Source organism: Luteimonas sp. KH_071 (assembly GCF_057838005.1).
On sequence record NZ_CM174458.1, the window covers coordinates 1357075 to 1468723 of the forward strand.

Genomic DNA, 111649 nt, shown 5'->3' on the forward strand with positions numbered 1-111649 from the left:
TGTTCGGCGTCGACGTAACGCGCGATCTCGTTGGCCTGCAGTGCGCGGAACACCACTTCGGTGCGGTCGTGTGCCTGCAGCGTGGGCTGCCCCGTGCGCGCCAGTGCCAGGGCGGTGTGGAAGACCACGCTGCGACCGGACATGGCCGTCAGCTGCGAGATCGCCACATCGCGGCCGCCCGGTTTACCGAGCGGGCAACCGTCGAGCGCGGCCACCTGATCGGAGCCGATCACCCAGGCGCCAGGAACGCGCGCGGCGACGTTCCGGGCCTTGGCCTGGGCCAGCCGGATCGCGAGCGCCGCGGCGTCCTCGCCGTCGCCGGGCGTCTCGTCTACATCCGGCCGCTCGCAGGTGAACGGCAGCCGCAGGCGGTCCAGCAGTCCACGGCGATAGACCGATGTCGAGCCGAGGATCAGCGGCGGGTTCATGCACTGCCTCCAGCGCGGACCAGCGCCAGTTGGGCGAGCTGCCGGTCGATGCGGGCCTGCGCCTGTTCAATCGATTCGCGCATCGCGTCCAGCGCAGCGACATCCGCCGACAAGCCGTGCTGCTGCAGCCAGAGGCGCTGTCGCAGCATCTCCTGAAGCGCATCGCGGACCGGATCTCCGCCGTCCTGGCCAACCTGGGCGCGCGCGACCCGCAGGCGTGCCTCGAACGTGTCAGCGGCGTCGAGCACCCGTGCGTAGGCGCGGTGCCGGCGCCGGACACGGTGGCGCCACGCCAGTACAATCACGGCCGCAGCAAGGGTGGCCAGCAGGAGGCTGGGGATCGGCTGCACGCAGGGTGTCCTGTTGGGCGGCGGGTCAGTCTGCCCGGCAGGTTGCGGCGCCGGCAAACCCGCCGTCGCGCCGGTCAAGTCAGGCCGGCCTCTGGTTTGACAGTCCGGGATCGCATCTTTAACATTCGGCGGCTATGTCCGCGCAAATGCCCGAGTTGGTAGACGCTTGGCGCATGGTCGCAGGCAGCATGCGCCTCGACGGGCGCCTGCCGTTGGCGTCTTTCACGCGCCTGCGCGACCTCTTGGCCGATGCCGAAGGCGACGATGTGATCTGCTCGATCGAGTTCGGTCGCGACGCGCTGGAGCAGCCGTTTGCGCTGTTGCGTATCGAAGCCGGGCTGCCGCTGGTGTGCCAGCGGACGCTCCAGCGCTTCGTCTGGCCGCTCAAGGTCGAGCAACGGTTGGGCCTGATCCGCGATGAGGCGGAAGAGGCCGCGCTGTTGCCCGATTACGAGTCATTGCTGTTGGAAGGCGATGGTGCGTTGTCCCCGGTCGCGCTGGTCGAGGACGAACTGATTCTGGCGATACCCGCGATTCCGGTCGCACCTGGCTCCGAAGCGATCGAACGCGACTGGCCGGTGTCGAGCGAAGAAGAGACACGCGCCAACCCGTTTTCGGCGTTGGCGGGTTTGAAGAAAGATCGAAACAACTAGAACCTGTTGGAGCAATTCCCATGGCTGTGCAGAAATCCCGCGTCACCCCGTCCCGTCGTGGCATGCGTCGCGCGCACGACAAGCTCAGCGCGAAGCTGCTGTCGACCGACCAGACGACGGGTGAGACCCATATCCGTCATCACATCACCGCCGACGGTTACTATCGTGGCAAGCAGGTGATCCAGCCGAAGACGCGCGTCGTCGAGGAAGATTGACCCTCGCTGCCCGCCACACCGTGGCGGGCGCACGATGTATCGGGCGCAGCCACCGTCCCTGACGGGCGGCTGCGTCTGCCGTCGGCAGGGATGCCGTTCCAAGATCACGCGCCTTGCGCGAGGGCCGCTCCGCAGATGACCAGCGAACGCATCTATTCCCGCATTGCCGGCACCGGCAGTTATCTGCCCGAAAAAGTGCTGACCAACGACGACCTCGCGAAGTTCGTCGACACCAGCGACGAATGGATCGCGACCCGCACCGGCATCCGCGAGCGCCACATTGCCGCCGAGGGCGAGACGACCAGCGATCTGGCGTTCCATGCCGCCACGCGCGCGATGGAAGCGGCCGGCGTGTCGGCGTCCGAACTCGATCTGATCATTCTCGGCACGACGACGCCGGACATCATCTTTCCGTCCACCGCCTGCCTGTTGCAGGCGCGGTTGGGTGCCAACGGCTGCGGCGCGTTCGACGTCAATGCCGCGTGTTCCGGGTTCCTGTACGCGCTCTCGATCGCCGACAAGTTCATCAAGGCGGGAGATGCCAAGACCGTGCTGGTCGTGGGCGCCGAGACGTTGACGCGCATGGTCGACTGGAGCGAGCGGACCACCGCTGTGCTGTTCGGCGACGGTGCGGGCGCGGTGGTGCTCAAGGCTGATACCGAGACCGGTATCCTGAGCACCCATCTGCATGCCAACGGTGCGAAAAAAGAGCTGCTGTGGAATCCGGTCGGCGTGTCCGCGGGTTTTCGCGACGACCAGCCCAACGCCGGTGTGCGCATCCAGATGGCGGGTAGCGACGTCTTCAAATACGCGGTCAAGGCTTTGGATTCGGTGGTCGAGGAGACGCTCGAAGCGAACAATCTCGATCGCCACGACATCGACTGGCTGATTCCGCATCAGGCCAACCTGCGCATCATCGAAGCCACGGCCAAGCGTCTGGACATGCCGATGGACCGCGTGGTGGTCACGGTCGACAAGCACGGCAACACCTCGTCCGGTTCGGTGCCGCTGGCACTCGACGAAGCGGTGCGTTCGGGGCGCGTGCAGCGCGGCCAGCTGCTGCTGCTGGAAGCCTTCGGCGGCGGCTTCACCTGGGGTTCGGCGCTGCTGCGCTACTGAATCCGGTCTAGCGGGGCTGTCCGGCTCCGCGACTCCACCTCGCGGACTTCGCGTCCGCACGACACGGAGGCCCCCGCATGGGCGTCGAATCTATCGTCGTGGCCGGGCGGGACGCCTGGCTCAAAGCATACGCCGAGGGCGACAGCCGCAAGTTCGGTCTCGGCATCCTCGATGCGATCGCGCGCGGTCTCGACATCGATGCGCTGCGTCCGCCGTCGCATCCGGGTGGCGGCGAAGCCAAGCAGATCGAAGCACGCCGACTTGCAGAACTCGATGCCCAGGGCGTGCGCGTGCCGCGTGTGCTCGGCGAGGGCGCATCGACATTGCTGTTGAGCAATCTCGGCGACACCTTCGCCGCGCAGCTGCGCGCCGCCGCTGGCGATGTCGCGCGTATCGACGTATTGACGTCCGCGGTGATCGACGCGATCGCCGATGCGCACGCGCGCGGTGCCTATCTGGGACAGCCGCTGCCGCGCAACATCACGCTCGACGACAGCGGCTGCGTAGGTTTCATCGATTTCGAGGAGGATCCGCTCGAAGTGATGTCGCTGCCGCAGGCGCAGGCGCGCGACTGGCTGATGTTCGCGTTCGGCATGGCGAAGTACTACGACGGCCGCACCGATGCGCTCGCCGACATGCTGTCGCGGGTGATGCGGCGCGCGCCTGAAGTCGCCGCGCACGCGGGCCGCGTCGGGCGCCTGGAGGGCTTTGCGCAGCGCATCGGCTGGCTCGGGCGTTCCGCGCGCCATGTCGCGCATTCGATCCTCGTCGTGCGCGCGGCGACGCTGATGCCGATGCTGCTCGTCGTCGCGGTGCTGTGGGATTGGCTCGAAGACGGCGAGATCGAACTGCTGCGGATGATGTTCTGAGCGGTCTGCGTGCGCTGCGCGCATACGCCCCGGTACAGACAATGTCGCGGCTTCGCACTTATCATCACCCCGGTTTTGAGGCTGGAAATTCGCGTGACCGCATCGCAACTCGCATTCGTCTTCCCGGGGCAGGGCTCGCAGTCGCTGGGTATGCTGGGCGATCTCGCCGCGCGCCACCCGGTGATCGTCGACACATTTTCTGAAGCGTCGGACGGCGCTGGCGTCGATCTGTGGTCGCTGTCGCAGGATGGTCCCGAGGCCCGACTCAACCAGACCGAGTTCACCCAGCCCGCATTGCTGGCTGCCGGCGTCGCCGTGTGGCGCGCGTGGCAAGGGCAGGGCGGCGCTGCGCCGGCCGCGCTGGCGGGGCACAGCCTCGGTGAATACACAGCGCTGGTCGCAGCGGGCGCGCTGTCGCTCGGCGACGGCGCGAAGCTGGTGCGCCTGCGTGGACAGCTGATGCAGAGCGCGGCGCCAGCAGGCACCGGTGCGATGGCCGCCGTCATCGGCGCCGAGGATGCGCTCGTGGCCGAGGTCTGCCGCGAAGCCTCCGAAGACGCCAGCGCCGTCGTGCCGGCCAACTTCAATTCGCCCGGCCAGATCGTGATCGGTGGGCATGCCGCCGCCGTGGACCGCGCGATCGCGCTGCTCGGCGAACGCGGTGTGCGCAAGGTTGTGAAGCTCGTCGTCAGCGTGCCGTCGCATACCCCGTTGATGCGTGACGCCGCAGACCGCCTGGCCGAATCGATGACGACGGTTGCATGGCATGCACCATCGCTGCCGGTGGTACAGAACGTCGATGCGATCGTGCACGAGAGCGTCGATTCGATTCGCGATGCGCTGGTGCGCCAGCTCTATCTGCCGGTGCAGTGGACGCGTTGCGTCGAAGCGCTGTCGGCACGCGGCGTGACGCGCATCATCGAATGCGGCCCGGGCAAGGTGCTGACCGGTCTGGTCAAGCGCATCGACAAGTCGATCGAGACCCGCGCGCTCGCCGCGCCGGACGATTTCGACGCCGCGCTGGCAGACTGGAAGGTCTGAACCCGGCGGAAGAGCGCGGATCGGCGCACACTGCAGGCAGTGGCTGCGGTGGATGCCTGCGTTGTCCGGTCTCCGCCGCCACATACGCCTTATTGGAGTTTTCATGAGCGCACCTCTTTCCGGCGAGATCGTTCTCGTCACCGGCGCAAGCCGCGGCATCGGCGCCGCGATCGCCGACACGCTGGCCGCGCAGGGCGCGACCGTGATCGGTACCGCGACCAGCGAGACTGGCGCGTCGAAGATCGGCGAGCGCCTGTCGGCGCACGGCGGCCACGGTCGCGTGCTGGATGTCTCGCAGCCGGGCACGATCGAAACGCTGGTCGAGTCGATCGCGTCCGAGTTCGGCGCGATCTCGATTCTCGTCAACAATGCGGGCATCACCCGCGACAACCTGCTGATGCGCATGAAGGACGAGGACTGGCAGGCCATCCTCGATACCAATTTGACCAGTGTCTACCGCAGCTCGAAGGCGGTGATGCGGGGCATGATGAAGGCGCGCAAGGGTCGCATCATCAACATCGCGTCGGTGATCGGCGTGACCGGCAATGCAGGCCAGGCGAACTACGCTGCAGCCAAGGCCGGCATCATTGCCTTCAGCAAGTCGCTGGCGAAGGAAATCGGTTCACGCGGCGTCACCGTCAACGTGGTCGCGCCCGGCTTCATTGCCACCGACATGACCCGCGATCTGCCGGAAGAGTCCAAGGCCGCGCTGACCGAACGCATCGCGCTGGGCCGTCTCGGGGAACCGGACGACATCGCGCAGGCCGTGGCCTTCCTTGCCGGTCCATCGGCGGCCTATATCACCGGTGAAACCCTGCACGTCAACGGCGGCATGTACATGCCCTGACAGGGCTGCTTTCACGCTTCAATTCCGAGGGCAAGCCGTTGAATGGCAAGGGCATTGATGGTGGTGCGCCCATCGCCCGGCTTTCCCTTACACTATCCACCGAAAATCGCCTCCCCGGAGCAGACTACCCATGAGCAACATCGAAGAGCGCGTCAAGAAGATTGTCATCGAGCAGCTGGGCGTCAAGGAAGAAGAAGTCAGCAACAGCGCTTCCTTCGTCGACGACCTCGGTGCCGATTCCCTCGACACCGTCGAGCTGGTGATGGCGCTGGAAGAAGAGTTCGAGTGCGAGATTCCGGACGAAGAGGCCGAGAAGATCACCTCGGTGCAGCAGGCGATCGACTACGTCAAGACGCACGCCAAGGGCTGATGCCCGCGTCCGCGCCCCCGGCCGAGCCGGGTGGGCGTGAGACTGCGCCGGCCGCGACGCGGCCGGGCAGACAGGTTCCAGCACGAGGCCGCGTTGCGGCCTCGTGCATATTGGCGGCGACCCACCGCGCCGCCACCGACTTCTCAGGAGTTGAACAATGGCCAAGCGCCGCGTCGTCATCACGGGCATCGGCATTCTCTCGCCGCTGGGCAACGATCTGGCGTCGAGCTGGGACGGCATCGTCAACGGCCGGTCGGGCATCGGCCCGATCACCCATTTCGACCCCACGAATTTCGCCACGCGCATCGCGGGCGAGGTGAAGGGCTTCGACGCGACCCAGTGGATCGCGCCGAAAGACGTCAAGAAGATGGACCCCTTCGTGCACTACGGCGTCGCCGGGGGCCTGATGGCGATCGCGGATGCGGGCATCGACGTGCGTGAATCCGATGCCGAGCGCATCGGCGTGGCGATCGGCGCGGGCATCGGCGGCCTCAAGGGCATCGAAGAAACCGCGATCAAGTACGCCGAGGGCGGCCCGCGCAAGATCTCGCCGTTCTACGTGCCCAGCACGATCATCAACATGATCTCCGGCCAGGTCTCGATCATGACCGGTGCCAAGGGTCCGAACATCGCAGCCGTCACCGCGTGCACCACCGGCACGCACAACATTGGTCTGGCGATGCGCATGATCCAGTACGGCGACGCCGACGTGATGATCGCCGGCGGCGCCGAGTTCGCGACCACGCCCACCTCGGTCGGTGGCTTCTGCTCGATGAAGGCGATGTCGACGCGCAACGACGATCCGACCGGTGCCTCGCGTCCGTGGGACGTCGAGCGCGACGGTTTCGTCATGGGTGACGGCGCAGGCGTGCTGGTGCTCGAGGAATACGAGCGTGCGAAGGCGCGTGGCGCACGCATCTATGCCGAACTCGCGGGCTTCGGCATGAGCGGCGACGCATTCCACATGACTTCGCCCAGCGAGAACGGCGAGGGCGGTGGTCGTTGCATGCGCGCCGCGATCGACGACGCCGGGATCGATCCCTCGCAGATCGGCTACATCAACGCGCATGGCACCTCGACGCCTGCCGGTGACGTCGCCGAAACAATGGGCATCAAGGGCGTGCTCGGCGCGCATGCGTCGAAGGTGATGGTCAGCTCGACCAAGTCGATGACAGGCCATCTGCTGGGCGCGGCTGGCGGCATCGAGGCGGTGTTCTCGGCGATGGCGCTGCACACCGGCATCATTCCGCCGACGATCAACCTGCATCATCCCGGCGAAGGTTGCGATCTCGACTACGTGCCGCTCACCGCGCGCGAGCACCAGGTCGAATACGTCATGTCGAATTCGTTCGGTTTCGGCGGCACCAACGGCACGCTGGTGTTCCGCAAGGTCTGACGGCGACGTTGGACGGATGAAGCAAAAGGCCCGCGCAAGCGGGCCTTTTTTCGCTTTACGTGGGAGCGCGCTTGCGCGCGATGGTGCTCTGCCGCAGAGCCCCATCGCGCGTGAACGCTTCCACAGGACGCTTGCCTTAGCCGCGCTTCCAGCGCACGCCCTGTGGCGTGTCTTCGAGCACGATCTGCTCGGCCGCCAGCTGGTCGCGGATCGCATCGGCGCGGGCGAAGTCGCGGGCCTGCTTGGCGGCGATGCGTTCGTCGATCAAGGTCTGGATACGCGCGTCGTCATCGTCGCTGGCGCCGCGGGCGAACCAGTCGGCGGGGGGCTGCTGCAGCAGACCGAGCGCGAGGCCGGCGCCGAGCAGATCCGACTTGAGCATCGCGCGCGCGGACGCCTCCGTGGCCTTGCGCGCCTCGCCGGCGATGCGGGAGACCTCGGCCAGTGCGGCCGGGGTATTGAGATCCTCGTCGAGCGCGCGCTCGATGCTGTCTGGAATCCGCGCCTCGGCCTCGACATCAGCCAGATCGCGCAACGTGCCGTACAGCCGGTCCAGCGTGCGCACCGACTGTTCGATCAGCGCGTCCGACCAGTCCAGCGGCTGACGGTAGTGCGCGGAGAGCAGGGCGTAGCGCAGCGCTTCGGGTGCATGCGTGCGCACCAGGTCGTGCACGCGCTCGATGTTGCCGATCGACTTCGACATCTTGCTGCCGGCGAAGGTCAGCATGCCGTTGTGCAGCCAGATCTTCGCGAACGGCGCGCCGCCATGGGCGCATTCGCTCTGTGCGATCTCGTTCTCGTGGTGCGGGAACTGCAGGTCGACGCCGCCGGCGTGGATGTCGATCGTCTCGCCCAGATGCGCGGCGGCCATTGCCGAGCATTCGATGTGCCAGCCGGGCCGCCCGAGGCCCCAGGGCGAGTCCCAGCCCGGCAGATCATCGGTCGAAGGCTTCCACAGCACGAAGTCGCCGGGGTCTCGCTTGTACGGTGCGACCTCGATGCGCGCGCCGGCGATCATGTCGTCGGTGTCGCGTCGCGAGAGCTTGCCGTATCCGTCGAAGCTGCCAACCGCGAACAGCACGTGGCCTTGCGCCGCATACGCGTGACCGCTGTCGATCAGGCGCTCGATCATCGCGACGATCTCGCCGATGTGCGCGGTCGCGGCCGGCTCGATATCCGGCGGCGCGATACCCAGCGCGGCCATGTCTGCGCGATAGGCCGCAGCGAAGCGGTCGGTGATCGTCGAGATCGGCACGCCCTGGTCGCGCGCGGCGGCGTTGATCTTGTCGTCGACGTCGGTGATGTTGCGCGCGTATTTCAGCGCGCCGAAGCGGCGCCGCAGCAGATCGGCCAGCACGCCGAACACGACCGGACCGCGCGCATTGCCGATGTGGACGTAGTTGTAGACCGTCGGGCCGCAGACATACATCGTCGGGCACCCCGGATCGAGAGGCGCGAACGGTTCGAGGCGACGGGTCAGGCTGTTGTAGAGATGCAGGGACATGGCGGGCTCGCCGGGATAACCGCACGATTCTAACGGCGCCCGCCACGCCGCGCTGCCCTCTGCAGCCAGTGGCCCGCGAGCCGCGTGGCGACGGGCGCGCCCCGTGTTCACGACAGCATCGATTCAGCCCCCGCCGGTGGGCGCGGCCTACACTGCAACGGTGTCGATCGCGCTCCGAAGCCACCCTCGTACGAATCCCGCGCTGCCTGCCCTGGCCGCGCTGATCGTCTGCGCGTGTCCCGCCTTCGCACAGAGCCCCCCGCCGGCGCCCGAGAACGCGCGCCTCGAGTACGCGCAGGTGCTGCGCGCCGAGCCGGTCTACCAGACCCTGCGCGCGACCAGCATGGTCGAGCGCTGCGAGGCGACGACGCCGGTCGCTTCGGAAGACCAGCGTCGCGGTTTCGCGCGCATGGTCGGCGCGGTCAAGGATGTGCTGCGCTCGGACGAAGACCGGGTCGAGGAGACCGACCGCTCCGCCGGCGGCGACTGCCGCATGGTGCCGATCGAACGCGAATTCCGCCGGCCGATCGCCTACGACGTCGACTATGTGCACAAGGGCGTCAAGTACCGCTCCCGGTTGCCGTACGACCCGGGTAACCGATTGCGCGTGCGCGTGTCGGTGACGCCGATCGTGCCGCCGGCAGGCGAGCGCTGAGCATGACCATCGCCGCTGTTGCAGTGCAGCGCTGTGCATGCGAGGATTCGCGCCTCATGAACGCCCTGCGCGCCAACGCCGACATCCTCACCTCCGCCCGCATGGCGTCGGGGATGACCTCGCGTGCCCGCCGACCGGAAGCCCACATCCTCCCGGGCTAGTCGGAACGTCGTTCGCGTATGCGTGCAGTTCTGCAGAAAACCCGGCCGATGCCGGGTTTTTTCGTTTCCGAAACGCCGGCTTCATCGATCCATCCGACTCTTCCTCCATCGCCCCCACGAGATTTCCACCGATGACCGCGATCCGACACTTTCTCAACACGCAGGACTGGTCCCGTCCCGACCTCGACGCCCTGCTGGCCGATGCCGCGCAATTCAAGCGCGAGAAGCTCGGCGACGCGCTCAAGGGCAGGTCGATCGCGCTGGTGTTCTTCAATCCGTCGATGCGCACGCGCACCAGCTTCGAACTCGGCGCATTCCAGCTCGGCGGTCACGCCATCGTGCTGCAGCCGGGCAAGGACGCGTGGCCGATCGAATTCGATCTGGGCACGGTGATGGACGGCGACACCGAGGAACACGTGGCCGAGGTCGCGCGCGTGCTCGGTCGCTACGTCGACATGATCGGCGTGCGTGCGTTTCCGAAGTTCGTCGACTGGTCGGTCGATCGCGAGGACCGGGTGCTCAAGGCATTCGCGCAGTACTCGCCGGTGCCGGTCATCAACATGGAGACCATCACCCATCCCTGCCAGGAGCTGGCGCACGCGCTGGCGCTGCAGGAGCACTTCGGCACGTCCGACCTGCGCGGCAAGAAGTACGTGCTGACCTGGACCTACCATCCGAAGCCGCTCAACACCGCGGTCGCGAATTCCGCGCTCACCATCGCCACGCGCTTAGGGATGGACGTGACCCTGCTGTGCCCGACGCCGGACTATGTGCTCGATGCGCGTTACATGGACTGGGCGGCGCAGAACGTCGCCGAGAGCGGCGGTTCGCTCAATGTGAGCCACGACATCGACAGCGCCTACGCCGGCGCCGACGTGGTCTACGCCAAGAGCTGGGGCGCGCTGCCGTTCTTCGGCAACTGGGCGCCCGAGAAGCCGATCCGCGACCAGTACAAGCACTTCATCGTCGACGAAGCCAAGATGGCGCTGACCAACAATGGCGTGTTCTCGCACTGCCTGCCGCTGCGCCGCAACGTCAAGGCGACCGACGCAGTGATGGATTCGCCCAACTGCATCGCCATCGACGAAGCCGAGAACCGCCTGCACGTGCAGAAGGCGGTCATGGCGACCCTGATGCGCTGACGCACGCCGCACCCCATCCGAATTTTCTACCGCATGCCCACGGACATCCCCATGACCAGCGCCCACACCTCCCGCGACATCGTCCTCGCCTTCTCCGGCGGCCTCGACACCAGCTTCTGCGTGCCCTATCTCAAGGAGCAGGGCTGGACCGTGCACACCGTGTTCGCCGACACCGGCGGCGTCGGTGCCGAAGAGCGCGCCTTCATCGAACAGCGTGCGGCTGAGCTCGGTGTCGCCAGCCACGTCACCGTCGACGGTGGCCCGGCGATCTGGGACGGCTTCGTCAAGCCCTTCGTCTGGGCCGGCGAGGCCTACCAGGGCCAGTACCCGCTGCTGGTCTCGGACCGCTATCTGATCGTCGACGCCGCGCTCGCGCGCGCCGCCGAACTCGGCACCAACGCGATCGCGCACGGCTGCACCGGTATGGGCAACGACCAGGTGCGGTTCGACCTCGCCGTGAAGGCGCAGGGCGAATACCGCATCGTGGCGCCGATCCGCGAGATCCAGAAGGAACACACCCAGACCCGCGCCTACGAGCAGGCGTATCTGGAAGAACGCGGCTTCGGCGTGCGCGCCAAGCAGCAGGCCTACACGATCAACGAGAACCTGCTGGGCCTGACGATGTCCGGCGGCGAGATCGACCGCTGGGAAGCGCCGGGCGAGGGTGCCCGTGGCTGGTGCGCGCCGCGCGCCGAATGGCCGGAAGCGCCGCTGCAGGTGAAGGTCCGGTTCGAGCAGGGCACGGCTGTCGCGCTCGATGGCGAAACCCTGCCGGGCGCGCAGATCCTGGCGAAGCTCAACGCCCTGTTCGCGCCCTACGGCGTGGGCCGCGGCGTCTACACCGGCGACACCGTGATCGGTCTCAAGGGCCGCATCGTGTATGAAGCGCCGGGCCTGATCTCGCTGCTCGCCGCGCATCGCGCGCTCGAAGACACCGTGCTGACCAAACAGCAGAACCGCTTCAAGCCGGAAGTCGCGCGCAAGTGGACCGAGCTGGTCTACGAGGGCTTCTTCCACGATCCGCTTAAAGCCGACATCGAAGCCTTCCTCGAGTCCTCGCAGGCCAAGGTCACCGGTGAAGTGGTGCTGGAAACCCGCGGCGGCCGCGTCGACGCGGTGGCCGTGACCTCGCCGCACATCCTCAACGCCAAGGGCGCGACGTATGCGCAGTCGGCGGACTGGGGCGTCGAAGAAGCCGAGGGCTTCATCAAACTCTTCGGCATGAGCTCGACGCTGTACGCACAGGTCAATCGCTGAGTGTCGAGCCCCTCTCCCTCAGGGAGAGGGGTGAGGGCCGCGCGATCCGCTTGCATCTCGCGAGGTCCGTCTCTCATCCGCCCCGTCGGGGCACCTTCTACCCCGAGGGCACGTTGCCCCGCAGGGAGAAGGATTCATTCGTACAGAGCTTCACGACTCCATGACCGATCTTCTCGCCCAAACCCTCGACCATCTCGAACAGCTGGTGTCCTTCGACACCCGCAATCCGCCGCGTGCGATCAAAGCCGAGGGCGGGATCTTCGAGTACATCCGTGGCCAGCTGCCGGGTTTCGAGGTCGAAGTGATCGACCACGGCGACGGCGCGGTGAGCCTGTTCGCGGTGCGCGGTACGCCAACGGTGCTGTTCAACGTGCATCTGGATACGGTGCCCGACTCGCCGGACTGGAGCGCCGACCCGCATGTGATGCGGCGCCTCGATGATCGCGTGGTCGGCCTCGGTGTCTGCGACATCAAGGGCGCGGCGGCGGCGCTGATTGCCGCCGCCAATGCCGGCGACGGCGATGCGGCGTTCCTGTTTTCGTCGGACGAGGAAGCCAACGATCCGCGTTGCATCGCCGCGTTCCTCGCCCGTGGTCTGCAGTTCGAGGCCGTGCTGGTCGCCGAGCCGACCCAGTGCGAAGCGGTGCTCGCGCATCGCGGTATCAGTTCGGTGCTGATGCGCTTCGCCGGCACGGCCGGACACGCCTCGGGCAAGCAGGATCCGGCGGCCAGCGCGCTGCACCAGGCGATGCGCTGGGGCGGACGCGCGCTCGACCATGTCGAGTCGCTGGCGCACGCGCGCTTCGGCGGCCTGACCGGGCTGCGCTTCAACATCGGCCGGGTCGAAGGTGGCATCAAAGCCAACATGATCGCGCCAGCGGCCGAGCTGCGTTTCGGTTTCCGGCCGTTGCCGTCGATGGGTGTCGACGCGTTGCTGGAGACCTTCGCCGGTTTCGCACAGCCCGACGCGGCGCATTTCGAGGAAACCTTCCGCGGTCCGAGCCTGCCGTCGGGCGACATCGATCGCGCCGAGGACCGCCGGCTCGCCGCGCGCGATATCGCCGACGCCTTCGATCTGCCGATCGGCAACGCCGTCGACTTCTGGACCGAGGCATCGCTGTTCTCCGCCGGCGGTTACACCGCGCTGGTCTATGGTCCGGGCGACATCGCCCAGGCCCACACCGGCGACGAGTTCGTGACGCTCGAACAACTGCAGCGCTACGCCGATTCGGTGCACCGGATCATCAACGGCGATCCCTGATCGCCAACGCCGATTCATTCCCACGCGTCATCCACGCCCAACCGATTGCAGCCCGTGAACATTCCCGCAACCCACGTTCAGACCCGTCAGACCATCGTGCGCCTGCTCTCGAGCATGGCCAGCGCGAAGGAGATCAGCCAGTACCTCAAGCGCTTCTCGCAGCTCGACGCCAAGCGCTTCGCCGTGGTCAAGGTCGGCGGCGCGGTGCTGCGCGACGAGCTCGACGATCTGACGTCCTCGCTGTCGTTCCTGCAGGAGGTCGGCCTCACCCCGATCGTGCTGCACGGCGCCGGCCCCCAACTGGACGCAGAACTCGCCGCGGCCGGCATCGAGAAGCGGACCGTCGGCGGCCTGCGCGTGACCACGCCCGAGGCGCTGGCCATCGTGCGCCGTGTGTTCCAGGCCGCGAACCTGCGCCTGGTCGAAGCGCTGCAGCGCAACGGCGCGCGCGCGACCTCGATCACCGGTGGCGTGTTCGAAGCCACGTACCTCGACCAGGCGACCTACGGCCTGGTCGGTGAGGTGAACGCCGTGAATCTCGCGCCGATCGAAGCCAGCCTGCAGGCGGGTTCGATTCCGGTGATCACGAGCCTGGGCGAAACCGCATCGGGGCAGATCCTCAACATCAATGCCGACTTCGCCGCCAACGAACTCGTGCGCGAACTGCAGCCCTACAAGATCATCTTCCTCACCGGCACCGGCGGTCTGCTGGACGCCGACGGCAAGGTCATCGATTCGATCAACCTGTCGACCGAGTACGAGCATCTGATCCAGCAGCCGTGGATCCACGGCGGCATGAAGGTCAAGATCGAGCAGATCAAGGCGCTGCTCGAAGGCCTGCCGATGGCCTCGTCGGTGTCGATCACGCGGCCGGCGGATCTGGCCAAGGAACTGTTCACGCACAAGGGCTCGGGCACGCTGGTGCGTCGCGGCGAGCAGGTGCTGCGCGTGACCGACTGGTCGCAACTCGATCTCGAGCGGCTCAAGTCGCTGATCGAATCGAGCTTCGGCCGTGAGCTCGCCCCGGACTATTTCGAACGCACGCCGCTGCTGCGCGCCTACGTCAGCGAGAACTATCGCGCCGCGGTGATCCTGACCGAAGGCGAGGGCACCGTGTATCTGGACAAGTTCGCCGTCCTCGACGACGCGCAGGGCGAAGGCCTCGGTCGCGCGGTGTGGAACGTGATGCGCGAGGAAACGCCGCAACTGTTCTGGCGCTCGCGCCACCACAACCAGGTCAACATCTTCTATTACGCCGAGTCCGACGGCTGCATCAAGCAGGAGAAGTGGAAGGTGTTCTGGTACGGGCTCGACGGCTTCGAGCAGATCCAGCGCTGCGTCGCGCATTGCGCCACGCGCGCACCCACGCTGATCGGCTGAGGCGATTCCCATGACCCGACCCAAGACCATCGGCATCGTCGGCGCGCGCGGCCATACCGGCCAGGAACTGATCCGCCTCGTTGCCGCGCACCCGGGTCTCGAACTCGCGTTCGTGTCGTCGCGCGAGCTCGACAGCCAGCGCGTCGCCGACCACAACGACGGCTTCGCCGGCGACCTGCGCTTCGAAAGCCTCGATGCCGACGCGGTCGCCGCGAAGGGCGCCGATGCGGTGATCCTCGCGCTGCCCAACGGCAAGGCCGCGCCGTTCGTGGCGGCGATCGACGGCGCGAAGCCGGACACGGTGATCGTCGACCTGTCGGCCGATTACCGCTTCGACGCCGGCTGGTACTACGGCCTGCCGGAACTCACCCGTATGCAGTACGTTGGCCAGCGCCGGATCAGCAATCCGGGGTGCTATGCGACCGCGATGCAGCTGGCGATCGCGCCGCTGGTCGAGCATCTCGCCGGTCCGCCGCAGTGCTTCGGCGTGTCCGGCTACTCGGGCGCGGGCACCACGCCGTCGGACAAGAACGATACCGCGCTGCTGGCCGACAACCTGATGCCGTATGCGCTGACCAACCACGTGCACGAGCGCGAGGTGTCGAAGCAGCTGTCGCTGCCGGTCGAGTTCATGCCGCATGTCGCGCCGCATTTCCGCGGCATCACGATGACGGTGAACCTCTGGCTGTCGGCGCCGATGTCGCGCGAGGCGGTCAAGGCGCTGTATGAGGCGCGCTATGCCGACGAGCCGCTGGTCGAGGTCATCGACGACGCGCCGTGGGTCAGCCGCATCGCCGGCCGTCACGGCGCGCAGATCGGCGGCTTCACGATGGCGCCGGGCAATGGCCGCGTCGTCGTCGTGGCGACGCTCGACAATCTGCTCAAGGGCGCCGCGACGCAGGCGATGCAGAACCTCAATCTCGCGCTGGGCTTCGACGAGCTGACGTCGATTCCGCATTGACTACCCGCGTAGGAGCGCGCTCGCGCGCGAACGCGCTTCACCGGCACAGCCTCATCCCGCGCGAGCGCGCTCCTACAGTTCCCGTAAGGACACCGACATGAGCACTCTTCTCTGGCAGAAGCCAGGCGTCGCCGTCGACACGCAGATCCAGGCGTTCCTTGCCGGTGACGACGTGATCCTCGACCGCGAATTCTTCCTGCACGACATCACCGCGAGCGCCGCGCATGCCGAAGGCCTGCAGCGCGTCGGCATCCTCTCTGGCGACGAACTCGACGGCCTCAAGCGCGAACTCGCCACGCTGGCCGATGATTTCCGCAGCGGTGCCTTCGTGCTCGATGAGCGCTTCGAAGACGGCCATTCGGCGATCGAGGCCCGGCTGACCGAACGCCTCGGCGATGCCGGTCGGCGCATCCACACCGGCCGCAGCCGCAACGACCAGGTGCTGGTCGCCACGCGCCTGTGGCTGAAGGAAAAGCTCGCGCGTCTGGCCGCGCTGTCGCGCGAGATCGCGAAGGTCGCGCTCGACCGCGCAGAGGCGGAACGCGAGCTGCCGATCCCGGGTTACACGCACATCCAGCGCGCCGTGCTGTCCTCGGGCGGCATGTGGTGGTCGGGCTGGGCCGAGGCCTTCATCGACGATGCGGTGCGCGCGCGCGACACGCTCGCGCTGATCGACTGCAATCCGCTCGGCACCGCGGCTGGTTACGGTGTGAACCTTGCGCTCGATCGCGACCACACCACCGCGGCGCTCGGCTTCGCGCGCCTGCAGGTTTCGCCGGTCTATGCGCAGCTGTCGCGCGGCAAGTTCGAACTCGCTGCGCTCGAAGCGTTGGGCAGCGCGACGCTGGATCTACGCCGTCTGGCCTGGGACCTGTCGCAGTTCACCAGCGCCGAATACGGTTTCGTCGCGCTGCCGGCGCAGTACACGACGGGCAGTTCGATCATGCCGAACAAGCGCAATCCCGACGTCGTCGAGCTGATGCGCGCCACCCATGCCAGCGTCGCCGCGGCGCGGACCGAGATCGAGCAGTTGCTGTCGCTGCCGTCGGGCTACCACCGCGACCTGCAGAGTTCCAAGGGCGCGATCTTCCACGGCTTCGGGCGTGGCCTGGCCGCGCTGGAACTGCTGCCGGCGCTGCTGGCGAACCTGGAGTGGCGCGAGGACCGCCTGCGCGCCGCGGTCGATTCGGGCATGTATGCGACCGACGTCGCGGTCGAAGCGGCGATTGCCGGCGTGCCGTTCCGCGAGGCCTACCAGGCGGCCGCGGCCAGTGCCGACACGGCCGGGCAGGGGCGTACGCCGGAAGGCAGCCTCGCCGCGCGCACCTCGCCGGGCGGCGCCGCCGACCTACGTCTGGACACGCTGCGCGCGCGCTGGGACGCGCTGGCCTGAGGTTCGGTCCAGCCGTGGAGCCGCCGACATGAAACGCTTTCTCGTCATCGCGATGCGTCGCCCGGACTTCGACGCGTCCGTCGTCGCGCCGCATCAGGCCTTCCTCGACGATCTGCGTGCGCGTGGCCTGCTGGACATGACGGGTGGCTTTGCGGACGGCACCGGCGGTGCGTATCTGTTGAGCGGGATCGAGACGTTGGCCGAGGCGCAGGCGATCGTCGCGGCCGACCCGCTGGCGTTGCAGAATGCGAGCGAGCTCGTCGTCCACGAGTGGCACACCCGCTGAGCACAGCCGACCGATGGCCGTTCCCGACACCGTTGCGTTTCCCGAGCAGCCGCTGCCGCCCTGGCGACGCGCGGTGCTCAAGGTCGGCAGCAGCCTGCTGGCGGCTGATGGCGGTGGCCTGTCGGACCAGTACGCCGCGGCGCTGGCCGGCTTCGTGCGCGCGAGCCATGCCGCGGGGCGCGAACTCGTCGTGGTGTCGTCGGGCGCTGTCGCAGCGGGCCGGGCGATCCTGCATGCGAACCTCGCACCCGGCGCGCCGATGGCCGAGCGCCAGGCGCTGGCCGCATTGGGCCAGGCGCGGCTGACCGGCTTCTGGCAGGGCTTCTTCGAACGTCCGGTCGCGCAGGTATTGCTGACCCACGACGACCTGCGCAATCGCCGCCGCTATCTCAATGCCCGCGCCACGCTGACCGCGTTGCTGCGCCACGGCGCGCTGCCGGTGGTCAACGAGAACGACACGGTGTCGGTCGACGAACTCAAGCTCGGCGACAACGACAATCTCGCCGCGATCGTGGCTGCGCTGGTCGATGCGGACGTGCTGTTCATCGCCACCGATATCGATGGCCTGTTCGATGCGGATCCCCGCATCGAGCCACACGCGCGGCCGATGCCGGTCGTCGCGAAGATGAGTGCATCCCTTTTGGCAGTCGCGGGCGGCGCCGGGAGCAGCGTCGGCACCGGCGGCATGCGCACCAAGCTTGAGGCCGCGCAGCGTGCCGCGTCGGCGGGCGTTGCAACGGTGTTGTTCAACGGCCGCCGCGCGGACGTGCTCGATGGCCTCGCGCACGACCGCCTGCGCGGCACACGGATCCATCCACTGCGCACGCGCATGGCCGCGCGCAAGCACTGGCTGCAGAACGCGCCGGCGGAAGCCGGTGCGATCCTCGTCGACAGCGGGGCCGCGAACGCGATGGTCGAGAAGGGCGCGTCGCTGTTGCCGGGGGGCGTGCTCGCCGCCGAAGGCCAGTTCCGACGCGGCGATCTGGTCTCGGTGGTGCTGCGCGATGGTGAAGCGCGGGAGCCGATCGCGCGCGGCGTGACCCAGTACTCGGCCGACGACATCCGCCGGATCGCCCGGCGGCACTCGCGCGACATCGAGGCGACGCTGGGTTACAGCTACGGCGAGACGATCGTGCATCGGGATGATCTGGTGTTGGTTTGACGGATCGACGGAATAATCGAGGGCCGTCATCCCGGCGAACGCCGGGATCCAGCGACTCAGGTCTGATCTCGTGAATCGTCAAGTCGAAGTCTCTGGATTCCGGCATTCGCCGGAATGACGATTCCAAGTATTTCCTGCGCTGACAGATTAGAGGCTCCTGCAGTTGCCACCGCAAGCGTCGCGCCCATCGCCGCAACGCGCTACGTTGTCGCTCCCCATACGCACGCCCACGCCCATGCGCGAGATCCGAACCGCCGCTCTGGCCTGCCGCGATGCCGCCGCGCAGTTGGCGATGCTCGATACCGATGGGCGCAATGCGTTGCTGCGCGCAATGGCCGATGCGCTCGACGCGCGGGCCGACGCGATCCTCGCCGCGAATGCACGCGACATCGAGGCCGCGGAGACGCGCGGCATCACCGGTGCCTTGCTCGACCGTCTGCGTCTCGACGCATCCCGACTCGCGGGCGTTTCCGCCGCGGTCCGCGAAGTCGCCGATCTGCCCGATCCGGTCGGCCAGATCACCCGCGACGACGTCCGTCCGAACGGCATCCGCGTGCGCAAGGTGCGGGTGCCGCTGGGCGTGATCGCGATGATCTACGAGGCGCGGCCGAACGTGACCGCCGATGCCGCGGCGCTGTGCATCAAGGCCGGCAATGGCGTGATTCTGCGCGGCGGCAGCGAGGCGATTCATTCGAACACTGCGATCGCGGATGCGCTGCGCGGGGCGATCGAGGTGCAGGGCATCGGCGCCGATGTGCTGACCCTGGTTACTGATCTGCGCCGCGAGACGATGCTCGAACTGCTGCAGCTCAGCGACATCGTCGATCTCGCGATTCCGCGGGGCGGCGAAGGCCTGATCCGCTTCGTCGCCGAGCATGCACGCGTGCCGGTGATCAAGCACTACAAGGGCGTCTGCCATCTGTTCGTCGACGCCAGCGCCGATCCCGATCTCGCGCTGCGCCTGCTGCTCGACGGCAAGACCGGCCGGCCCAGCGCCTGCAACGCGCTGGAGACGCTGCTGGTGCACGCGGACATCGCCGATGTGTTCGTGCCGCGGGCGATCGCAGCGCTGCAGCAGCGGGGCGTGGAGGTGCGTGGCGATGCGCAGATCGCCGCGCGCGCAGAAGGCGTCGTACCGATCGGCGAAGACGATGATGCCGCCGAATTCCTCGATCTGGTCATCGCCGCGCGGGTCGTCGATTCGCTCGATGCCGCACTGGCGCACATCCGGCGATTCGGGTCCGACCACACCGAAGTCATCGCCACGCGCGACGACGCCAATGCGCAGCGCTTCATCGCATCGCTCCGTTCGGCCGTGGTCATGGTCAACGCCTCGTCGCGTTTCAGCGACGGTGGTGAACTCGGGCTGGGCGCCGAGATCGGCATCTCCACCACACGCCTGCACGCTTACGGGCCGATGGGTTTGGAGGCGCTGACCGTCGAGCGCTTCGTCGTCGACGGGGCAGGGCAGGTGCGGCACGCGGAGAACGCGGCCGCGTCCTGAGTCAGCTGCCGACCCTTGCCGCGACGGGATTCGCATCGTCGTCGAGGGCCAGTTGCACGATGCGGCCCTCGCGCAGTTTCGTCGTCAGGGCCGCGCTCGCGCCCAGGGCGATGCGGACCTGTTCGTCGTCGATCGGCTCGCGACGCCTGCGGCGATCGGTCCTGGAGAAGCGCACGCGGTTGTATTCCGCCCAACCGAGCAGCAGCACGCTGCAGACCAGGGCGATCACCGGCAATGCGAGCAGCAGGAACGCATCGATCTCGTTGTCGTTGAGATACAGCCGCAGATACGCCGTACGCACACCGACGAACCAGGCGACGGCCGTGATCAGAGGCACCCAGAGCCAGGCGTAGACCGTCCACGCGGCGGCGGTGAGTGCGCCCGAGGCGAAGCGCTTGCGTGGCCGGCGCGCGGGCATGTGATTGATGATGGGCGGGGTCATGCGGGAGCTCCTCGGTCGGGACTGATCCAGACGGCGCGGCGACGACGGCGCAGCAGCGTGCGCGGGAAGGCGACGACGGCAGTGAACATGCCGAGCATCCAGAAGGCGATCGGGTACCAGATCACCCAGTAGAAATGCCGGGCCAGCTTGGTTTCATAGCGGCGTTCGATCATCAGGCTGGTGCCGAACTGCAGCATGCAGACGAAGGCGAGTACCACGCCGTGCCAGCGCGGCAGCATGGTCTCCACATGCCAGGCCGGCGGCAGCGTCACGAACATGCCGACCAGCCACAACACGATGATGGTCAGCATCACGTAGGCCCAGGCCAGGCTCAGCAGGTATTCGAGCAGCACGCCCCACATGCGGCGCTTCCGCCACGCCAGCACGCTGCGGCCATGGCTGAGCAGCACTTCCACGCCGCCACAGGCCCAGCGCAAACGCTGCGACCACAGGCCGCGGATGGTTTCGGGCATCAGGATCCAGCACAGTGCGTTGGGCTCGTAGCGGATGTCCCAGCCGGCCATCTGCAGCCGCCAGGAGATGTCGATGTCTTCGGTGACCATCTGGTCGGACCAGTAGCCGACGTCGTGCAGCGCGGTGCGCCGGAACGCGCAGATCACGCCCGAGATCGTGAACAAGCGCCCGTAAGTCCGCTGCGCACGTTTGATCAGACCGATGATCGCGGAGAACTCACCGATCTGCATGCGCCCCAGAAGCGTGGTGCGATTGCGGATGCGCGGGTTGCCGGTCACCGCGCCCACGCGCGGTCCGTCGATCAGATGGCCGACCATCCAGCGCACCGCATGCGGATCGAGCGTGGCGTCGGAATCCACGCACACCAGGTAATCCGACGCAGCTGCGAGGGTGCCCATGCGCAGGGCATTGGCCTTGCCCTGGTTTTCCGCCAGATGCACCACGCGCAGGCGCGGATGGTCCGCGACCAGCGCATCGAGCAGTTCCCGGGTGCGGTCGCTGCTGCCGTCGTTGATGGCGATGATCTCGAAGTCGGGATACACCTGCGCCGACAGTGCGGTGATCGTCGAGACGATGTGGTCCTGCTCGTTGAAACAAGGCACCAGCACCGAGACGAACGGCGTATGCCGCATCGGCGGTGGCGCGTCTGGCCTGGGCGCGTTGCGCTCGCGGCGCAAGTAGTAATAAACGCCGCCGGTCATCCAGAAGAACGCCATGACGATCGGGTAGAAGAACGCGAAGTTGAACAGCCAGCGCGTCCACGCAATCGAAGACCAGTCCATCGCTCAGCGCTCCAGGTAGGGGAAAGCGCGCGCGGACATCGCATCACGCGCGTCCTCGAGCGTCGGCTGATTGCCGATGAAATCGTCGGGGTAGTAGCCCAAATGGCGGATGCCCGCCGCCTGCAACATGCGCGACTGCGCGCGCAGCGTGTCACCCGGCAGTGGCGCGGGCATGCGCCAGTCGACGGTCTGCAGTTCGAACAGCGTGCGCGCCACGCCATTGGGCGTTGCGCGCACGGCGTCGGCGAGCGTGCGCAGCCAGGCGCCAGGGTCGTCCGCGTTCTCCATCTGCGGCATCGCCATCAGCGCAGTGGTGTCGTAGGCGGCGAGAAAGGGCTCGAGCCGCTGCGCGAACCAGGCTTCCGATGCGGGCTCGAGCACCGGCCGCGCGAACAGGTTGCGCGCGGTCATCAGCTTCGGCCGCCAGCGCTGGGCCGAGGTCTTGAGCACCATCGTGAAATCGATCAACCCCTGCGTGCGCGCGGCCGGTACGCCACCGCCATACGCCGGGATCTCGTCGTCGCGCAGGTAGGCGTCGTCGTGGAACAGCAGGCCGTCGAAGTGGCTGTTGGCTGCGAGTTCGGCGTAGATGTCCGAGACGATCGTGAGCGTGCGCGGATCGCCCGGATTCAGACGCGGGATCTCGTTCTCGCCGGTTGCCTCGATCTGTAGTTCACTTTGCAGGTTCGCGTCGGCCAGCTTGAAGCCGAGCACCGGCATCCACGCGTAGACCCGCACCTGCGCGCGGGTGCGCAGCTGCCAGGCGACGCGGTTGAACAGGTCGGCGCGCACCGGCATGTGTCGGCTGGGGAAGTACACTGCCTCGGCGGCGCCGTCGCCGTCGGGATCGGCGAACGCCTGCAGCCACACGTGGCTCGGGCCGATGTCCTGGATGCGCTGCACCAGCACGTCGACATTGCGCGCCAGCTGCGCCGGATCCGCGTCGTAGACGTAGTCGAGATCCACCTGGATTGCGCGCATGCCGTCGAGCGACAGATCACGGCGCAGTTCGCCGGCGAGATCACGCACGTCCGGATTGCCGTGCATCAGCAGCCGCGCGAGGCTCGCCAGCGAGGCCTGGTCGGCGCGGTCCTCGCCCTGCAGGCCGAGGTCGGTTTCCTGCGCGCGGCCTTCGAGATCGAACGACAGGTCCATGCCGAGCGCGGTGGCGATGCCGTTGGCGACATCGTTGTAGGCGGCGTAGGGCCACACGATGACGCGCGGCGCCTGGCCGACGTTGCGTTCGATCAACGTCCGGCTGGCCTGCAGGTCGGCTTCGATGCGCGCACGCCACGCGTCCTCGCTTTCGTAGCCGCTGCCCTCGCTCCAGATGCGCGTGACCGCGGCCGGGGTCTGATTGCCGAACGGGTTGCCCGGCAGGCCGCGATGCAGATCGTGGCTGTGCGAGCCGATTTCGATCAGGCCGCTGGCGTGCATCTCGCGCAGCTGCGCCCAGGTCAGGAAATCACCGGTGGTGAAATCGCGCGGGCCGTAGGGCACGGCCTGGTCGGCCGGCAGTTCGACCCAGCTGGTCACCGGCGCCACCAGCGCCGGCCAGTTGTAGGCACGCAGCAGCGGGAATACGTGGGTGTAGACGCTGCGCAGGCCGTCGTCGAAGGTCAGCAGCACTGCCTTGTCCGGCAAGGTGCCGCGGCCTGCGCGCGCGTCGATGACCTGCTGCACGCTGACCGCCTGGTAGCCGTGCGCGCGCAGCCAGTCGAGGTGCTGGGCGAAGTTGGTCGTCGACACCGCGTAGGGATCGGGATCGCCCTTGGGCGCCACGTCGTCGCGCACGTCGTGGTAGCTGAGCACCAGCAGCGAGGCCCGGGCCGGCGACAGGACCGACAGCAGCGCCAGCAGCGCGACGGCGAGCCAGATGCGCGTGGACGTGATCATCGGGCACCTCCCCAGCGCAGCTCGACATCGAAGGCGACGCGTTGCTCGCGCAGCCCGTCATAGACCGGCCGTGACCACGCCACGCCGTATTCCAGTTCGTGGCCGTCGCGGCGCCACAGATGGCGATAGCCCAGTGACGGCACCCAGTGCGTGCCGGCGTCGCGCTGCCAGTACGGACCGGCCATCACCTCGACGCGCTGCTGGAACGCGGTCTCGTAGCGCCGCCAGGTGATGTGGTCCAGGCGCAGACCGGCATTCGCCGACGCGTCGCGTTCGGGATTGAAGTAGCCCACCGTGTCGCCGCGCGAGCCGCGGCTCGTATAGGCCGACAGCATGCCGTCGACCATCAGATGCGGACGCGTCAGCAGACGCTGCGTCGCATCGACACCGAGCTGGTCGCGCGTGTTGCCGTCGTCGTAGCGCAGCCGCGACAGCCGGCCCTGCAGGGCGAAGGTGTCGCTGGGGATGTAGGAGGCGGTGAGCGTCGCGCTGTCGGCATCGATGCCGAGGCGGCGCGCCTGCAGCGATGTGTCCTGCGTATTGCGTGCGAATTCCAACCCGGTGCGCCATGCATCGCTGAAGCGCCAGTCGGCGCCGAGCGTCCAGGTCGCACCGCTGGAGGCGCCGCTTGCCGCGCCGAGCGTCGCCCACGCACCGAGACGGTCGTGGCGGTACCAGGTGCCGACACCCGCTGCGCGATGGCGCACGCGGCCGTCGATGAAATCGGCCCGGTCTTCGTGCGCGAACACGCCGACGCGCCAGCGGTCGTCGATCAGCGGCGACCGCACTTCGAGCGCCCAGCCGCCATCGCGGCTGCCGAACGGCGAGATCGAGGTGCCCGCGCCGTCGCGTTGCCGGCTGCGCCCGCGGTTGGCCGACAGCGTGGCCTGCACGCCGCGGTGGTGGTCCAGATCGCGTTCCACACGATCCAACCGCGGATCCTCGGGATGCGCCTGCTGCAACGTGGTCAGCGCATCGCGCGCCTCGTCGATGCGATCGAGCGCGGTCAGCGCGCCGACGCGGCCGGCGAGGGCGTCGCGGTCCTGCGGCGCCATGGTGAGCGCCATCTCGTAGCGTTCCAGAGCGGCGGACGGGCGTGACCTGCGTGACTGCACCGCGCCGTAGGCGGCCTGCAGGCCGGGATTGTTCGGGCCGATGCCGGCCTGCGCCTGCAGCATGTTCTCTGCGCGCGCGTTGTCGTTGGCGTAGGAATGCGCCAGCGCGAGGTTGAGATCGGCGCTGTAGCGGTCCCAGTTCTCGTAGCCGCGCAATGCGCCGGGCTGGTGCGGCCAGGCAGCCTGCGAGGCGGCCAGGCTCTCGAGGAGCGGCAGCGCGCGGTCGAAACGCTCGGTTTCGATAAAGGCGTATCCCAGCAGGATGCGTGCGTTGACGTCGTGCGGCGTGTGGGCGATCGCGGTTTCCAGCACCGGGATGGCCTCGGCGGGGCGCCGCAATGCGAGCAGCGAATCGCCGACCGTGCCGAGGATGTAGGCCGGCACTTCGATGCCCGCATCGAGCAGGGCCTGATAGCCGGCCACCACCGCCTCGTGCTGCTGCAGATGGTTCAACGCCGACAGCGCGTCGACGCGCAAGCGCGTGGATTCCCAATTGGTCTGGCGCGGCGCATCGCGTTGCAGCGCTTCGAGTTCGGCGAGCGCGGCGCGCGACTCGGCGAGGCGGGCATCGGGCGCCTCCGGCTCGACCCGGCCCCAGCCGATCGCGCGGGCGATCGCATCGCCCTCGATCCGCTCGCGCTCGTGATCGGCGAACAGGTGCGGACGCTGACGCATCGATTCGACCGCGAGGCGCGAGCTGCCCAGGTCGGTAAGGATCAACACCCGCAGGCGGAAGGCATCGTCGTCATCGGGTGCGGCCGCGAGCCGGCGCTCCACGACGAGCAGCGCTTCCGCGGGTCGATCCTGTCCGCGCAGCTGCTCCGCCTCGCTGCGCACTGCAGGATCCGAGGCCGCGAAGGCCGGGCCGGTCAATGTCCCGGCCAGGCAGGCGAACGCCAAGGCCTGGGACAGGACGAAGGGGCGCAATTCGGGCGAACGGGGGTGGCCGGAACGGCGCGGACAGACGGGCACGGCATCTCGCTTGACTTGGGAGCTGCACGTCGGGTGCAGCGGCGGCGGGATGCTGGCGGTTACAAAGTGAGGAACGCGTCACGTTATGAGGCCGGATGCGCCCAGAGCCGTCCCATTTTTGGGACACGTTTGCGCGGAGATGGCGACTGAACAGGCTTTTACGTAGCCCGTTCAGGTCGGCAAGAAAAATCTCAATCAAGCCTGTACAGGGGGCGAGCCGCGCGTGGCCAGGGCTTTTTGAATTACCAGCTGTCTTCGAGCCAGCGCGGTTTGCAGGCCAGCCAGCCCCCGACCACCAGCACCGCGACTGCGCCCACCAGCATCGCGAACGGCCATCGCCAGCCGCCGGTTGCGTCATGCAGGACGCCGAACAGCAACGGGCCGGCGCAGCTGAGCGCGTAGCCCGTGCCCTGCATGAATCCCGACAACGCCGCTGATCCGGTCGGCGTGCGCGTGCGCAGATTGATCAGCGTGAGCGCCAGCGGGAACGTGCTGGGGCCGAGGCCCAGCAGGATCACCCACAGCACCGGCGCGGCCATCGGTGCCAACAGCAGGCCGGCATACGCAGCCAGATGGCAGCCCGCGCACAGCAGCACGATCACGAAGGGATTGCGCATCCGCACGGCGATCGACGGCATGCCCAGCGCGCCGACCAGACCGAGCGTCGAGAACAGGGCGACCATCGCGCCGCCGAACGCGGGCGAGGCGCCGGCTTCGGTCAGCAGCAACGGCAGCCAGGTGAACATCGCGTAGGTGATCAGCGAGGTCATGCCGAACATCAGCGCCATGCCCCAGGCGATCGGCGAACGCCAGACGCGTCCGGCCGGTGCGATGACGGTCTGCGCGTCCACGACGGGCGCAGGCGGGGCGAGCGCTTCGCGATGCCGCAGCAGCAGCCACAGCCACGGCACCGCGGCCGCGAACGCGGTCAGCGACCAGATGCCGAGCGCAAAACGCCAGTTCGTGGCATCCGCGACCGGGACCGCGAGCAGGGCCGGGAGCATCGTGCCGAGCTGCAGCACGGTGATGTAGAGCGTACTGATCGCGCCGACGCGGGTTGGGAACCAGCGTTTGACCAGCGGCGGCAGCACCACGTTGCCGATGCCCATGCCGGCCAGCGCGATCGTCGCGCCGAGCCCCAGCACGCCGACGTTCTCGGCCAGCGAGCGCAGCACGAGACCACCGGCGGCCAGCGACATCGCCAGCAGCGCGGTGCGCTCCAGGCCGATACGGCGGGTCAGTGCCGGGGTGATGACCCCGAACACCGCGAACGCGGCGGTCGGCAGCATGCCGAGCAGGCCGGCGGTGGTGGAGCCGAATCCGAAGAGGTCGCCGAGCACGTCCAGCAGCGGCGTGAGCGAGGTCACCGCCGTGCGCAGGTTGAACGCCGACAGAGCGATGCCGGCCAGCACAAGTACGGGCAGCAGGCGGGACGGGGCGGACGCGGAGGGACGCGACGTCATGGCGGGGGAATCATCATCGCCGCGAACCGGGCACGGCCGGAAACGAAAAAACCGGCGCGAGGGCCGGTTTTCGATATCACCTACCGCATGTCTGCGGATGGTCGGGGAGACAGGATTCGAACCTGCGACCTCTACGTCCCGAACGTAGCGCTCTACCAGACTGAGCTACACCCCGAAGGTGAGCCGCGCATTCTACTGATGCACCCGCGGGGAGGGCAAGCACTTCGTGAAGGGAATTTGCAGGCGCGGATTGAAGGCGATGGCCGCAGCGTTCCCGACGCGGCGGGCTGCGATACTAGCGTCTCGCGATACCGGTGTGCGGTGTCCGCGTTCCGGAACCCGCATGTCCGCATCCGCATGACCACATCCGCATGAGTGCGCCTCCGCCGGACATCACGGCCGATGCGCGGCGTCGGCGCAGCGGCTGGCTCGATGCGCAGCTGGCGCCCTGGCGCGACCGTCATCGCCGCGCCTGCGCCTGCCAGGTGCTGGCCGGCTGGCTGTGGATTCCGCAGGCCGCCGCGATCGCCTGGGCGCTCGACGCCTTGTTGTTCGCGCGCGCCGGGCTCGACGCCTTGCATGCGCCCTTGATGCTGCTGGCCGCGACGCTGCTCGGCCGCACGCTGCTCGTGTGGGCGGGGCAGCGGCTGCAGGCGGATGTCGTCGAATCGGTGATTGCACATCTGCGCGCCGGACTGGCCGGCGCCGTCGCGGCGCGGGGTCCGGTGTGGCTGCGTGGCCGACGCAGTGGTGCGCTCGTCGCGCTGTCGACCGGACACGTGGATGCGACGGCCGGCTATTACGGCGGCTATCTGGTCGCACGCGCGGAAATCGCGCTGGTGCCGGTCGCGATCCTGATCGCGGTCTTCGCCGCTGACTGGATCGTCGGCCTAGTGCTGCTGCTGACCGCGCCGCTGGCGCCGATTTTCATGATGCTGATCGGCAAAGGCGCCGAAACCGCCGGTCGCCGCCAGCTGGCCGCACTCGCGCGCGCCGGTGCGCATTTCACCGATCGCCTGCGGGGGCTGGACCTGATCCGTGTCTACGGGCGCGGCGACGCGGAACTGGCGCAGGTCGGCGAGGCGACGGAGACGATCCGGGTGCGCAGCATGCGGGTGCTGCGGATCGCTTTCCTCTCATCGGCAGTGCTGGAATTCTTCGCGTCGGTCAGCGTGGCCTTGGTCGCGGTGTATTTCGGTTTCACGTATCTGGGCATGCTCGATCTGCGCGGTGTGACCCTGCCGTTGTCGACGGGCCTGTTCTGCCTGCTGCTCGCCCCGGAGTTCTATGCGCCGATGCGGCGGTTGGCGGCGAACTACCACGACCGCGCGAACGCGCTGGCAGCGGTGGCGGAGATCGAAGCGGCGTTCGATGGATTGCCGATGATCGCTTCGGGTTCGCGCCTTCCCCCGCAAGTGGGGGAAGCTTGGGATGGGGGCGAAGCTTGCGTGCGCGCGGAAATCCATCTCTCGCAATCGTCCCAGCCAGCCGCCGTTCGCGTTTCAGACGTCACCCTGCGCCACCCCGAAGCCCGCACTCCGGCACTGCAGCACGTATCGCTGGAAGTCGAACCCGGCGCGCGCCTCGCCCTCGTCGGCCCCAGCGGTTCCGGCAAGAGCACGCTGCTCGACGCGCTGGCCGGCTGGCTGACGCCCGAATCCGGACGTATCGACATCGCGCCCGGCACGCGCATCGCGCTCGCCGGCCAGCGGCCGTGGCTGTTCCACGGCAGCATCGCCGACAACCTGCGCATCGGCGCACCGGATGCCAGTGATGCCGAACTCGCCGAGGCGGCGCGCGTGGCGCAGGTGACCCGGTTCGTCTCGCAGTTGCCCGACGGCATGGACACGGTGATCGGCGAACGCGGCTTCGGCCTGTCGGGCGGCGAGGCGCGTCGCGTGGCACTGGCCCGCGCGCTGCTGCTGCGGCCGCAGGTGCTGCTGCTCGACGAGCCCACCGCGTTCCTCGATCCTGCGACCGAAGCCGCGCTGCTGGCCGCGCTGGATGCCCATCTGCCGGGCTGCACCGTCATCGTCGCCACCCATAGCGAGGCGGTGATGGCCTGGGCGGGCACGCAATGGCAGGTGCCCGCACCTGTGGAGGTCGCGCCGTGAGCGGGCAGGATCTGACGCGTATCGCGTCCACCCGCGCACTGCTGCGCGGCCATCGCCGCGGCGTGCTGCTCGCCGTCGCATTGATGCTGCTGACGCTGGTGGCCGGCGTCGGGCTGCTCGGCGTGTCGGGTGCGTTTCTCACCGGCGCGGCGCTGACCTACGGCGTGCTCGGCAGCTTCAACTTCTTCACCCCGTCGGCCGGCATCCGCGGTCTGACCCTGGTGCGCATCGTGTCGCGCTATCTGGAAAAGCTGCTCGGGCACGACACGATGCTGCGCATCGCGCGTGATCTGCGCAGCTGGTTCTTCGCCCGCGCGCTGCGCCTGAGTCCCGCGCAGTTGGGGCGCCTGCGCACCGGCGATCTGCTCGCGCGGCTGCTCGACGACATCGATGCCGTCGACGGCCTGCTGCTGCGCGCGACCGGGCCGCTGCTGGCCTTGCTCGGCATCGGTGTGTCCGGTCTCGGCATCGTCGCCTGGCTGCATCCGCCCAGTGCGGCGTGGCTGGCGCTGATCGCGGTGCTGCTCGCGATCGTCGTGCCGGCGCGCGTGGCCTGGCGCCGTGCGGCCGAGGAAACCCTGCGCGCGCAACGACGCGCCGCGCTGCGCGCGCGCCTGCACGAACTCTACGAAGGCCGCGCCGATCTGGCCGCGCTGGACGCGACCGCAGACTGGCTCGCGCGCGTGGAGGCAGACGCGAATGACGTCGCCGATCTCGAGCGCACGCGCCGTCGTCGCCTGGCCGATGCGCAGGCCCTGCACGGCGGTATCGCCGCGGTCGGACTGCTCGGTCTGCTGTGGAGCGTCGCCAGCGGTTTCACCGCCGGCGCGCTGCCGGCTGCACACGCTGCGGCCATCTTTTTCATCACGATCGGGTTGTTCGAGGCCTGGGCCGGAGCAGGCCTCGCCTGGCAGGCGCTGCTGGCCGCGCGCGCATCGATCACGCGTCTGGATGCGGTGGCCTGCGCATCCCCTGCGGTGGGCGATCCTGCGCAACCGGTCGCAGTGCCGGCCCATGGCGCGTTGCGCTTCGAGGGCGTGCGCTTCACCTGGGAGGCGGATGCGCGCCCGGTGCTGCAGGGCCTCGATCTCGAGATCGCCCCTGGCGAGCGCATCGCGATCAGTGGCGACAGCGGCGCCGGCAAGTCCACATTGACCGCATTGCTGCTGCGCAGCGCCGAAGCGCAAGCCGGGCAGGTGACCTGGGCGGGCGTGGACCTGCGTGCGATGGCGCAGGCGGACTGGTATGCGCGCATTGCCTGGCTGCCCCAGAACGCGCCGGTGTTCGCCGGCCGCGTGCGCGACAACCTGATGTTCGGTGCGCCGCAGGCCGATGACGCGACGCTGTGGGCGATGCTGGCGCAGGTGCGGCTCAAGACCTGGGCCGAGCGCATCGGCGGGCTGGATGCCTGGGTCGGCGAGGCCGGCGTGACGATGTCGGCTGGGCAAGCGCGGCGTCTCGCGCTGGCCCGTGCACTGCTGCGCGATGCGCCGCTGGTGGTACTCGACGAGCCGACCGAAGGTCTCGACCACGACACCGCCGACGCGCTGCTGCGTGAACTGCCTGCACTGCTGGCCGGCCGCAGCCTGCTGCTGATCACCCATGGCGCGCTGCCGCCCGGTCTCGTCGACCGGCATCTGTGGCTGCGCGACGGTCGACTGCACGCGCAACCGCCTGCGTAGGATGGGCAAGGCGCAGCGGGACCCATCGCGGGGCGTTGCGCGCCATGCCCCGCCGCTCGCCTGATGTCGTGGCTCCGATCATTGTGATCGCGGACATGCGCATGGCAACGATGGGATTCGCTGCGCTCACCCCATCCTGCGGCCGCTGTTCGCTTCGCCGCATGCTTCAGCACGCGGCAGGACAGCCCCCGGGCAGGGCACTAGAATGTCGGTCTCCATCCGCATCACGACAAGAGCCTGCCCGCATGATCAAGCCCCGGACCCCGCCCGGCATCATGGAACTGTTGCCGCGCGACCAGATCGCCTTCCAGCGCATGCTGGATACGATCCGCCGCACGTTCGAGGGCTTCGGGTTCCTGCCGATCGAGACGCCGGTGTTCGAGCTGTCCGAAACGCTGCTGACGAAATCCGGCGGCGAGACCGAGCGGCAGGTGTATTTCGTGCAGTCGACCGGCGCACTCGAGAAGCAGTCCGACGGCCTGCCGGAACTCGCGCTGCGCTTCGACCTGACTGTGCCGCTGGCGCGCTACGTCGCCGAGCACGAGCACGACCTCGCGTTCCCGTTCCGCCGCTACCAGATGCAGCGCGTCTACCGCGGCGAACGCGCGCAGCGCGGCCGCTTCCGCGAGTTCTACCAGTGCGACATCGACGTGATCGGCAAGGACACGCTGTCGCCGCGTTACGACGCCGAAGTGCCGGCGGTGATCAGCGCGGTGTTCGCCGCGCTCGATATCGGCGAGTTCACGATCCAGCTCAACCACCGCAAGCTGCTGCGCGGCTATTTCGAGGGGCAGGGCATCGACGACGCGCGGCAGATGACCGTGCTGCGCGAAATCGACAAGCTCGACAAGCGCGGTGAGGACGCGGTGCGCGCCACGCTGACCGGCGAGGAGTTCGGCCTGTCGGATGAAGTTGCCGAGCGTCTGCTGGCGTTCTCGCGCGTGCGCTCGAGCGGTCATGACGATGCGTTGGCGAAGCTCGACGCGCTGGGCGCCGGCACCGATCTGTTCGAGGAAGGCCGCAATGAACTTCGCGACCTGCTGAACCAGCTGCGCGCGCTCGGCGTGCCCGAATCGCGTTACGCATTGAACCTGTCGATCGCGCGCGGTCTCGACTACTACACCGGCATGGTCTACGAGACGATCCTCGATGCGCACCCGCAGATCGGTTCGATCTGCTCGGGCGGACGTTACGACAATCTCGCCAGCCACTACACCAAGTCGAAACTGCCGGGCGTCGGCATCTCGATCGGCCTGACGCGCCTGTTTTGGCAGCTGCGCGAAGCGGGGCTCATCGCCACGGCCGACAGTTCGGTGGACGTACTGGTGACGCTGCTCGACGACGCCTCGCTGCCCGACGCGCTCGCGCTGTCGCAGCGTCTGCGCGCGTCTGGCCTCAACGTCGAAACCCAACTCGAGCCGCGCAAGCTCGCCAAGCAGATGCAGTACGCCGACCGCGCCGGCATCCGCTTCGTCGTGATCCGCGGCGAGGACGAAGCCGCCAAGGGCGTGGTCGCGGTCAAGGACCTGCGCCGCGGTGAGCAGTTCGAGGTTCCCGGCGACGATCTGCCGCGCACGCTGCTGGTCGAGCGTGAGCAGGCGAGGTCGATGCCATAGGCGCTGCAGATTGAATCGGGCCGGCATTCGATACTTTTCGTTCCGTCATTCCCGCGAAGGCGGGAATCCATGGACTTGTGTCTCCGCCGCTCGACGTCCTCGGATTCCCGCCTTCGCGGGAATGACGGCGTCGATCGCTGAGCCGTTTCGTCCTGTTGCTTGCAGGAGGCCTCACCCATGAAATCCATCCGCCTCGACGGCCGCTCGCTCACCCGCGCGCAGCTGGTCATGGTCGCGCACGGCGCCCCGGTCGCGCTCGATGACGACGCGCTGACCGGCGTGGCCCGCGCCGCTGATTTCCTCGCCGAGCAGGTCCGCCGCGAGGAGCCGATCTATGGCGTGTCGACGGGCTTTGGCAGCAATGCCGACCGCTTGCTCGGCGCGCGTCCGCTGCGCGACGATCTGCCGGGCGCGACGCCCTCGGGCCGCTCGCTGCACGAGGAACTGCAGGTCAATCTGATCGTGACCCACGCGGTCTGCGTGGGCGAGCCGCTGTCCGCGGACGTGGTGCGCGCGATGCTGTGCATCCGCATCAACACGCTGCTCAAGGGCCATTCGGGCATCCGCGTGCAGACACTGCAGGCGCTGGCCGCGCTGCTCAATTCCGGCATCGTGCCGGTCGTGCCGGCGCTGGGCTCGGTCGGTGCATCCGGCGATCTCGCGCCGCTGTCGCATCTGGCGATCGTGCTGCTCGGCGGCGGCGAAGCTTTTGTCGACGGCGAGCGGATGCCGGGCGCCGAGGCGCTGAAACGCGCGGGTCTCGCACCGGTCACGCTGTCGTACAAGGAAGGTCTGGCGCTCAACAACGGCACCGCGCAGATGCTCGCCACCGGCGTGCTCGCACTGCAGAAGCTCGATGCGTTGCTCGACACCGCCGATCTCGCCGCTGCGATGACGATCGACGCCTTCGCCGGTCGTCTCGGCGCCTTCGATCCCGAAGTGCACGCACTGCGCCCGCATCCAGGCCAGGTCGAGGTCGCTGCGCATCTGCGCGAACTGCTCGCCGGCTCCACGCTCGCCGACATTCCGTATCATCTCGTGCCGCGCTTCCGCCCGTGGCTGCCGACCAGCTGGGACACGCCCGAGGCGCAGGCCTTGCGCTTCGACATCGGATGGGACTGGGTGCCGAGCGACCAGCGCCACGGCCGCGAGAAGTTCTACACGCGTTTCCGCCCGTTCCGCGGCGGCAAGAAGCACCAGCCGCAGGACAGCTATTCGCTGCGTTGCATTCCGCAGGTGCACGGCGCGGTGCGCGATGCGATCGAGCAGGCCAAGCGAGTGTTCGAGATCGAACTCAACGCGGTCACCGACAATCCGCTGGTGTTCCCCGACCGTGAGGCCGAGCACGTCGAGGAGAAGGTGATTTCCGCCGGGCATTTCCACGGCATGCCGCTCGCGCTGGCGATGAGCTACGTCAAGGCCGCGATTCCGGTGCTGGCGTCGATCTCGGAGCGCCGTCTCAACAAGCTGGTCGATCCGGCGACGAACGATGGCCTGCCGGGCTTTTTGATCGGCAACGAGGATGCGACCGAATCGGGCTACATGATCGTGCAGTACACGGCGGCGGCGATCGTCAACGATCTCGCCACGCGCGCGCACCCGGCCAGCGTCTATTCGATCCCGACCAGCGCCAACGCCGAAGACCACGTGTCGATGGGTACCAACGAGGCCCGCCACGTGCTGTCGATGGCCGAGGATCTGGGCAAGGTGCTGGCGCTGGAGATCTACACCGCCGCGCAGGCGTTGGATCTGCGCGTGGACATGATCAACGCCGCGCGCGATCTCGCCCGGCGTGGCGACGCCGAATTGCTGGCGGCGAAAGTGCAGGGCGGTCCGGCGTCCGATCGTCCGACCCGCGGCGCCTTCGTCGACGAGGTCGAAGCGCTGCGCGCCGAGCTCGCTGCCTGCGAGCCTTTCCATCCCGGTGAGATCGTCGCCGCGGCGCACGCCATCGTGCGCGAGGCGATCCCGTTCCTCGATCGCGACCGCGCGCTCGACGGTGAAGTCGCCGCCGCGGTGAAGCTGGTGTCCGAAGGTGCGCTGCTCGGCGTGCTGCCGCGCTGGCGCGTGCCCGCGCCGGACGCGGGCGGTTGAACCTCGCGCTGCACTTCGGCTGGCTGGGCGTGCTGGAGGCCGCGCTGATCGCGCTCGGCGTCGGCGTGCTGTGTTACCTGCTGTTCCACTGGATCGGTGCGCGCAACCGATGGCCGCACGGCCCCGCGCTCGGCTGGAGTTGCCTGCTGGCACTGGGGATCGCGACCGGCATCGACGCCTGGCATCTGTTCTACATGGGCGTGGTCAAACTCGAATCGCCGGTGTATGCGCGCATCGCGCTGCAGAAGATCCACGACCCGAACTTCCTCGCCGCGCGGGTGTTCATGTCGTCGGTGGGGGCCCTGTGCGGCGTTGCGCTGGCGTGGATGGCGATGCAGGCGCGCCGCCGAGCCGACTAGCGGATGTCCGGACTGTAGGCGCGCGCTTGCGCGCGATGACGCTTTCCCGGTAAGTCCCATCGCGCGCAAGCGCGCGCCTACAGGTCGTTCCGACGCGATCTCTGGGTGGGCAGTTCAGGGGCGAACCCATCGCGGCTGACCGCGGGCGTTGCCCGCTCGGCCTACGCGCCCGCCTGACGCCCGCGCTCGATCCGGCGCAGAAACACCGTCATCTCCTTCGACGACTGCACGTCCCCGCGCCGCGCCGCCGCACCGAGCCCTGCGCGCCACGCCGCTTCCGCATCGTCCTCGCGTCCGAGTGCGAGCAGCGCCTTGCCGAGCAGTTTCCAAGCTGCCGAGTAGTCCGGATCGTGACGCGTCGCCGCCGCCAGATGGGTTGCTGCGGTGCCCATGTCGCCCGCCTGCAGGCAGGCATTGCCGAGCCCGAAGCGCAGCAGCGCATCGTCGCGTCCCGCGTCGAGCAGGGCCTGCAGGCGTTCGCGCATGGAATTCCTCGATCCGAAGTCGTCTCCCCCCGATCTTCGTCGAGACGGGTTCGGATCCAGTGGAACGCTGCGGATCATCCGCGTCACGCCGCAACAGGAAAATTGCGGCCTGATAAGAGGTTTCAGGGGTGCCCGCATGCCATCTGGAGCTGACGCGTCGCCCTCCGTCGACTCGCGGTTGGGTTGACTTCGCTTCGGATCCGAGTAACGTACTAGCACGCTATTACATTGATACGTCTCGCCACGCCCGTGAAGCAACGCCCCGAACCCCTGCCGGACCATGAAGCCAGCGCCTCGCTGACGGCGCTGGCGCGTGCGTTCGCGCAGCTGGAGTCGGCCGACGAAGTCGCGCGTTTTCTCGACGACCTGTGCACGCCGGCCGAACTGGAAGCGCTGGTCGATCGCTGGCGCGTGGTGCCGCTGCTGCAGCAGGGCGTGCCGTATCGCGAGATCCACGACCGTACCGGCGTCAGCGTCACGACCGTCGGCCGCGTCGCCCGCACGCTCGATCGTGGCGCCGGCGGCTACGCGATCGCGGCGCGCCGCGTGTCTCGCACCAACGAATCCCACTGAGGTCACCCCCATGAGTCCTGTGAACGGCGGCGCCACGCGCGATCGCCTGCGTATCGCCATCCAGAAGTCCGGTCGCCTGAGCGAGCCGGCGCGTGGCCTGCTGGCGTCCTGTGGCCTGTCCTGGCGCGAGAGCCGCGACAAGCTGTTCTGCTACGGCGAGACGCTGCCGGTCGATCTGTTGCTGGTCCGCGACGACGACATTCCCGGCCTGCTCGCCGATGGCGTCTGCGACTACGGCATCGTGGGCCGCAACGTGCTCGACGAGGTCGGCGCCGATCGCGCGCTGCGCGGCCTTCCGCAGGTGTCGAAGGCAGTACGCAGCCTCGGCTTCGGCGGTTGCCGGCTCGACATCGCGATTCCGGAGGCTGCCGAGTGGACCGGTCCGGCGCAGCTGCAGGGCAGCCGCATCGCGACCAGCTATCCGGGCCTGCTGCAGCAATGGCTGGATGCGAACGGCGTCGAGGCGACGATCGTCAACCTGTCGGGTTCGGTCGAAATCGCGCCGCGCCTCGGCCAGGCCGATGTGATCTGCGATCTCGTCTCCAGCGGCGCCACGCTGACCGCGAACCAGCTCAAGCCCGCGGTCACGCTGATGACCAGCGAGGCGGTCCTGGCCGGCCCGGTCACGCCGTTCGCCGACGTGCGCGGCGAACTCGCGTCGCTGCTGCTGCGCCGCCTCGACGGTGTGCTGCGGCTGCGCGACAGCCGGCTGGTGATGTTCCAGGCGCGTCGCGATGGCGTGGATGCCTTGCTCAAGCTGCTGCCGGACGCCGAGGCGCCGACGCTGCTGCAGGTCGACGGTAGTGACAAGGTCGCGCTGCAGGTGCTCTGCCACGGCGAGATGACCTGGCCGCGCCTTGAAGCGCTGAAGCAGGCCGGCGCGGCCGGTGTGATGGTGCTGCCGGTGGAGCGGATGCTGGCATGAACATGCAGACCGTAACGACGAATCTCGACGACGTGATTCCGGCGATCGTCGACTGGTGCGACGCCGATGCCGATGCGCGCACCGAACTGCTGCGCCGGCCCACGCAGGCCGTGGCCGCGCAGACGCGCAGCGCGGTCGCCGACGTGCTCGACGACGTGCGGACGCGGGGCGACGACGCCTTGCGCGAACTGACCGAGCGTTTCGATCGCGTGGTGCTCGAGGTGTTCGAAGTGGGCGCCGACGAGTTCGCTGCCGCCGAAGCTGCGGTGCCCGCAGAGCTGCGTCAGGCCATGGTCAACGCCGCCGCGCGTATCGAGCGTTTCCACGCGGCGGGCATGACCGCCGGCTACAACGTCGATACCGCCGACGGCGTCAACTGCGCGCGCATCGTGCGGCCGATCCCGCGCGTCGGCCTGTACGTGCCTGCCGGCACCGCGCCGCTGCCGTCGACCGCACTGATGCTGGGCGTGCCGTCGCGCCTGGCCGGGTGTCGCGAGGTCGTGCTGTGCACGCCGCCGCGTCCTGATGGCAGCGCCGATCCGGCTGTACTGGTGGCCGCCAGGCTCACCGGCGTGCACCGCGTCTTCAAGCTGGGCGGCGCACAGGCGATCGCGGCGATGGCCTTCGGCACCGAGTGCGTGCCCGCCTGCGACAAGCTGTTCGGCCCCGGCAACAGCTTCGTCACCGAAGCCAAGCAGCAGGTTGCGCAGGGCGGGACGGTCGCGATCGACATGCCGGCGGGCCCGTCGGAAGTGCTGGTGATCGCCGACGCCGGCGCCGATGCCGCGTTCGTCGCCGCCGATCTGCTGTCGCAGGCCGAGCACGGCCCGGATTCGCAGGTGCTGCTGCTGTCCGACGACGATGCGCTGCTGGAGAAGGTGCGCGCCGAACTGTCGACGCAACTGTCGGCGCTGCCGCGCGCGGCGATCGCACGCCAGGCAATGGCGCGCTCGCGGCTGTTGCGGGTGGACACGCTCGAGACCGCGTTCGGGATCAGCAACCGCTACGCGCCCGAGCACCTGATCCTCGCGCTGCGCACGCCGCGCGACTGGCTCGATCACGTCGAGGTCGCCGGTTCGGTGTTCCTCGGCGACTGGACGCCCGAAGCGCTGGGCGATTACTGCAGCGGCACCAACCACGTGCTGCCGACCGGCGGCGCGGCGCGGGCCTGGAGCGGAGTCAGCGTGTCGAGCTTCCAGAACACGGTCAGCGTGCAGTCGGCGAATGCCGCCGGCATCCGCGCGATCGGTCCCGATGCGGTGACGATGGCGCGCGCCGAGGGCCTCGACGCGCACGCGAACGCGGTCGCGCTGCGGATCGCGAAGGCGGCGGCATGAGCAGCGTGCGCGATCTCGTCCGCGAGGACCTGCGTGATTTCGCCGGCTATGCCTCGGCGCGCACGCAGCGGCTCGAAGGGGACGTCTGGCTCAACGCCAACGAAGCGCCACTGGCGAATCCGGGCGATGCCGACGGGCGTTGCCGGCGCTATCCCTCGCCGCAACCGCCCGAGCTGCAGGCGCGGCTGGCCGAGGTATATGGCGTCGAGGTCGAACAACTGCTGATCGGCCGCGGCAGCGACGAGGCGATCGACCTCCTGGTGCGCGCGCTGTGCGTCCCGGGCCGGGATGCCGTGCTGGCGACGCCGCCGGTGTTCGGCATGTACGCCGTCAGTGCGCGGCTGCAGGGCGCGGCCTTCGTCGAGGTGCCGCTGGTCGATGGCACGGAGGGCTTCGTCGTGGACGTGGGGGCGGTCCGCACCGCGGCGCTCACGCGCGGCGTCAAGCTCGTGTTCCTGTGCTCGCCGTCCAACCCGACCGCCGGCCTGGTGCCGCTGGTCGAGGTCGATCACCTGGCCGATGCGCTGGCGGGCCGGGCGGTCGTTGTCGTCGACGAGGCCTATATCGAGTTCGCGGGGACGGCCTCGGCCACCACACTGCTTGCCGCGCACGACAATCTCGTCGTGTTGCGCACGTTGTCGAAGGCGCATGCGCTCGCGGCGGCCCGGATCGGCGTGGCGATCGGTCACCCCGATCTGATCGCGGTGCTGCGCCGCTGCCAGGCGCCGTATCCGGTGCCGACGCCCTGCGCCGATCTCGCATTGGCCGGGCTGACGGAGGACGCGCTCGCGCTGACGCAGGCGCGTGTTGAGGAGACGATCGCCGAACGTGATGCGCTCGCCGCAGCACTCGCGACCACGCCGGGCGTGCGCCAGGTGTATGCGTCGGCCGGCAACTACCTGCTGGTCCGCTTCGTCGATGCGGATCGCGCGTTCGCCGCGCTGCTCGCGGCCGGCATCGTCGTGCGCGACCAGCGCGCCGCGCCGCAGCTCGGCGATGCGCTACGCATCAGTCTCGGCACGCCAGCGCAGAACGCGCGCGTGCTGTCCGCCCTGCAAACACTGGAGATCGCGGCATGAGTGCGCGCGGCAAGAAAATCCTGTTCGTCGACCGCGATGGCACCCTGATCGAGGAACCGGCGGACTTCCAGATCGACGCCTTCGAGAAGCTGCGCTTCGTGCCCGGGGTGATTCCGGCGATGCTGAGGCTGCGCGATGCGGGCTTCGAGTTCGTCATCGTCACCAACCAGGATGGCCTCGGCACCGAGGGCTATCCGCAGGCGACGTTCGACGGTCCGAACGACCTCATGCTCGGCATCTTCGAAAGCCAGGGCATCGTGTTCCGCGAGGTGCTGGTCGATCGCAGCTGGCCGGCCGACAACGCGCCGACGCGCAAGCCGGCGCTGGGCCTCGTGATGCACTACCTGCGCGATCGCGGCATCGATCTGGACAACTCGGCGATGGTCGGCGACCGCGATACCGACATCCAGTTCGCGCAGAACCTCGGGATCCGCGGCTTCAAGCTGCGCACCGCGCAGTTCGGCGGCGAGTGGGACTGGGCCGGTATCGCGCATGAACTGTGCGATGCGCCGCGCCGCGCGACCGTCGTTCGCAACACCAAGGAAACCCGCATCCGCGTCGAACTCGATCTGGATGCAGCGGCGGACGCGCGCGTGTCGACCGGCCTGCCGTTCTTCGATCACATGCTCGACCAGATCGGCAAACACGCCGGAATTTCGCTGGTGGTGCAGGCGGAAGGCGACCTGCAGATCGACGAACACCACACGATCGAGGACACCGGCATCGCGCTGGGCCAGGCGCTGCGCGAAGCGCTCGGCGACAAGCGTGGTATCGCGCGTTACGGCTTCACCTTGCCGATGGACGAGACCCTGGCGAGTGCCGCGCTCGATTTCGGTGGCCGGCCGTACCTCGTCTTCGACGGCAGCTTCGTGCGCGAACGGGTGGGTGACATGCCGACCGAACTGGTCGAGCATTTCTTCCGCTCGGTCTGCGACTCCGCCGCGCTGAACCTCAACCTCAAGGTCGAAGGCGACAACGACCACCACAAGGTCGAAGCCTGCTTCAAGGCTTTCGCGCGCGCGCTCGGCCAGGCCGTGCGGCGCAGCGGGGATGCGCTGCCGAGTACGAAGGGGACGTTGTGATGCGTATGGATTGCGCCGCAATCTCTCCAACCGTCATTCCCGCGAAGGCGGGGCGTCCAACAGCCGAATGGCTGGTCATCCATGGAAGTTCGGTCCGATTGCGCAGACGTCCATGGACTCCCGCCTGCGCGGGAGTGACGGTGAGAATTCTGCGCGTGCAATCTGGAACAACCCCATGCGCGTCGTAATCGTCGACGCCGGCGGCGCCAACACCGGTTCGGTGCGCTACGCATTCGAACGCCTCGACATCGACGCGGCGCTGGTCACCGATGCCGCCAGCATTCGCGCTGCCGACCGGGTGATCCTGCCCGGCGTCGGCACGGCCGCGCAGGTCATGGCGCGGCTGCAGCAACTCGAACTCGTCGATGTGCTGCGTACGCTGGAGCGGCCGCTGCTGGGCATCTGCGTCGGCATGCAACTGCTGTTCGAATCCTCGGAGGAGGGCGACGTCGCCGGTCTCGGCCTGCTGCCGGGCCGCGTGTCGCGGTTGCGTGGCGGTCCGGGCCTGCGCGTGCCGCACATGGGCTGGAGCACGCTGCGCGCATTGCGGCCCGATGCGCTGACCGAAGGCGTCGATGGCGCCCAGGCCTATTTCGTCCACAGCTTCGCCGCGCCGGTCACCGACGACTGCGTGCTCGCCGGCGACCACGGCGAGGCGTTCGCCGCCGCGGTGCGTCGCGGCCACGTCGCCGGCACCCAGTTCCATCCCGAGCGCTCCGCCGCTGTGGGTGCGCGCGTGCTGCGTAATTTTCTCTCTCCCGCGTTCGAGGCCTGAGTCATGGCGTTCACCGTCTATCCCGCGATCGACATCCGTCACGGCCGCGTCGTGCGCCTGGCGCAGGGCGATTACGCGCAGGAAACCCGCTACGGCGATGACCCGCTGGTGCAGATCGAGGCCTACGCCGAGGCCGGTGCCGAGTGGCTGCACCTGGTCGATCTCGATGCAGCGCGCGAGGGCGGGTACACGCTCGCGCCACTGCTGGCCCGCATCCGCGCCGACACCGGGCTGCGCGTGCAGACCGGCGGCGGCGTGCGCACCGAAGACGACGTGCGCCGCATCCTCGATGCGGGCGCCGAGCGTGTCGTGGTCGGTTCGCTCGCGGTACGCGAGCCGGCGCAGGTGCTGCAGTGGATCGAGACCTTCGGCGCCGGGCACCTCACCGTCGCGCTCGACACCCGCCAGGGTCGAGACGGGGTCTGGCATCTGCCGGTGCACGGCTGGACCGAGACCGCCGACGCCACGCTCGACGTGCTCGCGGTGCGCTATGCGCAGGGCGGTCTCAAGCATCTGTTGAGTACCGACATCGCCCGCGACGGCATGCTGTCGGGCCCCAATCTCGATCTTTATGCGCACCTCAAGGCGCTGGTGCCGACGCTCGAGGTGCAGGCGTCGGGCGGCGTGCGCGAGCTCGCCGACGTGCGTGCGGCCAAGGCCCAGGGCTGCGGCGGCATCGTGCTCGGCCGCGCGCTGCTCGAAGGCCGGCTGGGCGTCGCCGAGGCGCTGGCATGCTGAGCCGCCGCATCATTCCCTGCCTCGACGTGCGCGAGGGTCGCGTGGTCAAGGGCGTGCGGTTCCGCGATCACATCGACATGGGCGATATCGTCGATCTCGCACTGCGCTATCGCGACGCGGGTGCCGACGAGCTGGTGTTCTACGACATCTCGGCCAGCCCGCAGGGCCGTTCGGTCGACCGCGGCTGGGTGGAGCGCGTGTCTCGACTGATCGACATTCCGTTCTGCGTCGCCGGCGGCATTCGTGACGTCGACACCGCGCGCGCGGTGCTGCATGCCGGCGCCGACAAGATCTCGGTCAACACGCCGGCGCTGGAACGTCCGGCGTTGATTTCCGAGCTCGCCGAGGCCTTCGGCGTGCAGTGCGTGGTCGTCGGCATCGATTCGATCCGCGAGACGGATGGCGAATGGCGCGTGCGCAGTTACACCGGGGATCCCGATCGCACGCGCGAGCTGCCGGTCCGCACGCTCGACTGGATCGCCGAGGCCGTGCGTCTGGGCGCCGGCGAGATCGTCCTCAACTGCATGGACAACGACGGCGTGCGGACGGGCTACGACATCGCCCAGCTGCAGGCCGCGCGCGCGGTGTGCCCAGTGCCGCTGATTGCATCCGGCGGGGCCGGTGCGCCGGTACACTTCGCCGCCGCCTTCACCGAGGCCGATGTCGACGGCGCGCTCGCGGCCAGCGTGTTCCACAGCGGCCGCATCGCCATCCCTGCGCTCAAGCGCGAACTGGCCGACCAGGCCATCGACATGCGACTCCAATGACACATCCGCAGGACGACACCCCCGATACCGCTATCGCCCCCGACGTCGACGCACTCGACTGGTCCAAGGGCGACGGTCTGCTCCCCGCCGTCGTGCAGGACGCCGCCACCCTGCGTGTGCTGATGCTCGGCTACATGAACCGCGACGCGTTCGCCGAAACCCTGCGCCGGGGCGAGGTGACGTTCTTCAGCCGCAGCAAGCATCGCCTGTGGACCAAGGGCGAGCAGTCCGGCCACGTGCTGGAACTGGTCTCGATGGAGGCCGACTGCGATGCCGACACGCTGCTGGTGCTCGCGACGCCGCGCGGTCCGACCTGCCACCTGCAGCGACCGAGCTGTTTCCCGACCGCACCGGCTGGCGTGCTCGCCGAACTCGACGCATTGATCGAGACCCGCGAACGCGAACGCCCCGAAGGCAGCTACACGACACGCTTGTTCGATGGAGGCATCCGCCGCATCGCGCAGAAGGTCGGCGAGGAGGGCGTGGAAACCGCGCTCGCCGCGCTGGTGCAGACCGACGAGGACCTGCTGGGCGAGGGCGCAGACCTGCTGTACCACCTGATCGTGCTGTTGCGCGCACGCGGTCTGTCGCTGGCGGACGTCGAGCGTGTGTTGACGGCGCGGAGCGGCTGAGGCGCGGAGGCGGGTGCAGCATCGAGCGAATCCCGGCACTCGATGACCTTTGCCGTCGCCCACAGGCCGCACGACGTCGTGGTCCTGAAGCCCCGTGACCGGAATGTCCCGCGTTGCGGGACGGCAGGGGCATGGTCTGCACTGGACGCCACCGCGGCATGAGCACCGACACCGCGCTGGCCATCCCGCCGCAGGGCTGGCCTGACGATTTCGAGATCGCCCGCGCGCGCGCCACGCTGCTGGCCGACGGTGACGTCGACCTGTTCGCGGCGCTTTACGGCGATCCGGAGACGATGCGATATGTCTCGCCGGTGCTCGATCGCCCGGCTGCGAACCGCGCGTTCGCGGCTGCGCAGCGGCAGATGCGGGCGAATCCGCCCGTCGCGCGCTACTGGCGCCTCGACACGGCGTCTGGCGGAACGGGTCTGCTGTCTCTGGTCCCCGATGTCGATGGGCGCACCGCCGAGACCGGCCTGCTGCTGCCTCCGGCTGCGCAGGCACGGGGCGTCGCGACCGCGGCGCTCGGTCATCTGCGTGATGCCGTGCTCGGTGCCGACGCGTTCGAGGCCTTGTGGACCCGGCATCGTGTGGGCCATCTGGCAGCCGTGGGTCTGATGCGGCGTCTGGGTTTCGTGCCGGGGGCGCCCGCTGACGGCTGGCAGCGCTGGCGTCTGGATCGCCGGACGTGGCGCGCGCTTGTGGACGACCCGCCTGGCGACTAGATTCCGCGCTCGCACAGGGGAAAAATCGGAATGGAGCGCAAGGGGAGGCTGGCCTGCGTGGGCGTCGGCATGATGCTCGGCGCGCATCTGGGGCCGCGCGCACGGCGGCACATCGAAACGGCGGACGTGGTCTTCGTCGCAGTCTCCGACCCGCTGGTGGAACAGTGGGTGATGCGCATGAACGCCGATGCGCGCAGCCTGCAGCCGTTCTATCGCGAGGGCCGTTCACGCCACCGCACCTATGCGGACATGGTCGAGGCGATGCTCGCCGAGGTGCGCGCCGGCCGCGACGTCTGCGGCGCGTTCTACGGCCATCCCGGAGTGTTCGCCCGGGTGCCGCACCAGGCCATCGCGGTCGCCCGGGCCGAAGGCTTCCAGGCGGTGATGGAACCGGGCATTTCGGCCGAGGACTGCCTGTATGCGGATCTCGGCGTCGACCCGGGTGAGGTCGGTTGCCAGCACTACGAGGCCAGCCAGTTCATGTTCTACCGCCGGATTATCGACCCGTCCGCCTGGCTGGTGCTGTGGCAGGTGGGCGTGGCCGGAATCCGCGACACAGGCCGTTTCCACAACACGCGGGACGAACGCGCCGCGCTCGTCGCCCGACTGGCCAAGGATTACCTGCCTGAACATGTTGTGACGCTCTACGAAGCTGCTACGCTTCCTGGCGTAGCACCACGCATCGATCCGATCCGGGTGAGGGATCTGGCGGACGCGGTGCTTCACCAGCACACGACGCTCGTCATTCCACCTGCCACAGCGCTGGAACGTGATGAGACGATGTGGTGAAAGAGGCCACCCGGCCATGGCGATCGACCTGACATCGATCTTTGGGGAACACACTTGGATGTGATCGGCTTTCTCGAAGTACTGGCGACCGATGTTGCCGGCCCGTGGGACACGCCCTTCGAAGCGGCGGCCGAATTCTCTGCGCTCGGCGACGTCGAGCAGGCGTTGCTGGCGCACTTGGACTGGCCGGGCATCGCGGCGCTTGTCGCTGCGACGCCGGTCGTGTGCTGCATCATCGCAGCGCCTGACAACGGCGAGAGCGAGACGTCGCCAGACGGAGACGAGCCCGGCGATTCCCCGGACGACGAGCCCCAAGACGAGCCGACACGTTCGGCGCCGGACTGACAGGCGATCGGAGAAGAGCGATGCGTGTCGCGCTCATCTGCATTTTGCTGTTCACAGGCCTGACCGCATCGCCGATGCCGGCGCATGCGGCTGCGTCGGCATTCGACGCCGCGTTCGAACGTGCGCGTACGATCCGGACCTCTGATCCCGCCCGGCTGCCTGCGGCGCTCGCCGAACTCGACGGCATGGCGGCGAATGCGACACCGCTGCAGCGCGGGCGTCTTCAGATCCTGCATGCCTACCGGATGGCGATCGTTGGCGACGGCGCAGGCTCGGTCGCACTGCTGAAGTCGCTGATGTCCACGGGCAATCCCGATGCCCTGCGCTTCGAGGCGGGCGGTCTGCTCGCCAATACCTACGCGATGACCCGCGAGTTCGAGGGCGCGCTGCAGACGCTTGAAAACGTGCTGCCACTGGAACCGTCGATCGAAGACCGCGATGTTCGCCACACGGTGTTGCTGTCGGCGAGCATCGTATACAACCAGGTGGGCGAGTACCGCACAGGCATTCGGTATGCAGAGCGCATGCTCGCCGACCAGCCGTCGGGTCGCGGTCGGTGCATCGCATCGAACGTCATTCTCGAAGGCCGTCTCGGCCTCGGCCTGAGCATCGACCGCAACTGGGCGTTCGAGAGACTGAAAGGCTGCGAGGCCGAGCGTGACGCGATCCTGTCCGGCTTCATGCGCGCGCACATCGCGCGTTGGCTGCACATGAGCGGCAACACCGGCGAAGCGATCAAAGTGCTGGAAAGCGCGCTGGCAGGCGTCGAGCGCGCAGGCTATCCGCTGTTGATCGGCATGTTCCACGCCTCGCTCGCGGAATATCGGCTTGCCTCCGGCGATCGTGTTCGCGCGTCCGTCAACGCGCGATATGCAGTGGAGACGCTTTCGGCGCTTCAGAGCGCGCAACCGCTGGTAACCGCTCACCGTGCGCTCTACGAGATCGCGCAGGCCGAAGGGGATGCGGAGGCTGCGCTTTCAGCGTATCGACGCTATGCAGAAGCCGATAGCGCCCATACAAGTGACGTGAAATCACGCGAGATGGCCTATCAGGTCGTCCGCCATCAGTCGCTGCAGCAGGCCCAGCAGATCGAACTACTGCATCAGAAGAACCAGCTGCTGGAACTGGAACAGAGCGTCACCGCGCAGCGGGCACGGACCTGGCTGCTGCTCGCACTGGTGCTGGTGGGCCTGGTCGCGACGGTCGGCCTCTGGGCCTACCGGACCAAGCGCATGCAGCTCAGGCTCAAGCGTATGACCGAAACCGATGCGCTGACCGGCATCTTCAATCGGCAGCACTTCGCCGAGCGTGCGACTGCGGCGCTGTTGCAGTGCGAACGCGACGGCCTGCCGGCGACGCTGGTGATGTTCGATCTCGACCATTTCAAGCAGGTCAACGACCGGTTCGGTCATGCGGCCGGTGACTGGGCGCTGCGCCAGGTCACAAAGGCGGTGCAGCCCCTGTGTCGCGGGATGGACGCGTTCGGGCGCCTGGGCGGCGAAGAGTTCGCGATGCTGCTGCCGGGCCTGGATGCGACCGCGGCTGTCCGCCTTGCCGGCGACGCGCAGGCGCGCTTCGCTGCGATCGATACCGGAGCGGCAGGTTACGGATTCCGCCTCGCCGCGAGCTTCGGGGTCGCGGAAGCGCGACAGGGCGGCTATACGCTGGCGGTCCTGCTCAGTCATGCGGACGACGCGATGTATGCCGCCAAGCGCGGTGGTCGCCGGCAGGTGCGGGTCTACACGCCCGACATCGACTCGCCGGATCCGGTGGAAACGATCGAACTGCTCCGCGGGATCGCCCGCGAGCCAAATCAGGACGCCGAAGTGCCGACACGCCGCGCGATTGCCTGATCGCGCGACGTTTCAGGGGCCTCAGGCCGGATCGCGGATCACCAGCAGGCGTTCTTCGGTCATGTCGCGGATCGCGTACTTCACGCCTTCTCGGCCGCAGCCCGAATCCTTGATGCCGCCATAGGGCATGTTGTCGACGCGGAAGCTCGGCACGTCGCCGACGACCACGCCGCCGGCCTCGATCCGGTCCCAGGCGCGCATTGCGTGGGTGAGATTGCCGGTGAAGACGCCGGCCTGCAGGCCGAAGTCGCTGTCGTTCACCCGCTTGATCGCGTCATCGAAACTGTCGACCGGCTCCAGCAGTGCGACCGGGCCGAACACTTCCTTGCGTTCCAGGTCGGCATCGCGCGGCACCTTTTCCAGCAGCGTGGCGGGGATGATGTTGCCTTCGCGCTTGCCGCCGGCGAGCACCTTGGCGCCGCCCTTGCGCGCGGCCTCGATCCAGGACTCGATCCGGTCGGCCGCGTCGCTGTCGATGACCGGGCCCACGAACGTGTTTTCATCGCGCGGGTCACCGCTGCGCAGCGCGCCGATCGCCTTCTTGAGTTTGCGACGCAGCGCCTCGTGCACGCTGCGGTGCGCGTAGATGCGCTGCACGCCGATGCAGCTCTGGCCGGACTGGTAGTACGCGCCGAACACCAGACGCTCGACGACCTTGTCCAGCGGCAGGCCCGGATCCTCGTCGACGATGCAGGCCGCGTTGCCGCCGAGTTCCAGCACGACCTTCTTCTTGCCGGCGCGCGCTTTGAGATCCCACCCGATCAGTCCGCCGGTAAAACTCAGCAGCGCGATGCGCTCGTCCTCGGTCAGCGCCGCGGCATCTTCGTTGCTGCACGGGATCACCGAGAACGCGCCCTTGGGCAGATCGGTCTCGGCGAGGATCTCGCCGATGATCAGTGCGCCGACCGGGGTCTTCGCCGCCGGCTTGAGCACGAACGGGCAGCCCGCAGCGATCGCCGGCGCGACCTTGTGCGCGACAAGATTCAACGGGAAGTTGAACGGCGTGATGAAGCTGCACACGCCGATCGGCACGCGCTTGACCATGCCGCGGTAACCACGCGTGCGCTCGGAGATCTGCAGTTCGATCACTTCGCCTTCGCTGCGCGTGGCCTCGCCGGCGGCGATGCGGAAGGTGTCGATCAGTCGGGTGACCTCGCCGCGTGCATCCTTGATCGGCTTGCCTGCCTCGATGCACAGCGCGAGCGCGAGTTCGTCGAAGCGTTCCTCGAAACGGCGCACGCAGTGGTCGAGCACGTCGCGGCGCTTGTCGGGCGGGAAATCTGCCATCGGCCCGCGCGCCTTGTGCGCGGCAACGATCGCCTTGCGGATCGCGGCAGCGTCGCCCATCGCCACGCGCGTGGCGACCTTGCCGCTGTACTTGTCGCGCACCTCGAGGTCGGTATTCGCCGCGACCGCGACGTTGGCGAGGTAGTAGGGGTAGCTGCGGGCGAGACCGGTGGTCTTGCCGGCGGTCTTCTTCTTGGCCATGGGGTGCTCCGGAATCGGACGGAAAGGGGGTGCCGCGGATCAGTCGATCGCGGCACTGCGTTCGGGAATCTCGGTGTTGAGCAGGGCGTCGTCGTCGCGGTAGTCGATCTCGAGATCGATCAGGTCCACGCCCGGCGTCTCCAGCGCGGTGCGCAGCACGTCGGCGAACGCAGCAGCGCTGTCCGGGCGATGACCACGCGCGCCGTAACTCTGCGCGTAGCGCACGAAATCCGGGTTGCCGTAGTCCATGCCGTAGACCGGGTAGTCCTCATGCTGCTGCTTCCACTTGATCATCCCGTAGGCATCGTCGCGCAGCACGATGACCACGAGATCCAGCTTCAGCCGCACGGCGGTTTCGAGCTCCTGCGAATTCATCATGAAGCCGCCGTCGCCGCAGACCGCGACGATCTTCCGGTCCGCGTGCACCAGCTTCGCCGCGATCGCCGACGGCAGGCCCGCGCCCATCGTCGCCAGCGCGTTGTCGAGCAGCAGGGTGTTGGGCTCCCGGCAGCGGTCGTTTCGTGCGAACCACAGCTTGTAGAGACCGTTGTCCAGGCAGACGATGTCGCGCGGATCGAGCGCATCGCGGAGTGTCTTCACCAGATGCGGCCCGTGGACCGGGAACCGGTCGTCGGCGGCAAGCTCGGCGATGTTCTCGCACAGCGCACTGCGCACGCGATCGAAGAACGCGAAGTCCCAGTGCGGCTGCGGCGTGTCCAGCGCTTCGGCCAGCTGCCAGACCGTATTGGCGATGTCGCCGACGACTTCGATCTGGGGAAAATACACCTGGTCGACGACGGCGCTTTCGTAGTTCACGTGGATCACCGTGCGCGCTCCGCTGTGCATGAAGAACGGCGGCTTCTCGATGACGTCGTGGCCGATGTTGACGATGCAGTCGGCCGCATCGATCGCGCGATGCACGAAATCCTTGTCCGACAGCGCGGCGGTGCCGAGCCACAGCGGATGCGTCTCGTCGAGCACGCCCTTGCCCATCTGCGTACTGAAGAACGGAATGCCGAGCCGGTCGACGAAGGCGCGCAGCATCCGCGCCGTGGTCTTGCGGTTGGCGCCGGCGCCGAGCATCAGCAACGGATGCTTCGCCTTGCGGATCGCCTCGGCCGCATGCGCGATCGCCTTGTGCTCGGCCAGCGGCCGGCGCGTGTACGGCGCGGGCAGCAGGCGCGCATCGGTCTCGTCGCCTGCGATGTCCTGCGGCAATTCGAGATGCGTGGCACCGGGGCGTTCTTCTTCCGCGCGCTGGAACGCATCGCGCACGCGCGCCGGGATGCTGTCGGCGGACACCAGCTGGTGCGTCGACTTGGTCAGCGGCCGCATCATGTCGACCACGTCGACGATCTGGAAATGGCCCTGCTTGCTGGTGCGGATCGGCTTCTGCCCGGTGATCATCAGCATCGGCATCGCACCGAGCTGCGCGTAGGCGGCGGGTGTGACGAGATTGGTCGCGCCGGGGCCGAGCGTCGACAGGCAGACGCCGGCGTTGCCGGTCAGGCGCCCGTAGGTGGCGGCCATGAAGCCGGCAGCCTGTTCGTGACGGGTGAGGACGAGCGCGATGTCGGATGCGCGCAGGGATTCGAGCAGGTCGAGGTTCTCCTCGCCGGGAATGCCGAAGACGTGGGTCACGCCCTCGGCTTCGAGCGCCTGTACGAACAGGTCGGACGCCTTGGTCATCGTGCGGGAACTCCGTCGTGACGTGGACGACCAGCATGACAGCGGTGGCGTGAGCGGCGGGCGAGGCGGGGCGGAACGCTGCGTTTGTTCCGTTCGGCGACAGTCGAAGCTGCAGGAGCGCCTGGTCGAAGCGGCTGGCGTCCCCGGATTTGCAATTCGCTCCTTGACCACCCGGCCACCACCTCAGCCCAGCCGGGGGTTCCGACCATGTTTGTGGCCGAAGGTCCTGCGCGACGTTGGACATCAGAGCGCCGTCGTGCGCTGCAGCGTCGCCTTGCAGTCAGGACTCCGACGACTCCACCCGCACGCGCAGGCTGCCGTCCGAAAGCCGCGCCTGCAGCGGCTCACCGGGCGTCGCATCGAAGACGCTGCGCACAACGCCGCCATCCTCGCGCTGCAGGATGCTGTAGCCGCGGGCGATCGTCGCCAGCGGGCTCACCGCTTCCAGTGAACGGGCCAGTCCGCGCATCCGCAGCTGATCCCGTTCCAGATGGCGGGCAAGCGCCGCACGTGGGCGCTGGCCGAGCGCAGCCAGCCGCTCGCGCAGTTGCTGCAGCCGGCGTTGCGGCGTGGCTGCGCGCAGCACGGCCTCGGCATGACGCAAGCGCGAGCCGCGTTGCTGCAATTGCTGGCGCATCGCCATCGACAACCGCCGCAGGGCTTCGTCCTGTCGCAGGCGCAGCGCATCCAGACGTGCCTGCGGACGCTGTGCCTGCAAGCGCAATGCGGCGCGATCGAGACGCTGGAACCGCTGCTGCATCGCGCGCAGATGCGTGTCGTCGACGTGACGCTGCAGACGCCGCACGCGTGTCGCGAGCTCGATGCGGTCCGGCACCAGCAGCTCCGCCGCCACAGACGGCGTCGGCGCGCGCAGGTCGGCGGCGAAGTCGGTCAGGCTGAAGTCGGTCTCGTGGCCGATCGCCGAGACCACGGGCACCGGCGATGCGGCCACCGCGCGGGCGAGCGCTTCGTCGTTGAACGCCCACAGGTCTTCCAGCGAGCCACCGCCGCGTGCGAGCAGGATCACGTCGTAACGGCCGCTGGCACCGGCACGTTCGAGCATCGCGCGGATCTTGGGCGGCGCATCCGTGCCCTGGACCGGAACCGGCAACACGTCGACCTCCACCAGTGGCAGGCGCCGCGCGAGCACGCTCAGCACGTCGCGCACTGCAGCGCCCGACGGCGACGTGATCACGCCGATCCGCCGCGGAAACGTGGGCAGGGCGCGTTTGCGCTCGACATCGAACAGGCCTTCGGCCTGCAGCCGGGCTTTCAGCACATCGAACGCGCGACGCAATGCCCCTTCGCCGGCTTCTTCCAGCGACTCGAGGATCAGCTGGTAGTCGCCGCGCGCTTCGTACAGCGTGACCCGACCGCGCGCACGGACCAGCAGGCCTTCGCGTGGCACGAAGCGCAACCCCTGGCTGCGCGAGCGGAACAGCGCGCAGCGCACCTGCGCACGCGAGTCCTTGAGGGTGAAATACAGATGCCCCGACGCCGGCCGTGACAGATTGCCGAGCTCGCCTTCGACGACGACGTTCGGAAACGTGTCCTCCAGCAGACCGCGCGCCAGCGTGTTGAGCTGGGTCGGGGTGAGCACGTCGGATGCGGTGGTGTCTTGCATGGAGACAGGATACCGGTTGGGTGTAAATGCGAGCGTGCGTCTGCACGGTCGAGACCCCGGACAAGCGCGTCTTGTGTGGCGCGCTCTGCACTGTCATCCCGGTGAATGCCGGGATCCAGCGCCTTGCCGCACCCCAGCCACACGTCGCGATACGGTAGAGAAAACTGCTGCGCGCACATGTGTTCGACACTCGTGTCCGCAGGACGTCACTGGATCCGGGCCTGACCAGACGTGCGTCTGTTGAGAGCCGCCGGGATGACGGCGGATGCTTTTGATCGATCGACGAGGATGGCTTGCGACTTCCATTGCGATACCCGGTCGTACTGTTCTCGTCGTCTGCACGTTGCCCTGAAGCCGGAGATGAGCCATCAGCAGCCGGAGACCTGAGCCCTCCCCCGCAATGCGGGGAGGGCTACAGCGACTCTCGCTCGCAGACAAGGGAAGTGCATCAACCCCCACTGCGACACCCGGTCGCATTGGCATCGCCACCTGTACACAGCCAGCATGGCGATCGCTCGCGTCGCGCGGCGACTGGATATCGCGCGCTGCGATAATGTCCGCCACCGGGCCCGATGCTGGCGCCCAAATGCCTGACTCAAGGAGCACTGTGATGCCCGCACGCCGTCCGTTTTCCCGCGCCATCGGTCCCATCGCCGCCGGTCTGATCCTGGCGCTTGCCGGTTGCCAGCCCGCGACGCCGGACGCGTCGTCATCGGCCGCGCAGACGCCGGCCGCAAACGCCGTGGACGCCGGTGCCGGCATCGTCGTCAGCGAAGCGTGGATCCGGGAGACGCCGCCGAACGCCGGCGTCGCCGGTGGCTACCTCACGCTGCGCAGCGGTGCGGCCGATCGACTGCTTTCTGTCGAGACCCCGGCAGCGGCGAGCGTCGAGATCCACGAGATGTCGCACGAAGGCGGCATGATGCGGATGCGCGAGCTACCCGACGGCGTGGAACTGCCGGCCGGCAGCGACGTGATGCTGAAGCCGGGCGGCAATCATCTCATGTTCATCAATCCGGTCGAGCCGGTGCGCGCCGGCCAGTCGATCGAGGCCACGCTGCGATTCGCCAATGCACCGGCGCAGGCCGTGACCTTCGAAGTGCGTCCGCTGGCGGGCGAAGCGCCGGCCGCCGATCACAGCGGCCACTGACCGCAGTACACGCGTCCTGCGCGGGGCTTTCAGCCGTCCGTCGGCGGGCGGCGTTCCGGCCCCGGGCGTTTGGCGAGCTTGCGCTGCAGCGAGCGGCGGTGCATGCCCAGCAGCCTCGCGGTCGCGGAGATGTTGCCGCCGGTTTCCGTCAACGCCTGCTGGATGTGCTCCCACTCCAGCCGGTGCAGCGGGATCATCGTCGGGCTTTCGAGGGTGTCGTCCTCGTCGCGCTCGGGCAGGGGCGCACCGGGCGCGGTCTCCGTGTCGAGCAGGATGCGCTGCAGCGTATCGGCCGAGACCGGCTTGGGCAGGTAGTCGTCGGCGCCACGCTTGATCGCTTCGACCGCGGTGGCGACGCTGGCGTAGCCGGTGACCAGCAGGATGCGCATGTCGGCGCGGATCGCGCGCAACGGTTCGATCAGTGACAGGCCCGACGCTTCGCCGAGCTTGAGATCGACCAGGGCGAAATCGGGCGCGATGCGCGTGGCGATTTCGAGTGCGGTGGCCGGATCGGCCGCGATCTCGCACTCGATCCCGCGCCGCGTCAATGCGCGCCGCAAGGCGTCCAGATACAGCGTATCGTCGTCGACCAGCAGGCCCTTCATCGCATCGTCTCCGGTTCGTGGTGGCGATCGCCGTCGCCGACCGGCACACGGAAATGCACGCGTGCACCGCCGCCGTCGGCTTCCTCCATGTCCAGCTCGCCGCCCAGCTGTTCGATGGCCGCATGCGACAGCGCCAGGCCCACGCCGAGGCCGTCCGGCTTGCCGCTGCGGAACAGCACCGGCAAAAACGGCGCCTGCGCATCGAAACCGGTTCCGTAGTCGCGGATCGCGACATCGAGCATGCAGTCCTCGATCTGCAGGCGCAGGTCGACGCGGGTGCTGCCGTTGCCTTCACTGGCATCGGCGGCGTTGTTGAGCAGGGCCAGCAGCAGATGACCGATCGTGCGGTCCACATGCGCGTGCATCTCCACGTTGCCGCTGCGTTCGAGCACGATCGCCGGACGCACCAGCTGCCAGTGTTCGAGCACCCGGCCGATGTCCACCCGCGTGCTCGCCGCCGGGTCGGCGGGATCGGCCAGCGAGCGCACGCGGTCGCGACAGGTGTCGACCAGCCGCCGCAGGGTGGCGACGTCCTCGGCGCCGTCGGCGCCCATGTGGCTGGTGTCGAGATCGTCGAGCAGCAGCGTCATCGTGCCCAGCGGTGTGTTGAGCTCGTGCGCGACCGAGGCCGCATGCGTGGCCAGGGCGAGGATGCCCTCGTTGCGTACGAAGCGCTCGCGCAGGGCCGCCAGTTCGCGCTCACGGCGGTCGCGCGCGGCGGCCAGACGCAGCAGGAAGTAGGACACCAGCGCCACAGACAGGAAGAAGTTCACCGCCATGCCGGCCAGGTGCAGGCTGAAATGGTCGTGCAGGTGCGGCAGGGGCTGGCCGAACTGCACCGCCAGGATGTAGCCCGTCACGCAGGCCAGTGCAGCGGCGATCGCCCAGGCCCGCGGCAGGGCCATCGCGGTCAGCGCGATCGGCAACAGGAACAGCGACGCGAAGGGATTGGCGATGCCGCCCGTCCAGGCCACCAGCCACGCCAGGCCCGCGGTATCGACCAGCACGTGGGCGAAGGCCTCGGCCGGCGCCGCGTCGCGGCTGTGCGCCAGACGCAGATGGACCAGGACATTGAACGCGGCCAGCAGCACCACCGGGCCCCACAGCGGCCAGCGCGGCAGGTCCATGTCGAAGCCGTGCGTCGCCCACAGGATCGTCAACGACTGCCCGCCGACCGCGAACCAGCGCAGGCTGTAGAGGGTGCGGAGCAGGGCGGTGGCGGGGTGCTTGGGCTGCATCGCCCTGCATCGTAGTGCAGGCCCGCGCGGGCCGCGCTGCGGCGTTCGGTCGCACCTGCCGGCGGTTTCGCCCGGCGTCACCGAAAAGGCGCGCGCGAGCCGCTAAAATGCGCGCATGTCCGCCCAGCCCGCTCCAGCGTCCGCCGCCTGCCTCTCCCAGCCCGTTCCGCTGCCCGACTTCGGCGCCGCCGCGCGCCGCGGCACGCGCCAGGTCCACGTCGGCGGGATCGCGGTCGGCGGTGATGCGCCGGTCGTCGTGCAGTCGATGACCAATACCGACACTGCCGATATCGCCTCGACCGCCAAGCAGATCGGCGAGCTGTGGCGCGCCGGCTCGGAGCTGGTACGCATCACCGTCAACAATCCGGAGTCCGCCGCCGCGGTGCCGCGGATCGTCGAGCGGCTGGCGATGCAGGGCATCGAGGTGCCGATCATCGGCGACTTCCACTACAACGGGCACCAGTTGCTTGCAGGCGAGCCGGCCTGCGCGGAAGTGCTGGCGAAGTACCGGATCAACCCCGGGAACGTCGGCTTCGGCAAGAAGAAGGACCTGCAGTTCGGCCAGTTGATCGAATTCGCGATGCGCTATGACAAACCGGTGCGCATCGGTGCGAACTGGGGTTCGCTGGACCAGTCGCTCGCCGCGGCGCTGATGGACGAGAACGCCCAGCGCGCCGTGCCCTGGGATGCGGGCCGCGTGCTGCGCGAGGCGCTGATCCGCTCGGCGGTCGACTCGGCAGAACGCGCCGTGGAATTCGGCCTGGGCCGTGATCGCATCGTGCTCAGCGCCAAGGTCAGCGGCGTGCAGGAACTGGTCGCCGTCTACCGCGATCTGGCTGCGCGAAGCGATTTCGCGCTGCATCTGGGCCTCACCGAGGCCGGCATCGGCAGCAAGGGCATGGTCGCGTCCAGCGCCGCCTTGGCGATCCTGATGCAGGAAGGCATCGGCGACACCATCCGCATCTCGCTCACCCCCGAGCCCGGCGCGTCGCGCACCAAGGAAGTGGTCGTCGCCCAGGAACTGCTGCAGACGATGGGCCTGCGCGCGTTCACGCCGATGGTCACCGCGTGCCCGGGCTGCGGCCGCACGACGTCCGAGTTCTTCCAGGAACTGGCCGGCGTGGTCCAGGATCACGTGCGCGACAAGATGCCGGAATGGAAGATCACCCACCCGGGCGCGGAGAACATGACGCTCGCGGTGATGGGCTGCGTCGTCAATGGCCCGGGCGAATCGCGCCACGCCAATATCGGCATCTCGCTGCCCGGCACCGGCGAAGCGCCATCGGCGCCGGTGTTCATCGACGGCGAGAAGGCGATGACCCTGCGCGGCGAGAACATCGCGCACGAGTTTGTCGCATTGGTGGACGACTACGTGCATCGCAACTATGGGCGGGCTGTCGATGCCGGCTGACGGCGGCGACGTCGTCGCCGAGGGCTCACGCGAAACCGGCGGACTGCTGCGCCGGCATGGCTGGAAGTTCCTGCTTTTGTTCGCCGGCGTACTGCTGCCGATGTGGGGCTTCATGGAACTCGCCGACGAGGTGCACGAGGCCGAGGCGATCCCGTTCGACGAGCCGATCCTGTTGTTCGCGCAGGAGGCGGCGCGCGAAGGCTTTACGCGCGCGTTCCTGTTTTTCTCCGAAATCGGTTACGCCAAAGGCGTCGTGCCGGTCGACATTGGGCTGGTGCTGGTGCTGCTCGCCCTCAAGCGCTGGCGCGACGCATTGTTCGTCGCGGTCGCGACGGGCGGCTCGGCGCTGCTGAACCTCGCCACGAAGCAACTGTTCGCCCGCGATCGGCCGAGTCTGTGGGACTCGATCGCGCCCGAGGCGACCTACAGTTTCCCCAGCGGCCACGCGATGGGATCGATGACCCTGGCCGCGGTGCTGGTCCTGCTGGCCTGGCCCACCCGCGCCCGTTGGTGGGTGATCGCGGCGATGGCGATCTTCGTGCCGATGGTCGGCCTGTCGCGGGTGTATCTGGGCGTGCATTACCCGTCCGACATCCTGGCCGGCTGGGCCGCAGCCTCGGCTTGGGTCGTGGGGGTGTATCTGGTGATGTATCACCGGCCGAAGTTCGGGCGGTGCACGTAACGCCTTCTGTAGGAGCGCGCTTGCGCGCGATGGGCGGTGGCGATATCGCCCGACCATGATCTCGGGACGAGTAGAGCGGAGCGGAACCCATCTGACCGGGATGCGCGGCGCCGAAGGCTCAGGGCAGCTTCTTCAGACTCCGCGCTGCCCTCACCCCACCCATTGCTTCGCAATCGGTCCCCCCCTCTCCCAGAGGGAGAGGGACGTACGCGTCTCCTGCCGCAGGCAGGAGACAGTAATTAGATGGGTAACCGGATGTCGGACAGCTTCCAGGTCAGCCCCTTGCGCGTGAGTACGAACTCGATCGGACGACCACGGTCGTCGCGCACCGTCGCCGTGAAGCGCGACGTGGAGTTGTAACGGTAGTGCGCGTCTTCGAGCGGTGCTTCGCGCGCGGGGTCGGCACGGACCTGGGTCGGCGATGCGCCGCCGGCGAGGCTCCACAACCGTTGGCCGCGCATCAGCGCGCTGAGGCCGACAGGGGTCACCATCATGTCGACGCCAGTGCCGGCTGCGCTGCCGGCCAGTCGAAGCCCGATCGCGCCGAGCAGGTTCGATTGCAGGTCCGACCCTGCCTCGCGCACGATCGCGTCGGCCAGTTGCAGCCGCAGGCTCTCCCGCAATGCGGGGAAATCCACCTGCTTCGACAGCGCCCGCGAATCCTCGTTGCGCACGGCCTCGCGGATCGCGTGGACAGTCAGGTACGGGCCGGCGGCCACATAGCCGAGCAACAGCACGAGAACCGCGAGGGAGAGCCAGCCGAGTCGCTTCATCAAGATCGCATCGAAGGGAATGCCGCGATTGTCGGAGACGACGGCGCAGTGCGTGCTGAACGACGACGGGAAGCCGCCGTCCGTGCCGGCACGATCAGAACTCCAGATCCAGCGAGGCGCACAGGTAGTCGACGAACGGGCCCAGTGCGACGAGATCGGCAGCGATCGTCTGCCGCAGCTTCGGGCCGGTCATCGCGTCATCGTCGAGCGTGCGCCAGAACACCCAGTTGCGGTGCTTGAGATCGTCGATGAACTCGAACTGCGGGTCGAAGCCGCGCGGTGGGCGGACCAGCATCTCACTGGTCTCGAACTCGAACTTTTTCCGCAGTTTCGATGCGTGTGCGGCCGCCTTCCAGCTTTCCGGATTGTCGACGATGAACTGCCGGACTTTCCGCTGGGTGTCGGATTCGGGATGCCACAGGCCGGCGCCGACGAAGCTGCCGCCCGGTTGCAGGTGGACGTAGAAAGAGGGCGCTGCGGTCTCGCGGCGGCGTTCGTGGAACAGGCGCGCACCCTGCCAGGTCTTGTACGGTGACTTGTCGTTGGAGAAACGCGCATCACGGTGGATCCGGAACAGCGAGCCACCGACCGTGCGCGTATCGGCGCGGAAATGCGGACTGACCGCGGCGACGTCCGGCTGCAGATCGCCGATCAGGCGCAGGAAGGGCTGGCGCACATGCGCTTCGTACTCCTTGCGATGCTCTTCGAACCAGGGCTTCTCGTTGTGGCGCGCGAGCGCGCGCAGGAACTTGAAGCTCTTGTCGCTGAAGTACGTGGTCATGCGGATGTGCTGGGCAGCGTGGGGGACGGACCGAGGCGCTTCTGCAGGTTCTTGCCCCAATCGGTGAGGGCGTCGAGTAGCGGCAGACGCGTTGTGTCATCGGGATTTTCAGCCCGCAGGGCGTCGATCTGCGTGAAGTAGGTGGCGAAATCCTGTTCGGCCTGCGTCGTGCCCGGCGCCAGGCGCGCGCGCCGGTAGTCGTTCCAGCGCAGCTGTTCGTCGGGGTTGAGCGTGTCCGGCCAGTTGCGTGCGCGATAGCGCAGCAGCAGGGCGTCTAGGCGCGGATCCTCGAAGCCGAAATCGCGCGCGCCCAGCAGCGTCGGCGGCGTCGCGCGGACCTGGGCCATGCGGCGCTTGTCGCCGTCGCCGGCGAAGCCGTCGTACAGCGCGCCATCGGGATCGGACGGCGCGAACTCGCGTTCGACCGCGAACACCTGGCGCATCTTTTCGGCCAGCGCCGGACCCGCGGCGCGCAGCCTGGCGGCACGCCGTTCGATATCGACCGGGTCGATCGACAGCCGCTCGAAATCCGCCTCGCGCAGATGGCTCCAGGCCACCAGCGCCGGGCAGCGGTTGCTGTGCACTTCCTTGAGCGGAATGCGCGCGACGCCTTCAGGCAGATCTTCGCGGCGCACGAACACGCGCGCCGCGATGGTTTCGGCATCGAGGTCGAGCAGCCAGTCCGGATCGCCATCGAGATCGAACACGATCACGCGGCTGTCGATGCGAGGGTGGCGCGCGATCGGAAGCACGGGCGCCGCGCACAGGCGCGCGGCCGGATAGCGTTGCGAGACATGCAGCACCGGCGTCATCGCGATGGTGTCGAGCATCGACGCCGCGTGGCGCTTGTCGCGAAGCTTCAACGCGTAGTCCCACAAGCGCGGCTGCGCGCTGCGGAACAGGCGCGCCAGACCGATCAGCGCGCGCACGTCCGACAGCGCCTCGTGCGCATCACCGGTGCGCACATGGTTGGCAGTCGCCAGATGTTCGAGCTTGAACGAGGTCGCGCCGTCCTCGCGCGTCGGCCAGACCAGGCCTTCCGGACGCAGTGCATGCCACAGCCGCATGACGTCGAGCAGATCCCAGCGCGAATTGCCGCTGCGCCATTCGCGCTCGTAGGGATCGTGGAAATTCCGGTACAGGCCGAAACGCACGAACTCGTCGTCGAAGCGCAACGAGTTGTAGCCCAGGGTGCAGGTCTTCGGCCGGGCCATTTCCTCGTGGATGCGCGCGAACGCGTCGGCCTCGGGCATGCCGATGGAGAGCGCATGCTGCGGGGTGATGCCGGTGATCAGCGTCGCGATGGGCGAGGGCAGCAGGTCGTCGGCGGGGCGGACGAAGAAGTCGATCGGATCATCGATCTCGTTGAGTTCGGCATCGGTACGGATCGCAGCGAACTGGGCGATGCGCGTGCGGCGCGGATCGGCGCCGAAGGTTTCGAGATCGTAGAAGAGAAAACTGTCGTTCATAAGCGGTGCTGTCGGCGCGTCGTTGCGGCAAGCCGTTGCGACGGCATCATTCCGGTCGGGCGCGGCAGCCTCGTCGAGGCGCGATCGTAGAAGAGAAAACTGTCGTTCACGCCGGCACATCCTCCAGCGGCGTCAGCAGGCAGAGGACTTCGGCGTCGATCGCATCCCAGTCCAGCGTCGACAGCGAGGCATGGCCCGCCGTTGCGCGTTCGAGGATGCCGCGCTGAATGTCTGTGCGCGTCATCGCCAGCGAGTACGGAATCCGCATGAAGGTCACCATCGCGTAGTGCGGCACGAAGCGGCCGGGATGGCGGTCCTGCAGTGCGAGTTCCAGTTCGCGCTGCAGCAGGTAGTCGGCATCGTCGACGCGGTCGCGCATCTCCAGATAGTTGTCGAGCGCCATGCGCTGGATCGCGGCGGCATCGGGTTTGCGCTCGGCCTCGAAGGCGGCGAACGCGGCTGCGAGATCGTCGTGCGCATCGAGGTGACGGGCCAGCGCCACGCAGTCCTCGAACGCGCAGTTCATGCCCTGACCGTGGAACGGCACCATCGCGTGCGCGGCGTCGCCCAGCAGCACCGCGCGGCCATCGAGATGCCAGCGATCGAGGTAAAGCGTCCCCAGCTGGCCGACCGGGTTGTCGCGCCAGTCGCGGTCGAACGCCGGAATCAGTGCCAGCGCGGACGGGAAGTCGCGTTCGAAGAACGCGCGTGCGGCGTCGACTTCGATCAGCTGGTCGAAGGCCGGCCCACCGTCCGCGGCAGCGCGGTGGGGCAGGAACAGAGTGACGGTGAACGTCTTCTCGTCGTTGGGCAGCGCGATGCACATGTAGTGGCCGCGCGGCCAGATGTGCAGCGCGTTCGGCTCGATGCGGAAACCGCCATCGGCACGTGGCGGAATCTCGAGCTCCTTGTAGCCGTGGTCGAGAAACTCGCTGCGCTGCCCGAGGTCGCGCACGCGATGCATCGCCGCGCGCAGCGCAGACCCTGCGCCGTCGGCCCCGACCAGCGCCTCGAAGGCCACTTCACAGGTGCTGTCGTCGCGCGGGTCACGGAACACCGCGCGGCGCGAGTCGAAATTCACCGCGTCCAGTCCGGCACCGAAATGCAGACGTGCGCCGGCGGCTTCGGCCAGATCCAGCAGCACGATGTTCAGGTCGCCCCGGTGCACGGACCAGATGACTTCGTCGTCGTCGCGGCCGTAGCGCTGCAGCACCGGCTCGGTGTCGCCCACGTGGACCATGCGGCCGCGCATCATGATCGCGTGGTGCATCACTGCGTCGTCGGCATCGGCGGCGCGCAGCGCGTGCCGGCCGCGTTCGGCCAGCGCCAGATTGATCGAACGCCCACCGCCATAGCCCTGCACGCGTGGATCGCCACGTTTTTCGTACAGATCTACGTCCCAGCCGCGTCGCCGCAGCAGGATGCCGAGCAGGGCGCCGGCCAGGCCCGCGCCGATGATCGTCAGCTGGCGTACCGGCGCTGTCACGCGTCGCGCCACCGGGCGACGGTCCGCACGAAGCGCAGGACGTCGGCGTGGGTGTTGTAGAGCGGCGCGGGCGAGATCCGGATCACGTCCGGTTCGCGCCAGTCGCCGAGCACGCCGTTGGCGGCCAGGTCCTCGAACAGCGCGCGGCCCTGCTCGCGCCCACCGCGCACACGCAACGACAGCTGGGCGCCGCGACGTGCGCGATCGGCCGGGGTGACGATGTCGAGCACGTCGTCGAGCTGACTGCGGATCAGCGTCTCGAGGTAGCCGGTCAAGATTTCCGACTTTGCGCGCAGCGCCGGCATGCCGGCCTCGGTGAACAGGTCCAGCGACGCGCGCAGCGGTGCGAGACCCAGGATCGGCGGGTTGCTCAGCTGCCAGCCGTCTGCGCCGGGCGTGGGCTGGAAGTCGGGACCCATCTGGAAGCGTGTGGTCTGGTCGTGTCCCCACCAGCCGGCGAAGCGCGGCCGGTCGGTGGTCGCATGCCGCGCGTGCACGAAGGCGCCGGCCACCGCGCCCGGGCCGCTGTTGAGGTACTTGTAATGGCACCACACCGCGAAGTCGGCATTGCTGTCGTGCAGCTGCAGCGGCAGGTTGCCGACCGCATGCGCGAGATCGAAGCCGACGACAGCGCCCGCCGCGTGGCCGAGCCGGGTGATCTCCGCGAGGTCGAAGGCCTCACCGGTGCGGTACTGCACCCCCGGCCACAGCACCAGCGCGAGGCGGTGGCCGTGCTGCTCAATGGCAGCGGCAATCGCGTCCATGCCGAACAGGCCGTCCGCGCCGGGCTGCACTTCGATCAGGTCGGTGGCCGGGTCGAAACCGTGGAAGCGCACCTGCGACTCAAGCGCGTAGCGGTCCGACGGGAACGCGCCGGCTTCCATCAGGATCGCCGGGCGCTCCGCGGTCGGGCGGTAGAAGCCGACCATCAGGAAGTGCAGGTTCGCGGTCAGCGAATTCATCGCGATCACTTCGTCCGGCAACGCACCGACCACCTCGGCCAGCTGCGCGCTGAGCAGGCCGTGATAGGTCATCCACTGCGAATTGCCGCGGAAATGCCCTTCGACCGCCTCCATTGCCCACTTGTCGAGGACGTCCTCGACCTGCGCGCGCGCACCGCGCGGCTGCAGGCCCAGCGAATTGCCGACGAAATAGGCCTGCTCGACATCACCGAAGCGCGGCATGTGGAACTGCGCGCGAAAGCGCTGCAGCGGATCGGTGGCATCGGCGGAGGCGGCGTAGTCGTCGGAGAACAGGGTGTGCAGATCGGTCATGGACTGGATTCGGTCGGAAGTCGCGCCGGCGCGCGACGCATGCGAAGGGAAGGGGATGCGGCGATCACGCGAAGCGGCCGGGCGACAGGCCCAGCCATTCGAGCGCGGTGCCGTGATACAGGCGCGCCCGGGCGACATCATCGAGCGGTATTTCCTCGATACCGGCGCCGGGCACCTGTTCGCCGAGCGGGAACGGGTAGTCGGTGCCGAGCATCACGCGGTCCGCGCCGCAGGTATCGACCAGATACTGCAGCGCGCGCGGATCGGCCACCCAGGAATCGAAGTACAGCTGCTTGAGATAGCCGCGCGGGTTGTGTGGATTGTCGGTCGCGACGAGGTCGGGCCGCATGTTGAAGCCGTGTTCGATGCGGCCGATCGTGTACGGAAAGCTGCCGCCGCCATGCGCCATGCAGATCTTGAGCTTCGGCAGCCGCTGCAGCACCCCGCCGAAGATCAGGCAGCAGGCCGCGCGCGACTGCTCGGCCGGCATGCCCACCAGCCACGGCAGCCAGTACTTGGGCATCGATTCACTGCCCATCATGTCCCAGGGGTGCACGAGGATTGCCGCGCCCAGATCGGCCGCCGCCTCGAAGAACGGGAACAGCTCGGGTGCATCGAGGTTCCAGTCGCCGATGTGGCTGCCGATCTGCACGCCCTGCAGGCCGAGCTGATCGACGCAACGCTCGAGTTCCTGGATCGCCAGCCGCGGCGACTGCATCGGCACCGTGCCGATGCCGGCGTAGTGGCGCGGATGCGCGGTGACGGTCGCGGCCATGTGGTCGTTGAGCGCCTGGTGCAGTTCCAGCGCATGCGCAGGCTTCGCCCAGTAGCTGAACATCACCGGCACCGTGCTGATCACCTGCACCTGTACGCCGAAGCGCGCGTAGTCGTCGATGCGCTCGCGCGCGTCCCAGGTCTTGGACCAGATCTCGCGAAAGAAGCGGCCATCCTTGTAGATCCGGTGGCGGCCGTCGGCGGTGTGGTGAATCACCGGAAACCGCGCATCGCCGTACTTCGATGCCAGATCCGGCCAGTCGCGCGGCAGATAGTGAGCGTGGATATCGATCTTCAGCATGGCCGTCATCCTAGACGACCGGCCTCCGGCGATCACGCCGCAGGCGCACAGCAGGTTCAGGGCGTCGTGGCGCCGGCGGCGCGACGTTCCGCGCGCAATTGCTCCATGGTCGGCGGCTTGGCTCGTACCGGCGCTCCCATCGAGGCCGCCATTTGAGCAACGTTTGCCTGCGCTTCGGCCAGTGACGGCACGCCCATGCGTGCGCGCTCGGCATCGTCGACCGCGCCATCGGCGACCGGATACAGAAACAGGCCGTCGTCACTGCCGTGAAACTGGGTGCCGTACCACTGCGGTTGCAGGTGCGTGGTCATGATGCGGTCCCAGGATGCGGCGATCAGCCAGCGGTAACTGATTTCGTCAGGTGCCAGCGTGGATGCCAGCGTCGAGAGCGCGTGCGCGATGCGGATGTCTTCCAGATTTGCGCCGTGCTGGAACACCATCGCCGCGTGATGGTGGTCAGCTGCCGTGCGCATCGCACCCTCACGCATCAGTGCGAGCACGCGCGCGCGCCGTGCAGCGTCCTCGCGGAATACGACGGACCAGTCGATGTTCGCCGCGTCCGCACGTGCCTGCTGGTCGTCGCGGTACAGCGCCGCGAGTTCAGGGTTGTCGGCGCCCTGCGCCTGCAGCGGCGCGATCGCAGCGAGCAGGCAGGAGAGCAACAGAATCAGCAGAGGCGTCCGCATGGTGGTCTCCATTCCCTGGATGCGCGGGTCTCAGGTGATATCGGCCAGCGTGTCCGGGTCGGGATCGTAGCGGGCGGGGCGCGGGTTGAGATGGCCGCAGGCCTTGCATGTGCGGTGCTCGATCGACCCGTAGAACCGGTCGAACACCGGCGGGAAATCCTGCTCGATGTCGTGCAGGTGGAAGTACTGCTCGAACAGCACGTGGTTGCAGCGCTCGCAGAACCACAACAGACCGTCCTGCTCGTGCGGCAGACGCCTGCGCTCGATGACCAGACCGATCGAATCGGGCCCGCGCTGCGGCGAATGCGGCACCTTCGGCGGCAGCAGGAAGGTCTCGCCGGCGCGGATCGGAATGTCGCGGACGCGGCCGTCTTCCTGGATACGCAGCACCATCTCGCCTTCGAGCTGGTGGAACCATTCCGGGCCTTCCTCGTAGTGATAGTCGGTGCGGGCGTTCGGACCGCCCACCACCATGACGATGAAGTCGCCGTCGTAGATGCACTTGTTGCCCACCGGTGGTTTCAGCAGATGCCGGTGCTCGTCGATCCAGGCCTGGAAGTTCAGCGGTCCGGGGATCATCGGTTCACTCCTTCGGCGCAGCGACGCATTTGAGTTCGATCGCGATCGGCGTGGGCAATGCATTGATGCCCAGCGTCGTGCGACAGGGCGCGGTGGCGGGATCGGGGAAGTACTCGGCCCAGACCGCGTTGTAGGCGGCGAAATCGCCGGCCATGTCGGTGAGATACACGGTCACGTCGACCAGATCCTCCCAGCGGGCGCCGCTGGCTTCGAGCACCGCGCGCACGTTGGCCAACACCGCATGCGTCTGCGCGGCGATGTCGTGGCCGACCACGCGGCCGTCGGCATCCAGCACGTTGCCGGGCACGGAATCCGTGGCCGGATCGCGCGGGCCGATGCCCGACAGGAACAACAGCCCGCCGGCGCGGCGCGCATGCGGGTAACGGCCGACCGGCCGTGGTGCCGCATCGGCCTGGACGGCCTCAGCCATCGCGCCGGCCCTGGGCGGCGACCCGGGCGATGTCGGCGATGGCCGCCTCGTAGGCCGGCCCGATCTCGTCATGCGACGCCACGTCCATGCCGAGCTCGCGCACGCGGCCGTCGCCGAGCGCGTAGACCCAACCGTGCACGGCAAGCTTCTGCCCGCGCGCCCAGGCGTCGCGGACGACGGTGGTCTGGCAGATGTTGAGTGCCTGCTCGACGGCGTTGAGCTCGCACAACCGCGCATGGCGCAGGCCGGTGTCCTCGACCGCAGCCAGCAGCGCCGCGTGCTTGTGATTGACGTCGGCCACGTGGCGCAGCCAGTTGTCGACCAGTCCCACGCGCGCGCCGGTCATCGCCGCGTGCACGCCGCCGCAGCCGTAGTGGCCGACCAGCAGCACGTGTTCGACCTTGAGCACGTCGACCGCGAACTGGATCACCGACAGCGCATTGAGGTCACCGTGCGAGAGCACGTTGGCCACGTTGCGGTGCACGAAGACCTGGCCCGGATCGAGCCCGAGGATCTGGTTGGCCGGCACCCGCGAATCCGAGCAGCCGATCCACAGGTACTTCGGGGTCTGCTGGTTCTCGAGGCGGTGAAAGTAATCCGGGTCCTCGCGCACAGCGCGTTCGGCCCAGTCGCGGTTGTTCTGCAGCAGGATGTCGAGTTCGCCCATGCGGTGATTATCCCAGAGACAGGCCGACGTTTTTCGGCTCGGTGAAAAAACGCATTGCGTCCATGCCGCCTTCGCGGCCGAGGCCGGACGCGCCGGTGCCGCCGAACGGCGTGCGGAGGTCGCGCAGCAGCCAGGTATTGATCCAGACCATGCCCACGTGCAGGGCGGCGGCGAGGCGATGCGCGCGGGTCAGGTCGCGCGTCCACACGACGGCCGACAGACCGTAGTCGCCGGCGTTCGCCAGCGCGAGTGCGTCCGCGTCGTCGTCGAAGGGCTGCAGCGTGATCACCGGCCCGAAGATCTCCTCGCGGTTGGTTGCGCAGTCCGGGCCGAGGCCGTCGATGACCGTCGGCGCGATGAACCAGCCCGGCCGTTCCAGCGCATGGCCGCCGCACAAGACGTTGCCACCCTCGTCTCGCGCGCGCGTGATCGCGGCGAGCACCTTGTCGAACTGCGCCTGCGAGACCAGTGGACCCATGCGTGCATCCGGATCCATCGGATCGCCGACCTGCAGCGCGAGGACCTCGGCGACGAAGCGGTCGCGGAACGATGCGTAGATGCTGCGCTCGACGAGCATCCGCGAGCCGCACAGGCAGATCTGGCCGGCGTTCTGGAAGGCCGAGCGCACCAGCGTGGCGAGCTGCGATTCCCAGTCGCTGTCGGCGAAAACCAGTGTCGCGTTCTTGCCGCCGAGTTCGAGTGATGCCTTCTTCAGCTGCGCGCCGGTGCGGGCGCCGATGCGACGGCCCACCGCGGTGCTGCCGGTGAACGACACCGCACGCACGCGCGGATCGTCGATCAGCGCATCGCCCACATCAGCGCCGGTGCCGTGTACGACATTGAGCACACCCGGCGGCAGGCCGATCTCGCCCGACAGCGTCGCAAGCAGCGACGCGGTGGCCGGGGTGATCTCCGACGGCTTGGCGACGACGGTGTTGCCGGCCGCGAGCGCGGGCGCGATCTTCCAGGTGAACAGATACAGCGGCAGGTTCCATGGTGAGATTGCGGCGACCACGCCCAGCGGCGCGCGTAGCGTGTAATTGAGCCCGGCTTCGCCGTGGTGCGATTCGCTGGCGAACTGCGTCGCCGCGTGGGCGAAGAAGCGCAGGTTGGCGACCGCGCGCGGGATCTCGGCATCGCGGGCCAGTGCGAAGGGCTTGCCGCCATCGCGGGCTTCGGCGTGGGCGAAGTCGTCGATGCGGGCTTCGAGCGCCGCGGCGAGCTTCTCCAACCAGGCCGCGCGTGCGCTGTTCGGCAGGGCTGCCCAGGCAGGCGCCGCGCGGGCAGCGGCCGTGATCGCGGCTTCGATGTCGGCGGCGTCGCCGGCAGCGACTTCCGCATAGACGGCACCCGTAGCGGGCTCGTGCACCGGCAGCCAGTGGTCCCGGCCGGGTGCACGCGCAGCGCCATCGATCCAGTGCGTCAGCCGTTGCATGTCGCCAGCTTACCCGAGGCGTCAAGCAGGCTCAGGTCTGACAGCCCTTGCACCAGTACAGCCGTCTGCCGGCCAGTCGTGTCTCGACGATGCGGCCGTCTCCGCGCGGGCAGGGATCGCCCTTGCGTTCGAAGACCTTGAATCCGAACTGCGCGCGGGTCGTGGCGAGGTAGTCCTTGCCGGGCGGCAGTGCATCGTCGTGTTTGGCGCGATACGCGCGGCGTGGCACGTCCAGAAGCGCGTTCGCGAGCCTGCGACGCTCCCCGGTCGTGAGTTCCTGCAGCAACCGGTGCGGCGCGAGTCTCGCCTGGAACAGTACTTCCGAACGCAGGTAATTGCCCATGCCGGCGGCGAAACCCTGGTCGAGCAGCAGCATCGCCAGCGTGCGGCGTGCGAAGCGCGGGGTACGCATGTGCGCGAGCAGAACTTTGGCATCCACCGCAGGGTCGAGCACGTCAGGTCCGAGCTTGGCGAGATACGGCTGCTCGTCGAGCGCGTCGGTGCGCCACAGCGAGATCGAGGGCGCCGCGTACAGCGCCGCGACGCCGCGCACGGTCGCCAGGACCAGCCGCGGCGGCGCGCCGTCGGGCAGGGCCTCGGCGTCTTCGACGAAGCGCCAGAAACCGAACAGATGGCTGTGCGTGTACAGCGTCCAGCCGTCTTCGACCGCGGTGAGCAACGCCTTTCCGCGCGCTTCGACCGCGAGCACGCGCTGGCCTTCGAGCAGGGCGCGCCGGCGCTGCAGGGCAGGATCGATGAAGCGCACATGCGTCAGCGTCTCGTCGACGAGCAAGGTCGACAGGCGATCGGCGAGTGCGTGGGTTTCGGGGCCTTCGGGCATCGCGGCATCGAAGCAATGCGCGTGTCGCGGCGTCGTGACAATGGCGGAGTGGCGCGCTCGCGCTTCAGACGGACTGAAACGACGGCGATGAGCGCACGCCGATCAGATCGATGCCATCCGTCCGCCATCGACCGGCAGACTGACGCCGGTGACGTAGGCCGCTGCCGGCGAACACAAGAACGCGATGACGCCTGCGGTCTCGGACGGCTCTGCGAAGCGTCCTGCAGGCACGCTCGCGCGCATCGAGGCCAGCACCGCATCCTCGTCCTGCCCGGTGCGGCGGACGCGGTCGGCGACTACCTGGTCGATCCGACCGGTGCGGGTGTAGCCCGGCAATACGTTGTTGACGGTGATGCCGTCGGGTGCGAGTTCGCGCGACAGCGTCTTGGCCCAGCTGGCGACCGCGCCGCGCACCGTGTTGGACACGCCCAGGCCGGCAATGGGTTCGCGCACCGAGGTCGAGACCACGTTGACGATGCGGCCCCATTTCGCGGCGCGCATCGCGGGCAGCACGGCCTGCACCAGCACCTGTCCGCCGAGCAGATGGCGGCGGAACGCGGCTTCGAACGCATCCAGCGGCGCTTCGTGCGCGGTGCCGCCTGCCGGACCGCCGGTGTTGTTGACCAGGATCTGCACCGGATCCGCGGCCACGAGGGCACCGATCGCCTCGCGCAAGCCGTCCGTGTCGTCCATATCGACGGCCAGGACGTGATGCGTCTGGCCCTGCGCCCTGGGCAGTGCATCGACCACCGACTGCAGTGCATCCGCGCGGCGCGCAAGCACGGTCACGCTGGCGCCCAATTGGGCCAGTTCGAGTGCGGTGGCACGGCCGATGCCTTCGGAGGCGCCGCAGACGAGGGCGTGACGCCCGGTGAGATCGAGGTCCATACGGGGCTCCGGAAGCGGAATCAGGATTCGATCGCGCGCATCATCGCGGCGATCTCGCGTGCGTTCGTGTCGCCCGCAGACAGCGCCTCGGCGACCGCGCTGCGGTTGGCCGCCGGGTGGTTCTGGCTGAGCTTGTGCGTGATCTCGACCGCATCGACATGGAAGCGGAAGCCGACGATGCCGCGCAGTTGCCGACGCTGGCGATCGTCCTCGGAATCGAAGCGCCAGTCGCCACCGACGCGGGCCTCGAAGACATCGCTGGTGCGTGCGACCAGATCGACCAAGGCGGCTTCATCGTCGAAGCGCTCGAGCCGACCGCGCAGATGCGCGCTCGCATGGTTCCAGGTCGGCACGCGCGCGGCTGCTTCTTTATCCGGATACCAGCCCGGGGACACGTAGGCGTGCGGGCCGTGAACGATCATCAGCGCAGGACAGTCGTGCGACGCCTGTGGATTCGGTCGCGCCCAATGGCCTTCGATGCGCACCGTATCGCCGTCGCGCCGGTAAAGCACCGGCAACTGGCTGGCGAGCGGCGCGCCGTCTGCACCTGTGGTCACCAGGGTGGCGAAGGCATCGCGCGCGAACAACGCGTCCAGGGCCTGCAGATCATCGGCGGCGAAGGCGCGGGGCGTGTACATCGTCGCCTGCCTGGTTTCAGGCGCGCTTGCCGAGCGACTGCACCATGCGGTCGCGCAGTTGGGCGTCGTCGTCGGCCTGCGGCGGCGCGATTTCGTCGATCGCGAAACCGCGATCGAGTGCGTCCTCGGGATCGAGGCCGTCCCATTCGACGAATTCGGCATCGAGCAGCATGCCGCGCGCGGTGTCCTCGCTGTCGTAGACGAGCGTGTTGCCGTCGCTGTCGAGCACTTCGGCGACGCCGGCGTCGAGCACGCGCAGGCGCGCCCAGATCACGGTGCGACCGATGGACGCGAGCCACCACTGGTCTTGGGTCATGAGGCGGAACTCCGGTTCAGGGGGCGATCGACCACAGCCACAACACGGCCGAAGCGGCCAGCGCGCCGAGGATCACCATCAGGGAAATACGGGCCGGCGTCGCCAGGCCTGTGAACTGCCGGTCGGGCACTTCGTAGTACCCGCCGCCGAGCAGCCAGCGCAACGCAGCCGGCTGCACGAACGCGTTCTCGCCGAAGCGGCCGCGCACCTCGGGATGGCGGTCGCGCAGATGCACCAGCGACAACGGCCAGAAGATCACGAACGCGGTGAATCCGCCGATCGCGACGCCGAAGAAACACAGGGCGAGAAAGAGGGTCATTCGAACGACGGGATTGGACGGGAGCGGACATACGTCCGTTGAACACCGGGGTTCGCGGTTCGCGAGTACACGTCTCGCCCGCGTACGCGGCAAACGTGCGAGGTGCCCGACGAGCTGGTTTTACGAATCCCCATTTCCGTCTCCCGAATCCTCAGTACTCCGCCTGCCCCGGCGCACGCGGATACGGAATCGCGTCGCGGATGTTGGACAGGCCGCAGATGTAGACGATCAGACGTTCGAAGCCCAGACCGAAGCCGGCGTGCGGCACCGTGCCGTACTTGCGGAAATCGCGGTACCAGCTGTAATGCTCGCGATCGAGGCCGAACTGCTCCATGCGCGCGTCGAGCACGTCGAGACGCTCTTCGCGCTGCGCGCCGCCGATGATCTCGCCGATGCCCGGTGCCAGCACATCCATCGCCGCGACGGTCTTGCCGTCGTCGTTGAGGCGCATGTAGAACGCCTTGATGTGCTCGGGATAGTTGGTCACCACGACCGGGCGGCCGACGTGCTGCTCGGTCAGCCAGCGCTCGTGCTCGGTCTGCAGGTCAAGGCCCCATTCGACCGGGAACTCGAACTTGTGCCCGGACTTGCGCAGCAGCTCGACCGCATCGGTGTACTCGATCCGCTCGAACGGCGCATTGACGAAGGCTTCCAGACGCGTGATCGCGTCCTTCTGCACGCGCTCGGCAATGAACGCCATGTCGTCGGCGCGCTCGTCGAGCACCGCGCGGAACAGGTACTTCAGGAATTCCTCGGAGATGCGCGCGTTCTCGGCGAGATCGGCGAATGCGATTTCCGGCTCGATCATCCAGAACTCGGCCAGGTGGCGCGTGGTGTGGCTGTTTTCGGCGCGGAAGGTCGGGCCGAAGGTGTAGACCTTGCTCATCGCCAGACAGTAGGCCTCGACGTTGAGCTGGCCCGACACCGTCAGAAACGCTTCCTTGCCGAAGAAATCGCGGCTGAAGTCGACCTTGCCCTCGCGCATTGGCAGGTTCGCCAGATCCAGCGTCGAGATGCGGAACATCTGGCCCGCGCCTTCGGCGTCGGACGTGGTCACGATCGGCGTATTGATCCAGTAGTAGCCGTTCTCGTGGAAATAGCGGTGCGCCGCCTGCGCCAGGCAGTGGCGGATGCGCGTGACCGCGCCGAACAGGTTGGTGCGCGGGCGCAGGTGCGCGACCTCGCGCAGGAATTCCAGCGAATGCGCCTTGGGCTGGATCGGATAGGTTTCCGGATCCTCGACCCAGCCGACGACTTCCAGCGACGCCGCCTGGATCTCGAAGCTCTGGCCCTGGCCCTGCGACTTCACCAGCGTGCCGGTGGCGATGACCGAGCAGCCCGCGGTCAGGCGCTTGATTTCCGACTCGTAGTTGCCCAGCGCGTCCGGCGCGACGACCTGGATCGGCGCGAAGCACGAACCGTCGCTGACATTGACGAAGCTCAACCCCGCCTTGGAGTCACGGCGGGTGCGGACCCAGCCACGGACGGTGACTTCGCCGCCTTCTGGAATGTGCCCGGCAAGGGCCTGTTGGACGCTGATCGTGGTCATGCCTTGAATCCTGGAAATCCGGTCCGATAACACGCGGCAGCACAGTCTACCGGAGCCGGACTGCGCGCCGGCGGCTCCGTCCGCCAGCGGGCGTTCGGGTCCACGGGAGTACACTCGTCACCATGTCCATCGCACTTGCCCCCGCCGCCCTCGAACGTGCCCGCCGCTTCCTGGCGGCCAGTCCCGGCGCGCTCGGTCTGCGCTTCGGCGTCACCAAGACCGGTTGTTCGGGCTGGGGTTACGTCGTCGACATCGCCCGCGAAGAACAGCCGGGCGATGCGGTCAGCGAATACGAAGGCGTGCGCATCTACGTCGACGCGCAGAGCCAGCCGATCGTCGATGGCACCGAGATCGATTTCGCGCAGAAGGGCCTGAACCAGGAGTTCGTGTTCCGCAATCCGAACGCCGCGGCGGCGTGCGGGTGTGGCGAGAGTTTCACGACGGATCCGACGAAGTAACCGGGTGCCGCTGAGGCGGTACGCGCATCTGCTGTTTCCCTTGGAATAGAAACGGGCTGCCCGCGAAGCGGCGGCGGGGTAGGTGATGCTCGCATTCGTTTCGGACATGCGTGTAGGCGTCCGGCCGAACGTGTGGCGCGGTTGGTCCGCTTCTACCTGTTGCCCTCACCCCAACCCCTCTCCCTGAGGGAGAGGGGCTCGGATCTCTGCGGCGTATCGGACGCGACGTTCGCGGCGTCATTGTTCGGGTGCGGCATCCGATGCGCGCGCTGCGATGCGTGGCGGGAGACTGGCGCAGTGCACTCGTCGAGCAAGCGAAGCTTCATGAGCCTCTCTCCCTCCGGGAGAGGGGTTGGGGTGAGGGCTGACGATCGCACCGATACAGAATCGCGCGAATCGAAATCCTCAGAAAACCCCTGACCCTATCGCTTCCGCCGGAACTCGCTCCGGAGCACGAACACCGTCGCCAGCAACCCGAGCAACGCCATGCCGAACCACGTCAGCGCATAGCTGAGGTGGTTGTTGCGGAACTGCACCATCGTCAGGCCGGGCACGGGCCAGTTGCCGGTGTCGATGCGGTCCTGGGCGTCGATGAAGAACGGGGCGACCGCGCCATCGACATCACGCGCGGCGGAAAACTCCGCAGGTGCGCGCGTGTACCAGCGGTCTTCCTCCGGCACATTGGCCCGCAGGAATACACCGTGCTGCTCGGGCAGGCGGAGCAGGCCGGTGATGCTGACCGTTTCCGACTCGTCATGCCGTGCGCGGCTCTCACGCGCGCGATGCGCGTTGTCGACGTAGCCGCGGTTGATCCAGACCGTGCCGTCGCCGGTCACCAGCGGCGTCATGATCCAGTAGCCCGGACCCCGTTCGGTTGTCGCATACACGGCGACCTCCTGCGTGTGCAGCAGGCGCCCGGTGGCGGTGACGCGGCGATATTCGTCCTCGGCGGGATCGAGCGCCGACAGGAACGATGACGCCGGCAACTCGGCCGGCGTCGCGTGCACGCGTGCATCGACGCGTGCGATCAGGTCGCGCTTCCACTGCAGGCGTTCCACCTGCCACGCACCGAGGGCAATGAAGCCCACGGTGGCGGCGATCAGGAACACCAGCAACGCCCAGCGGATGACCGGGCGTGCGGTGGCGCGGGGGGCCTCGCTCACGACAGGTCTTGCGTCAGGGCGCGACGCGCATCTGTTCGGGCGACATCGGCATCATGTTGGCCTCGAGGTGGTGCATGACCCACAGCGAACCCACCAGCGCGATGACGATGATGATGCCGGTGAACAGCAGCGACATCAGGATCCAGCCGCCTTCCGATTTCCGGTTCATGTGCAGGAAGTACACCATGTGCACGACGATCTGCACGGCGCCGAAGAACATGATCAGCGCGACCGTCCAGACGCGGCTTTCCAGCACCTCGCCCATGACCAGCCAGAACGGGATCACGGTGAGGATGACCGACAGGACGAAGCCGATCACGTAGTCGCGCATGCTGCCGTGGCCGTGCGCGTCGTGCGCAGACTCGTGGGCGGGGTGGTGCGCGGAGTGGTTGGTCTCGGTGCTCATCCCACGACTCCCATCAGATACACATACGAGAACACGCCGATCCAGATCACGTCGAGGAAGTGCCAGAACATCGACAGGCACATCAGGCGGCGGTTGTTGGCGGCATTGAGGCCGTGCTTCTTCAGCTGCACGACCAGCGTCACCAGCCAGATCAGGCCGAAGGTCACGTGCAGGCCATGCGTGCCGACCAGGGTGAAGAACGACGACAGGAACGCGCTGCGCTGCGGCGTTGCACCCAGATGGGCCAGGTGATGGAACTCGTAGAGTTCGATGCACAGGAATGCCAGGCCGAACAGACCTGTGACCAGCAGCCACAGGATGGTGCCGCGCACGTTGTTCTTGTACGAGTTCAGCATCGCGAACCCGTAGGTGATCGACGAGAACAGCAGCATGAACGTCGCGACCAGAATCAGCTTCAGGTCGAACAGGTCGGCCGGCGACGGGCCGGCCGCGTAGTTGCGGCCAAGCACGGCGTGGACGGCGAACAGGATCGCGAAGATGAGGCAGTCGCTCATCAGGTACATCCAGAAACCGAGGTTGGTGCCGGTTTCGGGATGGTGCTCGTGCCCGTCGTCGTGGGCGTGCGGGTCCTCGATCACGTGGTAGACGCGTTCGGTGGTCCCACTCTCGGTTTGAATCGTGTGTGCCATGTTCAGAGTGCCTGCTGTGCGAGCGCGCGGGTGCGCGCATCCTCGGTCGCCGTGACTTCCTCGGCCGGGATGTAGAACTCGCGGTCGTAGTTGAAGGTGTGCCAGATCGCCGCGACGATCAGACCCACGAACGACACGCCGGCCAGCCACCAGATGTGCCACACCAGGCCGAAGGCCAGGACCACGCTGATCGCCGACAGCACCACGCCTGCGCCCGTGTTCTTGGGCATGTGGATCGGCACGAAGCCGCTCGTCGGGCGCTGGTAGCCGTGCTTCTTCATGTCATTCCACGCATCGATCTCGTGGATGACCGGGGTGAACGCGAAGTTGTAGCTCGGCGGCGGCGAGGAGGTCGCCCATTCCAGCGTGCGGCCGTTCCAGGGATCGCCCGTGGTGTCGGCCAGCTTCTTGCGGTTCTTCACCGCGACCGCGATCGACATCAGGAAGGCCAGGATGCCCGCGCCCACCAGCGCCGCGCCGACCGCCGCAACGATGAAGAACAGCGACAGCGAGGTGTCCTCGAACTGGCTCAGACGGCGGGTGATGCCCATCAGACCCATGATGTAGAGCGGGGTGAACGCGAGCCAGAAACCGACCAGCCAGCACCAGAACGAGACCTTGCCCCAGAACTCGTCGAGCTTGAAGCCGAAGGCCTTCGGGAACCAGTACACCATGCCGGCGAACAGGCCGAAGACCACGCCGCCGATGATGACGTTATGGAAGTGCGCGACCAGGAACAGGCTGTTGTGCAGCACGAAATCCGCCGGCGGCACCGCCAGCAGCACGCCGGTCATGCCACCGATGACGAAGGTGAACATGAAACCGACCGTCCACAGCATCGGCACGTCGAAGCGGATGCGGCCCTTGTACATCGTGAAGAGCCAATTGAAGATCTTCGCGCCCGTCGGGATCGAGATGATCATCGTCGTGATGCCGAAGAACGCGTTGACGCTCGCGCCCGAGCCCATGGTGAAGAAGTGGTGCAGCCACACCAGGTACGACAGGATCGTGATCACCGCAGTCGCATAGACCATCGACGTGTAGCCGAACAGACGCTTGCCGCAGTACGTCGCGACGACCTCGGAGAAGATGCCGAAGGCCGGCAGGATCAGGATATAGACTTCCGGGTGACCCCAGATCCAGATCAGGTTCACGTACATCATCGGATTGCCGCCGAGATCGTTCGTGAAGAAATTCGTGCCCACGTAACGGTCCATCGTCAGCAGCGCCAGCGTCGCCGTGAGGATCGGGAACGAGGCGACGATCAGGATGTTGGTGCAGAGCGAGGTCCAGGTGAAGATCGGCATGCGCATGAGCTTCATGCCCGGCGCGCGCATCTTGACGATGGTCACGATCAGGTTGATGCCCGACAACGTGGTGCCGACGCCCGCCACCTGTAGACCCCACAGGTAGTAGTCCATGCCCGTGCCCGGACTGTAATCGGCGCCCGACAGCGGCGGATACGCCAGCCAACCGGTACGCGCGAACTCGCCGACGAACAGCGAGATCATGATCAGCACCGCGCCCGCGGTGGTCATCCAGAAGCTGAAGTTGTTGAGGAACGGGAACGAGACGTCACGCGCGCCGATCTGCAGCGGCACCACGTAGTTCATCAGGCCCGTCACCAGCGGCATGGCCACGAAGAAGATCATGATCACGCCGTGCGCGGTGAAGATCTGATCGTAGTGGTGCGGTGGCAGGAAGCCCTCGCTGCCGCTCGCCGCCATCGCCTGGTGCGCGCGCATCAGCACCGCGTCGGAGAAGCCGCGCAGCAGCATCACGATTGCGAGTATGCAATACATGATGCCGATCTTCTTGTGGTCGATGCTGGTGAACCATTCCTTCCACAGGTACCCCCAGAGGCGGTACTTGGTCAGCAGGAAGAGCAGGGCGATACCGCCCAGCACGACGCCGACGAAGGTGACGCCGACGACGGGGTCATGGAGAAACGGCAGTGCATCGAGCGAGAGTCGCCCGATCCACGGTGAGTTGATCTGGTCCTGGGGTGCGGACATGGGGTTCCTGCCTGGTACTTGATTACGTTTGTGCGGTGCGGACGATCAGCGGCCGGTCCGGCCGCCGTCGTTGTCCGGCTTGCCGGGTGCGCCTTCCTGCCGCGGCGCCTGGCCCGGCGGGATCGGCTTGATGCCTTCGTCGTCGTCCTCGTTGGTCGGCGTCGGGACCGGCGTCTCCTCCTCCGGCGACACGGCGCGCGGCTGGTGACCCTGCGGTTCGTCGCCACGCGCCTCGCGGCCCGCCTCGGGGAACGTCGCTGCCGGCGCCGCGGAGGGATCGTCGGCGTGGCGGTTGTCGTAGCGCAGGCGCGCGTAGTTCTCCTGGCTGTCCACGCCGCCGCCGCCGCTGCGATCGATGTGCGCCATCTCGTGCACGCACATCGAACCGGGTGCGACGCACATGTTGAGGATCGCCTCGTACAGCGCCGGATCGACATCGTTGAAATACCGCACCGGCTCGCGTTCCGACGGACGCTCGAGTACCAGGTATTCCTCGCGGCCCAGCGCCACGCCTTCGGCGCGCGCCTTCTCCACCCACGCATCGAAGCCGTCCTGGCTCAGGCCGTGGAAGTTGAAGTGCATGTGCGAGAAGCCGTCACCGCTGAAATTGCCGGAGAAGCCCTTGTAGACACCTTCCTTGTTGATGACGGCGTTGAGCTGGGTCTGCATGCCGGGCATCGCGTAGATCTGGCCCGCGAGCGCCGGCACGAAGAACGAGTTCATGATCGACGAGGACGTGAGCTTGAACTGGATCGGCGTGTTCACCGGTGCGGCGAGTTCGTTGATCGTGGCGATGCCCTGTTCGGGATAGAAGAACAGCCACTTCCAGTCGATCGCGACCACTTCGACGACCAGCGGCTCGACGCCTTCGGCGAGCGGCGTGTTCGCGTCGATGCGATCGAGCGGGCGATACGGATCCAGTTTGTGCGTCGCGATCCAGGTCACCGTGCCGAGCACGAGGATGATCGCCAGCGGCGCCGACCAGATCACCAGCTCCAGGCGGGTGGAGTGGTGCCAATCGGGCGCGTACTCGGCGTCCTTGTTCGATTCCCGGTATTTCCAGGCGAAGAAGAACGTCAGGAAGATCACCGGCACGATGATCAGCAGCATCAGGACCGTGGACAGCACGATCAGATCGCGCTGCTGGACGGCGATGTCGCCAGCCGGCGACATGACGACCCAGTCGCAGCTCGACAGCAACGTGGCTGCCAGCAGCAGCGCGGAGACTCGGAGAATGGATTTCATTGGGGGAATCGACGACAACGGGAGAGGAAAACGACTTGACGGAGACGCCACGGCGCGACCGATAGCGTGGGGGTGTGGCGGGAGCACCGGCCGTTGCTGTGATGCGTCTTGCTTGGCGGGCCCGTTTCGGGGTCACAATGCGGTGCATTATCCCCCATAACGATCCCCATAACGACCGGAGAGAACGCGCAGATGAGTGAACCCGTACAGCAGGCCACGACGGGCCTCGACGACGCACCGGAATCCGATGACCTGGATGTCTCGCCAGGGAAGATCGCGTTCCCGGTGGTCATGGGGCGCACTTCGGAATTCTTCGATTTCTTCGTCTACGGCATCGCCGCGGTCCTGGTGTTCCCGTATCTGTTCTTTCCCGACAGCGATCCGGTCCAAGCGACGCTCAAGTCGTTCGCGGTGTTCTCGCTGGCCTTCATTGCGCGTCCGATCGGCTCGATCATCTTCATGGCGATCGACCGCAATTTCAGCCGCGCGGCCAAACTGATCGGCGCGCTGTTCCTGCTGTGCGGCTCCACGATGGCGATCGCGTTCCTGCCCAGCTATGCGCAGGCCGGCATGCTCGCGCCGGTGCTGCTGGCGGTGTTCCGTTTCGGCCAGGGTCTGGGCTGGGGTGGCGCCTGGGACGGCCTGCCGTCGCTGCTGTCGCTCAGTGCTCCGGTCAACCGCCGTGGCTGGTACGCGATGGTGCCGCAGCTGGGTGCGGCGCTCGGCTTCATGCTCGCGTGCGGCATGTTTTACGTGTTCACCCGCGTGCTCAGCCAGGAAGACTTCATGGCCTGGGGCTGGCGCTTCCCGTTCTTCGTCGCGCTGGCGCTCAACGTCGTCGCGCTCTTCGCGCGCCTGCGTCTGGTGGCCACGCCCGAGTTCAAGCGTCTGTTCGACGAGAAGGAACTGCAGCCACGTCGCGTGATCGAGACCATCCGCACGCATCCGCGCCAGGTGTTCGTGGGTGCGCTGATCCCGCTGGCCACCTACGCGATGTTCCACCTGGTGACGATCTTCCCGCTGAGCTGGACGACGCTCTACACCGATCACAACGCGGCCGACTTCCTCGGCAGCCTGTTCCTCGGCTCCGTGGTCGGCGGCCTGGGCATCATGCTGTCGGGCATCCTCGCCGACCGCGTGGGACGTCGCGGACAGCTGGCGATCGCCGCGGTGCTGATCGCGATCTTCAGCTTTTTCGCGGCGCCGCTGCTCGGCAGCGACACCACCGGCGGTCGCACCACCTACGTGATCGTCGGCTTCGCGCTGCTGGGTCTGTCGCTGGGACAGGCGAGCAACGCCATCGCATCGCGCTTCGAAAGCATCTACCGCTATACCGGCGCGGCGGTGACGTCTGATATCGCCTGGCTGGTCGGCGCCGGTTTCGCACCGCTGGTCGCGCTGGGCCTGTGCAGCAAGTTCGGCCTGGAATATGTCGGTTACTACCTGCTGTCCGGCGCCGTAGTGACGCTGGCCGCGCTGGCCTTCAGCCGCACGCTCGAAACGGTGCGCTGACCGGACGCGCCCCGTTCCACGCACGCACGTCTCCGCCCGGGAGGCGTGCGTGATGCGGAAACGGCGAGCTTGCACGGGTACGGTCCTCGGCTCCGCAGCGGCGGAGAGCGTCTTCGATCGGGCGTGGATCCAGCCGGCTGACACGATCGAAGCCTTGCGCCCCGGCATGTGCATTTCATCACGTCGCGCGGGTCCGTGAGACTGCGACCGAATGTCGCAGCGCAGCGCGCGTCATGCGCGACGAAGGCCAGCTGCTTGCCGGCGCGCGCCGGTTCTGTGAGAATACCCGGCTCCCTGCGGCATCTGTCGTCGGGAGACCCTTGCCCCACCGTGCGGCCGCGTGTCGCGGACGGGGGGCTATCCAGGCCGCCGCGAAGGCGCGGTCGATATCCGAAAGGAAACCAACATGCGTCATTACGAAGTCGTGTTCCTGGTCCATCCGGACCAGAGCGAGCAGGTGCCCGCGATGATCGAGCGCTACAAGTCGCTGATCGAAGGTGCCGAAGGCAAGATCCACCGCCTTGAAGACTGGGGCCGCCGCCAGCTGGCGTACCCGATCAACAACCTGGTCAAGGCCCACTATGTGATGGTCAACATCGAAGTCGGCCAGGCCGCTCTCGATGAGCTCGTCGAAGCGTTCCGCTTCAACGATGCGGTACTGCGTCACCTGGTGGTGCGCCGCGACGAAGCGGACACCGAGCAGTCCCTGATCATGAAGAACAAGGACGAGAAGGGCGACAAGCCCGAGCGTAGCGAGCGTCGTCGTCGTGATGACGAGGGTGATTCGGTGGGCGGCAGCGATGCCGACGCCGATACCGACAAGTCCGACAACTCCGCCGAAGCCGCCTGAGGATCACGCACATGTCCAAGTTCTTCCGCCGCCGCAAGTTCTGCAAGTTCACCGCCGAGGGTGTCAAGGAGATCGATTACAAGGATCTCAACACCCTGCGCCAGAACCTCACCGAGAACGGCAAGATCGTGCCGAGCCGCATCACCGGCACGAAGTCGCGTTACCAGCGCCAGCTGGCCACGGCCGTCAAGCGCGCACGTTTCCTCGCGCTGATCCCGTACACCGACAACCACAACGTCTGAGCCTTACCGGCTTTTCGCGTTCTCGTCCGATTCGGACAGCACTCGTTGCGGCGCTCCGGCGCCGCTAACGGATACGGAGCAACACCATGCAACTGATTCTTCTGCAGAAGGTCACCAACCTCGGCAACCTTGGTGACAAGGTCAACGTGAAGCCGGGCTACGGCCGCAACTTCCTGGTGCCGCAGGGCAAGGCCGTGCCGGCCACCACCAAGAGCGTCGCCGAGTTCGAAGCGCGCCGCGCCGAGTACGAAGCCAAGGCCCAGTCGCAGCTCGACGAGGCGCAGCAGCGTCTCGCAAAGCTCGAAGGCGCCAGCGTCACGATCTACGCCAACGCGTCGACCGAAGGCAAGCTGTACGGCTCGGTCGGACCGCGCGAAATCGCCAATGCGCTGACCAAGGCAGTCACGCCGGTCAACAAGTCGGAAGTCGTGCTGGGCGAAGGCGCGTTCCGCAACACCGGCGAGTTCGAAGTCGTGGTGCACCTGCACGCCGACGCCGAGACCACCGTCAAGGTCGTCATCGAAGGTGAGGTCGCCTGATCCATCGGATCGGGTTGACCTGGAACGGGCGCCGCGAGGCGCCCGTTTTCGTTTGGGCTTCAGCGCGTCTGCCGACTCCGGGGCGTGCAGCGGCCTGCCGTCCTGCAGTCGCTTTTCCCTTGATCATGGCTGCTGCCCTGACTCGGCCGCGTGCCATCCCTGTCGCGCTCTGCGCGACCGCGGCACTGCAGACCGCTGCCTGCGAGTGAGCGTCGAGGACTCTCCTGCGTTCCGTGCAGCACAGGACGGACACCTCTCCCTCCGGGAGAGGGCGACGCGCGGCGGGGGAGGGTGGAGACTTTCTCCGTGATGGGTGCAAGCCAGGAGCCCGGTTCGCACCCCGCGAGATCGCCATTGGCGAACCTGTCGCGCAGGCGATCCCCGAATCTTATCCACAGGTTGTGGGGTCGCGTGTCCACAGGCGCAGGACCTAGCATCCAGTTGCAGCATTCCGTTCTTTCGAAATCGATCCCCATGGCCGCACGCAACGACTTCCGCAACAACGACCGCGATCGCGATCGCCACGAGCGCAGCGATCCGCGCGTCGAACAGCTGCGCGTGCCGCCGCAGTCGGTCGAGGCCGAGCAGGCGGTCCTCGGCGGGCTCATGCTGGTGCCCGACGCACTGGACCGCATCGCGGACCTGCTGGTACCGGAGGACTTCTATCGTCGCGATCACCAGAAGATCTACGCCGCGATCCAGGAGCTGTCCGAGAAGAGCAAGCCCTTCGATGCGGTCACGCTCGGCGAGTGGTTCGAGTCCAACGGCCTGTCCGAGCTCGTCGCCGGCGGCGCGTATCTCGGCGAACTCGCCAGCACAACGCCGTCGGCGGCCAATATCCGTGCGTACGCGGAGATCGTGCGCGACAAGGCGGTCCTGCGGCAGCTGATCGAAGTGGGCACCGAGATCGTCAATGACGGTTTCCAGCCCGACGGCCGCGACAGCAGCGAGATCCTCGCCAAGGCCGAGCAGCAGGTGTTCAAGATCGCCGAGGCCGGCGCCCAGGGGCGCACCGACTTCACCGCGATCAACAAAGCGATGGCCGACGCGTTCGATGTGCTGCAGACCCGTTACACCAACGGCGGCGGCGTCACCGGCCTGCCGACCGGTTACACCGAATTCGACGAGATGACCGCCGGCCTGCAGCCGACGGATCTGATCATCCTCGCCGCGCGTCCGGCGATGGGCAAGACGACGTTCGCGCTGAACATCGCCGAGTACGCGGCGATCAAGACCAAGAAGGCGGTCGGCGTGTTCTCGATGGAAATGTCCGCCAGCCAGCTCGCGCTGCGCCTGATCTCCTCCAACGGCCGCATCAACGCCACGCGCCTGCGCACCGGCGCGCTCGAGGACGAGGACTGGAGCCGCGTCAGCAGCGCGATCCGCATGCTCAAGGAGACCAAGATCTTCATCGACGACACGCCGGGCCTCGGTCCCGACGTGCTGCGCGCGAAGTGCCGGCGCCTCAAGCGCGAGCACGACCTGGGCCTGATCGTGATCGACTACCTGCAGCTGATGTCGGTGCCGGGCAACAGCGAGAACCGCGCGACCGAGATCTCGGAGATCTCGCGCTCGCTCAAGGGTCTGGCCAAGGAGCTCAACGTGCCGGTGATGGCGCTCTCGCAGCTCAACCGCTCGCTGGAAACGCGCGCCGACAAGCGCCCGGTGATGGCCGACCTGCGCGAATCCGGCGCGATCGAGCAGGACGCCGACATCATCGTCTTCATCTACCGCGACGATTACTACAACAAGGAAACCTCGCCGGACAAAGGCCTGGCCGAGATCATCATCGGCAAGCAGCGAAGTGGTCCGACGGGCTCGGTCAAGCTCAAGTTCTTCGGCGAGTACACGCGCTTCGACAATCTTTCGCACGACTCGATCGGCAGCTTCGAATAACGCAGCGGTTCACCGGCGCGTCCAGCGAACGCGCCGCCGCAGGCGCACAATAGGCGGCCCCACCGTCGCCACCCGTCGCATGGCCCGTCCGATCACCGCCACCATCCACACCGACGCCTTGCGCCACAACCTCGGCGCGATGCGCGCCCGGGCGCCCGGGCGAAAGCTGATGGCGATGGTCAAGGCCGACGGCTACGGGCACGGACTGGAGACCGCGGCACGCGCCCTGCGCGACGCCGATGCGTTCGGGGTCGCCGCGATCGAGGATGCCGCGCGTATCCGAGCCGCCGGGCTCGAGCAGCCGATCCTCGTGCTGTCGGGCTTCGACAATCCCGAGGATCTCGACCAGCTGCGCGCCCTGCGCGCCGAGGCGATCGTGCATCACGCGGCGCAGCTCGACCTGCTCGAACAGACCGACGGCGCGCCGATCCGTGTCTGGCTCAAGATCGACACCGGCATGCACCGGCTCGGCTTCGCACCCGAGCAGGTGCGCGAAGCGCATGCACGCCTGCGCGCGGCACGCGGTGTCGCCGGCGACATCGTGTTGATGACCCATTTCGCCAGTTCCGACGAATTCGACCCGAGTGCGCCGAACGGATTGCAGACACCGGCGCAGATGCGCGCACTTGTCGCGGCGACCGAAGGGCTCGACGGCCCGCGTTCGCTGGCCAATTCCGCGGCCGTGCTCGGTTGGCCCGATGCCTGTGGCGACTGGATCCGCCCGGGCGGCGCGCTCTACGGCATGTCGGTCGTGGCCGGTCGCAGCGGCGCCTCGTTCGGCCTGCGGCCTGCGATGACGTTCGAGACCCGGCTGCTTGCGGTCAACCGCGTGGCGAAGGGCGAGCGCATCGGCTATTCGGCGACCTGGCAAGCGCCCGAGGACATGCCGGTCGGCGTGGCCGCGGTCGGGTACGGCGACGGCTATCCGCGGCTTGCGCCCGCCGGAACGCCCGTGCTGGTCAACGGGCGTATGGCCAGCGTGGCCGGACGCGTATCGATGGACCTGATGACGATCGACCTGCGCGGCCAGCCCGACGCACGCGCGGGCGATCCTGTCGTGCTGTGGGGTGACGCGCTGCCGGTGGAGACCGTGGCCGAAGCTGCGGGCACGATCTCCTATGCGCTGACCTGCGGCATCACCCGACGCGTGCGCTTCGTCAACGACTGAGGTCTCGCCTTACGGCTGCACGTGGGTCAGGCGGATGCGCCCCACATGCACGTCCGTCGTGTCGGCGGCGATGTTCACCGGCACGCGCGTGTCGGTGACGAAGCGCAGGCTGCCGTCCGGCATCGATACCGAAGCGTGCAGGCCGTACTGGCCGTTGTCGCGCAACCTGGCGCGCGGCACGTCGATCGCGAATTCGTAAGGTCCAGGGCCCACGGTCGTCAGCTGCTCGGCGAGCACCGCCTGCGGCGTGTCGGCGAGCTGGTTGTCGAGCACCTGCAAACGCAGTTGCGCGCCCTCGGGCAACAGGATCTTCTCGAAGTACATCGCTTCGCCCTGGACGCGCACGCTCTCGGTGGATTCGGTCATCGGCGCGGCTCCGGATGCGGTCGGGGGTGACGTGGTCTGGCAGGCGGCGAGCAGCGCGGAGGCGCACAGCGGCAGCGCGGCAAGGCGGAGCAGGGCACGGGACATGGTCGTACTACCTCGAAGATGACGTCGCGGCCGAGCATGCGCCGGCGCGGTGGAACGGCGGGTCAACGCGTCGTCGGGCGCAGCACGACGAAGGTGCCGAAGTGGTCCGACGGCCAGGTGCCGTCCGCGCCGGGCGTATCGAGCACGATGCGTGCTTCGCGGATCTCGAAACGTCCGGTCCGCGCGTAGACGTGGTCGATGCGCCTGCGGAACTCACCGAAGAAATGCGGGTTCAACGTGGTCACGCGTGCTGCGTCCGCGCCGGGGTGCAGCGCGCGATAGGTGTCGACAAACCCGTCGAGCACCGACAGTTCCGGCGCGCTCGCCAGCGCGTTGAAGTCGCCGAGCACGATGGACGGCGCTGTATCGCCCTGACGCTGGATGAAGGCGCGCGCATCCTCGAGCTGGCGACGACGGAGCGCTGCGCCCTCGGGCGTGTGATGCAGGTGGGTGAAATAGACGTCCAGCGGCCTGCCGTCGAATCGCAGACGCGCGTGACCCATGCTGCGCGAGTCGTCGCGTGGCTCCAGCGCCGTCGCGTCCTGTTCGAGGATAGGCAGGCGGGTCAGCAGGGCATTGCCGTAGCGGTGCGGCTGGCCTTCTGGATCGTTCGACACGAACTGCACCGAGTAGCCGAGCGCGTCGCCGAGGGTCTGTGCCTGGTTCGGCAGCTCCGTGGTCTGCAACACCTCCTGCAGCGCGATCACGTCGGCATCGAGGGCGCGCAGCTGTTCGACGATCAGCGGCAACCGCTTCGGCCACTCCGCCTTGTCGTGATAGATGTTGAGCGTGACGACACGCAGATCCGGGGCCTGGTCCACGCGCGGCTGTGTGGCGGCGCAGGCGGCGAGCGAGAAAGCGAGCAGGGCGGTCAACAGATGCTTCATGGCGTGATGTCTCCGGTGGTCGGCGCAGCGTCGGTGCGCATGACGGGGTAGAGGTTGTAGCGATCGTCCCAGGCGGTGTGGCGGCGGTAGAAGAACTCCAGGCGCGCGGCGGCGTCACCGGCAAATGCGGCATCGTCGCGCAGCCTGGCCTCGAACTCGGCGCGTAGCGCCGGATCGGCCGCCAGCATGTCCCGCGCGACCTGTTCGGCAACGTAGTCCTCCATGTACTCCTTGCGCTCGAAATGGGTGTTGAAGCGGCCCCACGCCGCCAGCGAATCGGGCGCCTGCGGTTCCAGCAGCGCGGCGACCAGGCGTGCCTTGGGTTGCGCGATCGGCACGAACAGCGCACCCGCGGCGAGGGCGTGCTGTTCGCCCGTCCATGCGCCCTGCAGCTCGAGGCGTTGATGGCCTTCGACCGACGTCGTCGCGGGTGTGGCCTGCGTCGCGCGGAACACCTCGACCGCGGCTGCGGGCTGCACCGTGGCGAGCGTGTGGAACACGACGCCGTGCTGGCGCAGCTTCTCGCCGACCCAAGCCGCGTGCGCGGCCGGCACCAGATAGCCGCCTCGCGGCAGCGTGACCTCGAGCGATGGCACCAGCGTGTCGCGCATCGGCACGCGCCACAGTTGCGGCGTGGTCTCGTCGTAGCGGGTCATCAGCGCGCCGGACACTTCGGACGGCGTGCGCGTGTAGGCGTAACCGCGGAAGTCCACGGTGTGGCTGGCGTCGGTGGCCTTCCAGGCCAGCGGCGCGCGCGTGCCGCCGAGCGCCGCGGCGCGGGCGTCGGCCTCGCGTGCGATGCGCATCCAGTCGCGGCCATGACGTGCGACCTGCTCGACCACCGACACCACGGTGTTGCGGGTGATGCGCACGCGGACCGGGTACTCCTTCCACGAGTGCGTTTCGACCAGCATGGCCAGGCGATTGCGCAGCAGGAAGTAGCCGGTCGAGAACCGCGGCGGCGACACGCCATCCTCGAATCCGGATGCCGGGTTGTCGTGTTCGACGAACGACGGGTAATAAGGCAGCGGCAGCGAGCCTTGCTGGGCAAGATCGCCCATCACCGCGTCGCGGACCGTGCGGCCGACCTCGCGCAACGCGGCGTCGCCGGCGTGCACCGGTTCGACCTGGATCGAGATGTCGTGTTCGAACTGCGCGCCGTTGGTCGCGTGCAGGTCGATGTAGGCGATCGGATCCCAGGCCTCCACCAGCGCCAGCATCGCCTGCATCTCGGGCGCGTCGGCCTTGGCGTAGTCGCGGTTGAGGTTGAGGTTCTGCGCGGTCGTGCGCCAGCCCATCTCGCGCGGGCCGCGCTGGTTGGGGCGGTTCCACGCGCCGAAACGCTCGTGGCCGTCGACGCTGAACACCGGCACGAACACCAGCACCGCCTCGTCCAGCGCGCCGGGCGCGGCGTCGCCGTCGAGCAGTTCGCGCAAGGCGAGGAAGCCCGCGTCCTTGCCGTCGATCTCGCCGGCATGGATGCCGCCCTGCACCAGGACGACCGGCACGCCGACCTCGTGCGCGGCCTCGGGATCGAGCGCGCCACTGCGGCTGGCGACCAGCGCCTGCATCGGCCGGCCTTCGGGCGAGGTGCCGAAGCGGATGCAGCGCACCGCATCTGGATGCAGCCGCGCGAAGGTGTCGCACAGCGCGATCACTTCGGCGTAGCGACCGGTCTCGATGAAACCGCTGCGCTCGGCGACGGTGATGCGCGGATCGTCGGCCGCCGCGACGGGCAGGGCGGACAGCAGCAGGGCGAGGGTGAGCGGCAGGCGGGGGACAGGCATGGCGAGGTCCGGACGGGCAATCCGCCATGATGCCGCCCGCCGCGCGCAGGCCCAAATGCGCGCGTGCCCGGATCAGGCACGGTGACCCTTGTTGCGCCGCATCCGCAGGGGCGTACAGGGCGCTGTCGGAGCACCGCGATCGGGTAGGCTGTGCGGCTTCCAGCCAGCCGCGACGCGCCGATGACGACACCGCAGACCACCAGTGGGCCGATGCCCCGCCAGATCGGCTACATCATCGGCAACGAAGCCTGCGAGCGCTTCAGTTTCTACGGCATGCGCAACATCCTGGTGCCGTTCCTGATCAGCTCGGTGCTGCTCGGCTATCTGCCCCAGGGCGCGGACCGGGATGCGGCGGCGAAGGACATCTTCCATACCTTCGTCATTGGCGTGTACTTCTTCCCGCTGCTCGGCGGCTGGCTGGCCGACCGCTTCTTCGGCAAGTACCACACCATCCTGTGGTTCTCGCTGATCTACTGCGCCGGCCATGCATGCCTGGCCGCGTTCGAGAACAATGCGACCGGCTTCTACACCGGTCTGTTCCTGATCGCGCTCGGTTCGGGCGGCATCAAACCGCTGGTGGTCTCGTTCTGCGGCGACCAGTTCGACCAGACCAACAAGAGCAAGGCCAAGGTGGTCTTCGACGCCTTCTACTGGATCATCAATTTCGGCTCGTTCTTCGCCTCGCTGCTGGCGCCGCTGTTCCTGCGCCATTACGGGCCGGCTGTCGCCTTCGGCATTCCCGGCATCCTGATGTTCATCGCGACCTTCGTGTTCTGGCTGGGCCGCAAGGAATACGTCAACGTGCCGCCGACGCGCCGCGATCCGCACGCGTTCTTCGAAGTGGTCAAGACCGCGCTGCGTGCGCGTCAGGCCGGCGCGGGTCGGCCCGGTCTGGCAGTGGCGATGGTGGGTATGGTGTCGGCCGTCTTGATGCTGCTGCTGTGGCTGCTGTCGGCCACGGTCTCGATGCCGTGGTGGCCGACCGACTTCGGTTTCGTCATCACCGCATGCCTGTCGCTGGGCGTGATCATCGCGCTGGGCGGCTGGGGAGCCTCGCTGCAGCTCGAGCGTGCGCGTGGCCTGCATCCGGATGCCGCCGTCGACGGCGTGCGCGCCGTGCTGCGCATCCTGATCGTGTTCGCGCTGGTCACGCCGTTCTGGTCGCTGTTCGACCAGAAGGCCTCGACCTGGATCATCCAGGGTCGCGAGATGGTGATCCCGCATGCATCGGCATGGTGGCCGAGCTGGCTGATCCAGGACGCGGCGCAGATGCAGGCGCTCAATCCGCTGCTGGTGATGCTGCTGATCCCCTTCAACAACCTCGTGCTGTATCCGGCGTTGCGCCGGATGGGCTTCGAGCCGACCGCGCTGCGCCGCATGGGCTGGGGCATCGCGATCTCCGGCACCTCGTGGATCGTTGCCGGTGGTCTGCAGCTGTGGCTCGACGGCGGCCAGGAAGTGTCGCTGGCGTGGCAGTCGGTGCCGTACCTGCTGCTGACCTTCGGCGAAGTACTGGTCTCGGCGACCGCGCTGGAATTCGCCTACAGCCAGGCCCCGCAGGCGATGAAGGGCGTGATCATGGCGCTCTGGTACCTCACCAGCACCTTCGGCAGCCTGTGGGTGCTGCTGACCAACGCCGGCGTGCGCAACGATGCGGTGACGGCGTACATCGCATCGACCGGCATGAGCGAGAACGCCTTCCTGATGTTCTTCTTCGCAGCGTTCGCCTTCGCTGCGGCACTCGCGTTCGGCCTCTACGCGCGCCGCTATCCCATGCAGGACAACTACCGCGTCGCCTGACGCGGAGGACTTTCAATGAATTTTGGACCCGTCACCCTCTTCCTGATCGCCGTGACCGTGCTGGTCTCGTGGCAGGCCTTCGAGAAGCCGAAGCTGCTCGGCCGCCTGATCCTGTGGCCGCCGGCGATCGATCGCCACAAGCAGTACGACCGTCTGATCGCGCACGGCTTCATCCACGCCGACTGGCAGCACCTGATCTTCAACATGATCACGCTGTTCTTTTTCGGCGCCGGCATCGAGCGCGCATTCGCGCCTTATATCGGTCCGGTCGGCTTTCTGCTGTTCTATGTGTCGGCGATCCTGGTCGCGATCCTGCCGACGTATCTGCGCCATCGCCACGATCCGAACTACCGCAGCCTCGGTGCATCCGGCGCGGTGTCGGCGGTGCTGTTCGCGTCGATCCTGATCAACCCTTGGCAGCTGCTGCTGGTGCTCTTCATCCCGATGCCGGCCATCGTGTTCGGCGTCTGCTACATCGGCTACAGCATCTGGATGGACAAGCGCGGCGGCGACAACATCAACCACAGCGCGCATCTGTGGGGTGCGGGCTACGGCATGTTGTTCACCGTGATCATGGAGCCGCGGATCATCGGTGTGTTCCTCGAACGATTGATGTCGCCCTCGTTCTGACGCCACCTTGCCCGGCACTGCTCACCGCATCTGCATGGGGCGCGTGATAATCCTGGTCGCACGTTCAACCACGGAGTGCGCCTTATGGCAGTTACGCGAGCGAAAGCCACCGCCCTGCTCAACAAGACCGAGATGGGCCTGTATGACGACAGTCGTGCGAACGCCCTGCGCGAACACAGCGAGTCGCGCCTGACGCAACTGGTTTCGCGTGCGCGCACGGCGCGTGACCGTGCCCGGGATCTGGAGAAGCGTCAGCGTCTGGCGTCGCGCAAGACCAGCGGCAGCAAGTCGGGGCGCACGGGCGTTGCCAACGCGCGTACCGGCGAGAAGGCGGAGTTGCTGGCCGACATCCTGGGCCGTCTCGAGACCCGTCATCGGGACGTCGCCAAGGCGGCCAAAGCAGCCGCGAAGGCCAAGCCTGCGAAGACTGCCGCCAAGAAGCGCGCGCCCGTCAAGGTCGCGAAGACAGCCGCTGCCGCCAAGAAGACGGTCACGAAGTCGGGGGCGATCGCAAAGGCCACGAAGTCTGCGAAGAAGACAGCGTTGCCGAAGAAGGGTGTGACGTCGGCGTCCGCGTCGAAGACCGCGAAGAAGACGATTGCAACCACGCCCACCCGGAAGGCTTCGAGCAAGACCGCCGCGGCGGCGACTGCACCGAAGGCGGCAAAGAAACCTGTCGCGAAAAAGGCGGTCGCAAAGCCGTCTGCTGCCACCAGGTCGGCGACACCTGCAGTGACCAAACCGGCGATGCGCAAGGCATCGAAGGTGGCTGGGGTCAAGGCGGCTCCCGAGAAAGCCGCGAAGACCAGCCGCCGCGGCAAGCGTGGGATCACGCCGGAACAGGCGCTGGAGAACACCCGCAAGCTGCTCGAGCAGCGCGATGCCAACGCGAAAGGCAGCAAATCGTGGGAAACGCTGGGCAACGAAGGTGCAGCACCCGATGCACCCGGTTTCCAGTCACCGCAGGCACGCTCGAAGGCGCTGGCGCTGCATGAGGCCGAAACCCGTCAGGCGTCGATCAACGGCAGCATCAGTACGCGCGACCGCCGCAACCAGGGCAAGCGCGACCATCGCAACGATTGAGCGGGAAGGGCGCGCGCCCGTCACGGCGCGCGTCCGGATCGCGTGTGCGTCAGGCCACGACGCGCAGCGCGACGTCCGGTCCGTCCCCGTAGGTATCCAGCAGACGCTGCTGGATGAAGTGGTCCAGTTGCTCGAATTCGCTGGAGTCGATCTGTTCCTGCCTGCTCAGTTCGAACAGGCGTTCGATCGCTTCACGCAGGTCGTTACGTCGGATGTCCATGGTTGCAGTCCCCCTGTCTCCATATGAACCAGCATGTCCCGTGCCAAACGCCGGCCGGCCGTCCGATGCCAACACTGACCTTCGGCGTCACCCGGGATCTTGCTTCCGGCGCATCGCCGTGACGCACCGCGTCATCGCCTGGCACCGCGGCGCGCGGAGCGTCGGGATCGGACGTGGCAGCATGGAGTCGGAAATTTCCGAGCATTGCGTAGGACTATCGATCTATGTCGACCCCCCGGATCCATCTGGACGCGGCCCGTCATCTGTTTGAGATCCGCGTCGAAGGACACGTCGCGCATCTCGAGTACCGCGAGAAACAGGGCGTTCTGACGATCCTGCACACCATCGTGCCGAGTGCTCTCGGGGGGCGCGGGTATGGCGCGGCGCTGGTCGATGCAGCCGCCCGGCATGCCGCGCAGGCCGGCCTCGAGTTGGCCTCGGAATGCTGGTACGCGACCCGTCAGCTGGCCACCAAAGAGGCTGCCGGAACGGGCGAGAAAGCGGGTCGCTGAGGGCCATTCCCGCATTCACCTTTTCTTTTTCAATTGCGGTATCGTTCGCGAACTGTTCAAGGCGGGATCACGGTACATCGTGACTCCGATGCGGTAGATCCATGTTCAACGCCCGGTTCGCCGGTCGGGACGATCCGCTCCATCGCTTCGCGTTACCCCTTGCTCGACAGTCGCGGCATCCGGACCACAGCGTCGGCGGGTGTCGTGTTCCCAATTCAAACTGATTCAAGGAGTAACACTATGAGCGATCGTCAGACCGGAACCGTCAAGTGGTTCAACGATGCCAAGGGCTTCGGCTTCATCACCCCGGAAAGCGGCCAGGACCTGTTCGTCCATTTCCGTTCGATCCAGGGCACCGGCTTCAAGTCGCTGCAGGAAGGCCAGCAGGTGACCTTCAAGGTCGTCCAGGGTCAGAAGGGCCTGCAGGCCGACGAAGTGCAGGCCGTCTAAGACGCCTCGCCTTCCGCAACACCCGGCCCCGGACGGCAACGTCCGGGGCTTTTTGTATGTGCGATTCGCCGACGCATGCCGTCACGACAATCGCACAGCGCGCCCGTTAGTTTTCCGTTTCGCCACGTCATTTGGAGCGACGATGTCCGCACCGATCCGGTCCCTGTACTGCCTGCCACTGCTCGCCCTGGCCCTGTCCGCATGCCAACGCGACGTGCCGGCGCCCGCGCAGTCCGCGGCGGGGGACACGCCACCGCCCGCCGAGGCCGTGCAGCCGCTGGAGGAGACGCCGGCCGAGTTGAAGGACGTGGTCGAGATGGACCCGAAGTTCATCGTCGGCATCAGCTATCCGCCGGAGGCCAACACGTATCCGGGCCTCGCGGCGGAACTGCACCGCTACGCGCAGGGCGCCCGTGAGGAGTTGATGGAAGCGGTCGGCGGCGCCGAGCTGCAGCCGGGCACAATGTACGACCTGTCGCTCAACTTCAGCACGCTCGTCGACACGCCGGACATGCTGGCGATCGCCGCCGACGGCAGCAGCTACACCGGCGGCGCGCACGATAATCCGCTGATCGAGCGCTTCGTGTGGCTGGTGCGCGAACAGAAGCTGCTGACTGCCGAGACCCTGGTGCCGGGCGAGGGCGACTGGATGGTGATCTCCGGGTACGTGCGTGAGCAACTGCACGCTGCGCTGTCGCAGCGGATCGACGCCGACGAACTCGAACCCGACGAGCGCAGCCGTCTGATCCGCTCGGCGGGCAAGATGATCGATGAGGGCTCGGGCCCCGACGTCGCCAATTATCAGCAGTTCGAGCCGATTCCCGGCGCCGGCGGCAAGCTCTCGGGCCTGCGGTTCGTGTTCCCGCCCTATCAGGTCGGGCCTTACTCGGATGGCGTCCAGACCGTCGACGTGCCCGCCGCGGTCCTGTTGCCGCACGTGGCGCCCGCGTACCGGGATCTGTTCGTGCAGGCCTGAGGACGGCCGATCGCTCAGCGCGCGAGCGCGCCGAGCGTTGCGCCGATCTCCGCGTCCAGTCGTAGTGTCGCGAGGGCATCGGCGCGTGTGGTGCCACCGTTGAGGATCGCCAGCGGCAAGCCGGCGTCGGCCGCCATCTTCGCGAACCGGAATCCCGAGTAGACCATCAGCGAAGAGCCGACCACGAGCATCGCATCGCTCGCGCTCAGCGCCGCCTGTGCGTCCTGCACGCGGGCGCGCGGCACGTTCTCGCCGAAGAACACCACGTCCGGCTTCAGCAGTCCGCCGCAGCGCGTGCAGTGCGGCGGCACGAAGCGCCTTTCCGCCTCGGTGCCGATGTCGGCATCGCCGTCGGGTGCCATCGAAGCGTCGCCGGGATGCCAGCCGGGATTGTCGGAGACGAGCTGCGGCTGCAGCGCATCGCGCGGCATCAGGTCGCCACACGACAGGCAGGTGACCTGGCCGAGGCGTCCGTGCAGATCGATCACGCGGCGACTGCCCGCCGCCTGGTGCAGGCCGTCGACATTCTGCGTCAACAGCGTCGTGACCGGTCCGGTCTGTTCCAGTCCGGCCAGTGCGCGATGCGCCGCATTGGGCTGCGCGACCGAGAACTTCGGCCAGCCGACGAAACTGCGCGCCCAGTAACGGCGATACACCGCCGGATCGCCGGTGAACGCCTGCCAGGTGACCGGTGCGGCACGCTTCCAGTCGCCGTTGGCGTCGCGGTAATCGGGGATCCCCGAGCCGGTGCTGATGCCTGCGCCGGTGAGCACGAAGACGCGGCGGAACCCGGCAAGCCAGTCACGCAATCGCGCTGTGGCATCGGGCGTATCGAGGACGGTCGCGGACATGCGGTCATGCTACAGCCCGGATGTCCCGCGATGTGTGTCGATCGGGACGTGCCGACGCTGCGGCGTTGCGTGGTGCAACCGAAGCGCAACAGAAAACGCCCGGCACGAGGCCGGGCGTTTCGGGTCACGCGGGGCAGTGAACGATCAGTTCGCGGCAGCCTTCGGATCGGGCGCGAGACCGCGCTTGATCAGCAGGGGCTCGATCTGCGGCTCGTGGCCGGTGAAATCGAGGAACAGCTGCTTGGCGTCCTTGCTGCCGCCCTGCGACAGCAGCGTGCTGCGGAAGCGATCGCCGTTCTCGCGGGTCAAGCCGCCGTTCTGCTCGATCCACTGCACGGTGTTCGCGTCCAGGACTTCCGACCAGATGTAGGCGTAGTAGCCGGCTGCGTAACCGCCGTTGATGTGGCTGAAGTACGGCGTGCGGTAACGCGGCGGCACCGGCGCGTAGTCGAGGCCGGCGGCCTTGAGCGCGGCGGCCTCGGTGGCCATGACCTCGGAACCGTCGGGCAACTGGTCGGCCGGCAACTGGTGCAGGTACTGGTCGAGCATCGCCGAACCCAGGTACTCGGTCGTCGCGAAGCCCTGGTTGAACTTCGCCGCGGCCTGCACCTTGGCCAGCAGTTCCGCCGGCATCGGCGCGCCGGTCTGGTAGTGCCTGGCGTAGTTGGCAAGGATTTCCGGCCAGTCGGCCCACATCTCGTTGACCTGCGACGGGAACTCGACGAAGTCACGCGGCACGCTGGTACCGCTGAAGAACGGGTACTTCACGTCCGAGAACATGCCGTGCAGCGAATGGCCGAACTCGTGGAACATCGTCGTCACCTCGTCCCAGGTCAGCAGCGTCGGCTGGCCGGCCTGCGGCTTGGGAATGTTCTGGTGGTTGGCGGTGACCGTCAGCGTGCCTTCCAGTTCCGACTGCGACACGTACGAGTTCATCCACGCACCGCCGCGCTTCGAGGCACGCGCATAGGGGTCGAAGATGAAGATCGCGAGCTGGCTGCCGTCTTCGTTGAAGACGTCATAGGTCCAGGTGTCGGGGTGGTACTTCGGCAGGTCGGTACGCTCCTTCATCGTGATGCCGTAGAGCTTGGTCGCGGCGAAGAACACGCCGTTTTCCAGCACGTTCTTCATCTCGAAGTAGGGCTTGAGCTGCGCGTCGTCGAAGCTGTACTTGTCCTGGCGGACCTTCTCCGAATAGTAGGCCCAGTCCCACGGCTCGAGCTGGAACGTCGGCTCGCCCTTGGCGGCCTGCTCGCGGTCGATCATCGCCTGCAGTTCGGCGGCTTCGAGCTTGGCGTTGGCGACGGCGGCCGGTGCCAGCTGGCCCAGCATGTCGTTGACGGCTTCGACGGTGCCGGCGGTCGAATCCTCGAGGATGAAGGCCGCCTGGTTCGGATAGCCCATCAGGTTCGCGCGTTCGGCGCGCAGCTTGAGGATCTGCGAGATGACCTCGGTGTTGTCGTACTGGTTGCCGCGGCTGCCGCGCGCGACCGACGCCTTGTGCACGCGCTCGCGCACCTCGCGGTTGTTGAGCTGCGGCAGCGGCGGCTGGCCGGTGGTGTTGAGCAGGGTGATGACGTACTTGCCTTCGAGGCCGCGCGACTTCGCTGCATCCGCAGCGGCGGCGATCTGCGCGTCGCTCATGCCGTCGAGCTCCTCGACGGTGTCGACGACGACGGCCGAATCGTTGACTTCGTTGAGCACGTTCTGGCTGAAGGTCGTGCCGAGCTTCGCCGATTCGGCGTTGATGCGGCGCATCTCCTGCTTCTGCGCTTCGGTGAGGTTGGCACCGGCGCGGACGAACATCGTGTGGTAACGCTCGACGAGGCGCTTGCCCTCGGCGTCGAGGTCCAGCGAGTCGACGTTCTTGAACAGCGTATCGACGCGTGCGAACAGCTTGGGGTTGAGCATCACCGCGTCGCGGTGGGCGGCGAACTTCGGCGCGTAGTCGGCGTCGATCTTCTTGCGCGCATCGTTGGTGTCGGTGCCATTGAGGCTGCCGAAGATGACGCGCGCGCGCGACAGCAGGTCACCGGACTTCTCGAGCGCGATGATGGTGTTCTCGAACGTCGGCGCTTCCGGATTGTCGGCGATCGCTTCGATCTCGCGCAGGTTCTCGGCCATGCCGGCGTCGAACGCGGGACCGAAGTGCGCGTCCTGGATCTGGTCGAAATGCGGGTAACGCAGGTCGAGCGTGCTCTCGACGAACAGCGGATTGTCGGCGGGGCGCTGGGCGCTCGTGGCAGGCGTGGCGGTGGCGGTGCCGGTGGACTGCGCGAAGACGGGCAGGGCGGACACGGCGAGGGCCGCGCAGAGTGCGACGGCGAGCGGGTGCTTCAGCAAGGGGATTCTCCCGGTGACATGACCCACTAGGCTAGCCGATCGGATGTGGAGGCCGCCCATGCCGGAAGTCGGATCACCGCAAAGCCATGTGCAGCAGCGGGTTGCGGACGGAAACGCAGGTGCTTTGGAAAGAGTCGCGTGCCATCGCGGCACCGTGCAGACTGCAGGTCCGCTATCCATGTCGGAGCCACAATGACCAGCGCGTTCGATTTCCAGGCCACCAGTCTCGATGGCTCGCCGCAACCCTTGTCCGACTTCGCAGACCGCGCCCTGCTGATCGTCAATGTCGCCTCGAAGTGCGGTTTCACGCCGCAGTACACCGGCCTGCAGCAGCTGTGGCGGGATTACCGCGACCAGGGACTGGTAGTGCTGGGCTTCCCTTGTGACCAGTTCGGTCACCAGGAGCCGGGCGCAGCGGCCGAGATCCGCGATTTCTGCGCACTCAATTACGCCGTCGATTTCCCGATGTTCGCCAAGACCGACGTCAACGGTGCGGACGCGCACCCGCTGTGGACCTGGCTGCAGGCGCAGAAACGCGGCGTGCTGGGCACGCGCGCGATCAAGTGGAACTTCACCAAGTTCCTGGTCGGCCGCGACGGGCAGGTCATCGACCGGTTCGCGCCATCCGCCAAGCCCGAGAGCCTGCGCAAGCCGATCGAGGCAGCGCTGGCCGACTGACGCAGGCGTCAATGCGCCCGCGCAGGCTCAGCGGACGATCGTCACCGGAATCGAGGTCTGGGCAATGACCTTGCTCGAGACCGACCCCAGCAGCACGCCCTTCACCGCCCCGCGCCCGTGCGAGCCCATCACCAGCAGGTCGGTCTTGCGCTTGGCGGCGACCGCCAGGATGGTGGCGGCGATCTCGCCGACTGCGGTCACTTCCTCGACCGGCACCTGCGTTCGCCCCAATGCCTTGCGCGCCGCCTTGAAGGCGTGTGCATGGTTGTCGGCGTGATAGGCCTGCACGGCCTCCTTGCCGATCTTGCGTTCGACACCGGGGAAGACCGGCGGATCCACATGCAGCACGGACACGCTCGAACCCGCGGCGGACTGCTTGGCGAGCTTGAGGGCGAACTTCAGGGCCCGCGAACTGATTTCGCTGCCGTCGACAGTCACGAGGATCTTCATGGGCCCGCTCCAGTGGTGAGTGCCCGGAGTGTACGGGTTGCGGCGGCTACTTCTCGACGAACGCCCGCTCGAAGACATATTGGCCCGGCGTGCCGATGCGCGGCGCCGCCTCGAAGCCGCGGGCGTCGAGCAGCTGGCGAAAATCGGCCAGCATCTGCGGGCTGCCGCAGATCATCGCGCGGTCGTGTACGGGATCGAGCGGCGGCAGGCCGAGGTCCGACGCCATGCGGCCGCTGTCGAGCAGTTCCGTGAGGCGACCGCGGTGGCTGCGGCCGTTGAAGTCGAAGTCCTCGCGGGTCACGGCGGGGTAGTACAGCAGCTGCTTCGACATCTGCTCGCCGAGAAACTCGTGGTGCGGCAGCTCGTTGACGATGTAGTCGCGGTAGGCCAGATCCTGCGGCGTGCGCACGCCGTGGGTCACGATGACCTTGTCGAAACGCTCGTAGGTCTCGGGATCCTTGATCACCGACAGCCAGGGCGCGAAGCCGGTACCGGTGCCCAGCAGATACAGGTTGCGGCCCGGGTGCAGGTCGTGGATCAGCAGCGTGCCGGTCGGCTTGCGGCCGATCAGCACCCGGTCGCCCGGTTGGATGTGCTGCAGGCGCGAGGTCAGCGGGCCGTTGTCGACCTTGATGCTGAAGAATTCAAGCTGCTCTTCCCAGTTCGCGCTGGCGATCGAATACGCACGCAGGATCGGCTTGCCTTCGGTCTCCAGCCCGATCATCACGAACTGGCCGTTCTCGAAGCGGAAGCCATCGTCGCGGGTGGTGGTGAAGCTGAAGTAGGCGTCCGTCCAGTGACGGACATCCAGCACCGTTTCGGTGCCAAAGGCGGCTGACATATGCGGAATGGCGACGCGGGGAAGCCGGTCATGATACCAGCGATGAGACCGGTTCTCATTCTGCAGGCGCGGCGCCGGGCGGACACGCCGTTCCACCCGGGCCTTGCGCGTACGCGCCAGACTGGGCGGCGTCAGTTCGGTCCGCGTTCCTCGTTGGGCTTCGCGCGTTTATCGCCCAGCAGCGCGCTGAGCACGATCGCGATGCCGAGTCCCGCTCCGGTCAGGAACAGCAGCAGTGCGATCGCCGGATAGCCGAACAACCGCGGGCCGCCGGGATTGTCCATCATCATCGCCGAGGCGAGGATCAACGCCGCGGTGACGATGCCGGCCGCGATGCGGTTGGCGATCTTGTGCAGACTCTCGAGCAGGTGCGATTCCTCCAGCCCGGTCAGGCGCACGCGCAGACGGTTCTCCGACAGCAGCGACAATACGTTCGATACCTTGCGTGGTGCGTCGCGCACCAGCTCCTGCATGTCCATCAGTTCGCTGGCGAGATTGGCCGGCGACAGCGATTTGCGCAGGCGCTGGCGCATCATGTTGTTGAGGTGATCCTCGACGACGCGTTTCATGTCGAGGTCCGGATCGAGCGCCTGCACCACCGATTCGAGATGCAGCAGCGTTTTGCCGAGCAGGCTCATTTCCGGCGCGGTGCGCAGGCCACAGGCTGTGGCGAGACGCACGAGGTCGAGCATCAGGCGCCCTTCGGTCTGCCCGGTCGCGCCGGATTGCGCGGCGTAGCGTGCGACCAGCTGGCCGACGTCGCGGTAGTAGCGGGCCTCGTCGAAATCCTCCAGCCGGGTGCCCATTGCGATGCCTTCGGCGGCGACCTGCTCGCCGCGGCCGTCGACGGCGGCGAACAGGAGCTTGAGCAGGCGCTCGCGGGTACGCGGCGGGACGTGCGCGACCATGCCCAGATCGAGCAGCGCCAGGCGCCCGTCGCGGGTGAACAGAAGATTGCCCGGATGCGGATCGGCGTGGATTTCGCCGTGCACGAACACCTGGTCGAGATAGCCGTGCAGCAGTTCGGTCGCCAGCGGCACCATGTCGCGCTCGGTGCGCTGCAGGCCGGTGATGTCGGTGACCTTGGTGCCTTCCACCAGCTCCATGGTCAACACGCGGGCGCGGGTGAGATCCCAGATCGGCTTGGGTACGAACAGCGCGGGATAGGCGACGAAATGCGCGTCGAAGCGGTCGAGGTTCTCGGCCTCGATGCGGTAGTCGAGTTCGGCCAGCAGCGTGCGCCGGAATTCGTGCACCCAGTCGGCGAAGCGGATCCGACGACCGACTTCGGTGACCCGGTCCACGCCGCCGGCGAGGCGGGCGAGGGTGTCGAGGTCGTCGCGGATCTGTTCGGTGATGCCCGGGCGCTGCACCTTCACCGCGACCTTGCGGCCGTCGCGCAGCGTCGCGCGATGCACCTGCGCCAGCGACGCGCTGCCGAGCGGCTTCTCGTCGAAACTCTCGAAGATCTTGCTGATGCGTACGCCCAGCGCATCCTCGACCGCCTCGTGGATGACCTCGAACGGCAGCGGTGCCACGTTGTCCTGCATGCGCTCCAGCGCGACGAGATACGCCGGCGGGACCATGTCCGGCCGCGTCGACAGGGCCTGGCCGATCTTGATGAAGGTGGGGCCGAGGGCTTCGAGATCGTCGACGAAGGCTTCGGGCTTGCCGGGCTCACCCTCCGTCGTCGCATCCGCCGTGGCCGGGTCGAATTCGAAACCCGACAACACCCCCGCGCTGCGATATTTCATCAGGAATCGCAGGATCTGCGCGTGTCGCGCAAGGGCGCGGCTGGTGTCGGTCATTCGGTCTACTCCGTTGATCGCATGCAGCCTACGCAGGCGGCCGTCAACGGCGACTCACGACCGCTGTCCGCGTAGGCGCGCGAGGGCATTCCCGGCAACGCCCATCGCGCGCCTGCAGAAGCGAATCAGCGGTATCCGGCGGCCTGCAGTTCGAACAGCTCCGCATAGCGTCCGCCCTGCGTCATCAGCTCGGCATGGGTGCCGCTGGCTTCGATGCGGCCCTGCTCGAGCACGAGGATGCGGTCGGCCATGCGCACGCTGGAGAAGCGATGGGAGATCAGCACGGCGGTGCGGTCTTCCGAGAGTTCCTTGAAGCGGCGGAACACTTCGAACTCGCTGCGTGCGTCCAGCGCGGCGGTCGGCTCGTCGAGGATCATCACCTGCGCCTCGCGCATGTAGGCGCGGGCGATGGCGATCTTCTGCCACTGGCCGCCCGACAGATCCACGCCGGTCTTGAAGCGCCGACCGATCAGCTGGTCATAGCCGTCGGGCAGGCCGGCGATGAGGTCGTCGGCCATCGAGCGACGTGCGGCGTCCTGGATGCGTGACGCGTCGCCCATGGCCTCGATGCGGCCGACGCCGATGTTCTCGCCGGCGGTCAGGTGGTAGCGCACGAAGTCCTGGAAGATCACACCGGTGTTCGCCCGCAACGCGTCGAGGTCGTACTCGCGCAGGTCGCGGCCGTCGAGCAGGATCCGGCCCTCGTCGGGGTCGTAGAGCCGCGCCAGCAGTTTGACCAGGGTGGTCTTGCCGGCGCCATTCTCGCCGACCAGCGCCAGTACTTCGCCGGCCTGCAGGGTGAAATCGAGATGCCGCACCGCCCAGCGCTCCGCGCCCGGGTAGCGGAAGCCCACGTTCTCGAACTTGAAGCCTTCTCGGATCGGCTGGGGGAACGGCACCGGATCGGCGGGCGAGGTGATCTCCGGTTCGATCGCGAAGAACGAGAACAGGTCGTCGAGATACAGCGCCTGGCCGGCGACCTGCGAGAAACCGACCAGCAGGCTTTCCAGCAACTGGCGCAGGCGCCGGAAGCTGCCGGCGAGGAATGTCAGATCGCCGATCGTGAAATCGCCGCGCACCGTGCGCCAGGCGATGTAGGCGTAGGCGATGTAGTAGCCCAGCGTGCCGAGCGCGGCCAGAAGCGTGCCCCAGACCGCACGCCTGCGCGCGAGCGAGCGGTTGGCGCGGAAGAAACCATCGGCGAGCGTGCGGTAGCGGTCGATCAGGAACCGGTGCAGGCCGAAGATCTTGACCTCTTTCGCGGTCTCGAGGCTTGCGCCGGTCTGGCGCACGTATTCGAGCTGGCGGCGCTCGGGCGTCCACTGGAAGTTGAGCGTGTAGCCGAGCGCATTGAAGTGCGATTCGCCGATGAAGGCCGGGATCAGCGCGATCGCCAGCAGCAGGATCAGCCACGGCGCGTAGACCATCAGGCCGATCGCGAAGCTCACCACGGTGATCGCGTCCTGCACCTGGCCGAACAGCTGGCCCATCAGGTTCATGCGGCCCATCGTCTGGCGGCGGGCGCGGTCGAGCTTGTCCTGCAGCTCGGGATCCTCGAAGTCTTCGAGATCCAGCGTCGCCGCGTGTTCCATCAGGCGCACGCTGGTCGCGTTGGTGAACAGCTCCGACAGCAGGTTGTCGGCGTAGCTGACCATGCGGCCGAGCAGGTCGGAGACGATCGCCAGGCCGAATTCGAGCGCCAGCAGCCAGGCCAGATGCTCCAGCGCGCCGCCATGCCAGGCGGTGGCGAGATCGTCGAAGGCCACCCCCGCGCCGACCAGCCGGATCGCCTCGTCGATGATCAGCTTGCCGATGTAGAGCATCACCACCGGAAGGAACGCGCGGATCAGGCGCAGGCCCAGGCTGGTCAGCGTCAGGCCGGGGCTGGTCTGCCAGATCAGCTTCAGGAACGGGCGCAGATTGCGCATCGCGTTGAAGCGTTCGCGCAGGCTCGGGCGTTGCGCGTTGGCGGCGGCGCGCGTGGGGGCGGGGGTGGACATGGGCGCTATCGTATGCGGACGCGTGGCAGACGGTGGCGACCGTCAGCGCATCGCGTCGGGCGGCTCGCCATCGCCGCCGGACTGCAGCGCCACCGGCAGATGCCAGCCGAAGCGCAGGGCCATCATCCGCAGGCCGAAGCACAGCAGGGCGCCTGCGATCGCGCAGGGCATCGGTGGCCATTGCAGCCAGTGGCCCGTGGCGACCACGGCCGCGCCGGCGAGCGCCGCGACCGCATAGAGTTCGGCGCGCAGCACCAGCGGCACCTGCGTCAGCAGCACGTCGCGGGCGATGCCGCCGCCGATGCCGGTGAGCATGCCCAGCCCGGCCGCCATCGCCGGCGGCACGCCGAAATCCAGCGCCTTCTGGGTGCCGGCGACGGCGAACAGGGCGAGCCCCATCGCATCGAACATGCGCACCGGCTGCTGCAGCCGCTCGATCAGCGGCGCCCAGGCGAAGCTGATCACGCCGGCCGCCAGGGTGATTGCCGGATAGCGCCAGTCGCTGAGCGCGGCGACCGGGGTCGCACCGATCAGCACGTCGCGGGTCATGCCGCCGGCGGTCGCGGCGGCGAACGCCAGCACCAGCACGCCGAACAGATCCAGCCGGCGGCGCACGCCGAGCATCGCGCCGCTGAGCGCGAACACGAAGGTGCCGATGAGGTCGAGCACCAGCACCAGAAATTCCATTCGCGCATTGTGCCCGTCAGGTCGATGCCGCGTCATATCCCGAGGCGCGGGCGCGGCCCAGGTGGCGGGGGGCTACGCCAGCGTCCGAGTCTGCGGTGACCTGCGGCAGGTCCTGAGCAACGCGCACCTACGCCGAAGGCCACAGACCGTCGGGTCACTCCAGAAGCGTCGGCCGCGCCAGCGCGTAGCCCTGGGCGTAGTCGACCCCGATCTCGCGCAGGCGGGACACGATCCGCTCGTCCTCGGCGAACTCCGCGATCGTGCGCAGGCCCATGACATGACCGATGTGGTTGATCGCCTCGACCATGGCCTGGTCGATCGGGTCGACCAGGAGGTCGCGCACGAAGCCGCCGTCGATCTTGAGGAAGTCGACCGGCAGATGTTTCAGATAGGCGAAGGACGACATGCCACTGCCGAAATCGTCAAGTGCGAAGGCGCAGCCCATGCTTTTGAGTTCCGCCATCAGAGTCGATGCCTGTGCCAGGTTCCCGATAGCGGCCGTTTCGGTGACTTCGAAACAGATCCGGGCCGGATCCACCCCGCTGCACTCGAAGGCGGCGCGGACGTCGTCCGCCATCGCCTCGTCGGCCAGGGACGCGCCGGACAGGTTGATCGCGAACACGCTGTCCGTGTCGTGGACGTCCCGGGCCAGGCGGGTGAGAACGGTGCGGATCACCCAGCGATCGAGCGTGGGCATCAGACCGTAGCGCTCGGCTGCCGGAATGAACGCCATCGGCATCACGATGCTGCCATCTGTGTCCCGAAGCCGCAGCAGCACCTCCCGATGCAGGATCCGGCCGTCCTGCAGGCAATAGATCGGCTGCGCGTGCAGCAGCAGGCGGTCGTCTTCGAGCGCCCGGTTGATGCGACCGATCCACTCCATCTCACCGTGCCGGCGCGCGAGTGCCTCGTCCTGCTGCCGGTACGTGTATACCCGGTTGCGGCCACGGTCCTTGGCGACATAGCAGGCGGCGTCCGCTGAACTGAGAATCTCCATCGGCGTCATGCTGGCGTCGCTGAAATCGACCTGGCCGATGCTGACAGCGACCGGAAAGCGCTTGTCTCGCCAGCTGAAAGCGAGGTCGGATGCCGCGCGTCGCAGTGCGTCGGCCATTGCACGCGAGTCGTCAGGCGCGCTGTCCTCCAGCAGCACGCCGAACTCGTCGCCGCCCAGCCGCGCCAGCACGTCGGTCTTGCGCAACGGGGCTTTGAGCACCGTCGAGACCTGGCGCAAGAGCTCATCCCCGGCCGTGTGGCCGCAGGTGTCGTTCACCACCTTGAACTGGTCCAGGTCCAGATAGAGCAGCGAGTGCTGCGAGCCGTGCTGGCTCGCGCTTTGCAGCGCTTCGCGAAGCCGCCGGTCGAATTCGTTGCGGTTCACGAGTCCGGTCAGCGGATCGTGCAGCGCCTGGTACCGGATTTCCGCCGCCATGCGTCGTGACGGCGACACGTCACGGAACGCGATCACCGCACCGCCCGGCCGCGCGTCGCGATCGGCAAGCGGAGCGACCGATCCCTCGATGGAGAACACCTCGCCGTCGCGCCGGACGAGCAGGGTCCGATCGCCGAGCTGGCGCGCGACATCGCTGCCGACTGCGCTTGCGATCAGCTCGAGCACGTCCGTGGCGGCGGCCTCGTCGACGAACTGCAGCACGTCGCTACAAGGGCGTCCCAGCGCATCCTCGTGCCGCCAGCCCGACAGCTGCTCGGCCGCCGCGTTGAGAAAGGTGATGGCGCCATCGGCGTCGGTCGTGGCGACGCCATCGGCGATCGATCGCAGAGTGGTCTGAGCCCGTTCCCGCTCGTTCGACAACGCGTCTTCGGCGCGCTTGCGCGGACTGATGTCGCGAAAGAAGCCGACGAACAGACGCCGACCCTCTATCTCGATGTCCGCGAAGGAGATATCGACCGGAACGTCCCGGCCATCGGCTCGGATCGCGACGGTCTCGGTCGCCCGCCAGTCCAGGGTGCGTACGCCGCTCTCGAGGTACCGTCGCATGCCGCGACGATGCGCTTCGCGGTGATGCGGATGCTGGAGGATCTCGAGATTCTGGCCGACCAGCGCGTCAGGCTCGTAGCCCAGTACCTCGCGCGCGGCTGGATTGGCCGAGACGATGGTGCTGTCGACGTCGAGGATCAGCACGGCATCCGTCGTCGTTTCCCACAACGTGCCGTACAGCTGCTCGACCTGCCGTCTGAGCGGACGGAACGTAGGCGACGCCAGCGGCGTTGTGATCATCGGATGTCGCTCCTGACCGCCCGGAAGGTCGAGTCGAACTCATGCTCTCGTGTCTTCGGCCGACGCCGCCCGGCCCGGGAGTGGAGCGGCACCTGAAGTTACACTATCGGCCCACAGCCAGAGGCCTTGAGCGCCGTGACCCAGATCCGCCAGGAAGATTTGATCCAGTCCGTCGCCGACGCGCTGCAGTACATCAGCTACTACCACCCGGTCGACTACATCACGAACCTCGCCGCCGCCTACGAGCGCGAGGAATCGCCGGCCGCGAAAGACGCGATCGCGCAGATCCTGATCAATTCGCGCATGTGCGCCGAGGGCCACCGGCCGATCTGCCAGGACACCGGCATCGTCACCGTGTTCCTCGAAGTCGGCATGTCGGTGCGTTGGGACGACGCGACGATGGGCGTCGAGGACATGGTCAACGAGGGCGTGCGCCGCGCCTACGCATATCCGGACAACAAGCTGCGCGCTTCTGTGCTGGCTGATCCCGCAGGCAAGCGCATCAATACGAAGGACAACACCCCGGGCGTGGTCAACGTCAAGATCGTGCCCGGCAATACCGTGGATGTGATCGTCGCGGCCAAGGGCGGCGGCTCGGAAGCGAAGTCGAAGTTCGCGATGCTCAATCCGTCGGATTCGATCGTCGACTGGGTGCTCAAGACCGTACCGACAATGGGCGCCGGCTGGTGTCCGCCCGGCATGCTCGGCATCGGCATCGGCGGCACCGCCGAGAAGGCGATGCTGCTGGCCAAGGAAGCGCTGATGGAGCCGATCGACATCGTCGAGCTGCAGGCCCGCGGCGCTTCGAACCGGGCCGAGGAGCTGCGTCTGGAACTGTACGACAAGGTCAATGCGCTCGGTATCGGCGCCCAGGGTCTCGGCGGCCTGACCACCGTGCTCGACATCAAGGTCAAGGATTTCCCGACCCACGCGGCGAATCTGCCGGTCGCGCTGATCCCGAACTGCGCGGCCACGCGTCATGCGCACTTCACGCTGGATGGCAGCGGCCCGGTGATGCTCGAACCGCCGTCTTTGGCGGACTGGCCGGAGCTGACCTACAACCCGACCGCCGCGCGCCGCGTCGACCTCGACACCATCACTCCGGAAGAAGTCACCACGTTCAAGCCGGGCGAGGTGCTGCTGCTGAGCGGCAAGCTGCTGACCGGCCGCGACGCCGCGCACAAGCGCATGGTCGAGATGCTCGACCGCGGCGAGATGCTGCCGGTCGATCTCAAGGGCCGCTTCATCTATTACGTCGGCCCGGTCGATCCGGTGCGCGATGAAGTCGTCGGGCCCGCGGGCCCGACCACCGCGACGCGCATGGACAAGTTCACCGACCAGATCCTCGAACAGACCGGTCTGCTGGGCATGGTCGGCAAGGCCGAGCGCGGACCGACCGCGATCGAGGCGATCAAGAAGCACCGGTCGGTCTATCTGATGGCCGTCGGCGGCTCCGCGTATCTGGTGTCGAAGGCGATCAAGGCGGCGAAGGTGCTCGCGTTCGAGGACCTCGGCATGGAAGCGATCTACGAGTTCGAAGTGCAGGACATGCCGGTGACCGTCGCGGTCGACTCGGCCGGCACCTCGGTGCACGAGACCGGTCCGCGCGAGTGGAAGGCACGCATCGGCGGCATTCCGGTGGTCGAGATCGCCTGACGGTTCGCGGACCGGAATGAAGAACGGCGTCTGCGGGCGCCGTTCTATTTGGGGAGAGAGGGTAGAGCCTAAGCGAAACCCATCGCCTTGTTCCGCGTCACGGCGTCCAAGTGTCAGAGCGTCCGGATCTGCAGACCGCACTCTAGTGCACAGATCAGTCGGTTCTCCAGGCAGTCGTCGCGCGAAGGCTGTCTGCTCGGGTCTGTGTAGACACCTGTGCTCATCTCTTCCGAGAGCTGCCGCTCATCCATCGATTCCTGTGCAAAGCACTGGTCGCGCGCTGCATCGCAAGGCACTAGGCAGGCAGCCTGCTGTGGTGTTTCCACGCGAGTCAGCGGCGGCTCCTTGCGACAGCCCATCAGCAGAATGACGACCGCACAGATGCTCCATGTCGTCGCGTGTTGCATTTCGGAATCCTCAGTCCACGAACGCGTCGAAGGTTTTCCTGCGCCGAAACGGCATCAAATGCTGCTCGACGATGCCCTGCGGCACGGTCTCCAGTTTCATGACGCCGTATTCCTCCGGCCACTGCGCCTGGTCGCGCGGCAGCTTGAACGTGCCCATCAGCATGTCGATCAGCGGCAGGTGGATCGCGTAGTTGACGTCGATGTACTCCTGCTGCCGTGCGTGGTGCCAGTGGTGGTAGCGCGGCAGCACCAGCAGGTACTCGAGCCAGCCGAAGCGCACGCCGATGTTGGCGTGGGCGACGACGGCCTGCAGACCGACGAGGATCACGTAGGCGTTCACGGCCGGTGTGGAGAACCCCAGCACCAGCAACGGCAGCAGCACGAAGCTGCGGGTCAGCACGATCTCGACGAGATGGATGCGCGACCCGGCGAGCCAGTCCATTTCCCGGCTCGAATGGTGCACGGCGTGGAAGCGCCAGAGCCACGGCACGTTGTGGTATGCGCGGTGCAGCGAGGCCTGGGCCAGATCGGCGACGAACACCGCGATCAGGAACTGCGCCCACACCGGCAGCGACTGGATCGCGTCCTTGAGGACAGGGAACACCGCGAGCCCGGCGATCGTCGAGGTCGACGCGGTCACCAGGATCAGGATGAACTGCACCAGCACATGGCTCATGAAGAAGTAGGCCATGTCGGTGCGCCAGCCGCGTCGCAGCGGCGACATGCGGCGCCTGCCGAGATAGTGCTCCAGCGGCACGAACACCAGCGCCGAGAAGAACAGCGAGATCACGAACCAGTCGAGCCCCAGCGAGTAGGGCGTCGCACCGATGCTGTCGAACTGTACGTTGGTGCCGCCCAGCATGACGGCCAGCGTCGCGCTGCCCACGCCGACCGTTGCGATACGCCGGTTGCGATCACGCAGGATCGCCAGCGTGCCGAGAATGAAGGCCGCGACCAGACCGACCAGCAGCAGATGCCGGGCGAAGCCTTCGTTGTAGACCGCGCGGAACTCGCGGCTGGTCAGCAGTTCGGGAAAATGAAAGCAGACCACGCCGAAGACGCTGAGCAGGCCCAGCAGGGCCGATGCATAGGCGAAGAACGAGCGGCGCGGGCGTTCAGCGGTAGCGTCCATGCATGAACCGGTCGGCGGGAGACGCTGCCGAGCATAAGACAGATCGCGCCGTCGCCGCCCGGGCGGGACGACGACGGGGTCAGGTCATCAGTGGACGTCTCTCAGTACCAGTCGAGCAGAGAAATGCCTAGGCCGACGTAAGTGGCCTTGTGGTTGTAGTCGATCAGGCTTTCGCCGTAGCCGTTGAACACCTGCAGGTGGCCACGGAAATTGCGGTGGATCGGGAAGCCCCAGTCGAACTGCAGCGCACCGCGCGAGCGTTCGCCGCCGCGCAGCGTATGACGGCCCATCAGCGTGTACATGTGACCACCGCGGACGTGGGTCAGGGTCATGTCGCCGCGCCCCATGTAGTCCTCGATATCCGGATTGTCGTCCTCGCTGCCGTCCGAGATGCGCACCCACGGACGGACCACGAGTGCCCAGTCATCGCGGTCGAATCCGAAGTTGAACATCACCCGGTTCCAGCTGCGCGACAGCGGATCGCCGCGCCCGTTGGACTGGTGGTTGACGCCGATCGCGGCCATGCGGCCATGCCAGCCGCCCGGCAGGCCGTACCCGTTGCGGAACACCATCAGTACTTCGGGCTCGTAATTGGTCTCGCGGAACGGGCGCGACTCTTCGGTGTTGTAGACCTGCCACCGCGAGCTCTGGGTGTAGCCCATCCAGATGTCGCCATTGGTGCCGAACAGGTTCTCGACCGCCTTGGTCTTGAAGCTCAGCTGGAACTTCGCCTCCAGGCTGTCGAGCCCCTGCGACGTGGTCACCGTGTTGTCCGGATTCGGCGAGGAGGGCGTCTGGTTGACGTCGGAGGTCCAGAACGCCGGCAACAGATAGACCGGCTTGTAGGCCCGCATGTTGAAGATGCCGAGCTTGGAGTCCTTGGCCAGTTCCCAGCGACTGTCGAGCAGCGAGCCCTGGCCCGCATTGGCGATCGCGTCGGAGAGCCGGTCGCCGCCGTCATGCGCGTACAGGCTGCGCGACGCGGTGCCCTCGGCCATTGCGTCCGCGCGCAAGGCGGGGTCCCTGCGCAGCTCACGCGCGACCGCAGCCTCGGTATCGGCCTGCTCCGGCGTCCGCGCAGCGCGGCCGGTCATGGTGTCGAAGCAGGCCAGACGCTGGGCATCCTGTTCGAGCGCTGCGCAGGCGTCGAGACTCGCTGGCGCGGTAGGTGCGACGCTCGGCACCTCGGGCGCCTGCGCGTGGGCAAAGCTGGACGCTGCAGCCAAAGCAGCGGGAAAGAGATAAACGGGTCGCATGGTCAGGTCGCGTCCTTGAGCGTGAGGAGATTGCGGGTGTCGGTACTCTGCACCTCGGCGACCTGGCGGTCGATATCCCGGTTGACCGAGGTGTCGACGCCGGCGCTGGTGGCGGGTTCCTGGTCGGTGATCGCCGGCTCGGCGGTCTGCGCGTCCCTGGCCAGCACCACGTGTGTCGTGGTCTTCGGTCCTTGTATCCCTTCGCGCCAGAACGCGCCTTTCACAAGGCGGATCGCCTCGCTTCGGGTCTTGCCCAGATCGCTGTGGCGCTGGTCCACCCAGCCGAAGAAGCGCAGCACACTGCCGTTGGCGCCGAACTCGACGACCGTCCACGACGGCGCGGGATCGGTCAGGACATCGTCGATGCTGGCGATCTCGGCCATCGCGACCGCATGCGCCTTGCGGATGGATTCGCTGGCATCGATGTTGAACGTGAAGTCGAAGCGCCGCTTCGGATTGCTGGTGTAGTTGAGGATCACGGCCTTGAACACCAGCGCATTGGGCAGGCGCAGCTCGTTACCCTCCAGGGTGATCAGGGTCATCGCCCGCGCGCTGAGCGCTGCCACCTTGCCTTCGTAGCTGTCGATCCTGACCAGCTCGCCGGGTTCGAACGGCCGCCGCAGGCTCAACAGGATGCCGGCGATGTAGTTTTCGGCGATGTCCTTGAACGCGAAGCCCAGCGCCAGACCCAGCACGCCGGCCGACCCCAGCATCGCGCCGACGAGTGCGGTGGCATTGAGCAGGTCGAGCGCGACGAGGAAGCCGATCACCAGGATCACCGCGCGGACCGCGCGTCGCATCAGCCCATCGAGATAGGGGTTGCGCGTGCGCAGCCGCAGCCAGTGCAGCCGTTGCGAGACGAAGCCTCCGATCCACGAGGCCAGGAACACGATCAGCGCTGCCGCGAGCAGCAGCGGCAGATGCGCGAGCAGGCGAAGCATCCGAAGTTCGGCCTCGTCGTAGACCTTCTCGAGGCGGGTACGCACGTCGACATCGTCGACATCGTCGACACCTGCAGCCGCGTCGACTGCAGGGGACGCGGCATCCGCAGGCACTGCTTGCGCGACGGGCGTCGCGGTGACGGGCACTGCCTGTCTGCCGGGTGCCGTCGCCTGGAGTGGGGCCGAGAACGCACCTGCCAGGATGGCGATGAGCAGGCAGCCCGCTGCGCATCCCAGGCGCGGCAGGGAAGGTGCGGGCAATGATGCGTGTGACATGTTGCTAGACGTCGGCGGGGGACAAGGCGCGAAGATAGTGCACTCACCACCACCAGGCGAACGCGAAGACTGCGAGCATCAGCACCGCAAGCGCAAGCTTGAGCGCGACGCCGATGGCGATGCCCACCCAGGTACCGATGCCGACCCGGGTCGCCTGGCCGAGGCCGCCCGGGCGCAGATCGCGCCGACTGATCAGTTCGCCGATCACCGCGCCGACGAATGGACCGGCGAACAGGCCCGGCAGCCCGAAGAACAGACCCACGAAGGTGCCGATGATCGTGCCCACCAGTGCGAGCCGACTGGCGCCGACCCGTTTTGCGCCGACCGCCGTTGCCCAGAAATCCACTGCGAACGACACCGCCGTCAACACGCCCAGCGTCACGAGCGACCAGGCGCCGACGCGCTCGAATCCGTCGGCCCACGCGGCGAGCAGCATGCCGGCGAACATCAACGGCACACCGGGCAATGCAGGCAGCACGACACCCGCCAGACCGACCAGAACGAGCAGCGCCGCCAGGACGTAGAACAGCGCACTCAGATCCATGTTTCAACTCCACGCGAGGGTGCCTGAGCACGGTTCAGATGATCGGAAAAAGCTGGGGAAACCCCGGATTGCATTTTCATAAACAGCGGGGTACTTTCCAACCGCTGTGTTTGTCAAGGTCACCGTGAACCGTGACCCTGCGTGAAGTAGATTCGTGTTGGTTCGTCCCACCCGGTCCGCTGCATCGTCGCACCCGTGTTCTCCTTGCAACCAGCCGCCGCATCCGGCGTTCCATCGATCAACTGTCGAAACGTTCCAGGGAGAGAGAGCAGCATGTCAGTTCGCGAAGAAGGCACCGTCAAGTGGTTCAACGACGCCAAGGGCTTCGGATTCATCAGCCGTGAGAGCGGTGAAGACGTATTCGTGCATTTCCGCGCCATCCAGGGCACCGGCTTCAAGTCGCTGCAGGAAGGGCAGAAGGT

109 protein-coding genes and 1 tRNA gene (2 of these 110 running past the window's edge) are annotated in these 111649 nt (G+C 67.5%); 56 read left to right on the forward strand and 54 right to left on the reverse strand.

Annotated elements, in window-relative coordinates:
* Positions 1 to 428, reverse strand: the 5' portion of a protein-coding gene (locus AC3IRM_RS06375; RefSeq protein ID WP_489205376.1) for a Maf family protein. It extends 151 nt beyond the left edge of the window; 428 of the gene's 579 nt are visible here — the first part of the coding sequence; the start codon lies at positions 426 to 428; its stop codon lies beyond the left edge, outside the window.
* Entirely contained in the window at positions 425 to 778 is a 354-nt protein-coding gene (locus tag AC3IRM_RS06380; protein ID WP_489205377.1) for a hypothetical protein, read from the reverse strand. Before AC3IRM_RS06380 ends, AC3IRM_RS06375 begins: the two co-directional genes overlap by 4 nt.
* 134 nt (positions 779 to 912) lie before the next feature.
* On the opposite strand from AC3IRM_RS06380, the gene AC3IRM_RS06385 reads away from it, so the two are divergent.
* From AC3IRM_RS06385 to fabF, 8 genes are all read left to right on the forward strand, one after another.
* Positions 913 to 1431 (forward strand): YceD family protein, encoded by a 519-nt coding sequence (locus AC3IRM_RS06385; protein ID WP_489205378.1) that lies wholly within the window; start codon positions 913 to 915, stop codon positions 1429 to 1431.
* A 20-nt stretch (positions 1432 to 1451) separates the two neighbouring features.
* Complete coding sequence (rpmF, locus tag AC3IRM_RS06390) at positions 1452 to 1646, forward strand: 50S ribosomal protein L32 (protein WP_159679179.1); 195 nt, start codon at positions 1452 to 1454, stop codon at positions 1644 to 1646.
* A gap of 135 nt (positions 1647 to 1781) precedes the next feature.
* The gene (locus tag AC3IRM_RS06395) at positions 1782 to 2765 is read left to right on the forward strand and encodes a beta-ketoacyl-ACP synthase III (RefSeq protein WP_489205379.1); all 984 of its coding nucleotides are present in this window, start codon (positions 1782 to 1784) and stop codon (positions 2763 to 2765) included.
* A 77-nt stretch (positions 2766 to 2842) separates the two neighbouring features.
* Complete coding sequence (locus tag AC3IRM_RS06400; protein WP_489205380.1) at positions 2843 to 3634, forward strand: BUD32 family EKC/KEOPS complex subunit; 792 nt, start codon at positions 2843 to 2845, stop codon at positions 3632 to 3634.
* Positions 3635 to 3727: 93 nt separating this feature from the next.
* A complete protein-coding gene (gene fabD / locus AC3IRM_RS06405) occupies positions 3728 to 4675 on the forward strand; it encodes an ACP S-malonyltransferase (RefSeq protein ID WP_489205381.1) in 948 nt (315 codons plus the stop codon).
* A 103-nt stretch (positions 4676 to 4778) separates the two neighbouring features.
* Positions 4779 to 5522, forward strand: coding sequence for a 3-oxoacyl-ACP reductase FabG (fabG, locus tag AC3IRM_RS06410; RefSeq protein WP_489205382.1), 744 nt, complete (start codon positions 4779 to 4781; stop codon positions 5520 to 5522).
* 130 nt (positions 5523 to 5652) lie between these two features.
* Positions 5653 to 5892, forward strand: a complete 240-nt coding sequence (acpP, locus tag AC3IRM_RS06415; RefSeq protein ID WP_232135906.1) for an acyl carrier protein — start codon at positions 5653 to 5655, stop codon at positions 5890 to 5892.
* A 157-nt stretch (positions 5893 to 6049) separates the two neighbouring features.
* A complete protein-coding gene (gene fabF / locus AC3IRM_RS06420) occupies positions 6050 to 7288 on the forward strand; it encodes a beta-ketoacyl-ACP synthase II (protein WP_489205383.1) in 1239 nt (412 codons plus the stop codon).
* A gap of 136 nt (positions 7289 to 7424) precedes the next feature.
* Here fabF and cysS read toward each other — a convergent pair whose 3' ends face one another.
* Positions 7425 to 8792, reverse strand: coding sequence for a cysteine--tRNA ligase (cysS, locus tag AC3IRM_RS06425; RefSeq protein WP_489205384.1), 1368 nt, complete (start codon positions 8790 to 8792; stop codon positions 7425 to 7427).
* 160 nt (positions 8793 to 8952) lie between these two features.
* Here cysS and AC3IRM_RS06430 point away from each other — a divergent pair, with 160 nt between their 5' ends.
* From AC3IRM_RS06430 to AC3IRM_RS06480, 11 genes are all read left to right on the forward strand, one after another.
* Positions 8953 to 9447 carry a hypothetical protein gene (locus AC3IRM_RS06430; RefSeq protein WP_489205385.1) on the forward strand — a complete coding sequence of 165 codons (495 nt, stop codon included), beginning with the start codon at positions 8953 to 8955 and terminating at the stop codon, positions 9445 to 9447.
* 2 nt (positions 9448 to 9449) lie between these two features.
* Entirely contained in the window at positions 9450 to 9608 is a 159-nt protein-coding gene (locus AC3IRM_RS06435) for a hypothetical protein (protein ID WP_489205386.1), read from the forward strand.
* Between the two features lie 131 nt (positions 9609 to 9739).
* Positions 9740 to 10750: an N-acetylornithine carbamoyltransferase gene (locus tag AC3IRM_RS06440; RefSeq protein WP_489205387.1), complete on the forward strand. Its 1011-nt coding sequence runs from the start codon at positions 9740 to 9742 to the stop codon at positions 10748 to 10750.
* Positions 10751 to 10801: 51 nt separating this feature from the next.
* The gene (locus tag AC3IRM_RS06445) at positions 10802 to 12007 is read left to right on the forward strand and encodes an argininosuccinate synthase (RefSeq protein ID WP_489205388.1); all 1206 of its coding nucleotides are present in this window, start codon (positions 10802 to 10804) and stop codon (positions 12005 to 12007) included.
* Between the two features lie 160 nt (positions 12008 to 12167).
* Complete coding sequence (locus tag AC3IRM_RS06450; protein ID WP_489205389.1) at positions 12168 to 13268, forward strand: acetylornithine deacetylase; 1101 nt, start codon at positions 12168 to 12170, stop codon at positions 13266 to 13268.
* Between the two features lie 114 nt (positions 13269 to 13382).
* On the forward strand, positions 13383 to 14648 hold the full coding sequence (locus tag AC3IRM_RS06455; RefSeq protein ID WP_489205859.1) for an acetylglutamate kinase: 1266 nt from the start codon (positions 13383 to 13385) through the stop codon (positions 14646 to 14648).
* Between the two features lie 10 nt (positions 14649 to 14658).
* Positions 14659 to 15609, forward strand: a complete 951-nt coding sequence (gene argC, locus AC3IRM_RS06460) for an N-acetyl-gamma-glutamyl-phosphate reductase (protein ID WP_489205390.1) — start codon at positions 14659 to 14661, stop codon at positions 15607 to 15609.
* 97 nt (positions 15610 to 15706) lie between these two features.
* Positions 15707 to 17002: an argininosuccinate lyase gene (gene argH / locus AC3IRM_RS06465; RefSeq protein WP_489205391.1), complete on the forward strand. Its 1296-nt coding sequence runs from the start codon at positions 15707 to 15709 to the stop codon at positions 17000 to 17002.
* A 28-nt stretch (positions 17003 to 17030) separates the two neighbouring features.
* Positions 17031 to 17288, forward strand: coding sequence for a YciI family protein (locus AC3IRM_RS06470; protein WP_489205392.1), 258 nt, complete (start codon positions 17031 to 17033; stop codon positions 17286 to 17288).
* A gap of 13 nt (positions 17289 to 17301) precedes the next feature.
* Entirely contained in the window at positions 17302 to 18450 is a 1149-nt protein-coding gene (proB, locus tag AC3IRM_RS06475) for a glutamate 5-kinase (protein ID WP_489205393.1), read from the forward strand.
* 235 nt (positions 18451 to 18685) lie between these two features.
* On the forward strand, positions 18686 to 19954 hold the full coding sequence (locus AC3IRM_RS06480; protein ID WP_489205394.1) for a glutamate-5-semialdehyde dehydrogenase: 1269 nt from the start codon (positions 18686 to 18688) through the stop codon (positions 19952 to 19954).
* Between the two features lies 1 nt (position 19955).
* Here the strand turns inward: AC3IRM_RS06480 and pgaD are convergent, their stop codons facing one another.
* The 6 genes from pgaD to AC3IRM_RS06510 form a co-directional block, all read right to left on the reverse strand.
* Positions 19956 to 20396, reverse strand: a complete 441-nt coding sequence (pgaD, locus tag AC3IRM_RS06485) for a poly-beta-1,6-N-acetyl-D-glucosamine biosynthesis protein PgaD (RefSeq protein WP_489205395.1) — start codon at positions 20394 to 20396, stop codon at positions 19956 to 19958.
* Positions 20393 to 21652 (reverse strand): poly-beta-1,6-N-acetyl-D-glucosamine synthase, encoded by a 1260-nt coding sequence (gene pgaC / locus AC3IRM_RS06490; RefSeq protein WP_489205396.1) that lies wholly within the window; start codon positions 21650 to 21652, stop codon positions 20393 to 20395. The genes pgaD and pgaC overlap by 4 nt, the downstream gene beginning before the upstream one ends.
* A 3-nt stretch (positions 21653 to 21655) precedes the next feature.
* Positions 21656 to 23548 (reverse strand): poly-beta-1,6-N-acetyl-D-glucosamine N-deacetylase PgaB, encoded by a 1893-nt coding sequence (gene pgaB / locus AC3IRM_RS06495; RefSeq protein WP_489205397.1) that lies wholly within the window; start codon positions 23546 to 23548, stop codon positions 21656 to 21658.
* Positions 23545 to 25590 carry a poly-beta-1,6 N-acetyl-D-glucosamine export porin PgaA gene (gene pgaA, locus AC3IRM_RS06500; RefSeq protein WP_489205398.1) on the reverse strand — a complete coding sequence of 682 codons (2046 nt, stop codon included), beginning with the start codon at positions 25588 to 25590 and terminating at the stop codon, positions 23545 to 23547. Before pgaA ends, pgaB begins: the two co-directional genes overlap by 4 nt.
* A 287-nt stretch (positions 25591 to 25877) precedes the next feature.
* Positions 25878 to 27098 (reverse strand): CynX/NimT family MFS transporter, encoded by a 1221-nt coding sequence (locus tag AC3IRM_RS06505; protein WP_489205399.1) that lies wholly within the window; start codon positions 27096 to 27098, stop codon positions 25878 to 25880.
* 98 nt (positions 27099 to 27196) lie between these two features.
* Positions 27197 to 27273, reverse strand: a tRNA-Pro gene (locus AC3IRM_RS06510).
* Between the two features lie 196 nt (positions 27274 to 27469).
* Here AC3IRM_RS06510 and cydD point away from each other — a divergent pair.
* The 5 genes from cydD to AC3IRM_RS06535 all read left to right on the forward strand — a co-directional run bounded on the left by cydD (position 27470) and on the right by AC3IRM_RS06535 (position 34963).
* Positions 27470 to 29212, forward strand: coding sequence for a thiol reductant ABC exporter subunit CydD (gene cydD / locus AC3IRM_RS06515; RefSeq protein ID WP_489205400.1), 1743 nt, complete (start codon positions 27470 to 27472; stop codon positions 29210 to 29212).
* The gene (gene cydC / locus AC3IRM_RS06520; RefSeq protein ID WP_489205401.1) at positions 29176 to 30894 is read left to right on the forward strand and encodes a thiol reductant ABC exporter subunit CydC; all 1719 of its coding nucleotides are present in this window, start codon (positions 29176 to 29178) and stop codon (positions 30892 to 30894) included. Before cydD ends, cydC begins: the two co-directional genes overlap by 37 nt.
* Before the next feature lie 245 nt (positions 30895 to 31139).
* A complete protein-coding gene (gene hisS, locus AC3IRM_RS06525; RefSeq protein WP_489205402.1) occupies positions 31140 to 32510 on the forward strand; it encodes a histidine--tRNA ligase in 1371 nt (456 codons plus the stop codon).
* 177 nt (positions 32511 to 32687) lie between these two features.
* Positions 32688 to 34604 (forward strand): HAL/PAL/TAL family ammonia-lyase, encoded by a 1917-nt coding sequence (locus AC3IRM_RS06530; RefSeq protein ID WP_489205403.1) that lies wholly within the window; start codon positions 32688 to 32690, stop codon positions 34602 to 34604.
* Positions 34601 to 34963, forward strand: a complete 363-nt coding sequence (locus AC3IRM_RS06535) for a hypothetical protein (protein WP_489205404.1) — start codon at positions 34601 to 34603, stop codon at positions 34961 to 34963. Before AC3IRM_RS06530 ends, AC3IRM_RS06535 begins: the two co-directional genes overlap by 4 nt.
* 161 nt (positions 34964 to 35124) lie before the next feature.
* Here the strand turns inward: AC3IRM_RS06535 and AC3IRM_RS06540 are convergent, their stop codons facing one another.
* Entirely contained in the window at positions 35125 to 35448 is a 324-nt protein-coding gene (locus AC3IRM_RS06540) for a tetratricopeptide repeat protein (protein WP_489205405.1), read from the reverse strand.
* A gap of 249 nt (positions 35449 to 35697) precedes the next feature.
* Between AC3IRM_RS06540 and AC3IRM_RS06545 the strand changes: the two genes are divergently transcribed.
* The 13 genes from AC3IRM_RS06545 (at position 35698) to AC3IRM_RS06605 (ending at position 47065) form a co-directional block, all read left to right on the forward strand.
* Positions 35698 to 36021 carry a YerC/YecD family TrpR-related protein gene (locus tag AC3IRM_RS06545; RefSeq protein WP_489205406.1) on the forward strand — a complete coding sequence of 108 codons (324 nt, stop codon included), beginning with the start codon at positions 35698 to 35700 and terminating at the stop codon, positions 36019 to 36021.
* 10 nt (positions 36022 to 36031) lie between these two features.
* On the forward strand, positions 36032 to 36946 hold the full coding sequence (gene hisG / locus AC3IRM_RS06550; protein WP_489205407.1) for an ATP phosphoribosyltransferase: 915 nt from the start codon (positions 36032 to 36034) through the stop codon (positions 36944 to 36946).
* A gap of 2 nt (positions 36947 to 36948) precedes the next feature.
* Complete coding sequence (hisD, locus tag AC3IRM_RS06555) at positions 36949 to 38283, forward strand: histidinol dehydrogenase (RefSeq protein ID WP_489205860.1); 1335 nt, start codon at positions 36949 to 36951, stop codon at positions 38281 to 38283.
* Entirely contained in the window at positions 38280 to 39362 is a 1083-nt protein-coding gene (hisC, locus tag AC3IRM_RS06560; protein ID WP_489205408.1) for a histidinol-phosphate transaminase, read from the forward strand. Before hisD ends, hisC begins: the two co-directional genes overlap by 4 nt.
* Complete coding sequence (gene hisB, locus AC3IRM_RS06565) at positions 39359 to 40444, forward strand: bifunctional histidinol-phosphatase/imidazoleglycerol-phosphate dehydratase HisB (RefSeq protein ID WP_489205409.1); 1086 nt, start codon at positions 39359 to 39361, stop codon at positions 40442 to 40444. The genes hisC and hisB overlap by 4 nt, the downstream gene beginning before the upstream one ends.
* Positions 40445 to 40619: 175 nt before the next feature.
* On the forward strand, positions 40620 to 41219 hold the full coding sequence (hisH, locus tag AC3IRM_RS06570) for an imidazole glycerol phosphate synthase subunit HisH (RefSeq protein WP_489205410.1): 600 nt from the start codon (positions 40620 to 40622) through the stop codon (positions 41217 to 41219).
* Positions 41220 to 41222: 3 nt separating this feature from the next.
* The gene (gene hisA, locus AC3IRM_RS06575) at positions 41223 to 41957 is read left to right on the forward strand and encodes a 1-(5-phosphoribosyl)-5-[(5-phosphoribosylamino)methylideneamino]imidazole-4-carboxamide isomerase (RefSeq protein WP_489205411.1); all 735 of its coding nucleotides are present in this window, start codon (positions 41223 to 41225) and stop codon (positions 41955 to 41957) included.
* Positions 41951 to 42724 carry an imidazole glycerol phosphate synthase subunit HisF gene (gene hisF, locus AC3IRM_RS06580; RefSeq protein ID WP_489205412.1) on the forward strand — a complete coding sequence of 258 codons (774 nt, stop codon included), beginning with the start codon at positions 41951 to 41953 and terminating at the stop codon, positions 42722 to 42724. The genes hisA and hisF overlap by 7 nt, the downstream gene beginning before the upstream one ends.
* On the forward strand, positions 42721 to 43356 hold the full coding sequence (gene hisIE, locus AC3IRM_RS06585; RefSeq protein WP_489205413.1) for a bifunctional phosphoribosyl-AMP cyclohydrolase/phosphoribosyl-ATP diphosphatase HisIE: 636 nt from the start codon (positions 42721 to 42723) through the stop codon (positions 43354 to 43356). Before hisF ends, hisIE begins: the two co-directional genes overlap by 4 nt.
* 158 nt (positions 43357 to 43514) lie before the next feature.
* Complete coding sequence (locus tag AC3IRM_RS06590) at positions 43515 to 44078, forward strand: GNAT family N-acetyltransferase (protein WP_489205414.1); 564 nt, start codon at positions 43515 to 43517, stop codon at positions 44076 to 44078.
* A gap of 30 nt (positions 44079 to 44108) precedes the next feature.
* Positions 44109 to 44867 (forward strand): SAM-dependent methyltransferase, encoded by a 759-nt coding sequence (locus tag AC3IRM_RS06595; RefSeq protein WP_489205415.1) that lies wholly within the window; start codon positions 44109 to 44111, stop codon positions 44865 to 44867.
* 54 nt (positions 44868 to 44921) lie between these two features.
* Positions 44922 to 45212 (forward strand): hypothetical protein, encoded by a 291-nt coding sequence (locus AC3IRM_RS06600; protein ID WP_489205416.1) that lies wholly within the window; start codon positions 44922 to 44924, stop codon positions 45210 to 45212.
* A 20-nt stretch (positions 45213 to 45232) separates the two neighbouring features.
* The gene (locus tag AC3IRM_RS06605; RefSeq protein WP_489205417.1) at positions 45233 to 47065 is read left to right on the forward strand and encodes a GGDEF domain-containing protein; all 1833 of its coding nucleotides are present in this window, start codon (positions 45233 to 45235) and stop codon (positions 47063 to 47065) included.
* A 21-nt stretch (positions 47066 to 47086) separates the two neighbouring features.
* Here AC3IRM_RS06605 and AC3IRM_RS06610 read toward each other — a convergent pair whose 3' ends face one another.
* The 3 genes from AC3IRM_RS06610 to xseA all read right to left on the reverse strand — a co-directional run bounded on the left by AC3IRM_RS06610 (position 47087) and on the right by xseA (position 51866).
* Positions 47087 to 48553, reverse strand: coding sequence for an aldehyde dehydrogenase family protein (locus AC3IRM_RS06610; RefSeq protein ID WP_489205418.1), 1467 nt, complete (start codon positions 48551 to 48553; stop codon positions 47087 to 47089).
* Positions 48554 to 48592: 39 nt separating this feature from the next.
* Positions 48593 to 50242 carry an acetolactate synthase large subunit gene (locus AC3IRM_RS06615; protein ID WP_489205419.1) on the reverse strand — a complete coding sequence of 550 codons (1650 nt, stop codon included), beginning with the start codon at positions 50240 to 50242 and terminating at the stop codon, positions 48593 to 48595.
* Positions 50243 to 50522: 280 nt separating this feature from the next.
* Positions 50523 to 51866: an exodeoxyribonuclease VII large subunit gene (xseA, locus tag AC3IRM_RS06620; RefSeq protein ID WP_489205420.1), complete on the reverse strand. Its 1344-nt coding sequence runs from the start codon at positions 51864 to 51866 to the stop codon at positions 50523 to 50525.
* Between the two features lie 610 nt (positions 51867 to 52476).
* Between xseA and AC3IRM_RS06625 the strand changes: the two genes are divergently transcribed.
* A complete protein-coding gene (locus AC3IRM_RS06625; RefSeq protein WP_489205421.1) occupies positions 52477 to 53016 on the forward strand; it encodes a copper chaperone PCu(A)C in 540 nt (179 codons plus the stop codon).
* Between the two features lie 29 nt (positions 53017 to 53045).
* Here AC3IRM_RS06625 and AC3IRM_RS06630 read toward each other — a convergent pair whose 3' ends face one another.
* Positions 53046 to 53621, reverse strand: coding sequence for a response regulator transcription factor (locus tag AC3IRM_RS06630; protein WP_489205422.1), 576 nt, complete (start codon positions 53619 to 53621; stop codon positions 53046 to 53048).
* Entirely contained in the window at positions 53618 to 54859 is a 1242-nt protein-coding gene (locus AC3IRM_RS06635; protein WP_489205423.1) for an ATP-binding protein, read from the reverse strand. The genes AC3IRM_RS06630 and AC3IRM_RS06635 overlap by 4 nt, the downstream gene beginning before the upstream one ends.
* Before the next feature lie 115 nt (positions 54860 to 54974).
* On the opposite strand from AC3IRM_RS06635, the gene ispG reads away from it, so the two are divergent.
* Both ispG and AC3IRM_RS06645 read left to right on the forward strand, forming a co-directional pair.
* On the forward strand, positions 54975 to 56270 hold the full coding sequence (gene ispG / locus AC3IRM_RS06640; RefSeq protein ID WP_489205424.1) for a flavodoxin-dependent (E)-4-hydroxy-3-methylbut-2-enyl-diphosphate synthase: 1296 nt from the start codon (positions 54975 to 54977) through the stop codon (positions 56268 to 56270).
* Complete coding sequence (locus tag AC3IRM_RS06645) at positions 56260 to 56952, forward strand: phosphatase PAP2 family protein (protein WP_489205425.1); 693 nt, start codon at positions 56260 to 56262, stop codon at positions 56950 to 56952. Before ispG ends, AC3IRM_RS06645 begins: the two co-directional genes overlap by 11 nt.
* 239 nt (positions 56953 to 57191) lie before the next feature.
* On the opposite strand, the gene AC3IRM_RS06650 is transcribed toward AC3IRM_RS06645, so the two are convergent.
* The 17 genes from AC3IRM_RS06650 to asnS form a co-directional block, all read right to left on the reverse strand.
* Complete coding sequence (locus AC3IRM_RS06650; RefSeq protein ID WP_489205426.1) at positions 57192 to 57725, reverse strand: DUF2939 domain-containing protein; 534 nt, start codon at positions 57723 to 57725, stop codon at positions 57192 to 57194.
* Between the two features lie 94 nt (positions 57726 to 57819).
* Positions 57820 to 58506 carry a DUF2461 domain-containing protein gene (locus AC3IRM_RS06655; protein WP_489205427.1) on the reverse strand — a complete coding sequence of 229 codons (687 nt, stop codon included), beginning with the start codon at positions 58504 to 58506 and terminating at the stop codon, positions 57820 to 57822.
* Positions 58503 to 59975 (reverse strand): exodeoxyribonuclease I, encoded by a 1473-nt coding sequence (sbcB, locus tag AC3IRM_RS06660; RefSeq protein WP_489205861.1) that lies wholly within the window; start codon positions 59973 to 59975, stop codon positions 58503 to 58505. The genes AC3IRM_RS06655 and sbcB overlap by 4 nt, the downstream gene beginning before the upstream one ends.
* Before the next feature lie 106 nt (positions 59976 to 60081).
* A complete protein-coding gene (locus AC3IRM_RS06665) occupies positions 60082 to 61461 on the reverse strand; it encodes an FAD-dependent oxidoreductase (protein WP_489205428.1) in 1380 nt (459 codons plus the stop codon).
* A complete protein-coding gene (gene kynU / locus AC3IRM_RS06670; protein ID WP_489205429.1) occupies positions 61458 to 62735 on the reverse strand; it encodes a kynureninase in 1278 nt (425 codons plus the stop codon). The genes AC3IRM_RS06665 and kynU overlap by 4 nt, the downstream gene beginning before the upstream one ends.
* A gap of 64 nt (positions 62736 to 62799) precedes the next feature.
* Positions 62800 to 63810, reverse strand: coding sequence for an amidohydrolase family protein (locus AC3IRM_RS06675; RefSeq protein ID WP_489205430.1), 1011 nt, complete (start codon positions 63808 to 63810; stop codon positions 62800 to 62802).
* 56 nt (positions 63811 to 63866) lie between these two features.
* Complete coding sequence (locus AC3IRM_RS06680) at positions 63867 to 64496, reverse strand: hypothetical protein (RefSeq protein WP_489205431.1); 630 nt, start codon at positions 64494 to 64496, stop codon at positions 63867 to 63869.
* Positions 64497 to 64526: 30 nt separating this feature from the next.
* A complete protein-coding gene (locus tag AC3IRM_RS06685) occupies positions 64527 to 65075 on the reverse strand; it encodes a 3-hydroxyanthranilate 3,4-dioxygenase (protein WP_489205432.1) in 549 nt (182 codons plus the stop codon).
* A 4-nt stretch (positions 65076 to 65079) separates the two neighbouring features.
* Positions 65080 to 65505: a RidA family protein gene (locus AC3IRM_RS06690; RefSeq protein ID WP_489205433.1), complete on the reverse strand. Its 426-nt coding sequence runs from the start codon at positions 65503 to 65505 to the stop codon at positions 65080 to 65082.
* Positions 65498 to 66172, reverse strand: coding sequence for a carbonate dehydratase (gene can / locus AC3IRM_RS06695; RefSeq protein ID WP_489205434.1), 675 nt, complete (start codon positions 66170 to 66172; stop codon positions 65498 to 65500). Before can ends, AC3IRM_RS06690 begins: the two co-directional genes overlap by 8 nt.
* 7 nt (positions 66173 to 66179) lie before the next feature.
* Entirely contained in the window at positions 66180 to 67607 is a 1428-nt protein-coding gene (locus tag AC3IRM_RS06700) for an aldehyde dehydrogenase family protein (RefSeq protein ID WP_489205435.1), read from the reverse strand.
* 31 nt (positions 67608 to 67638) lie between these two features.
* The gene (locus AC3IRM_RS06705) at positions 67639 to 68448 is read right to left on the reverse strand and encodes a DNA-formamidopyrimidine glycosylase family protein (RefSeq protein ID WP_489205436.1); all 810 of its coding nucleotides are present in this window, start codon (positions 68446 to 68448) and stop codon (positions 67639 to 67641) included.
* Positions 68449 to 68550: 102 nt separating this feature from the next.
* Positions 68551 to 69336: an SDR family oxidoreductase gene (locus AC3IRM_RS06710; protein WP_489205437.1), complete on the reverse strand. Its 786-nt coding sequence runs from the start codon at positions 69334 to 69336 to the stop codon at positions 68551 to 68553.
* 20 nt (positions 69337 to 69356) lie between these two features.
* Positions 69357 to 69974, reverse strand: coding sequence for an FMN-binding negative transcriptional regulator (locus tag AC3IRM_RS06715; protein ID WP_489205438.1), 618 nt, complete (start codon positions 69972 to 69974; stop codon positions 69357 to 69359).
* Between the two features lie 16 nt (positions 69975 to 69990).
* The gene (locus AC3IRM_RS06720; protein WP_489205439.1) at positions 69991 to 70290 is read right to left on the reverse strand and encodes a hypothetical protein; all 300 of its coding nucleotides are present in this window, start codon (positions 70288 to 70290) and stop codon (positions 69991 to 69993) included.
* A 16-nt stretch (positions 70291 to 70306) separates the two neighbouring features.
* Complete coding sequence (locus AC3IRM_RS06725) at positions 70307 to 70609, reverse strand: hypothetical protein (RefSeq protein WP_489205440.1); 303 nt, start codon at positions 70607 to 70609, stop codon at positions 70307 to 70309.
* A gap of 151 nt (positions 70610 to 70760) precedes the next feature.
* Positions 70761 to 72158, reverse strand: coding sequence for an asparagine--tRNA ligase (gene asnS / locus AC3IRM_RS06730; RefSeq protein WP_489205441.1), 1398 nt, complete (start codon positions 72156 to 72158; stop codon positions 70761 to 70763).
* Positions 72159 to 72280: 122 nt separating this feature from the next.
* Between asnS and AC3IRM_RS06735 the strand changes: the two genes are divergently transcribed.
* Positions 72281 to 72616 (forward strand): HesB/IscA family protein, encoded by a 336-nt coding sequence (locus AC3IRM_RS06735; protein ID WP_489205442.1) that lies wholly within the window; start codon positions 72281 to 72283, stop codon positions 72614 to 72616.
* Between the two features lie 422 nt (positions 72617 to 73038).
* On the opposite strand, the gene AC3IRM_RS06740 is transcribed toward AC3IRM_RS06735, so the two are convergent.
* The 5 genes from AC3IRM_RS06740 to cyoA are packed head-to-tail and all read right to left on the reverse strand — an operon-like array spanning position 73039 to position 78095.
* Positions 73039 to 73779, reverse strand: coding sequence for an SURF1 family protein (locus AC3IRM_RS06740; RefSeq protein ID WP_489205443.1), 741 nt, complete (start codon positions 73777 to 73779; stop codon positions 73039 to 73041).
* 13 nt (positions 73780 to 73792) lie between these two features.
* Complete coding sequence (gene cyoD, locus AC3IRM_RS06745; RefSeq protein ID WP_345784582.1) at positions 73793 to 74185, reverse strand: cytochrome o ubiquinol oxidase subunit IV; 393 nt, start codon at positions 74183 to 74185, stop codon at positions 73793 to 73795.
* A complete protein-coding gene (cyoC, locus tag AC3IRM_RS06750) occupies positions 74182 to 74835 on the reverse strand; it encodes a cytochrome o ubiquinol oxidase subunit III (protein WP_489205444.1) in 654 nt (217 codons plus the stop codon). Before cyoC ends, cyoD begins: the two co-directional genes overlap by 4 nt.
* Positions 74836 to 74837: 2 nt before the next feature.
* On the reverse strand, positions 74838 to 76850 hold the full coding sequence (gene cyoB / locus AC3IRM_RS06755) for a cytochrome o ubiquinol oxidase subunit I (protein ID WP_489205445.1): 2013 nt from the start codon (positions 76848 to 76850) through the stop codon (positions 74838 to 74840).
* Positions 76851 to 76895: 45 nt separating this feature from the next.
* Positions 76896 to 78095, reverse strand: a complete 1200-nt coding sequence (gene cyoA, locus AC3IRM_RS06760) for a ubiquinol oxidase subunit II (RefSeq protein WP_489205446.1) — start codon at positions 78093 to 78095, stop codon at positions 76896 to 76898.
* Between the two features lie 192 nt (positions 78096 to 78287).
* On the opposite strand from cyoA, the gene AC3IRM_RS06765 reads away from it, so the two are divergent.
* From AC3IRM_RS06765 to alr, 6 genes are all read left to right on the forward strand, one after another.
* Positions 78288 to 79607, forward strand: a complete 1320-nt coding sequence (locus tag AC3IRM_RS06765; protein WP_489205447.1) for an MFS transporter — start codon at positions 78288 to 78290, stop codon at positions 79605 to 79607.
* A 406-nt stretch (positions 79608 to 80013) separates the two neighbouring features.
* Positions 80014 to 80457, forward strand: a complete 444-nt coding sequence (rpsF, locus tag AC3IRM_RS06770) for a 30S ribosomal protein S6 (RefSeq protein ID WP_489205448.1) — start codon at positions 80014 to 80016, stop codon at positions 80455 to 80457.
* Positions 80458 to 80468: 11 nt separating this feature from the next.
* On the forward strand, positions 80469 to 80699 hold the full coding sequence (gene rpsR, locus AC3IRM_RS06775; protein ID WP_096208774.1) for a 30S ribosomal protein S18: 231 nt from the start codon (positions 80469 to 80471) through the stop codon (positions 80697 to 80699).
* A gap of 86 nt (positions 80700 to 80785) precedes the next feature.
* Positions 80786 to 81238: a 50S ribosomal protein L9 gene (gene rplI, locus AC3IRM_RS06780; RefSeq protein ID WP_489205449.1), complete on the forward strand. Its 453-nt coding sequence runs from the start codon at positions 80786 to 80788 to the stop codon at positions 81236 to 81238.
* 474 nt (positions 81239 to 81712) lie between these two features.
* Entirely contained in the window at positions 81713 to 83134 is a 1422-nt protein-coding gene (locus tag AC3IRM_RS06785) for a replicative DNA helicase (RefSeq protein ID WP_310234267.1), read from the forward strand.
* Between the two features lie 79 nt (positions 83135 to 83213).
* On the forward strand, positions 83214 to 84302 hold the full coding sequence (gene alr / locus AC3IRM_RS06790; RefSeq protein WP_489205450.1) for an alanine racemase: 1089 nt from the start codon (positions 83214 to 83216) through the stop codon (positions 84300 to 84302).
* Positions 84303 to 84311: 9 nt separating this feature from the next.
* On the opposite strand, the gene AC3IRM_RS06795 is transcribed toward alr, so the two are convergent.
* The 3 genes from AC3IRM_RS06795 to AC3IRM_RS06805 form a co-directional block, all read right to left on the reverse strand.
* Positions 84312 to 84773, reverse strand: a complete 462-nt coding sequence (locus tag AC3IRM_RS06795) for a YbaY family lipoprotein (protein ID WP_489205451.1) — start codon at positions 84771 to 84773, stop codon at positions 84312 to 84314.
* Positions 84774 to 84835: 62 nt separating this feature from the next.
* Positions 84836 to 85660, reverse strand: coding sequence for an endonuclease/exonuclease/phosphatase family protein (locus AC3IRM_RS06800; RefSeq protein ID WP_489205452.1), 825 nt, complete (start codon positions 85658 to 85660; stop codon positions 84836 to 84838).
* The gene (locus AC3IRM_RS06805) at positions 85657 to 87447 is read right to left on the reverse strand and encodes a M14 family metallopeptidase (RefSeq protein ID WP_489205453.1); all 1791 of its coding nucleotides are present in this window, start codon (positions 87445 to 87447) and stop codon (positions 85657 to 85659) included. The genes AC3IRM_RS06800 and AC3IRM_RS06805 overlap by 4 nt, the downstream gene beginning before the upstream one ends.
* Before the next feature lie 180 nt (positions 87448 to 87627).
* Here AC3IRM_RS06805 and AC3IRM_RS06810 point away from each other — a divergent pair, with 180 nt between their 5' ends.
* The 3 genes from AC3IRM_RS06810 (at position 87628) to AC3IRM_RS06820 (ending at position 90960) form a co-directional block, all read left to right on the forward strand.
* Positions 87628 to 89247 (forward strand): POT-type proton-dependent oligopeptide transporter, encoded by a 1620-nt coding sequence (locus tag AC3IRM_RS06810; RefSeq protein ID WP_489205454.1) that lies wholly within the window; start codon positions 87628 to 87630, stop codon positions 89245 to 89247.
* A 15-nt stretch (positions 89248 to 89262) separates the two neighbouring features.
* The gene (locus AC3IRM_RS06815; RefSeq protein ID WP_310234275.1) at positions 89263 to 89877 is read left to right on the forward strand and encodes a rhomboid family intramembrane serine protease; all 615 of its coding nucleotides are present in this window, start codon (positions 89263 to 89265) and stop codon (positions 89875 to 89877) included.
* 336 nt (positions 89878 to 90213) lie between these two features.
* Positions 90214 to 90960: a hypothetical protein gene (locus tag AC3IRM_RS06820; protein WP_489205455.1), complete on the forward strand. Its 747-nt coding sequence runs from the start codon at positions 90214 to 90216 to the stop codon at positions 90958 to 90960.
* Between the two features lie 49 nt (positions 90961 to 91009).
* Here the strand turns inward: AC3IRM_RS06820 and AC3IRM_RS06825 are convergent, their stop codons facing one another.
* Positions 91010 to 91180: a hypothetical protein gene (locus tag AC3IRM_RS06825; RefSeq protein WP_489205456.1), complete on the reverse strand. Its 171-nt coding sequence runs from the start codon at positions 91178 to 91180 to the stop codon at positions 91010 to 91012.
* A 224-nt stretch (positions 91181 to 91404) separates the two neighbouring features.
* Between AC3IRM_RS06825 and AC3IRM_RS06830 the strand changes: the two genes are divergently transcribed.
* The 3 genes from AC3IRM_RS06830 to AC3IRM_RS06840 all read left to right on the forward strand — a co-directional run bounded on the left by AC3IRM_RS06830 (position 91405) and on the right by AC3IRM_RS06840 (position 93118).
* Positions 91405 to 91692, forward strand: coding sequence for a GNAT family N-acetyltransferase (locus AC3IRM_RS06830; RefSeq protein ID WP_489205457.1), 288 nt, complete (start codon positions 91405 to 91407; stop codon positions 91690 to 91692).
* 240 nt (positions 91693 to 91932) lie between these two features.
* Positions 91933 to 92142, forward strand: coding sequence for a cold-shock protein (locus AC3IRM_RS06835; RefSeq protein WP_159679025.1), 210 nt, complete (start codon positions 91933 to 91935; stop codon positions 92140 to 92142).
* A gap of 142 nt (positions 92143 to 92284) precedes the next feature.
* Positions 92285 to 93118 carry an RsiV family protein gene (locus tag AC3IRM_RS06840; protein WP_489205458.1) on the forward strand — a complete coding sequence of 278 codons (834 nt, stop codon included), beginning with the start codon at positions 92285 to 92287 and terminating at the stop codon, positions 93116 to 93118.
* A gap of 14 nt (positions 93119 to 93132) precedes the next feature.
* Here AC3IRM_RS06840 and AC3IRM_RS06845 read toward each other — a convergent pair whose 3' ends face one another.
* A complete protein-coding gene (locus tag AC3IRM_RS06845) occupies positions 93133 to 93969 on the reverse strand; it encodes an NAD-dependent protein deacetylase (protein ID WP_489205459.1) in 837 nt (278 codons plus the stop codon).
* Between the two features lie 144 nt (positions 93970 to 94113).
* The gene (locus tag AC3IRM_RS06850) at positions 94114 to 96267 is read right to left on the reverse strand and encodes a M3 family metallopeptidase (RefSeq protein ID WP_489205460.1); all 2154 of its coding nucleotides are present in this window, start codon (positions 96265 to 96267) and stop codon (positions 94114 to 94116) included.
* Positions 96268 to 96504: 237 nt separating this feature from the next.
* Here AC3IRM_RS06850 and AC3IRM_RS06855 point away from each other — a divergent pair, with 237 nt between their 5' ends.
* Complete coding sequence (locus AC3IRM_RS06855) at positions 96505 to 96990, forward strand: glutathione peroxidase (protein ID WP_489205461.1); 486 nt, start codon at positions 96505 to 96507, stop codon at positions 96988 to 96990.
* A 27-nt stretch (positions 96991 to 97017) separates the two neighbouring features.
* On the opposite strand, the gene AC3IRM_RS06860 is transcribed toward AC3IRM_RS06855, so the two are convergent.
* The 6 genes from AC3IRM_RS06860 to AC3IRM_RS06885 form a co-directional block, all read right to left on the reverse strand.
* Positions 97018 to 97440 carry a universal stress protein gene (locus tag AC3IRM_RS06860; protein ID WP_489205462.1) on the reverse strand — a complete coding sequence of 141 codons (423 nt, stop codon included), beginning with the start codon at positions 97438 to 97440 and terminating at the stop codon, positions 97018 to 97020.
* A gap of 46 nt (positions 97441 to 97486) precedes the next feature.
* Positions 97487 to 98281, reverse strand: a complete 795-nt coding sequence (locus tag AC3IRM_RS06865) for a ferredoxin--NADP reductase (protein WP_489205463.1) — start codon at positions 98279 to 98281, stop codon at positions 97487 to 97489.
* 131 nt (positions 98282 to 98412) lie between these two features.
* Entirely contained in the window at positions 98413 to 100089 is a 1677-nt protein-coding gene (locus AC3IRM_RS06870) for an ABC1 kinase family protein (RefSeq protein ID WP_489205464.1), read from the reverse strand.
* A gap of 125 nt (positions 100090 to 100214) precedes the next feature.
* Positions 100215 to 102089, reverse strand: a complete 1875-nt coding sequence (locus AC3IRM_RS06875; RefSeq protein WP_489205465.1) for an ABC transporter ATP-binding protein — start codon at positions 102087 to 102089, stop codon at positions 100215 to 100217.
* Positions 102090 to 102131: 42 nt separating this feature from the next.
* On the reverse strand, positions 102132 to 102776 hold the full coding sequence (locus AC3IRM_RS06880; RefSeq protein ID WP_489205466.1) for a trimeric intracellular cation channel family protein: 645 nt from the start codon (positions 102774 to 102776) through the stop codon (positions 102132 to 102134).
* A 154-nt stretch (positions 102777 to 102930) separates the two neighbouring features.
* Positions 102931 to 105015 carry an EAL domain-containing protein gene (locus tag AC3IRM_RS06885; RefSeq protein ID WP_489205467.1) on the reverse strand — a complete coding sequence of 695 codons (2085 nt, stop codon included), beginning with the start codon at positions 105013 to 105015 and terminating at the stop codon, positions 102931 to 102933.
* 135 nt (positions 105016 to 105150) lie between these two features.
* On the opposite strand from AC3IRM_RS06885, the gene AC3IRM_RS06890 reads away from it, so the two are divergent.
* Entirely contained in the window at positions 105151 to 106671 is a 1521-nt protein-coding gene (locus AC3IRM_RS06890; protein ID WP_489205862.1) for a fumarate hydratase, read from the forward strand.
* Between the two features lie 113 nt (positions 106672 to 106784).
* On the opposite strand, the gene AC3IRM_RS06895 is transcribed toward AC3IRM_RS06890, so the two are convergent.
* The 5 genes from AC3IRM_RS06895 to AC3IRM_RS06915 all read right to left on the reverse strand — a co-directional run bounded on the left by AC3IRM_RS06895 (position 106785) and on the right by AC3IRM_RS06915 (position 111227).
* Positions 106785 to 107078, reverse strand: a complete 294-nt coding sequence (locus AC3IRM_RS06895) for a hypothetical protein (RefSeq protein ID WP_489205468.1) — start codon at positions 107076 to 107078, stop codon at positions 106785 to 106787.
* Positions 107079 to 107088: 10 nt separating this feature from the next.
* Positions 107089 to 108210: a sterol desaturase family protein gene (locus AC3IRM_RS06900; protein WP_489205469.1), complete on the reverse strand. Its 1122-nt coding sequence runs from the start codon at positions 108208 to 108210 to the stop codon at positions 107089 to 107091.
* 101 nt (positions 108211 to 108311) lie between these two features.
* A complete protein-coding gene (locus AC3IRM_RS06905) occupies positions 108312 to 109466 on the reverse strand; it encodes a phospholipase A (protein WP_489205470.1) in 1155 nt (384 codons plus the stop codon).
* Between the two features lie 2 nt (positions 109467 to 109468).
* Positions 109469 to 110554 carry a mechanosensitive ion channel family protein gene (locus tag AC3IRM_RS06910; protein ID WP_489205471.1) on the reverse strand — a complete coding sequence of 362 codons (1086 nt, stop codon included), beginning with the start codon at positions 110552 to 110554 and terminating at the stop codon, positions 109469 to 109471.
* Positions 110555 to 110726: 172 nt separating this feature from the next.
* Positions 110727 to 111227, reverse strand: a complete 501-nt coding sequence (locus AC3IRM_RS06915) for a DUF456 domain-containing protein (RefSeq protein WP_489205472.1) — start codon at positions 111225 to 111227, stop codon at positions 110727 to 110729.
* A 273-nt stretch (positions 111228 to 111500) separates the two neighbouring features.
* Here AC3IRM_RS06915 and AC3IRM_RS06920 point away from each other — a divergent pair, with 273 nt between their 5' ends.
* Positions 111501 to 111649: the 5' portion of a cold-shock protein gene (locus AC3IRM_RS06920; RefSeq protein ID WP_489205473.1), read on the forward strand. The gene runs 61 nt beyond the window's last position; only the first 149 of its 210 coding nucleotides appear in the window; the start codon lies at positions 111501 to 111503; its stop codon lies beyond the right edge, outside the window.

Bases quoted from the DNA above. Each gene is read 5' to 3' on its own strand.
- AC3IRM_RS06385 (WP_489205378.1), top strand. From the start codon at position 913: ATGTCCGCGCAAATGCCCGAGTTGGTAGACGCTTGGCGCATGGTCGCA.
- rpmF (WP_159679179.1), top strand. From the start codon at position 1,452: ATGGCTGTGCAGAAATCCCGCGTCACCCCGTCCCGTCGTGGCATGCGT.
- AC3IRM_RS06395 (WP_489205379.1), top strand. From the start codon at position 1,782: ATGACCAGCGAACGCATCTATTCCCGCATTGCCGGCACCGGCAGTTAT.
- AC3IRM_RS06400 (WP_489205380.1), top strand. From the start codon at position 2,843: ATGGGCGTCGAATCTATCGTCGTGGCCGGGCGGGACGCCTGGCTCAAA.
- fabG (WP_489205382.1), top strand. From the start codon at position 4,779: ATGAGCGCACCTCTTTCCGGCGAGATCGTTCTCGTCACCGGCGCAAGC.
- acpP (WP_232135906.1), top strand. From the start codon at position 5,653: ATGAGCAACATCGAAGAGCGCGTCAAGAAGATTGTCATCGAGCAGCTG.
- fabF (WP_489205383.1), top strand. From the start codon at position 6,050: ATGGCCAAGCGCCGCGTCGTCATCACGGGCATCGGCATTCTCTCGCCG.
- cysS (WP_489205384.1), bottom strand. From the start codon at position 8,792: ATGTCCCTGCATCTCTACAACAGCCTGACCCGTCGCCTCGAACCGTTC.
- AC3IRM_RS06435 (WP_489205386.1), top strand. From the start codon at position 9,450: ATGACCATCGCCGCTGTTGCAGTGCAGCGCTGTGCATGCGAGGATTCG.
- AC3IRM_RS06440 (WP_489205387.1), top strand. From the start codon at position 9,740: ATGACCGCGATCCGACACTTTCTCAACACGCAGGACTGGTCCCGTCCC.
- AC3IRM_RS06445 (WP_489205388.1), top strand. From the start codon at position 10,802: ATGACCAGCGCCCACACCTCCCGCGACATCGTCCTCGCCTTCTCCGGC.
- AC3IRM_RS06450 (WP_489205389.1), top strand. From the start codon at position 12,168: ATGACCGATCTTCTCGCCCAAACCCTCGACCATCTCGAACAGCTGGTG.
- AC3IRM_RS06455 (WP_489205859.1), top strand. From the start codon at position 13,383: ATGGCCAGCGCGAAGGAGATCAGCCAGTACCTCAAGCGCTTCTCGCAG.
- argC (WP_489205390.1), top strand. From the start codon at position 14,659: ATGACCCGACCCAAGACCATCGGCATCGTCGGCGCGCGCGGCCATACC.
- argH (WP_489205391.1), top strand. From the start codon at position 15,707: ATGAGCACTCTTCTCTGGCAGAAGCCAGGCGTCGCCGTCGACACGCAG.
- AC3IRM_RS06470 (WP_489205392.1), top strand. From the start codon at position 17,031: ATGAAACGCTTTCTCGTCATCGCGATGCGTCGCCCGGACTTCGACGCG.
- proB (WP_489205393.1), top strand. From the start codon at position 17,302: ATGGCCGTTCCCGACACCGTTGCGTTTCCCGAGCAGCCGCTGCCGCCC.
- AC3IRM_RS06480 (WP_489205394.1), top strand. From the start codon at position 18,686: ATGCGCGAGATCCGAACCGCCGCTCTGGCCTGCCGCGATGCCGCCGCG.
- pgaD (WP_489205395.1), bottom strand. From the start codon at position 20,396: ATGACCCCGCCCATCATCAATCACATGCCCGCGCGCCGGCCACGCAAG.
- pgaC (WP_489205396.1), bottom strand. From the start codon at position 21,652: ATGGACTGGTCTTCGATTGCGTGGACGCGCTGGCTGTTCAACTTCGCG.
- pgaB (WP_489205397.1), bottom strand. From the start codon at position 23,548: ATGATCACGTCCACGCGCATCTGGCTCGCCGTCGCGCTGCTGGCGCTG.
- AC3IRM_RS06505 (WP_489205399.1), bottom strand. From the start codon at position 27,098: ATGACGTCGCGTCCCTCCGCGTCCGCCCCGTCCCGCCTGCTGCCCGTA.
- cydD (WP_489205400.1), top strand. From the start codon at position 27,470: ATGAGTGCGCCTCCGCCGGACATCACGGCCGATGCGCGGCGTCGGCGC.
- cydC (WP_489205401.1), top strand. From the start codon at position 29,176: ATGGCAGGTGCCCGCACCTGTGGAGGTCGCGCCGTGAGCGGGCAGGAT.
- hisS (WP_489205402.1), top strand. From the start codon at position 31,140: ATGATCAAGCCCCGGACCCCGCCCGGCATCATGGAACTGTTGCCGCGC.
- AC3IRM_RS06530 (WP_489205403.1), top strand. From the start codon at position 32,688: ATGAAATCCATCCGCCTCGACGGCCGCTCGCTCACCCGCGCGCAGCTG.
- AC3IRM_RS06540 (WP_489205405.1), bottom strand. From the start codon at position 35,448: ATGCGCGAACGCCTGCAGGCCCTGCTCGACGCGGGACGCGACGATGCG.
- hisG (WP_489205407.1), top strand. From the start codon at position 36,032: ATGAGTCCTGTGAACGGCGGCGCCACGCGCGATCGCCTGCGTATCGCC.
- hisD (WP_489205860.1), top strand. From the start codon at position 36,949: ATGCAGACCGTAACGACGAATCTCGACGACGTGATTCCGGCGATCGTC.
- hisC (WP_489205408.1), top strand. From the start codon at position 38,280: ATGAGCAGCGTGCGCGATCTCGTCCGCGAGGACCTGCGTGATTTCGCC.
- hisB (WP_489205409.1), top strand. From the start codon at position 39,359: ATGAGTGCGCGCGGCAAGAAAATCCTGTTCGTCGACCGCGATGGCACC.
- hisH (WP_489205410.1), top strand. From the start codon at position 40,620: ATGCGCGTCGTAATCGTCGACGCCGGCGGCGCCAACACCGGTTCGGTG.
- hisA (WP_489205411.1), top strand. From the start codon at position 41,223: ATGGCGTTCACCGTCTATCCCGCGATCGACATCCGTCACGGCCGCGTC.
- hisF (WP_489205412.1), top strand. From the start codon at position 41,951: ATGCTGAGCCGCCGCATCATTCCCTGCCTCGACGTGCGCGAGGGTCGC.
- hisIE (WP_489205413.1), top strand. From the start codon at position 42,721: ATGACACATCCGCAGGACGACACCCCCGATACCGCTATCGCCCCCGAC.
- AC3IRM_RS06590 (WP_489205414.1), top strand. From the start codon at position 43,515: ATGAGCACCGACACCGCGCTGGCCATCCCGCCGCAGGGCTGGCCTGAC.
- AC3IRM_RS06595 (WP_489205415.1), top strand. From the start codon at position 44,109: ATGGAGCGCAAGGGGAGGCTGGCCTGCGTGGGCGTCGGCATGATGCTC.
- AC3IRM_RS06605 (WP_489205417.1), top strand. From the start codon at position 45,233: ATGCGTGTCGCGCTCATCTGCATTTTGCTGTTCACAGGCCTGACCGCA.
- AC3IRM_RS06610 (WP_489205418.1), bottom strand. From the start codon at position 48,553: ATGGCCAAGAAGAAGACCGCCGGCAAGACCACCGGTCTCGCCCGCAGC.
- AC3IRM_RS06615 (WP_489205419.1), bottom strand. From the start codon at position 50,242: ATGACCAAGGCGTCCGACCTGTTCGTACAGGCGCTCGAAGCCGAGGGC.
- xseA (WP_489205420.1), bottom strand. From the start codon at position 51,866: ATGCAAGACACCACCGCATCCGACGTGCTCACCCCGACCCAGCTCAAC.
- AC3IRM_RS06625 (WP_489205421.1), top strand. From the start codon at position 52,477: ATGCCCGCACGCCGTCCGTTTTCCCGCGCCATCGGTCCCATCGCCGCC.
- AC3IRM_RS06630 (WP_489205422.1), bottom strand. From the start codon at position 53,621: ATGAAGGGCCTGCTGGTCGACGACGATACGCTGTATCTGGACGCCTTG.
- AC3IRM_RS06635 (WP_489205423.1), bottom strand. From the start codon at position 54,859: ATGCAGCCCAAGCACCCCGCCACCGCCCTGCTCCGCACCCTCTACAGC.
- ispG (WP_489205424.1), top strand. From the start codon at position 54,975: ATGTCCGCCCAGCCCGCTCCAGCGTCCGCCGCCTGCCTCTCCCAGCCC.
- AC3IRM_RS06645 (WP_489205425.1), top strand. From the start codon at position 56,260: ATGCCGGCTGACGGCGGCGACGTCGTCGCCGAGGGCTCACGCGAAACC.
- AC3IRM_RS06650 (WP_489205426.1), bottom strand. From the start codon at position 57,725: ATGAAGCGACTCGGCTGGCTCTCCCTCGCGGTTCTCGTGCTGTTGCTC.
- AC3IRM_RS06655 (WP_489205427.1), bottom strand. From the start codon at position 58,506: ATGACCACGTACTTCAGCGACAAGAGCTTCAAGTTCCTGCGCGCGCTC.
- sbcB (WP_489205861.1), bottom strand. From the start codon at position 59,975: ATGAACGACAGTTTTCTCTTCTACGATCTCGAAACCTTCGGCGCCGAT.
- kynU (WP_489205429.1), bottom strand. From the start codon at position 62,735: ATGACCGATCTGCACACCCTGTTCTCCGACGACTACGCCGCCTCCGCC.
- AC3IRM_RS06675 (WP_489205430.1), bottom strand. From the start codon at position 63,810: ATGCTGAAGATCGATATCCACGCTCACTATCTGCCGCGCGACTGGCCG.
- AC3IRM_RS06680 (WP_489205431.1), bottom strand. From the start codon at position 64,496: ATGCGGACGCCTCTGCTGATTCTGTTGCTCTCCTGCCTGCTCGCTGCG.
- AC3IRM_RS06685 (WP_489205432.1), bottom strand. From the start codon at position 65,075: ATGATCCCCGGACCGCTGAACTTCCAGGCCTGGATCGACGAGCACCGG.
- AC3IRM_RS06690 (WP_489205433.1), bottom strand. From the start codon at position 65,505: ATGGCTGAGGCCGTCCAGGCCGATGCGGCACCACGGCCGGTCGGCCGT.
- can (WP_489205434.1), bottom strand. From the start codon at position 66,172: ATGGGCGAACTCGACATCCTGCTGCAGAACAACCGCGACTGGGCCGAA.
- AC3IRM_RS06700 (WP_489205435.1), bottom strand. From the start codon at position 67,607: ATGCAACGGCTGACGCACTGGATCGATGGCGCTGCGCGTGCACCCGGC.
- AC3IRM_RS06705 (WP_489205436.1), bottom strand. From the start codon at position 68,448: ATGCCCGAAGGCCCCGAAACCCACGCACTCGCCGATCGCCTGTCGACC.
- AC3IRM_RS06710 (WP_489205437.1), bottom strand. From the start codon at position 69,336: ATGGACCTCGATCTCACCGGGCGTCACGCCCTCGTCTGCGGCGCCTCC.
- AC3IRM_RS06715 (WP_489205438.1), bottom strand. From the start codon at position 69,974: ATGTACACGCCCCGCGCCTTCGCCGCCGATGATCTGCAGGCCCTGGAC.
- AC3IRM_RS06720 (WP_489205439.1), bottom strand. From the start codon at position 70,290: ATGACCCAAGACCAGTGGTGGCTCGCGTCCATCGGTCGCACCGTGATC.
- AC3IRM_RS06725 (WP_489205440.1), bottom strand. From the start codon at position 70,609: ATGACCCTCTTTCTCGCCCTGTGTTTCTTCGGCGTCGCGATCGGCGGA.
- asnS (WP_489205441.1), bottom strand. From the start codon at position 72,158: ATGACCACGATCAGCGTCCAACAGGCCCTTGCCGGGCACATTCCAGAA.
- AC3IRM_RS06735 (WP_489205442.1), top strand. From the start codon at position 72,281: ATGTCCATCGCACTTGCCCCCGCCGCCCTCGAACGTGCCCGCCGCTTC.
- cyoD (WP_345784582.1), bottom strand. From the start codon at position 74,185: ATGAGCACCGAGACCAACCACTCCGCGCACCACCCCGCCCACGAGTCT.
- cyoC (WP_489205444.1), bottom strand. From the start codon at position 74,835: ATGGCACACACGATTCAAACCGAGAGTGGGACCACCGAACGCGTCTAC.
- cyoB (WP_489205445.1), bottom strand. From the start codon at position 76,850: ATGTCCGCACCCCAGGACCAGATCAACTCACCGTGGATCGGGCGACTC.
- cyoA (WP_489205446.1), bottom strand. From the start codon at position 78,095: ATGAAATCCATTCTCCGAGTCTCCGCGCTGCTGCTGGCAGCCACGTTG.
- AC3IRM_RS06765 (WP_489205447.1), top strand. From the start codon at position 78,288: ATGAGTGAACCCGTACAGCAGGCCACGACGGGCCTCGACGACGCACCG.
- rpsF (WP_489205448.1), top strand. From the start codon at position 80,014: ATGCGTCATTACGAAGTCGTGTTCCTGGTCCATCCGGACCAGAGCGAG.
- rpsR (WP_096208774.1), top strand. From the start codon at position 80,469: ATGTCCAAGTTCTTCCGCCGCCGCAAGTTCTGCAAGTTCACCGCCGAG.
- rplI (WP_489205449.1), top strand. From the start codon at position 80,786: ATGCAACTGATTCTTCTGCAGAAGGTCACCAACCTCGGCAACCTTGGT.
- AC3IRM_RS06785 (WP_310234267.1), top strand. From the start codon at position 81,713: ATGGCCGCACGCAACGACTTCCGCAACAACGACCGCGATCGCGATCGC.
- alr (WP_489205450.1), top strand. From the start codon at position 83,214: ATGGCCCGTCCGATCACCGCCACCATCCACACCGACGCCTTGCGCCAC.
- AC3IRM_RS06795 (WP_489205451.1), bottom strand. From the start codon at position 84,773: ATGTCCCGTGCCCTGCTCCGCCTTGCCGCGCTGCCGCTGTGCGCCTCC.
- AC3IRM_RS06800 (WP_489205452.1), bottom strand. From the start codon at position 85,660: ATGAAGCATCTGTTGACCGCCCTGCTCGCTTTCTCGCTCGCCGCCTGC.
- AC3IRM_RS06805 (WP_489205453.1), bottom strand. From the start codon at position 87,447: ATGCCTGTCCCCCGCCTGCCGCTCACCCTCGCCCTGCTGCTGTCCGCC.
- AC3IRM_RS06810 (WP_489205454.1), top strand. From the start codon at position 87,628: ATGACGACACCGCAGACCACCAGTGGGCCGATGCCCCGCCAGATCGGC.
- AC3IRM_RS06815 (WP_310234275.1), top strand. From the start codon at position 89,263: ATGAATTTTGGACCCGTCACCCTCTTCCTGATCGCCGTGACCGTGCTG.
- AC3IRM_RS06825 (WP_489205456.1), bottom strand. From the start codon at position 91,180: ATGGACATCCGACGTAACGACCTGCGTGAAGCGATCGAACGCCTGTTC.
- AC3IRM_RS06830 (WP_489205457.1), top strand. From the start codon at position 91,405: ATGTCGACCCCCCGGATCCATCTGGACGCGGCCCGTCATCTGTTTGAG.
- AC3IRM_RS06835 (WP_159679025.1), top strand. From the start codon at position 91,933: ATGAGCGATCGTCAGACCGGAACCGTCAAGTGGTTCAACGATGCCAAG.
- AC3IRM_RS06840 (WP_489205458.1), top strand. From the start codon at position 92,285: ATGTCCGCACCGATCCGGTCCCTGTACTGCCTGCCACTGCTCGCCCTG.
- AC3IRM_RS06845 (WP_489205459.1), bottom strand. From the start codon at position 93,969: ATGTCCGCGACCGTCCTCGATACGCCCGATGCCACAGCGCGATTGCGT.
- AC3IRM_RS06855 (WP_489205461.1), top strand. From the start codon at position 96,505: ATGACCAGCGCGTTCGATTTCCAGGCCACCAGTCTCGATGGCTCGCCG.
- AC3IRM_RS06860 (WP_489205462.1), bottom strand. From the start codon at position 97,440: ATGAAGATCCTCGTGACTGTCGACGGCAGCGAAATCAGTTCGCGGGCC.
- AC3IRM_RS06865 (WP_489205463.1), bottom strand. From the start codon at position 98,281: ATGTCAGCCGCCTTTGGCACCGAAACGGTGCTGGATGTCCGTCACTGG.
- AC3IRM_RS06870 (WP_489205464.1), bottom strand. From the start codon at position 100,089: ATGACCGACACCAGCCGCGCCCTTGCGCGACACGCGCAGATCCTGCGA.
- AC3IRM_RS06875 (WP_489205465.1), bottom strand. From the start codon at position 102,089: ATGTCCACCCCCGCCCCCACGCGCGCCGCCGCCAACGCGCAACGCCCG.
- AC3IRM_RS06880 (WP_489205466.1), bottom strand. From the start codon at position 102,776: ATGGAATTTCTGGTGCTGGTGCTCGACCTCATCGGCACCTTCGTGTTC.
- AC3IRM_RS06885 (WP_489205467.1), bottom strand. From the start codon at position 105,015: ATGATCACAACGCCGCTGGCGTCGCCTACGTTCCGTCCGCTCAGACGG.
- AC3IRM_RS06895 (WP_489205468.1), bottom strand. From the start codon at position 107,078: ATGCAACACGCGACGACATGGAGCATCTGTGCGGTCGTCATTCTGCTG.
- AC3IRM_RS06900 (WP_489205469.1), bottom strand. From the start codon at position 108,210: ATGGACGCTACCGCTGAACGCCCGCGCCGCTCGTTCTTCGCCTATGCA.
- AC3IRM_RS06905 (WP_489205470.1), bottom strand. From the start codon at position 109,466: ATGCGACCCGTTTATCTCTTTCCCGCTGCTTTGGCTGCAGCGTCCAGC.
- AC3IRM_RS06915 (WP_489205472.1), bottom strand. From the start codon at position 111,227: ATGGATCTGAGTGCGCTGTTCTACGTCCTGGCGGCGCTGCTCGTTCTG.